The organism is Bacillus sonorensis NBRC 101234 = KCTC 13918 (assembly GCF_001592005.1).
In the GTDB taxonomy this organism is placed as follows: domain Bacteria; phylum Bacillota; class Bacilli; order Bacillales; family Bacillaceae; genus Bacillus; species Bacillus sonorensis.
Genome location: NZ_BCVZ01000012.1, coordinates 1 through 115,343, shown reverse-complemented (window position 1 = coordinate 115,343; position 115,343 = coordinate 1). Strand labels below are relative to the sequence as shown.

108 protein-coding genes and 3 pseudogenes (1 of these 111 running past the window's edge) are annotated in these 115,343 nt (G+C 44.9%); 12 read left to right on the top strand and 99 right to left on the bottom strand.

Features of this window, described 5'->3' with window-relative positions; translation table 11 throughout:
• Positions 1-178, top strand: the 3' portion of a protein-coding gene (locus BTR1S_RS22860; RefSeq protein ID WP_088272949.1) for a hypothetical protein. The gene continues 56 nt to the left of window position 1, outside the view; 178 of the gene's 234 nt are visible here — the last part of the coding sequence; its start codon lies beyond the left edge, outside the window; it ends in the stop codon at positions 176-178.
• An 83-nt stretch (positions 179-261) separates the two neighbouring features.
• Here BTR1S_RS22860 and BTR1S_RS14245 read toward each other — a convergent pair whose 3' ends face one another.
• Positions 262-546 (bottom strand): hypothetical protein, encoded by a 285-nt coding sequence (locus BTR1S_RS14245; RefSeq protein ID WP_006638057.1) that lies wholly within the window; start codon positions 544-546, stop codon positions 262-264.
• Between the two features lie 5 nt (positions 547-551).
• Positions 552-2,294: a ribonuclease YeeF family protein gene (locus tag BTR1S_RS14240; RefSeq protein WP_006638058.1), complete on the bottom strand. Its 1,743-nt coding sequence runs from the start codon at positions 2,292-2,294 to the stop codon at positions 552-554.
• Positions 2,295-2,567: 273 nt separating this feature from the next.
• Between BTR1S_RS14240 and BTR1S_RS14235 the strand changes: the two genes are divergently transcribed.
• Together BTR1S_RS14235 and BTR1S_RS23340 are read left to right on the top strand one after the other, a co-directional pair.
• Positions 2,568-3,668: a response regulator aspartate phosphatase gene (locus BTR1S_RS14235; protein WP_006638059.1), complete on the top strand. Its 1,101-nt coding sequence runs from the start codon at positions 2,568-2,570 to the stop codon at positions 3,666-3,668.
• The gene (locus BTR1S_RS23340; RefSeq protein WP_255130297.1) at positions 3,665-3,793 is read left to right on the top strand and encodes a hypothetical protein; all 129 of its coding nucleotides are present in this window, start codon (positions 3,665-3,667) and stop codon (positions 3,791-3,793) included. Before BTR1S_RS14235 ends, BTR1S_RS23340 begins: the two co-directional genes overlap by 4 nt.
• Positions 3,794-3,840: 47 nt before the next feature.
• Here the strand turns inward: BTR1S_RS23340 and BTR1S_RS14230 are convergent, their stop codons facing one another.
• The 5 genes and pseudogenes from BTR1S_RS14230 to BTR1S_RS23335 all read right to left on the bottom strand — a co-directional run bounded on the left by BTR1S_RS14230 (position 3,841) and on the right by BTR1S_RS23335 (position 7,194).
• Positions 3,841-4,224 (bottom strand): ArpU family phage packaging/lysis transcriptional regulator, encoded by a 384-nt coding sequence (locus tag BTR1S_RS14230; RefSeq protein WP_006638060.1) that lies wholly within the window; start codon positions 4,222-4,224, stop codon positions 3,841-3,843.
• An 83-nt stretch (positions 4,225-4,307) separates the two neighbouring features.
• On the bottom strand, positions 4,308-5,198 hold the full coding sequence (locus BTR1S_RS14225; RefSeq protein ID WP_006638061.1) for a DUF4435 domain-containing protein: 891 nt from the start codon (positions 5,196-5,198) through the stop codon (positions 4,308-4,310).
• Complete coding sequence (locus BTR1S_RS14220; RefSeq protein WP_029419135.1) at positions 5,195-6,529, bottom strand: AAA family ATPase; 1,335 nt, start codon at positions 6,527-6,529, stop codon at positions 5,195-5,197. The genes BTR1S_RS14225 and BTR1S_RS14220 overlap by 4 nt, the downstream gene beginning before the upstream one ends.
• 156 nt (positions 6,530-6,685) lie before the next feature.
• Positions 6,686-6,849 (bottom strand): annotated as a pseudogene (locus BTR1S_RS22855) (XtrA/YqaO family protein).
• A 165-nt stretch (positions 6,850-7,014) separates the two neighbouring features.
• Positions 7,015-7,194, bottom strand: coding sequence for a hypothetical protein (locus BTR1S_RS23335; RefSeq protein ID WP_029419134.1), 180 nt, complete (start codon positions 7,192-7,194; stop codon positions 7,015-7,017).
• A 604-nt stretch (positions 7,195-7,798) separates the two neighbouring features.
• Here BTR1S_RS23335 and BTR1S_RS14210 point away from each other — a divergent pair.
• Positions 7,799-8,326: an SMI1/KNR4 family protein gene (locus BTR1S_RS14210; RefSeq protein ID WP_029419131.1), complete on the top strand. Its 528-nt coding sequence runs from the start codon at positions 7,799-7,801 to the stop codon at positions 8,324-8,326.
• 301 nt (positions 8,327-8,627) lie between these two features.
• Here BTR1S_RS14210 and BTR1S_RS14205 read toward each other — a convergent pair whose 3' ends face one another.
• The 4 genes and pseudogenes from BTR1S_RS14205 to BTR1S_RS22060 all read right to left on the bottom strand — a co-directional run bounded on the left by BTR1S_RS14205 (position 8,628) and on the right by BTR1S_RS22060 (position 10,341).
• A complete protein-coding gene (locus BTR1S_RS14205; RefSeq protein ID WP_029419130.1) occupies positions 8,628-8,816 on the bottom strand; it encodes an FAD-dependent oxidoreductase in 189 nt (62 codons plus the stop codon).
• A gap of 72 nt (positions 8,817-8,888) precedes the next feature.
• Complete coding sequence (locus BTR1S_RS22575) at positions 8,889-9,110, bottom strand: hypothetical protein (RefSeq protein WP_162148096.1); 222 nt, start codon at positions 9,108-9,110, stop codon at positions 8,889-8,891.
• A gap of 294 nt (positions 9,111-9,404) precedes the next feature.
• Positions 9,405-10,057, bottom strand: a pseudogene (locus tag BTR1S_RS14195) (SMI1/KNR4 family protein).
• Positions 10,054-10,341: a hypothetical protein gene (locus BTR1S_RS22060; protein ID WP_244185819.1), complete on the bottom strand. Its 288-nt coding sequence runs from the start codon at positions 10,339-10,341 to the stop codon at positions 10,054-10,056. Before BTR1S_RS22060 ends, BTR1S_RS14195 begins: the two are co-directional and overlap by 4 nt.
• A gap of 628 nt (positions 10,342-10,969) precedes the next feature.
• Between BTR1S_RS22060 and BTR1S_RS14185 the strand changes: the two genes are divergently transcribed.
• Positions 10,970-11,248, top strand: coding sequence for a hypothetical protein (locus BTR1S_RS14185; protein WP_006638069.1), 279 nt, complete (start codon positions 10,970-10,972; stop codon positions 11,246-11,248).
• Between the two features lie 254 nt (positions 11,249-11,502).
• Here the strand turns inward: BTR1S_RS14185 and BTR1S_RS23735 are convergent, their stop codons facing one another.
• The 10 genes from BTR1S_RS23735 to BTR1S_RS14130 all read right to left on the bottom strand — a co-directional run bounded on the left by BTR1S_RS23735 (position 11,503) and on the right by BTR1S_RS14130 (position 21,697).
• A complete protein-coding gene (locus BTR1S_RS23735) occupies positions 11,503-11,826 on the bottom strand; it encodes an XtrA/YqaO family protein (RefSeq protein WP_006638070.1) in 324 nt (107 codons plus the stop codon).
• Positions 11,827-12,267: 441 nt separating this feature from the next.
• On the bottom strand, positions 12,268-13,446 hold the full coding sequence (gene cntE, locus BTR1S_RS14170; RefSeq protein ID WP_006638072.1) for a staphylopine family metallophore export MFS transporter CntE: 1,179 nt from the start codon (positions 13,444-13,446) through the stop codon (positions 12,268-12,270).
• 37 nt (positions 13,447-13,483) lie between these two features.
• The gene (locus tag BTR1S_RS14165; RefSeq protein ID WP_006638073.1) at positions 13,484-14,230 is read right to left on the bottom strand and encodes an ABC transporter ATP-binding protein; all 747 of its coding nucleotides are present in this window, start codon (positions 14,228-14,230) and stop codon (positions 13,484-13,486) included.
• Positions 14,231-14,232: 2 nt separating this feature from the next.
• Positions 14,233-15,039 (bottom strand): staphylopine uptake ABC transporter ATP-binding protein CntD, encoded by an 807-nt coding sequence (cntD, locus tag BTR1S_RS14160; protein WP_006638074.1) that lies wholly within the window; start codon positions 15,037-15,039, stop codon positions 14,233-14,235.
• Entirely contained in the window at positions 15,036-15,932 is an 897-nt protein-coding gene (cntC, locus tag BTR1S_RS14155) for a staphylopine uptake ABC transporter permease subunit CntC (protein ID WP_029419129.1), read from the bottom strand. The genes cntD and cntC overlap by 4 nt, the downstream gene beginning before the upstream one ends.
• Complete coding sequence (gene opp1B, locus BTR1S_RS14150; RefSeq protein WP_006638076.1) at positions 15,933-16,865, bottom strand: nickel/cobalt ABC transporter permease; 933 nt, start codon at positions 16,863-16,865, stop codon at positions 15,933-15,935. It abuts the gene before it with no gap.
• Positions 16,866-16,959: 94 nt separating this feature from the next.
• On the bottom strand, positions 16,960-18,582 hold the full coding sequence (gene cntA / locus BTR1S_RS14145; RefSeq protein ID WP_029419128.1) for a staphylopine-dependent metal ABC transporter substrate-binding lipoprotein: 1,623 nt from the start codon (positions 18,580-18,582) through the stop codon (positions 16,960-16,962).
• Between the two features lie 120 nt (positions 18,583-18,702).
• On the bottom strand, positions 18,703-20,019 hold the full coding sequence (locus BTR1S_RS14140) for an opine metallophore biosynthesis dehydrogenase (RefSeq protein ID WP_029419127.1): 1,317 nt from the start codon (positions 20,017-20,019) through the stop codon (positions 18,703-18,705).
• Between the two features lie 29 nt (positions 20,020-20,048).
• Positions 20,049-20,843 (bottom strand): nicotianamine synthase family protein, encoded by a 795-nt coding sequence (locus tag BTR1S_RS14135; protein WP_029419126.1) that lies wholly within the window; start codon positions 20,841-20,843, stop codon positions 20,049-20,051.
• 20 nt (positions 20,844-20,863) lie between these two features.
• Complete coding sequence (locus BTR1S_RS14130; protein WP_029419125.1) at positions 20,864-21,697, bottom strand: histidine racemase CntK family protein; 834 nt, start codon at positions 21,695-21,697, stop codon at positions 20,864-20,866.
• Positions 21,698-22,748: 1,051 nt separating this feature from the next.
• On the opposite strand from BTR1S_RS14130, the gene BTR1S_RS14125 reads away from it, so the two are divergent.
• The 7 genes and pseudogenes from BTR1S_RS14125 (at position 22,749) to BTR1S_RS23610 (ending at position 27,798) form a co-directional block, all read left to right on the top strand.
• A complete protein-coding gene (locus BTR1S_RS14125; protein WP_029419124.1) occupies positions 22,749-23,684 on the top strand; it encodes a CobW family GTP-binding protein in 936 nt (311 codons plus the stop codon).
• A gap of 113 nt (positions 23,685-23,797) precedes the next feature.
• Positions 23,798-24,020, top strand: a pseudogene (locus BTR1S_RS14120) (uS14 family ribosomal protein).
• Between the two features lie 152 nt (positions 24,021-24,172).
• Entirely contained in the window at positions 24,173-24,565 is a 393-nt protein-coding gene (locus BTR1S_RS14115) for a (2Fe-2S) ferredoxin domain-containing protein (protein WP_006638083.1), read from the top strand.
• Positions 24,566-24,581: 16 nt separating this feature from the next.
• Positions 24,582-25,571 carry a CobW family GTP-binding protein gene (locus BTR1S_RS14110; RefSeq protein ID WP_034326273.1) on the top strand — a complete coding sequence of 330 codons (990 nt, stop codon included), beginning with the start codon at positions 24,582-24,584 and terminating at the stop codon, positions 25,569-25,571.
• A gap of 117 nt (positions 25,572-25,688) precedes the next feature.
• A complete protein-coding gene (sufU, locus tag BTR1S_RS14105; RefSeq protein ID WP_006638085.1) occupies positions 25,689-26,129 on the top strand; it encodes a Fe-S cluster assembly sulfur transfer protein SufU in 441 nt (146 codons plus the stop codon).
• A 409-nt stretch (positions 26,130-26,538) separates the two neighbouring features.
• Positions 26,539-27,414 carry a trypsin-like serine peptidase gene (locus tag BTR1S_RS14100; protein ID WP_051397534.1) on the top strand — a complete coding sequence of 292 codons (876 nt, stop codon included), beginning with the start codon at positions 26,539-26,541 and terminating at the stop codon, positions 27,412-27,414.
• Between the two features lie 180 nt (positions 27,415-27,594).
• Positions 27,595-27,798, top strand: a complete 204-nt coding sequence (locus BTR1S_RS23610) for a DUF2606 family protein (protein WP_369692096.1) — start codon at positions 27,595-27,597, stop codon at positions 27,796-27,798.
• 828 nt (positions 27,799-28,626) lie between these two features.
• On the opposite strand, the gene BTR1S_RS14090 is transcribed toward BTR1S_RS23610, so the two are convergent.
• From BTR1S_RS14090 to BTR1S_RS13705, 78 genes are all read right to left on the bottom strand, one after another.
• On the bottom strand, positions 28,627-29,292 hold the full coding sequence (locus tag BTR1S_RS14090) for a flagellar brake protein (RefSeq protein WP_029419120.1): 666 nt from the start codon (positions 29,290-29,292) through the stop codon (positions 28,627-28,629).
• Between the two features lie 447 nt (positions 29,293-29,739).
• Positions 29,740-31,629, bottom strand: a complete 1,890-nt coding sequence (gene mutL / locus BTR1S_RS14085) for a DNA mismatch repair endonuclease MutL (protein WP_006638089.1) — start codon at positions 31,627-31,629, stop codon at positions 29,740-29,742.
• Positions 31,630-31,645: 16 nt separating this feature from the next.
• The gene (gene mutS, locus BTR1S_RS14080; protein ID WP_029419119.1) at positions 31,646-34,252 is read right to left on the bottom strand and encodes a DNA mismatch repair protein MutS; all 2,607 of its coding nucleotides are present in this window, start codon (positions 34,250-34,252) and stop codon (positions 31,646-31,648) included.
• Positions 34,253-34,363: 111 nt separating this feature from the next.
• Positions 34,364-34,912: an outer spore coat protein CotE gene (cotE, locus tag BTR1S_RS14075; RefSeq protein ID WP_006638091.1), complete on the bottom strand. Its 549-nt coding sequence runs from the start codon at positions 34,910-34,912 to the stop codon at positions 34,364-34,366.
• A gap of 212 nt (positions 34,913-35,124) precedes the next feature.
• Positions 35,125-35,556, bottom strand: a complete 432-nt coding sequence (gene ricA / locus BTR1S_RS14070; protein ID WP_006638092.1) for a regulatory iron-sulfur-containing complex subunit RicA — start codon at positions 35,554-35,556, stop codon at positions 35,125-35,127.
• Between the two features lies 1 nt (position 35,557).
• Positions 35,558-37,087 carry a tRNA (N6-isopentenyl adenosine(37)-C2)-methylthiotransferase MiaB gene (gene miaB / locus BTR1S_RS14065; RefSeq protein WP_029419118.1) on the bottom strand — a complete coding sequence of 510 codons (1,530 nt, stop codon included), beginning with the start codon at positions 37,085-37,087 and terminating at the stop codon, positions 35,558-35,560.
• Between the two features lie 136 nt (positions 37,088-37,223).
• Positions 37,224-38,399, bottom strand: coding sequence for a glycine C-acetyltransferase (locus tag BTR1S_RS14060; protein ID WP_006638094.1), 1,176 nt, complete (start codon positions 38,397-38,399; stop codon positions 37,224-37,226).
• Between the two features lie 15 nt (positions 38,400-38,414).
• Complete coding sequence (gene tdh, locus BTR1S_RS14055; RefSeq protein WP_029419117.1) at positions 38,415-39,458, bottom strand: L-threonine 3-dehydrogenase; 1,044 nt, start codon at positions 39,456-39,458, stop codon at positions 38,415-38,417.
• Positions 39,459-39,582: 124 nt separating this feature from the next.
• Positions 39,583-40,503, bottom strand: coding sequence for a dipeptidase (locus tag BTR1S_RS14050; RefSeq protein WP_029419116.1), 921 nt, complete (start codon positions 40,501-40,503; stop codon positions 39,583-39,585).
• A gap of 101 nt (positions 40,504-40,604) precedes the next feature.
• Positions 40,605-40,865, bottom strand: a complete 261-nt coding sequence (gene spoVS / locus BTR1S_RS14045) for a stage V sporulation protein SpoVS (protein WP_003181955.1) — start codon at positions 40,863-40,865, stop codon at positions 40,605-40,607.
• Between the two features lie 202 nt (positions 40,866-41,067).
• Positions 41,068-41,865, bottom strand: a complete 798-nt coding sequence (gene ymdB, locus BTR1S_RS14040) for a 2',3'-cyclic-nucleotide 2'-phosphodiesterase (protein ID WP_029419115.1) — start codon at positions 41,863-41,865, stop codon at positions 41,068-41,070.
• An 87-nt stretch (positions 41,866-41,952) separates the two neighbouring features.
• Positions 41,953-43,512 (bottom strand): ribonuclease Y, encoded by a 1,560-nt coding sequence (gene rny, locus BTR1S_RS14035; protein ID WP_006638098.1) that lies wholly within the window; start codon positions 43,510-43,512, stop codon positions 41,953-41,955.
• Positions 43,513-43,890: 378 nt separating this feature from the next.
• The gene (gene recA, locus BTR1S_RS14030) at positions 43,891-44,937 is read right to left on the bottom strand and encodes a recombinase RecA (protein WP_006638099.1); all 1,047 of its coding nucleotides are present in this window, start codon (positions 44,935-44,937) and stop codon (positions 43,891-43,893) included.
• Between the two features lie 181 nt (positions 44,938-45,118).
• Positions 45,119-46,369, bottom strand: a complete 1,251-nt coding sequence (locus BTR1S_RS14025; RefSeq protein WP_006638100.1) for a competence/damage-inducible protein A — start codon at positions 46,367-46,369, stop codon at positions 45,119-45,121.
• Positions 46,370-46,389: 20 nt separating this feature from the next.
• Positions 46,390-46,971 carry a CDP-diacylglycerol--glycerol-3-phosphate 3-phosphatidyltransferase gene (pgsA, locus tag BTR1S_RS14020; RefSeq protein ID WP_006638101.1) on the bottom strand — a complete coding sequence of 194 codons (582 nt, stop codon included), beginning with the start codon at positions 46,969-46,971 and terminating at the stop codon, positions 46,390-46,392.
• 61 nt (positions 46,972-47,032) lie between these two features.
• On the bottom strand, positions 47,033-47,941 hold the full coding sequence (locus tag BTR1S_RS14015) for a helix-turn-helix domain-containing protein (protein WP_006638102.1): 909 nt from the start codon (positions 47,939-47,941) through the stop codon (positions 47,033-47,035).
• A 17-nt stretch (positions 47,942-47,958) separates the two neighbouring features.
• Complete coding sequence (locus tag BTR1S_RS14010) at positions 47,959-48,750, bottom strand: YmfK family protein (protein ID WP_006638103.1); 792 nt, start codon at positions 48,748-48,750, stop codon at positions 47,959-47,961.
• A gap of 263 nt (positions 48,751-49,013) precedes the next feature.
• Positions 49,014-49,271 carry a DUF3243 domain-containing protein gene (locus tag BTR1S_RS14005; RefSeq protein WP_006638104.1) on the bottom strand — a complete coding sequence of 86 codons (258 nt, stop codon included), beginning with the start codon at positions 49,269-49,271 and terminating at the stop codon, positions 49,014-49,016.
• A gap of 69 nt (positions 49,272-49,340) precedes the next feature.
• Positions 49,341-50,072, bottom strand: a complete 732-nt coding sequence (ymfI, locus tag BTR1S_RS14000) for an elongation factor P 5-aminopentanone reductase (protein WP_006638105.1) — start codon at positions 50,070-50,072, stop codon at positions 49,341-49,343.
• Between the two features lie 67 nt (positions 50,073-50,139).
• Positions 50,140-51,426 carry an EF-P 5-aminopentanol modification-associated protein YfmH gene (gene yfmH / locus BTR1S_RS13995; RefSeq protein WP_006638106.1) on the bottom strand — a complete coding sequence of 429 codons (1,287 nt, stop codon included), beginning with the start codon at positions 51,424-51,426 and terminating at the stop codon, positions 50,140-50,142.
• Positions 51,423-52,703: an EF-P 5-aminopentanol modification-associated protein YfmF gene (gene yfmF / locus BTR1S_RS13990; RefSeq protein ID WP_006638107.1), complete on the bottom strand. Its 1,281-nt coding sequence runs from the start codon at positions 52,701-52,703 to the stop codon at positions 51,423-51,425. The genes yfmH and yfmF overlap by 4 nt, the downstream gene beginning before the upstream one ends.
• 150 nt (positions 52,704-52,853) lie before the next feature.
• Positions 52,854-54,020, bottom strand: a complete 1,167-nt coding sequence (gene bcbE / locus BTR1S_RS13985) for a bacillibactin exporter BcbE (RefSeq protein ID WP_169802096.1) — start codon at positions 54,018-54,020, stop codon at positions 52,854-52,856.
• A 177-nt stretch (positions 54,021-54,197) separates the two neighbouring features.
• Complete coding sequence (locus tag BTR1S_RS13980) at positions 54,198-54,923, bottom strand: GntR family transcriptional regulator (RefSeq protein WP_029419114.1); 726 nt, start codon at positions 54,921-54,923, stop codon at positions 54,198-54,200.
• A 141-nt stretch (positions 54,924-55,064) separates the two neighbouring features.
• The gene (locus tag BTR1S_RS13975) at positions 55,065-57,398 is read right to left on the bottom strand and encodes a DNA translocase FtsK (protein WP_029419113.1); all 2,334 of its coding nucleotides are present in this window, start codon (positions 57,396-57,398) and stop codon (positions 55,065-55,067) included.
• A gap of 119 nt (positions 57,399-57,517) precedes the next feature.
• Complete coding sequence (locus tag BTR1S_RS13970; RefSeq protein ID WP_006638111.1) at positions 57,518-57,733, bottom strand: YlzJ-like family protein; 216 nt, start codon at positions 57,731-57,733, stop codon at positions 57,518-57,520.
• Positions 57,730-58,476 (bottom strand): ClpP family protease, encoded by a 747-nt coding sequence (locus tag BTR1S_RS13965; protein ID WP_006638112.1) that lies wholly within the window; start codon positions 58,474-58,476, stop codon positions 57,730-57,732. The genes BTR1S_RS13970 and BTR1S_RS13965 overlap by 4 nt, the downstream gene beginning before the upstream one ends.
• 103 nt (positions 58,477-58,579) lie before the next feature.
• Positions 58,580-60,244, bottom strand: a complete 1,665-nt coding sequence (gene rnjB, locus BTR1S_RS13960) for a ribonuclease J2 (RefSeq protein WP_006638113.1) — start codon at positions 60,242-60,244, stop codon at positions 58,580-58,582.
• Positions 60,245-60,391: 147 nt separating this feature from the next.
• A complete protein-coding gene (dapA, locus tag BTR1S_RS13955) occupies positions 60,392-61,261 on the bottom strand; it encodes a 4-hydroxy-tetrahydrodipicolinate synthase (RefSeq protein ID WP_006638114.1) in 870 nt (289 codons plus the stop codon).
• Between the two features lie 30 nt (positions 61,262-61,291).
• Positions 61,292-62,506, bottom strand: a complete 1,215-nt coding sequence (gene dapG, locus BTR1S_RS13950; protein WP_029419112.1) for an aspartate kinase — start codon at positions 62,504-62,506, stop codon at positions 61,292-61,294.
• A 99-nt stretch (positions 62,507-62,605) separates the two neighbouring features.
• Positions 62,606-63,646: an aspartate-semialdehyde dehydrogenase gene (asd, locus tag BTR1S_RS13945; RefSeq protein ID WP_006638116.1), complete on the bottom strand. Its 1,041-nt coding sequence runs from the start codon at positions 63,644-63,646 to the stop codon at positions 62,606-62,608.
• A 124-nt stretch (positions 63,647-63,770) separates the two neighbouring features.
• Complete coding sequence (gene dpaB / locus BTR1S_RS13940; RefSeq protein WP_006638117.1) at positions 63,771-64,361, bottom strand: dipicolinate synthase subunit B; 591 nt, start codon at positions 64,359-64,361, stop codon at positions 63,771-63,773.
• Between the two features lie 14 nt (positions 64,362-64,375).
• The gene (gene dpaA, locus BTR1S_RS13935) at positions 64,376-65,260 is read right to left on the bottom strand and encodes a dipicolinic acid synthetase subunit A (RefSeq protein WP_029419111.1); all 885 of its coding nucleotides are present in this window, start codon (positions 65,258-65,260) and stop codon (positions 64,376-64,378) included.
• Between the two features lie 188 nt (positions 65,261-65,448).
• Positions 65,449-65,706 carry a YlmC/YmxH family sporulation protein gene (locus BTR1S_RS13930; RefSeq protein ID WP_006638119.1) on the bottom strand — a complete coding sequence of 86 codons (258 nt, stop codon included), beginning with the start codon at positions 65,704-65,706 and terminating at the stop codon, positions 65,449-65,451.
• Between the two features lie 80 nt (positions 65,707-65,786).
• Positions 65,787-67,016, bottom strand: coding sequence for a M16 family metallopeptidase (locus BTR1S_RS13925; protein ID WP_006638120.1), 1,230 nt, complete (start codon positions 67,014-67,016; stop codon positions 65,787-65,789).
• 35 nt (positions 67,017-67,051) lie between these two features.
• Positions 67,052-68,014 carry a polysaccharide deacetylase family protein gene (locus BTR1S_RS13920; protein ID WP_029419110.1) on the bottom strand — a complete coding sequence of 321 codons (963 nt, stop codon included), beginning with the start codon at positions 68,012-68,014 and terminating at the stop codon, positions 67,052-67,054.
• A gap of 155 nt (positions 68,015-68,169) precedes the next feature.
• The gene (pnp, locus tag BTR1S_RS13915) at positions 68,170-70,287 is read right to left on the bottom strand and encodes a polyribonucleotide nucleotidyltransferase (protein ID WP_006638122.1); all 2,118 of its coding nucleotides are present in this window, start codon (positions 70,285-70,287) and stop codon (positions 68,170-68,172) included.
• Between the two features lie 199 nt (positions 70,288-70,486).
• Complete coding sequence (rpsO, locus tag BTR1S_RS13910; protein WP_006638123.1) at positions 70,487-70,756, bottom strand: 30S ribosomal protein S15; 270 nt, start codon at positions 70,754-70,756, stop codon at positions 70,487-70,489.
• Between the two features lie 197 nt (positions 70,757-70,953).
• On the bottom strand, positions 70,954-71,913 hold the full coding sequence (ribF, locus tag BTR1S_RS13905) for a bifunctional riboflavin kinase/FAD synthetase (protein ID WP_029419109.1): 960 nt from the start codon (positions 71,911-71,913) through the stop codon (positions 70,954-70,956).
• A gap of 16 nt (positions 71,914-71,929) precedes the next feature.
• Positions 71,930-72,859: a tRNA pseudouridine(55) synthase TruB gene (gene truB, locus BTR1S_RS13900; protein ID WP_029419108.1), complete on the bottom strand. Its 930-nt coding sequence runs from the start codon at positions 72,857-72,859 to the stop codon at positions 71,930-71,932.
• Between the two features lie 71 nt (positions 72,860-72,930).
• Positions 72,931-73,281, bottom strand: a complete 351-nt coding sequence (rbfA, locus tag BTR1S_RS13895) for a 30S ribosome-binding factor RbfA (RefSeq protein ID WP_006638126.1) — start codon at positions 73,279-73,281, stop codon at positions 72,931-72,933.
• An 18-nt stretch (positions 73,282-73,299) separates the two neighbouring features.
• A complete protein-coding gene (locus tag BTR1S_RS13890) occupies positions 73,300-73,578 on the bottom strand; it encodes a DUF503 domain-containing protein (RefSeq protein WP_006638127.1) in 279 nt (92 codons plus the stop codon).
• Entirely contained in the window at positions 73,575-75,740 is a 2,166-nt protein-coding gene (infB, locus tag BTR1S_RS13885; protein WP_006638128.1) for a translation initiation factor IF-2, read from the bottom strand. Before infB ends, BTR1S_RS13890 begins: the two co-directional genes overlap by 4 nt.
• Positions 75,741-75,759: 19 nt before the next feature.
• Entirely contained in the window at positions 75,760-76,062 is a 303-nt protein-coding gene (locus BTR1S_RS13880) for a YlxQ family RNA-binding protein (protein ID WP_029419107.1), read from the bottom strand.
• On the bottom strand, positions 76,063-76,338 hold the full coding sequence (gene rnpM, locus BTR1S_RS13875; protein WP_006638130.1) for an RNase P modulator RnpM: 276 nt from the start codon (positions 76,336-76,338) through the stop codon (positions 76,063-76,065).
• Positions 76,339-76,351: 13 nt separating this feature from the next.
• A complete protein-coding gene (nusA, locus tag BTR1S_RS13870) occupies positions 76,352-77,467 on the bottom strand; it encodes a transcription termination factor NusA (RefSeq protein ID WP_006638131.1) in 1,116 nt (371 codons plus the stop codon).
• A gap of 31 nt (positions 77,468-77,498) precedes the next feature.
• Positions 77,499-77,972 carry a ribosome maturation factor RimP gene (gene rimP / locus BTR1S_RS13865; RefSeq protein WP_006638132.1) on the bottom strand — a complete coding sequence of 158 codons (474 nt, stop codon included), beginning with the start codon at positions 77,970-77,972 and terminating at the stop codon, positions 77,499-77,501.
• Positions 77,973-78,212: 240 nt separating this feature from the next.
• Positions 78,213-79,367, bottom strand: coding sequence for a glycoside hydrolase 5 family protein (locus BTR1S_RS13860; RefSeq protein ID WP_006638133.1), 1,155 nt, complete (start codon positions 79,365-79,367; stop codon positions 78,213-78,215).
• Between the two features lie 60 nt (positions 79,368-79,427).
• On the bottom strand, positions 79,428-81,107 hold the full coding sequence (locus tag BTR1S_RS13855) for a cellulase family glycosylhydrolase (protein WP_029419106.1): 1,680 nt from the start codon (positions 81,105-81,107) through the stop codon (positions 79,428-79,430).
• A 140-nt stretch (positions 81,108-81,247) separates the two neighbouring features.
• Complete coding sequence (locus BTR1S_RS13850; RefSeq protein ID WP_029419105.1) at positions 81,248-83,362, bottom strand: glycoside hydrolase family 48 protein; 2,115 nt, start codon at positions 83,360-83,362, stop codon at positions 81,248-81,250.
• A 54-nt stretch (positions 83,363-83,416) separates the two neighbouring features.
• On the bottom strand, positions 83,417-85,381 hold the full coding sequence (locus BTR1S_RS13845; RefSeq protein WP_006638136.1) for a glycoside hydrolase family 9 protein: 1,965 nt from the start codon (positions 85,379-85,381) through the stop codon (positions 83,417-83,419).
• Positions 85,382-85,832: 451 nt separating this feature from the next.
• Entirely contained in the window at positions 85,833-90,149 is a 4,317-nt protein-coding gene (locus tag BTR1S_RS13840) for a PolC-type DNA polymerase III (RefSeq protein ID WP_006638138.1), read from the bottom strand.
• An 88-nt stretch (positions 90,150-90,237) separates the two neighbouring features.
• Positions 90,238-91,956 (bottom strand): proline--tRNA ligase, encoded by a 1,719-nt coding sequence (locus BTR1S_RS13835; RefSeq protein ID WP_029419104.1) that lies wholly within the window; start codon positions 91,954-91,956, stop codon positions 90,238-90,240.
• A gap of 48 nt (positions 91,957-92,004) precedes the next feature.
• On the bottom strand, positions 92,005-93,270 hold the full coding sequence (gene rseP / locus BTR1S_RS13830) for an RIP metalloprotease RseP (RefSeq protein WP_155910149.1): 1,266 nt from the start codon (positions 93,268-93,270) through the stop codon (positions 92,005-92,007).
• A 6-nt stretch (positions 93,271-93,276) separates the two neighbouring features.
• On the bottom strand, positions 93,277-94,428 hold the full coding sequence (gene dxr / locus BTR1S_RS13825) for a 1-deoxy-D-xylulose-5-phosphate reductoisomerase (RefSeq protein ID WP_006638141.1): 1,152 nt from the start codon (positions 94,426-94,428) through the stop codon (positions 93,277-93,279).
• A 46-nt stretch (positions 94,429-94,474) separates the two neighbouring features.
• Positions 94,475-95,278 (bottom strand): phosphatidate cytidylyltransferase, encoded by an 804-nt coding sequence (locus BTR1S_RS13820; protein WP_006638142.1) that lies wholly within the window; start codon positions 95,276-95,278, stop codon positions 94,475-94,477.
• A 12-nt stretch (positions 95,279-95,290) separates the two neighbouring features.
• On the bottom strand, positions 95,291-96,073 hold the full coding sequence (gene uppS / locus BTR1S_RS13815) for an undecaprenyl pyrophosphate synthase (RefSeq protein ID WP_006638143.1): 783 nt from the start codon (positions 96,071-96,073) through the stop codon (positions 95,291-95,293).
• 129 nt (positions 96,074-96,202) lie between these two features.
• The gene (gene frr, locus BTR1S_RS13810) at positions 96,203-96,745 is read right to left on the bottom strand and encodes a ribosome recycling factor (protein WP_269154373.1); all 543 of its coding nucleotides are present in this window, start codon (positions 96,743-96,745) and stop codon (positions 96,203-96,205) included.
• 16 nt (positions 96,746-96,761) lie between these two features.
• A complete protein-coding gene (gene pyrH / locus BTR1S_RS13805) occupies positions 96,762-97,484 on the bottom strand; it encodes a UMP kinase (RefSeq protein ID WP_006638145.1) in 723 nt (240 codons plus the stop codon).
• Positions 97,485-97,631: 147 nt separating this feature from the next.
• The gene (tsf, locus tag BTR1S_RS13800; protein WP_006638146.1) at positions 97,632-98,513 is read right to left on the bottom strand and encodes a translation elongation factor Ts; all 882 of its coding nucleotides are present in this window, start codon (positions 98,511-98,513) and stop codon (positions 97,632-97,634) included.
• A 100-nt stretch (positions 98,514-98,613) separates the two neighbouring features.
• Positions 98,614-99,354 carry a 30S ribosomal protein S2 gene (gene rpsB / locus BTR1S_RS13795; RefSeq protein ID WP_006638147.1) on the bottom strand — a complete coding sequence of 247 codons (741 nt, stop codon included), beginning with the start codon at positions 99,352-99,354 and terminating at the stop codon, positions 98,614-98,616.
• Positions 99,355-99,502: 148 nt separating this feature from the next.
• Complete coding sequence (locus tag BTR1S_RS13790; RefSeq protein WP_029419101.1) at positions 99,503-100,021, bottom strand: DUF6115 domain-containing protein; 519 nt, start codon at positions 100,019-100,021, stop codon at positions 99,503-99,505.
• A gap of 115 nt (positions 100,022-100,136) precedes the next feature.
• Positions 100,137-100,901: a FliA/WhiG family RNA polymerase sigma factor gene (locus BTR1S_RS13785; protein ID WP_006638149.1), complete on the bottom strand. Its 765-nt coding sequence runs from the start codon at positions 100,899-100,901 to the stop codon at positions 100,137-100,139.
• A gap of 22 nt (positions 100,902-100,923) precedes the next feature.
• A complete protein-coding gene (locus BTR1S_RS13780) occupies positions 100,924-101,430 on the bottom strand; it encodes a chemotaxis protein CheD (protein WP_081605379.1) in 507 nt (168 codons plus the stop codon).
• Positions 101,427-102,056: a chemotaxis protein CheC gene (locus tag BTR1S_RS13775; RefSeq protein WP_006638151.1), complete on the bottom strand. Its 630-nt coding sequence runs from the start codon at positions 102,054-102,056 to the stop codon at positions 101,427-101,429. Before BTR1S_RS13775 ends, BTR1S_RS13780 begins: the two co-directional genes overlap by 4 nt.
• A gap of 10 nt (positions 102,057-102,066) precedes the next feature.
• A complete protein-coding gene (locus tag BTR1S_RS13770) occupies positions 102,067-102,543 on the bottom strand; it encodes a chemotaxis protein CheW (protein ID WP_006638152.1) in 477 nt (158 codons plus the stop codon).
• Positions 102,544-102,567: 24 nt separating this feature from the next.
• Positions 102,568-104,613, bottom strand: a complete 2,046-nt coding sequence (locus BTR1S_RS13765) for a chemotaxis protein CheA (protein ID WP_029419100.1) — start codon at positions 104,611-104,613, stop codon at positions 102,568-102,570.
• Between the two features lie 5 nt (positions 104,614-104,618).
• Positions 104,619-105,695, bottom strand: a complete 1,077-nt coding sequence (locus BTR1S_RS13760; protein WP_006638154.1) for a protein-glutamate methylesterase/protein-glutamine glutaminase — start codon at positions 105,693-105,695, stop codon at positions 104,619-104,621.
• The gene (locus BTR1S_RS13755) at positions 105,692-106,576 is read right to left on the bottom strand and encodes a MinD/ParA family protein (RefSeq protein ID WP_006638155.1); all 885 of its coding nucleotides are present in this window, start codon (positions 106,574-106,576) and stop codon (positions 105,692-105,694) included. Before BTR1S_RS13755 ends, BTR1S_RS13760 begins: the two co-directional genes overlap by 4 nt.
• Positions 106,577-106,578: 2 nt before the next feature.
• On the bottom strand, positions 106,579-107,694 hold the full coding sequence (gene flhF / locus BTR1S_RS13750; RefSeq protein WP_029419098.1) for a flagellar biosynthesis GTPase FlhF: 1,116 nt from the start codon (positions 107,692-107,694) through the stop codon (positions 106,579-106,581).
• Positions 107,691-109,727 carry a flagellar biosynthesis protein FlhA gene (gene flhA, locus BTR1S_RS13745; RefSeq protein ID WP_006638157.1) on the bottom strand — a complete coding sequence of 679 codons (2,037 nt, stop codon included), beginning with the start codon at positions 109,725-109,727 and terminating at the stop codon, positions 107,691-107,693. The genes flhF and flhA overlap by 4 nt, the downstream gene beginning before the upstream one ends.
• Positions 109,728-109,757: 30 nt before the next feature.
• Positions 109,758-110,837 carry a flagellar biosynthesis protein FlhB gene (gene flhB / locus BTR1S_RS13740; RefSeq protein WP_029419097.1) on the bottom strand — a complete coding sequence of 360 codons (1,080 nt, stop codon included), beginning with the start codon at positions 110,835-110,837 and terminating at the stop codon, positions 109,758-109,760.
• Positions 110,837-111,613 carry a flagellar biosynthetic protein FliR gene (gene fliR / locus BTR1S_RS13735; RefSeq protein ID WP_006638159.1) on the bottom strand — a complete coding sequence of 259 codons (777 nt, stop codon included), beginning with the start codon at positions 111,611-111,613 and terminating at the stop codon, positions 110,837-110,839. Before fliR ends, flhB begins: the two co-directional genes overlap by 1 nt.
• A gap of 7 nt (positions 111,614-111,620) precedes the next feature.
• On the bottom strand, positions 111,621-111,890 hold the full coding sequence (fliQ, locus tag BTR1S_RS13730) for a flagellar biosynthesis protein FliQ (protein WP_006638160.1): 270 nt from the start codon (positions 111,888-111,890) through the stop codon (positions 111,621-111,623).
• Between the two features lie 15 nt (positions 111,891-111,905).
• On the bottom strand, positions 111,906-112,571 hold the full coding sequence (fliP, locus tag BTR1S_RS13725) for a flagellar type III secretion system pore protein FliP (protein ID WP_006638161.1): 666 nt from the start codon (positions 112,569-112,571) through the stop codon (positions 111,906-111,908).
• The gene (gene fliZ / locus BTR1S_RS13720; RefSeq protein ID WP_006638162.1) at positions 112,564-113,235 is read right to left on the bottom strand and encodes a flagella biosynthesis regulatory protein FliZ; all 672 of its coding nucleotides are present in this window, start codon (positions 113,233-113,235) and stop codon (positions 112,564-112,566) included. The genes fliP and fliZ overlap by 8 nt, the downstream gene beginning before the upstream one ends.
• Before the next feature lie 15 nt (positions 113,236-113,250).
• Positions 113,251-113,613, bottom strand: a complete 363-nt coding sequence (cheY, locus tag BTR1S_RS13715) for a chemotaxis protein CheY (protein WP_006638163.1) — start codon at positions 113,611-113,613, stop codon at positions 113,251-113,253.
• 27 nt (positions 113,614-113,640) lie between these two features.
• On the bottom strand, positions 113,641-114,762 hold the full coding sequence (fliY, locus tag BTR1S_RS13710; RefSeq protein WP_006638164.1) for a flagellar motor switch phosphatase FliY: 1,122 nt from the start codon (positions 114,760-114,762) through the stop codon (positions 113,641-113,643).
• Positions 114,752-115,343: FliM/FliN family flagellar motor switch protein (locus tag BTR1S_RS13705; RefSeq protein WP_029419096.1), on the bottom strand; the 592-nt coding region annotated here is incomplete at its 5' end. The genes BTR1S_RS13705 and fliY, both read right to left, overlap by 11 nt.

The window sequence follows — 115,343 nt, the reverse complement described above, 5'->3', positions numbered from 1 at the left end:
AGCGGCGGGGTTTGCTTTATATGTAGCAATCGCTTTGAGTATTGCTTTCTCTCATATCCCATCGTCTCTAGTAGTTGTGGTTTTTTCCGCAGCCCTTACTTCGGCAGTGGAAGAAACCGGCATATTGCTTACTTCTAGCGTGTATAAAGTCAATCAAAAAAGTATCTTTTTGCCTTGAACCTTTAGGTGAAAAAAGAAGATCATGAAATCTTATTTTCCGTTTTTTTTTAAAGTGGTCCTTGTACAAGGACCACTTTAAATTTATCTCCATCTCCAATTAATTTCATTATCTTCTTCGTATATTCCTGGTAAAGATATGCCTACCTTTTTTTGCTCATCATCAATAATAAACCAATTATCATCATCAAGCCATTCATCATTATATTTCTCTATTGCATAAGGGTCATCTTCATTTACTACTGCTTTAAAGAAATCTTTGAATTTCTCCATTTTTTCATTAGGGATGATTGTTCCATACATCCAAACACCTTCGACAGTAGCACCTTTTATTTCACCTAAACACTCATTTTTATAATATAGAAGCATATCTATCACTCCTTTGGATGCATTTTGATAAACTGTTTTGGAACTTCGCCTTTTACAAAGTATTCGGTATCTCTTTGAGTCCATTTTAAGGCTTTGTTTTTCCAATGTTCAGACTGCCGAGTATCATTTTTGATTAACCTTTCAATTTGTTTAGGGGATAAAATCACAACATCCTTTACTTCACCAGACCTGATTGCTTTCCTAAGAGCAGATATGTCGAGTTCTATTATATTTTCTCCATATCCCTTTGCAACCTTTTGATTTATAGTAAAGCTTGTATAAGGGCTGTTGGACTTTCCTCCTTTTCTATACCCGCCAAGAATGTGTTCTGTAACAGTAACCTGACGGCCTTGATACATACCGGTTTTGTTAGCGGGAACAAGATTTCCCGTTTCAGGCGATATATGAGATTTACCTATACCGTTTGGCCTTTTAGGTTCATAAGGAAAGTCTTCACCTCTATACAGATTGGTACCTTTACGGCTGTATGAATTTATATTAAGCACTTTCCCAGCTTTACTCATACCAAACGGTGTTAACATTGCTATGGCTTGATTAAGGCTACCTTGGCGCTGCTCATCTGAAATCTTATTCCCGAACATATCCCTGCCGGTGATCGTTTCGCTGAATCCGTTCGCTGAGGCAAGCCCGTATAAACCCTTTTCGGAGTTTTTCAAAGCGTGGAATGTTTTCGGCGTTTTGTAAGCAGCCAGGGCCTTATCAACTGTCGTGATGGCCTTTTCTGCTTTATACATGCTGTATACGCCTTTGATCCCTTTGGCGCCTTTGCCAAGCCAGCCTACAACTGGAATGTAGCCGGCGGCGCCCATCGCTCCCGCAGCAACCCGCTGCCCGTATGTCAACTTTTCACCAGTTACCGGGTCAACTCCCTCGGTGGCCCTCTTGTAATCATAATAGCCGGTGGCTTCTCCTACAAATGTGCTGCCGGCATCAAGCACTTTTTCATACCATGGCCGGTTTGCAAGCTCTTCCTGTTTTTTAGCGAGCTCTTCCTGCTCTTTGGCAATCTGACGGGCTTCAGCCTGATCTTTTTTAAACTGGATATAGTTTTCTGCATTCTTATGTACGTCATCTTTCAGTTGATAGGCTTCGCTGGCCCGGTAAGCTTTGGCGTCATAGTGAAATGGGGAAGCACTTTTCCCTTTGCCAGTTGCACCGATTAGAGCGGTATAGTCAGCGGTAACCATCTGCTGGTTGATTTCAGATGCGGCATATTCCTCTTTGAGAGCGGCGTCCAGATCATCGACGGCTTTGATCGTGTCTTTGCGCTCATCGTTTGCATCATTGAGGTGTTGTTTGAATGTGTTAGTTGAAAAGACATCTAGAGGCAGTATATCATGGATGCTTTGCAAAATGGCTTGCATGTCTTTTTTCTGCAGTGAAACCATTGCCTTTGAGTTTTTATAGGCATTAGCAAGCTGGTTCTCAAGAAATTCCATGTCAATAAACGTGTCGCCAGAAAGATCTGCCTCTTCCACAGCCGCGGAAACGCCGTCGAGAAATTGAACCTGCATATCAATCAGATCGAGCCAGTCGTCCACTATACCCGCCTGATCCCTGTAAAACGCTTTGATGTTATCGGCGCCTTTCCCCTCAAAATCATCGCCCAAATCAGCCATCTTTTGGAACGCCTTTTTCAGGTTGACAAACTGCTCTCTGGTGCTTTGGTATTCCTTGGAGCGTTTCTCCATAGCAGCTAATAAAGTTTTTGACTCATAGATCTTCATTCATCAAACCCTTCCTAAGTCTTAATCAAATAAGAGTTTACCACTATACGGAAATGAATTGGTGAATAAATCCTGTCTATCCATGAAAATGAATCTTATTGAGTAGGTCTTAAAACCCAACACACTCGACAGGCTTTTTCTGAATTCCAAAAAAGGAAAATCATTGTCAAAAAATGATCCTTTATGTAAAATGAAAGATATGCAGAAAAAGGAAATGTGCACCCTGAATTTTTTGAATATTTTAAATCAACTATACGAAAGGATGATAGGGGATTGAGTACAATAGCATTTGAGAAAGTTGGCCAAGCTATAAATGATTGGTACAAAGTGATTAAACAACACAACAAATCTAGGGCAGCTGAGATGAGAGAGGAGATCGAAATAGCACTGCCTAACATGAAAGAGAACCAAAATGTTTTAATATACTTCAGCCTGATAGACTCGCGTTATAAACTTATGACAGAGGATTACAACGAATCCGGAGAATTACTCAACAACATTAAGGCCAAAGCTCTAGAATCCAATACCGATGATATGATTCAATACTATTTTTACTTTTTTTCAGGACTGTATCAGTTTTATAAAAAGAACTTTGTTGACGCTATTAATTTTTATAAGATTGCTGAAAACAGGCTACATAAAGTACCGGATGAAATTGAAAAAGCTGAATTTCACTATCAACTTGCAATTGCATATTATGAGATTAGGCAGAATTTCTTTTCTATGAGCCATACACAAAAAGCATTGGATAGTTTCAAGGCCCATGAAGACTATACAAACCGAGTTATCAAATGCAAAATGCTCTTTGCAATGAATAAAGTTGATTTACAGGAATGGGATGAAGCTGTTGACCTGTATAAAGATGCGATCCTTATCGCGCACAAATCGAATGATAAGGCTACTGAAGGGCTTGGATACTTCAACTTAGGATTAGCTTATGAGAGACAAAACCTTTTGGAAAAAGCAAAGGAATGTTTTCAAAACGCACTTTCTATTCCTGAGCACCAGGAATCTGTCTATTCAATTCGTTCCATGTACATGTTAAGTCGAGTTTTCTACAAAATCGAGTCACCTTCCCAAGCTAGGGAATGGCGTATCAAAGCCCTTGAATTTGCTGAAAAAGTCCATGAAAAAGTATATCAAGCCAAGCTTAACCTCATATACTATTTGTATGATCAATCAAATCACACATCCTTTGACACCAGTATGAATTTATTAAAAGAAAAGAATCTGTGGTCTGATGTAGCCGATCTCTCCGAAAATGCTGCTTTTTTCTTCAAAAAGCAGGAAAACACAGATCTTTCATCAAAGTATTTTGAGGAAGCATGTAAAGCTAAAGACCAAATTTTGAATTTACGGAGGCGTATATCATGAAAAAAGGAAAGATCATCATCACTGCTGCTATTCTTGGGCTTCTTCTGGTTTCTGGATTTTCCTCAAATGGTAAAGCAGAATTCGCCACAACATTTAAAGTGGCTGAAAACGGCGCACTTGGATAAAAAAATGGCGGACTCATAAGAGTCTGCTTTTTTGTTCACAACAGCCCTCAGATAATCCCGAGAGCTGTCGCAAGGTTATAAATGGCCTGTCGTTTGATCTGATAATATTTGTCCTTTTTCAGCCCCATCTCCATATAAATTTCAATGTCTTTGATTTTTGTTGAAGAAAGATATTTCATCTGTATGATCTTCAATTCATCATCATCAAGGCTTTGTTTAAGCGCCCTGTCCATCTGTGCAACTTTTAATGCATTAAAGGAATGCGGATCTCGCAACCGCGGGAAAAGCTCTGTCATTCCGGCCGCTTCTTGCTCCTTTCTGTTTTCAAGCTGAACCTTCAAGGCCTTATATTTCTTGAGCTCCTTAATAATCGTATTTCTAACTTCCTTTTCGTCTATAGGCGGCAAAAATGACAATTGTTTTGCTAACAAATTCACCCCTCCTAAAAATAAAAAAGACACCAAACAAACGCATAAAGCGTAGGTTTAGTGTCCGCAGGCTCTCCGTCTTGGACTTATTTACTTATATACGATCTAACTAACTCCTGGGATGATTCTTTCAGAAGCTTTTTCTTCATAAAATTTAATGGTTCCAAATCAATATTATCAGCCATGGTATAATAACTTAATTCCTCATCTAACTTTTTGCGAATAATCTTCATATGAAGATATTTAAACAAACCAAAGGCTAAGTATTTTCCTTTTATTAATCCTGAATAGTTATATACACCATCCACATCATAAAAATCATCAATTTTCGAGAATTCATCTTCATAATTAATATTTTTTTTATAACAGATCTCTTTTATTTTTTGAATATATTTTTTTATTTCCTCTTGTTTTATTTTGTAAGTCCCATTCTCGAAATATCTTCCAGGGCTTATGCTTGTATTTTGTTCAAGAGTAAATTTAAAAGCTATAGCATAAACAATAAAGAGTTCTTTAAAACTCTGATACATATATGATATCCATGTTTCCCAATCTAATAATGATTCAAGTTCATAATCTTCTTTATCAAATACTTTTAACTTTAAAAGAGATAGTGCTCCTTCTTTAGTTACTATGTAATTTTCAAGAGTAAACTTTTCTAACTCTATTAAATTAGGGTGGTTCGGTATTTCAATATGTCTAAAATGGTCGAAGTCTTTATCTACAATAAAAAAACATTTATTGAGAGAAGATTTTTCCGCCTTCCATTTACCGAACATTTCTAACACATTTTTCTTTGACCTTAAACTATAAACCTTTCCAATTTTCAATTTACCATTAACTAATCGCTCAACTATTTTGTTATAGACAGGTCGCATCTTTTCATCTTCGATAAATAAAAATATGTCATATTCTCTATGACGTAGCATAACATCAGCTAAAAAGGATTTTTCACTTCTAGTTGGGAATGGATTCAATTTATACTCCCTCTCACTTCAGAACAATACTCTTTATAATCCCCTATAACATCAGGTGAATGCGTAGCAATTATAATTTGCGAGCTATTATTATTCTCCATCAACAAATCAAGAAGTTTGGATTGCCACTCTACGTGTAGTGACAACTCAGGTTCATCAATGAGTAACACTTTATCCTTTATTCGAAATTGAGATGTTAGTGAAAATACAAAAAAAATAACTATTTGTTTTTCTCCTGAAGAAAGCAGTGTCAAATCAAGTTCCTCATTAGGATTATCAGAATTTAAGAAAACTAACTTATTTTCTTCTTCGTTAAATCTAATCTGTTTATTAGTATCTTTCAAAAGATAATTAATTGAATCCAACACATGTGCTAAATTCTTCTTGAGAAAATCAATTCTCTTTTTTTGCCTAGACGCTATAACTTCAATTTCATTTAATTTGCTTAACTGTACGAACGCTGATATATGTTCAATAAATAATTTGTCATCTTTTATGACAACGCTATTTTCTTTTTTTTCGTAGCTATGCCTCGATTTGCTATATCGGAATAGTAATTCTTTTATATTTGTTTTGAATTTTTTCTTACCGTTAAATATTTCATTGATCTTTTCTTCTAAATTTGAAAAATCATAGTCATCAGCATCCATCAAGTCTGTAGTTATAGGTGCAGAAAAGTTTTCAACCATTTTATTTCTTAAATTTGTATTAATTATATTTTCCTCTCTAACAATTCTCTGTTTATGTAGATCAAAATGTCTATTTGCTGCCATTATAGAGTCTGCAATATTTTTCTGATTTTCAGAAGGAATGGCGTAGTAAGCACTATCAATCTCTTCATTATTTTTATATTCATTAATTGCTCTTTTTCTGTATCTTATAGGAACTGGTCCAATAGGTTTAGGCACATTTTGTCTAACTCTCCTATTAAGAGGTATATAGACAGTTTCAGAAAGAGGTACTATTTTTTCTTTAAAATTATTAATTGAATTTTCATTAGAATAAGTTTTATATTCATCAGAAAACATAAATTGCTGTGGTTCTTTAATTATTTCAAACTCTAACTCGTCGATTTTTCCATGTATATATTCCCCACGATCTTCAATAGTTAAACGAATTAATCTTTTATTACTCTCAAATTGTAAATCCAATAAAGAAAACTTATATTTAAGTAGTCTCTTAATATTACCAGATAGGATATAAAATATTATATCTAAAACTGTTGTTTTCCCACTGCCGTTTAATCCGTAGAGAATAGTTAATTTTTCATGAAATTCTATATCATATGTCTTCCCATATAAGTTGAGTATCTTAAGTCTTTTAATATTCACTTATATCCCCCTAAGAGTATGATTTATCCTTTGCTATATTATTTTAACATATTTCAAAGCTCCCTAATAAGTATCGGATATTCTAATAAGTTTTTTAAATTCACTTGGAGATCCAAAGAAATTCTTTACACCACCCTTTTTTATAAAAATCCTCCGCTATTTAATTTTGTATCCAATTTTGTAATCAACACGAGCAAAATCACCCTTCGCCGTTTCAATGATCATTTTTCCATGTTCGGGTGCCTCGGCTTCGTAAGCCGTTCCGTTGACACCGTCTAAAACGAAATAGTTACTTTCCCGCGTTGAATTTTATGTGTAATCGATAAATCTTGATTGACCGTCTAATTGTCTTGGACTGTTCACCTGCATCACTCCCTGTGCTATGATAGAAATGCCCATTATGTGTAACATAGCCGGAGCGATCTGCTTCGGTTTTTTTATTGGCTAATTTCAAGCTTGTCCATCCTCTATGCGAAACCGTTTGATCAGGCAGCACCGTGTTCCTCATCTTCCTGGTCATCCTGACCGTCATTTTCAGCTGGAGAATCATCTTCAGCCGCCTCGGTTTCTTGCCTATTCAGCGGCTCCGCTTCTGCATCTTGATCTTGCTTCCAGTCCCACCATGCATTCGCAAGCGGCGCAACCTCCGCAAGATATTGATCCATCAGTTCAACAATTTTGCCTGAGGAGACACCTCAAGTTCAAAAGCCAATTTACTAAAGGGTTCACCTTCAATTCTGCGTTTGACGAAATTGGGGAAGTCATTCGAAAACTTTTCAAAATTAGGGGCCATTCCGCTTGTGATAAATTCCTCGATAATCGCCCGTTCAATCTGCCGTTTTTCTTTTTTGGTTGGCACGTCTTCTTTAGGTAGACTGAGCTCGGCCTCAAGTTGTTCTGGCTGCGGTTCAACTTCGGTTACAATCCCATGCTGATCAACCTACCACAAGTTATAAGGTTGATCAGCATGGGATTGATTTCAACGTTATAATTGACAAGTGTTGATTCCAGTTGGGATTCGACTTTTTGATCAATCATTTCGGAGAGATGCTGGATTTTCCCGTCTAAATCCGCGCTATTGACCTCCAAGGTAATTTCCGTTAAGTTCTTCGGTTTCAGATTCACCTTTTTTACGATTGCTTTGAAGTCAATGAAAGAAGATATAATTGTTCCAAAGGTTACTGAACATCCGAATATAAAACAAATATCCATTTCTTATAGAAAACGCTATAATAGAGTGAACAAATATTATGAAGGGAGAGAATGAATATTAACGAAGGCGAATTAATTAAAGTGACACTTAAAGGCTTAAAAAGTATAATCGACACTCATGGAACATATCCGCTGCTACAGCCTGGTGGTTTTGTTTTAGAAGATCCTTATTTCAATTTTAATGATCCAGCAACCGAGGAAGAAATCGAACACTTAGAAAGCGTCTTTAAGGTTAAATTCCCCAATGATTATAAAGAATTTCTTAGATTGCATAATGGAATGGATATTATTGACGGCATTGAAGTCCTCAGTATAAACGATGTAATCCAATATAATGAGGTTCAAGATCTTCCTGAAGGGTGCGTATTAATTGGATATCATTTTGATGGACGTTATGTGATTGATACAAAAAGATATCATATCGGATTGGATTACATGTTCTATTTAGATCCAATAGATCCATTTGAGGAGGCTGAAGATTTAGGTTCGAATTTTGAAATATGGTTCGACCGCTTACTTAGTTCAAATGGGAATAAGTTTTGGGAATTAAACCGAGACATTAAAAAGTATTATGATAACATATAAAAAAGACTCCATTAAGAATCCTTTTATATGCTGCTCACCAGGATTAAGGAGTCAAATTTCCTCCCCTGTATTCTCTTGGAAGCTGGCAGCCAATGTGCATGTTTAGTAGAGTTTTTTATAAGATAGGCGATCTCATGTAAATCCTTTTTTAATATTAAAACCCCGTCGGAAGGCAAAGCTTTCTAGATTATTAATTTGGCCAAACGATTATTGATTAGAAATAATCCTTTTCTTAAACCCGGCCTTGATAAAGAGAAAATCGAAATATCATGCTTCTTTTTACCGGCCATGCTCATCTCGCTTAAAATCTCCCCCACCACGCTGCTGAACTTGAAGCCGTGTCCACGTGCGGGGGATCAAACGAATCAACCAAAAGGACATCGACACCTTTTTTGGCGAGAAAATACCCCGTAGCCATTCCCATTGAACCCGCTCCGACAATGATAACCTCAAAATTCCTTTTGGATTTTACACTTCCCTTTTCATGCAATATTAATCCTAAACTACCACTTTATAAGTATTGGTCAAATATAAAAAAACTGCCTTTTCAAGCAGGAGAAATTTATGAGCGTTTTTCTGTAACTTCAAGATTATTCATGCCTATTCGTTTTTTTATTTGAAATGGCTCCCACAAATCTCCATGAGGAGCAAAGATTATTTGGAACGATGTGAAAATGACTTCTTTTGCAAGCGGGATTTCACCGCTTGCGTTCCCCGTGGCTATCGCGCGCAATCCTGCATAGACTCCAGTCACTCCTCCTGTGAAGCTGACGACCTTCATCATTATTCGATACATCCGGGTGCACGCTTGGTAAGGTATGTCTCCAGCGGCCATCAATCAATTGCACAACATACGTGTGAAAAAGATCAGTGTCCACAGGCTCTCTGTCTTGAACTCGATATTCACGTTCGTCTTTCTTGTCTCTATCGTATGACAAAGTGGAATAGAAAAAGTACCCGTTTTATCCCATTTTTTGTCGAATTTTTCTCGGATTTGAACATAAAAAACCTTGAAAGGCAGTTGCCAATCAAGGAGTTGATACTTTTAACAATATTTCTATTTAATTTGCTAATATAATTATTTTTGGTCAATCGGCTCTATACTAAGCACCGTACCAATGGGTCCTAATTTTTCAATTAGTTTCTTTGCCTTTCCATATGGGAATCTCTCCATTAATAAATAAGGGGGATTTTTTGAAGCCTTTAGTAGATTTGCTGTTGAAATCTCAATCCCTATACATTCTTTATTCTTATTAAATCTTTCAATCCTCCATTAGGGGTCTTTGCTAACACTATATTGCAGGTATCAGGTGGCTCACTTATTGTTTTTTGTTCTGATTCACTTATAATGCAACCACTATTCACCCATTCAATAAAATCTGAAGTAATTACAGTAGCATGGCTTGGATCCATATCCCCAGAATCAACAATTAATACTTCTGTTTCCTTTTCATTTTGAAGCATTAGGAAAACATTTCCTCCTCCATCATCGCCAATAGAGACATATCCTCTTGCATATTCATCTACTTCCCATGTCTCGTTTCTTTCCACAATATCTTCTGTACCATAAATAGCCACCCCGCCACCAATTGAAAAACCATTTGTATTTCTTAATAAATCCTTATACACATTTGGTAATTTAGCTTGTAGAATATCTTCTGACTCTTGAATTTCAGTTTCACTTGCTGGCTTATTTTTTATCAAATCTGAAACCATTGATAAATCAATCACTTTACAAAACCTCCCAAACCCTCGAAATATTTATATGCATCCTTCATTGCTTTTCGAGCAGCTTTTTGATCAACACCTGCTTCAATCATTTCCCTATAACTCACATTACATTCATAACGTATGTCAGTATTAAATCTCTCGATTTTTCTCCGCTTTCTTTGCATAGAAGAAATTTTTGCGTGTGATTGGCCAGAGCTTGATGGGAGAAGTATTGCAGAAGCTTTCTTTTCGTTATAATCAAATCCACCCTCTTTAGCCCATCTTTTCGCCCTTTCATTTTGTATTGGGTGGTGAGACTGTATTCGATTATCAGAAGCAATATTTTTGTTCCCTGGTGCACGATTTACCCCTGAACTTAAATAGCCATGTTCATCAACATCTTCCTTTAGATATCCCCCTGGCCTTTAGCAGTATTAGTCGAAACCCTTTTAGCTGTTTTTGCACCTTTATTTGCTTAAAAACGTATTTTCCTACCTTGACTGCTTTAGTCGCAGGTATGACAGAAACGCCGGACAGGATACGGTCAGTGATGGATAACTACTCACCTGTTCCAGGGTCGACACCTGTTATCGCTCTATATCCATCATAAACACCGGATCAAAAGCTTTTTCAATGTCGCTTTTCTTCACTCTGTTTTCCAGTATCCTTTACCATTCTGTCCCATGACTCACAACCTGCCGCCAATGCGACAAGCAGCAAAACTGCGATTGGTGCAATAAACTTTTTCATTTTCCTTTCGGCCCGTGGCCGTCTCTTTAACCTTCACAAATTTCCTCATCAGCCCCCATGCGCTGTCCGCAGATAGGGCAGCAGGAATTCGGGCACACCTTTATAGCTTAGGCTTTTCTACTGCTCGTTTTAAATATTTTTCATCAAATTAGGAAATACTTATTTAAAAAGGTGGTGCTATTTATGGATTTCCCAATAATTCATACAAATTTTTGGGATGCTGTTACAGCAGTACCAATTATCTTGGTCATTACACAGATAATTAAAATCTTTCTCAAGGTTCCCAAAAAATATGTTCCATCTATTGCACTCGCACTTGGCTTAATTATATCTGTTTGCATAAGTCATCGACATAGCCTCGTAGCTGGAATATTTATGGGCGGATTCTATGGTTATGCAGCTATTGGATCATATGCATCATTGAAAACAACAATCTCATCATATAGAAACAAAAAAACATAAATGGACATGGAAAATACTCAATTTGATGGTTCGGGCGGATACTCTTCTATAAGAACCTGAAATGTTCTTATTGATAAGCTCCTCTACTTGAATTGATTGAATCAAAAATTGATACATAGCAATGAGTCTCACCTAAAGGAAACAGGAAGTAATTTTCCACCTCCACAAGCGTTGAAAATTTAGAGGTTAGGCAGGGTCCCTTTCAACGCCAAGATTCACACTCCTTGACAGGGACAGCTCCGCCGCCCCTGCTATTATTTAAATTTGTATGATGATTCAAGATGAATCCTGAAAAAATCACCTTTTGCCGTTTCAATAATCGACTTTCCATGTTCAGGTGCGTCTGTTTCGTAAGCCTCACCGTTAACGCCATCTAAAATGATGACAGTTACTTTCCCGTTAAATTTTATGTGTAATCGATAAATCTTGGTTGACGCGTCTAATTGTCTTGCACTGTCACCTGTATCGCTCCCTGTGCTATGATAGAAGTGCCCATTATGTGTACCATAGCCGGAGCAATCGCTTCGGTTTTTTTGTTGGCTAATTTCAAAGGTGCATAGGGTGGACAGCTTATCCATCCTCTATGTGAAACAACGTTTGATCAGGCTGCGCCATGTTCCTCATCTTCCTGGTCATCCTGACTGTTATTTCGATAGGGGATTCTTCTTTAGCCGCCTCGTTTTCCTGCTTGATCAGCGGCTCCGTTTCTGCTTCTTGATCTTGCTTCCAGTCCCACCATGTATCCGCATGCGGCGCCAACTTCGCGAGATATTAATCTATTAGCTCAACAATTATCCCTGAAGAAATCTCAAGTTAAGCCAATTTACTGAAGGATTCACCTTCAATTCTGCGCTTCACGAAATTAGCAAAGTCGTTTGGAAACTGTTCAAAGTTAGGAGCCATTCCGCTGGTGATAAACTCCTCGATGATTTCCCGTTCAATCTGCCGTTTTTCTTTTCTGACAGGTCTTTAGGCAGTCCAAAATTGGCCTCGATCGAATGATAAAAGACTCTTTTATATTACCTAACAAATATATTTCGTCGATCATAGGCAAAAATAATCATCGTTACACCTAGTAAAGCACAAATCATATACATAAATGAGTACGAGGAAAAATCAGCTACCGGCCCCATAATGACACCACCTAATGAAACGCCTAAATCAGCCATCGCAATGAATAAACCCAACAGTATATTGCGATTCACCTTTGGCAGAACAAAGCTCAAATATGTTGTTAGCGTTGGATAGAGAATTGCCTGCGCGATACCCATTAAAACCGCGCCAGAATAGAAGAAGATTGCTCCTCCTGTGATCGAAAAGCTTACAGACTGTGCAGCTATTGCCAAAATTAGCATCGTTCCCATTATAAATATTGGATGCCATTTGCCGTCTGAAGGAATTTTCTTTCGTAAAGTAAAACGGGCAAATACAACGGTAGCTGCTTGAAGCATAAGAAACACTCCGGCATTACCGCCTTGCAGCTCCTTCGCATAAAGCGGAATAAAGGTTGTAACGGCTCCAAACACAATTGAAGCCACTAACATGAACACACTGCATTTAAACAAAAACGGATTTTTCACTAGCTCGCCAAAGAACTTAAACATATTTGCACCCTGATTCGCATTCGTTTCTGCAGGTTGTTCTTTTCCTTTTTCTATTTTCGCACTATAGCCAGCCACACCTGTAAAAACCGCAATTCCAATCATCACTGCTGTGAAAGAATCCTTGCCCCCGTGCCAAATACCTAACGCTAAGATAGGCCCAATAATACCTGGTATGTAAGAAAATAAAGAATAAAGGGAAATACCTTGAGAGCGATCTTCCTCTGGCAGCGAATCAATAATGCCAATTTGCAATGCCATTGAAAAAAAGGCCGTCGACACCCCTTGCAGCATACGGGCGATGAAATATCCCCACAGTCCAGTAAACGTGTATAATATTAAAGCAACGCCATTCACAATCAGAATGGTGCGTAATACTTTTAACGGCCCGTGCTTTTGAATCATATGACCAGCCCATGGTCGAAAGAACATTGTCGTAAACAGATAGGCCCCCATGATCAAGCCGACGGTTGTGTTGGCGGCTCCGAATGCTTCCCCTTGTAAAGGAATAATTACATTAAGAATCGAATTGGCGCTAAAATACAGAAGCACCAACAAATACAAGCGTAATAAAGGCCAAGACATAGCTCTACTCAAAACCTTTTCCTCCTCTTAATTCAGCGCATTTCTTACATTAAAAACTGATGAGCTTTTGCAGTAACTTTCTGGCATATTCTGATTGAACATCCTTCAATTGGTTTATTTTAATGATTTCTTCGATTTGACCATCTTTAAAAATAATGACTCTATCACAAATGTAAGCAGCAGCTTGAATATCATGAGTGATAAAGATATAACTCATATTGTAAATCGTCTTTAACTCCTTTAATAATTCAAGTACTTGGATTTGAACGGATACATCTAAAGAGCTGATCGCCTCATCAAATAAAATACATTTTGGTTCTGTGGAGATGGCTCTGGCGATACACACTCTTTGAACCTCCCCGCCGGATAGCTCATGAGGATATCTGCTTTTATAAGATGGATCTAATCCTACTTGTCTTAACAGCTTATTAACCGTATGTTGATCTTGCTGTTTGCCTTTATTCTGAGCTTTTATTGGCTCCATAATGGCCTCTTCAACCGTAAAGAATGGATTAATGGCAGACTTATAGTCTTGAAAGACAACGCTTATGTCTCCTTGCCGCACTCGTCGCTCCTCTACATTCCGTCTTTCAAGTAGAACAGTTCCTTTATCAGGTTTTTCAATGCCTATTAGTAAGCGGCCTAGTGTTGACTTTCCACTCCCACTTTCGCCAATGATGCCGAGACACTCCCCCCGCTCACATTCAAAGCTAATATTTTTCAAGATTTTTTGTCTTTTTCTCGAAAAGACTCCACCCGTTTTATATGATTTCTCTAAACGATCAACTTTTAACAATGTTAAGATCTCCCCATTATTTTGTTAAAATTATCACTTAACGCGAGTCTGGTAGATACTAAATACTTGGTATAATCATGCTTGGCTTCTGAGAAAATGGTTTGTGTACTTCCTCGTTCAACGATTTCTCCATTCTTCATCACTAACACTTCATCCGCAATTTTTTTCACAACGCCTAAATCGTGAGAAACAAAGATAATAGAGCAGCCCATTCTATTACGCAATTGAATAAACTGTTCCACCACCTCAAATTGTGAAATGGTATCTAAAGCCGTCGTCGGCTCGTCGGCAATTATGATGTCAGGCTCTAACGCGAACGCCAGTGCAATCATGATGCGCTGCAGCATCCCGCCAGATAGCTGATGCGGATATTTGTTCATCATCTCTGTTGGATTTTTCAGCTTGACGCTTTCCATCGCCTGAATCATTTTTCGCTCAATTTCGTTTTTTCTTAAGCCGAAATGTTCAGCTAGTGTTTCCTTCAGATGAACCCCGATCACACATGAAGGGTCGAATGCACTCATCCCATTTTGCAGGATCATGCAGAGGTTTCTTCCCCGTTTTTTTCTCATCTCTTTTTCAGAAAGATGATTGAGTTTTTCTCCTTTAAATAAAATATCGCCCGTTTGACGAAGACAGGCCCTATTCAATCTCATAAACGACCTGCAAGTAACAGACTTACCGCTGCCGCTTTCTCCTATAATAGCTAGACAACTTCCTTGCTTTAACTGAAATGAACTATTATGCACGATGACATGACCTGAGTTGGCGTCCCATATTTTTAAATTCTTAACCTCTAATACATTCACTTTGCCACCTCTTTCTCTCGAAGCTTTATACTAGAAAGCGCCGCATGCTTTTGCCGTTTATCGCTGAATCGGGTTAACCTGGGATCTAACGCAACCTGAAGCGAATCAGATAAAAAATTAAAGGCAGATACAATGATAATAATGGCTAATCCGGGTGCAAACATTAACTCAGGTCTTGTAAACATCACTTCTCTCGCCTCATTTAACATCATTCCCCATTCAGCATTTGGCGCTTTTATTCCCAAGCCTAGGAATGAGAGGCCTGATATTTGCATAATCATAGAACTGATCGAACTGCTTGAAATAACGGCGATATCAGAAAATGTAACAGGAATGATATGTCTATATATAATGCTTGTATGACGCATGCCAGCGGCTTTGGAGAATTTGACATACTCCGATTCCGCGTATTGCATAACAGATGTCCGAATAATACGAGCAAACCATGCCCATTTCATTAATATAAACGCAATCAGTATATTCACCAGACCAGCGCCTAGAATCCCGACAATCGCCAATGTCACCGCATATACTGGAAAAGACAGCATCACATCACAAATTCTCATGATCACAGAATCGGCAGCCCCTCGAAAGTATCCAGCGATAAAGCCTAAAACGGCCCCAATGAAAACAGAAATAACTAATGCAACAAGAACCCATAAAACACTAGGGCGAATACCATAAATTAACCTCGACAGCACGCATCTCCCGAGGTGATCATTACCCAATAGATACTCCCAAGATGGAGAGGCGTAGCGAAGTTTCATGTTTACTTCCAAAGGGTTATGAGGCGCAACGACAGGAGCAAATATCCCCAACATCATCACCGCCGCAATAATGATTAAAGAGACCATTCCTACCTTATCTTTACTTAAGTTTCTTAACATTCTCATTTAGATATCATTCCTTATTTTAGGGTTCAAAACAGCATTCATAATATCTGAGATCGTATTAAACAACACAAAAGCCACTGCGACGATCAAAACATACGCTTGAATAACAGGAAAATCCCTGCTTAGGATCGCATCAACGCTTAGACTTCCTAGGCCCGGCCAACCAAAAACATTTTCAATTACAACCGTCCCTCCTAAAATCATAGGGAATGCCATACAAAATATTGATATGGCTACTTGCAAGGAGTTCCTTAAAATATGCATGGTGATTTTCTTTTCTGATAAACCCGAGGCCCTTGCATATAATACATAGTCTTCATTTAAATTACTTAACACGGAGCTTCTAACCGTTCTAAAATAAATACCTGTATAACTTAAAGCAATGACAGAAACGGGCAAAATATAGCTTTTGTATGAATCCATTCCGCTAGTTGGTAACAAATCCAGTTCCACAGAAAAATACCAAATCATCATCGCTCCGAGCCAGTATGCAGGGGCTGCTGTAAAGAAAAACAAAATGCATCTTACCGATTTATCAATCACTTTTCCCTCCTTTATCGCGCAGAGAACCCCCAGTAATATCGAGAAGAAAATCATAACAACGGATGAGACTGACGTGAGCTTTAATGTATTTAGAAAAGCTGGACCGACTAATGTCCATACGGGCTCTCCCTTTACGTATGAATCCCCAAAGTCCAACTGCAAGCAAGACACAAGCCAGTCAACATATCGGACTATAAAAGGCTTATCCAATCCCAACTCTTCATTTGTTTGTTCAATTAATTCTTCTGTAATAACGGGAACATCCTGTGCTTGTAAAACCAACTCAGCCGGCTTTAAGGGAGAAAAGCTAATTAACACAAATGTTAAAAACGAGATGACTAAAAGCAGCGGAATTGAGATTATGAATCTTTTAATGATATAAGCTCCCATACAAAATCTCCTTTCACTCAAGCATCTAATGAACCAAAACCGTTTATCCACGAACATAAATAAAAAGGGGGAATTTCCCCTCTTTATTTACCTTTTATTCAAAATCCATTTGTTCAAATGGAAGCTCAAATTGAGTTTGCTTAAATGAAATGCCCCTTAAATTTTTCGGAGCAATGACAGTAACGTTCCCATTGGTAACCGGAATAAAAACCGCTTCATCATGAATGATGGTTAAAATATCTGCATATAGCGATTTTCTTGTTTTCTCATCAGCCGATACTAAGACTTCATCAACTTTTTTATAAAGTTCATCTGCTTTCGCAATGCCTTTTGTACTATGCAACCATGAAGATTCAGACGTAAAAGCGGCGACTGTATTTTGCGGATCATATGCCAGTCCCCATGTTTGGTTGAATAGCAAGTCGTAGTCACCAGTTGATCTTCGATTCATAATCGATGTTGATTTCTCACCAATGACCTCTAACTCTATGCCTGTTTCTTGCAGCGAACTTTGAATAAATTCAGCCTGTTTCTTTTGCGACGGAGAGTTATTGTCATAATAAAGCTTCATCGCCAGTTTTTTTCCGTCTTTCTCCCTTACCGTCGAGCCCTGTTCTAATGTCCAGCCCGCCTTCTCTAAGAGCTCCTTTGCCTTTTCAATGTCATATTCTCGTTTTTTCAAATCAACATTTGCATAATTAACGTTTGATGAAAAGAGTGTATCGGCCGCTGTTTCTGTACTATTTAAAATGTCCTTGCTAATCGTTTCCCGATCAATTGACAGCCAAATGGCTTCACGCACACTCTTGTCACCTACCGGATGATCCTTTTTACTGCTATTGGCTGCAATCATCTTTGTGTTCATTTGTTTACTTCTTACAAGTTGATAATCACCTGAATCAACCAGCTGGTTGATGGCTTCAATATTGATACTGTCTGCACCTCGATCATCTGTGAAGGCAAAATTGACCTCACCTTTTTGCAGAGCTAAAAATGTCGTTTCTCCTGCTGGAAGAACTTTTGCTGTAATTTTCTTAATTTTAGGTGCGCCGCCCCAGTAGTTTTTATTTGCTGCAAACGTCGCATATCGATCGGTTTTATGGTCAATGAGCTTATAAGGGCCTGTGCCATTATAGCCATTGACACCATCTTTTGTTTCTCCATTTTTAAAATCTTTCGGAGAGATGAATACATACGGACGCGTCATAGACAATTCCACTAAGGTTGGATAATACGCTTCCGATAGCACGATCTCAACTGTATAGTCATCTATTACATTTACACTAACGATTTTAGTTGAGAGTTTAATCCAAGAGTGCTTCTCTTTATTGTTTTGGACAGCCTCAATGTTTTTCTTGACCGCTTTTGCGTTAAATGGTTCTCCGTCATGGAATGTCACACCTTTTCTTAAATGAAATGTATATACTTTTCCATCCTTTGATATGTCCCATGATTCAGCGAGCAAAGGCTTGATTCCGTCTTCGGTATTCTCAACTAACGATTCATATACCATCCCTTGTGCGGACATTGAACCTTGATACAGATGGGGGTTCATGTCATTAATATCTTGTGGTGTGGCGTATACTAACTCTTTTTTACCAGTTGCCGAACCGCTGCCTTTCACACCATTAGAGCTGTCCGAAGTTTGCGAACAAGCAGCTAAAATCGAAAAGATAAACAAAGCTAGCGCTGCTAACTTCACGTTTTTACTTAACAAAGTCTTGCCCTCCCTTAATTGTTAAATACGTCTCATTTATAAGCACATCTGATGACCATATATCGATGAACATCACTCCTTTATGAAAATCGAAATAATACCTGTTTTCATTTTTCCGTACTAATACAATGACTTTGTTTCTTCACTTTGTCCTAGTTCGCCGCATATCATCTTCAAATCTTCATCAAAACTTTGAACGGCAAATGCGTCAGACAACTTACCGTTTTGCTGGGATTGAGCCACCGCTTCAATTTTGCGCTCATAAGTTTGAATGAATTTATTGATGGTTGGACAATCGACATTCAAATGGTTTGCAATTGCTTGTAAGATTTTTATACGGTAATAGTCTTCCTTCGGCATTCTCGGAATATCTAAATATCCTTCTCGGTTTACAAATATCGTTCGAATCGGTACAGCCGAAAAATCAAAGTACCTTCCCTCCTGATCCGGCTCTGAAAAAGGATCAATCAATAGCGAGGCATAACGTATATATAATAAGTACTCTTGATGAATCGGCTTTAAATTATTGAAATTTTCAATATCATATCGTGATAAACTTTCTAACCTTAACGGATAATTATCATCTGTCATAAACTTGAGTAAGTTGATGCTTTTGATGTTGATTTTCTTTAAAATCGCCATGATTTCTTTCCATTGGGCCAGCATATCACGAATTAAATGTTGCGTAATCGGCCCCTCGGGAAAAAGTTTATACACATATTTCTTAGTGTCTGTGTCTCCAAATATGGCCTGTAATGAAAAATCGTTCATAAACAGCGGAGGATGAACATATAAAGAAATATTTCTCGTTTCCGCCTCAATTGGAGATTTCATGACCTCCAGCGCAATGCCCAACTTTTCAAAAAGCTTAGACAGTGTGTCGATATTTTCGGATGGGTAGTTGGTCGAGCCTATGAAAATTTTTTTCTTAACGCCTGTTGTCAAAACTTCATTAGACGGTTCATCGCACATCCATCTTGTATCACCGTAGTATGTAGAGAAACTGATCACTTCAGCATTTGAGCGGATTGTATTTAGATAATGAGCAATTAAACTGTTGGACCCAAAGGTTGGAGAGACCAAAACAATGCATTTCACATGCTTGAGCACCTTATCATCGATTTGTTTTAAAACGTCGATATAGGCATCTGCCGTCACAGAAAAAATAATGGCGTCCCATTCTCCTGCAACCGTTTCATAGCCTTTAAAAACCCAATTAACCACGCATTCTCCTTTTATAGATTGATGCTTTTCATTTTGGATGCTTACGCGAATTTGATGATTGCTTTGCTTCATCGCTTCATAAAAACTTTCTGAACGGACAGACTCTCTTCCCGCTATCCCCACATCACAATTCAAATCGTTGTTAAAATTGACGGCAAGTTGAATAGATGCAGGACCAGTTCCTAATATTAAGACTCGCTGAAAATGACTCATAAAGCCCTCCCTTTCTCCCAACAAGCAATTTATGCTTTTTTATATAAGGCAATGTCAAACACTTGATCTGGCCGCAAGACTTGTTCAATCATTCTCCATTTTTGCCCATCTGCTTCTTTCATTGGATAATTGAACAACGACTTTAACCCGTTGCCATATCTCATCGCCACTACTACATGTTCATTCGTTAAGGGATATAGCTGATCCAAGATGTCATATTTACTTTCAACTGTTGAACTAAAAATGATATGCGTCACATCTTTTATCAGACTAAGCTCTTTGACTGATACGTTTTCTAATTGAATATTTAATTCATTTCCTAATTTCTTTACCACGTTTCGTCCAAGTTCGATGGCCTCATCATCAATATCAATCCCAACAGCTTCCGCTCCTGTTCGCTTCGTAATGAATAATAGTGTCATCGGGAATGAGCCTGAACCGACTAATAATACCTTTGAGTCAGCCTGAATTTGAAAACTGCCAAATTCTTTTTCAATACATGATTCGATGTTTTTGAAGTAATCGGTTATTTCCACATTTCCATCCAGTAACTTCAGTGCGCGATACTTCTCCATGATGGTCACGCAATGTGCCGATTTTTTTCTTAAATCAGCCACTAGATCATCCAAATCGCTGGATGTTTGTCGCTCCAGCTGTTCCCACGCTGCTTTATTTCTCTCATTTGTAATGAATGTGCAATATTCATCGATTAAAAACTCTAATTCCGCACAATGGCTGATTGTCTGAACATATTTTCCAGCTAAATCATCGAACTTTTCGGAGAACTCAACCAAACAATCTTGAAACGTTTTTAGCGCCTGCATTCTTCTACCCCCATATTTGACTAAATATCGATAAAAGCCTTTCCCTCTGCCACAATTCCGACGGACCCTTCAATCTTAAGATTTGTTAATTTTTCTTTATTACAATCCGCAAATACTTGAATCGTGCCGCCAGGTTGTCTTATTTTTGCCACAACCTCACCTTTCTTTTTCCAAGCTAGATAGGCTCCTACAGAGGCCGTACCTGAACCACACCCCCTTTCCCATACCAGGCTGTCCAGATGAGGTACATAAATAAGCGGAGCTAATTCATCAGATTGTGTTTTATACAATAAGATCCCTATTAAATTCGCATCCAACGCTACGCCAAGCAACTTAGCCAAGGACTGTGCCTTTTCCTTTATGCTCTGGCTAAAATCTTGGACTTCAATGACAATATGGATGAACTCATGATATCTCACGATAATGATGTTAATGTCGCTGTCAACGTAGTTGATCGTTCTTTGCTCAATCTTTTTAGGAATTGGCATACTCACTTGGCAGTCAAATGTATCTGAATTTCTTTTCACTTGGCACTTGATGAGCTCTTCCGCACCTGAAGCTTCTAATACGATATCAGTCTTCAAATGTTGTTGTAGTCCTTTTTCAGACGCGAGAAAGGCCGCCAATGCCATACACGCATTCCCGCAAAACTCACCTCCGGCCATCTGGAGATGAGCATCAGCTTGATTGTTTATCGGTTTTTCTATAAAACCTACTTGTTCAGCATACACGCTGTCATATGACATAATTTTTGAAGCAATGTGCTTATAGTCCTCAATTGGATAATTCGATTTAATAAGAATTGTCATATTTTGTGTTGGATTACATTTGATAAAATCTATTTCCTGTTTCATCACAACGATCCTTTACAATTGCATTTTTTCTTTTTGAAAATCGAAATTATTACGATTTATTTTTTGTGAATTATGGCATGATGCTGGATAGTGTTAATATTATTCTGTTTTCTTTATACACTATGGATGTTGCATAAAGAGATATCCAATATTCAGTTGTCTGCTTTACTGAAGGGAATTATTCGTCTGACTTTTATGCAGGACGAAAGATTTTCCCGTAGTCCACAAGACATGGCGGTGTTTTTCATTTCTTCTGAAAGGTCATTCCCGCCATAGAACATCCTGTAAAAAAGAGGAACTCTTGTTTTCTCTTCCCGTTGACTTAGCAGTAAACAAACAGACCTTCTTGTAAATATAAAGTGAAAATCGTTGTCCTGGCAGGCGGTTAATCTTCTGTTGCGATCTATTGATCAGCACATGGTAACATAAGCGGCATGCCAGGATTTTGATAAGATTGTCCAAAACATAATTTCAAAGCTCAAGTAAACCAGGAGGAATGAAGTCGATTGCCACCCTTTCATGACTTCACGTGCCGATCACTGCCCTGAGGTGAAAATCTCAAAAGATGATTGTTAATTAAATGTAAAAAACCGATGTTCAAGACTTTCCTATGAAGAACCGAATGAGGCACCTCGACAATCCGGCTGCCCGGATAAAGAACATGATAAAAGTCAATGCAGTTCATTTCACGAGTAAAACACTGAATTGTTATAGGCGTTCTTTTGGCAGTATAAACTGGATTCTTTAGTTTCTGCCGATACATGAACATGTGCTCCATTATCCGCAGGCACCTTTTCTTGAAAAGAAACGCTCTCCCCTTCCTTTCCCGTACTTAGTTTGTTCCGATACAAATCGTAATTGTTTCGATTTTATCCTGATCATACATCCCTATTCCTTTTTATGTCAAGCTGTTTTGCTTTTTCCAAGCTTGCCAAAGAGGGAAAATGTTATTAAGCTTATAAATAGTAATTATTACGGTTTTAACAGAGACAGGAACTAATCGCCAAATCTGCCCCCTTTCCGGTACATAAAAAAAGAAAGGATGGTCATCATGAAAAACGTAGAAATAAATATTTTATCGGGTTTCTTAGGATCCGGGAAAACAACTTTTCTTCAAAAAATTCTAGAAAAAGAACAAAGAGGACGAAAAAAAGTAGCTGTCGTGATGAATGAAATAGGTCAAGTCTCTATCGATTCAGATTCAGTCCCTAAAAATACGCCGTTAAAGGAACTGCTAAATGGATGCGTGTGCTGCACACTGTCTGATCAACTCGAAGTCCAGATATCAGAACTTTTAAATCAGTATGATCTAGATGCAATCTATATCGAAACAACGGGGATTGCCCACCCAATTGAAGTGTTAGACAGTTGTTTGTCTCCTCTTTTAGCCGAGAAAGTGAGGATTCATTCTATTATTACTCTTTTAGACGCTGCCTGTTGGATGGAACGTAAAGAACTGAAGATCCCTCTTCAAAAACTTATTGCCGAACAAGTAAAACATGCAGATATGATCGTGTTGAATAAGATTGACTGTATATCAAGGAACAGCCTAAAGAGGATCAAAGAGGAGTTGCTCAGTATGAATCCAAGAGGAAAGATTATTCCGGCAGAATTCGCCAGCATCGATATTGGAACCATAAAAAATCTGCAGAAAAAAGAAAGAGTCGAACATGAGAAAATACACGCTGTCCAACATCTCCATATGAAAACATATGTTCATACTTTCTTACACCCTATTAGTGAGAAGCTATTTCGAGACTTCTTAAGGACAATGCCGGATACGATCTACCGTATTAAAGGCTATATCCGTTTTACGGGAAACCCAGATACACTTCTTTTTCAATATGCTTATGGCATGCCTTTTCATACAAAATCAGGATTAAAGATGAACAATACACTCGTTTTTATCGGCGATGATTTAGACCATGACAATCTGCAGGAAACACTGTGTAATCTAGAGGATAGAAGTGTGTCAACAGCTCATTAGTACAATTTAGCCTCTTCCTTCTGTTTGCGTTTGGCTTTGAAAAGAGATAAAATGATCTTTAAATCGTAATGATTACGTTTTGTGGATGGCATAAAAAAGAAAGGAGAGATCATATGGCCAAAAAATCAAAGGTGGCTAAAGAAAGACAACGACAAGAAATAGTTGAAAAATATGCAGAGCTGAAAAAGGAATTAAAAGCAAAAGGTGTCTATGAAGTTGCCGAGAGATTCATCCCCTACCCGTTTGCATAATCGTTGGGGAAATTACAGGAAGACCTGAGGATATTTAAGAAAGCTGAAGATGTCTAGAATCGCTTTTCGGGAGTTGGCGCATTAAGGGCTACTGCCAGGCATTTAAAAATCAAGTTCGTAAAATCCATCAGGATTGTGTTTGCTCAGTACTTTATCATCATTTAAAAAATTCAATCCAAACCATTTTCGCATTTTAAATCATAATTATTTCGTTTTTATCTGGAGGGAAAACATAAAATGGCGACGTGGGATTTAAGTAATACGAATCATCATATCCTTATCTGCAACGGCAGCAGCTGCAATCGGGCCGGAGCTGAGGAACTAACGCAAGCGATTCGGAAAGAAATCTCAAATCGAGAGCTTGACGATATCATTCACACAACGCGCACACGTTGTAACGGAAGATGTCATGATAAGTGCGTTGTCATCCACTATCCAAAAGGAGCGTGGTATAGGGATTTAAAACCTGAAGATGCCCCTCTCCTTATTGATTCGCTTTGTGCCGATGAAGATTATACAGAAAAAGTAAGCCATTCGTATGACGGCCAACGTTTCGAACGTTCATTTGGAGTCATCGCCGGGGTTCCAAAAGACAAAGAAAAAGTAAACAAAGTATCGAAAAAATTGTAAAAGGAGACGAATCATCATGACTTTAACCAAACGAAACAAAATTCCTGTTACCATTCTGACTGGATATTTAGGCGCCGGGAAAACCACACTTTTAAATCGAATACTTACAAAAAAGCATAATCAAAAGATTGCGGTCATTGTCAATGAGTACGGAGAAGTTGGGATAGACAATCAGCTCGTGGTTAATGCTGAAGAGGAAATCTTGGAAATGAATAATGGCTGCATCTGTTGCACGGTTCGGGGAGATTTAATTCGTATTCTGCGGACCCTTGTGTTTTCAATGGATCAAGGTAACGTTTATTTTGATCGAGTTTTAATTGAAACAACGGGGCTAGCTGATCCAGCCCCTGTTGCCCAGACTTTTTTGATGGACCGATTGCTATCGGAAAAATTTGAAGTTGACAGTATTATTACCGTAGTAGACAGCAAGCATGTCACAAGACATCTGGATTGTCGGGATGAAGCTCAAGAGCAAATCGCTTTTGCTGATGTGATCATCCTAAATAAAACAGATTTAGTATCTAATGACGAGCTGAAATCATTGGAGCGAAGACTTGCCAACATAAATCCTACAGCTAAGATGCTGTATGCCAGAGATTGCAATATAAATTTAAGAGATATTCTAGGGATCCATACGTTTGACGTGAATCACAAGCTTAAAATTGATCCTCATTTTCTAGAAGATCATCATCATCACCATCATGATGATAAGGTGTCTTCTATTGCTTTTCGGGAAGAGAAACCGCTTGACTTAGCAAAGGTAGATCATTGGATGGGTTACCTAGTTCGAGAAAAAGGCGAAGACTTATTACGTTATAAAGGTATCCTCTATATTAAGGGAGTGGAAAATCGAATTGTATTTCAAGGGCTTCATATGTTGTTTTCAGGACGTCCTGATCGGAAATGGAAAGAAAACGAGACAAGGCAAAGCGAACTTGTTTTTATTGGGAAGGACTTAAACAAAGAGGAGTTGGAACAGCAATTTAAAAATTGCATAGCGAAGTAACACTTTTTTTACACCAGTAATCATTAAGCGTTCAACGGATGAATAAAGAAGAAAATTAGAGATTGCGACTTAATACTTATTATAAACTATTCACTTTGAAAGGGGAAATTCATTCCTATGCTTGATAACCTGTACCGACAAGTTATCATGGAACATTATAGACATAAGAGAAATTTTGAAGAATTAAAAGGAGCAAATATACGAAAAGTACATTATAAAAACCCTACTTGCGGCGATGTTATGACTTTATTTTTAGACCTTAAACTTGATCAAGTTAAGAAAGCAGCCTTCCTTGGTGAAGGCTGCAGTATAAGTATGGCCTCTGCATCTATGATGACAGAGTTAATCCAAAACAAGCCGCTAAAAGAGATTGCGATTCTTAGAAAAGCATTTGAGGATTTAATTCGCGATGGAAAGTCAACAGATAAAATCGATTTAGGAGATAGTTTATCGTTACAAGGGGTTCATAAATTAAAAGCTAGACATAATTGTGCATTAATGACTTGGCAAGCCTTAGATAAGGTGTTAAAAGGCGAAAAAGAATACAATAACCTTTAGCTTATTTTAAGTATATAAACCGTTCTTTTGGCTGCTATAACAAGTAGCGAGGATATAAGTGCAGCCTATCACAGGCGGCATTAACGTGGTCAACATGTTAATAATCATCATATTCATCACTCACAACCCCTTGTATATCAACGGTTATGAGCGTACTAGATCAACGCATACAGAACATGAGTTCCGTTTATAATATATCCTCACGAGAATAACCTGTCAATAAAACATCTAAATATAAGACAACTTTTTTTGCCATGATTGTTTAGACACAGATCATATTCCTATATATTTATATTGGAGTAAAATATAGGTGGTATATTCTGAGTGAAAATCTGTACAAACTTCAAAAAATGGTTACTAGTACTCTCGTTTTCTCTAGGATTATTGTCTTTATCACTTTTCAACAGTATTGGCTTTTGATGACCGGGATCTCCCTACGTCTAGTGATGTAAAAGAAATAACAAAAGAAGAAATGCAAGAATTAAAGAGAACTATGGGAGACGTAAATTCCTCTTCTGCTTTTGAAGGGACAGGCTACTTAAACCCTACAACAGATGAATCATACGATGAAAACGAAAAACTAAACACCCTTGAAGAAATCACCCTCAACGGAGTTATCGGAAAAGATAACAGAACAAGAGTCAACAATACCACAACATATCCTCATAGAGCAATCACATACCTTGAAATAAGATACCCTAAAAAACCTAATAGTCCTTTTCTATGCACAGGATTTTTTGTAGGCCCTGATACAGTCGTTACAGCCGGCCATTGCTTACATAACAAAAGCCAAGGCGGCTGGGCAAAATCTATAAAAGTTATTCCAGGAAAAAACGGCAAGAGCAATCCTTATAGCCATGCTTGGGGAAAAACTGCGCACTCTGTCAAAGGTTGGACAGAACATCAAGACCCTAACTTTGATTATGGTGCGATTAAAGTAGAAAGTAAATTAGGGGATAGAATTGGATGGCTAGGTTATGAGTGGCAAGCTGCAAGCCTTTCCGGAACCAAAGTAACTGTTCAAGGATATCCAGGAAGTAAACCTAGTGGCACTATGTGGAAGGACTCTGGGAGCATACTGCCAACTGAACCTCTTTCCATTAGGTATACTATTGATATGTCACCTGGTCAAAGTGGAGGCCCTGTATACAAGTCAAATCATAACGCAGTTGGTATTAATGCATGGGAACATTGGCAAGGGGATAAAAACAACTTTATTTACAACAGCGGTACTCGAATTACAAAGTCCGTATTTGATAATATAAGCTACTGGAAGGGTCTATAATGTTAAAATTCATCTCGAATTGTCTGCTCATCACTCTGTTCTCTGTATTCATTTCTGGCTGTGGCAGCACCAATAACAAAGACATTCCTACAACGAAGGAAAAACCTGTTATGACTACAGTTACTATTAAAGTAAGTGATAAAGACAATAAACCACTAAAAAATATAAGCTGTAGAAGATCTGAAATCCGATAAAGAGAATATGAGAGCGACTATCGGGCATGAAATCGGCACTACTGATAAGGAAGGAAATATAAAGTGGGAGACAGAGACGGGAAAATATGATGTCATTCTATATAACTTAGAATCTAAAAATGATTCCCATCAGTACACGATTAATATAACAGAAGATACAACAACAATTAAGTTGGTTTATAAATCATGAATTAGAAAGGTTCCCTCTTTATTAAAGAGGGGCCTTTTTATGATTTTAATACACCTTAATACCCTCGAAGATGTTAAAGTCAAACAAGTATAGCCCCTCTCAGAAAGAAGAAGGTCCTTTTCGTTAGTTAAACAGCCCCTTCCATGTGGCTCTTTCCGGCAATACCATCCGCAGCCTTTTGGAAGGGCCTAAACGAATATATAAAGACTTCAATAAGAGGACCTTTCACTTTCTAACCAATCGGGATATAAGTTCAAGTATTGAAAACAATAAAAAAACGCTCTTGCAGTTAAGCAAAATACGTTAATTTTATGTATTTGACGATTACGCCACCTGCTTAAAGTGGAGGGGTTTTGGGCTGGATTTGATTGGTCGCTCCTGCTGCCGGGACGGCAACTGACGGCAACTTTCGCTCCCAATCTCACCAGCCAGCTTCTTTACACGATTCAGACCCGAAGGATCTGTAAATGCAGTATAACGAATTCTTGATCAAGAATCAAAATAAATCATAAACTTAGTTCCACTATCCGTTTATCTATTGAAACATATGTGAATCACTTGAGACTCATCTTTCAGTCCACAAATTGTACCCGTAGCCTCGAACATTTAAGTGTTAAATATATAACACCTGTTAGCAAGAAGAAAGACTCTTTTCGTTAGCTAAACAGCTTCGTCATAACTGCCTATGGTGAAAAAAATCCCCTCTTGAATTAAGGGGATCCGGGGCAGATCACTGTCTTCCTCAACTTTTAAAGGGTTAACATACTCTATCTTGACGATTTTATTACCGTCTACGTACGCAGTAAGATATACACCTATAATAGATAATTATTCTGATTTAAGTTTTTTCCTTTCTATCAATTGGCATTTTATACAATAGTGTACAAGTGTTTGTTTATCATGCTCATTCATGCTGATAAATTCAACTGTCATAATCTGTTTGTTTGTTCTACGATCAAGGTAAGTGCGTTTGACTTGAGTATGAACGTCAATCACAATTTCATCATCCCCCTTATTTGGTAGGGAGATACTTAAATTCAAATCCTCTTCTGGTTCGTGTTTTTGCGTCTCTTCAATGATTAATGCAGCGCCTCCAGCACTGATATTTGTTGTATATGTTTTAAACATTGAGCCAGATCCATATGGACGAACAGTGACAGGAATCGTTGTATTTACTCTAAAAAATTGCCGCCTTTGAATTTTTGTCATTTGATCTTCTTCAGGTAAATACATATTTAATACAGGTATATTATGATAGATCTCTCGTCCTTGTATTACACTAGTAAATTTATAAGGGATTTGTTGCGCATTTACAAAGTGGATCGTGGCAATTGTATTTGTTGGAATAATAACAGTTCTTCCCGTTTCTACATCAACAGGATAATGTACTTTTAAAACATTTTCTTCAATGGATGACACTTTGCTTTTCGCAATGACATTTTCTTGATTTTCGTTTTCAAATTCTATTGTTATGATATTTCCTAAAGATAACAATGGGCATCACTCTTTCAATTCTACTTAATCATTATATCGGTACTATGACACATAAATTAAAGAAAAGAAAGGAGAAGACATTGAAAAAGTCTTTTCTTTTATAAAAGCTGCTTCTATTAATTCTAAAATGAATATCTTAGACAGCTTGAGAGATCGGGGAATAATTAAAGGCATCAATTCGGTTTCCATACTCTAGCATGTCAACTTCGTGTAACTGGAAACTTCAGTAAAGTAAAAAAAGCTCACCTTTTATTTCTTATTGGTGAGCTTCTTCTTATGAGTTCAGCTAATCAGCACAATAAATTACTAGTCTTGCGGCCTGCTAAAACTGATAGTGAGGATAGAAAATATAGCCTGCTACAGGCATAAACGTGGTCAACATGTGGTCAATCAACATATTCATCGCTCACAATCCCTTGTATATCAACGGTTATGAGCGATTAAAAATTACATCACCCGCTTAAACATCTTCTCCATCTCATACGTTGAGTAATGAATGATGATCGGCCGGCCGTGCGGGCATGTGAAGGGGTCGGACGTCCGCCGGAGTTCATCGAGCAGAGCCCTGATTTCGTCGTCGCGCAGGTGGTGGTTGGCTTTGATTGAGCCTTTGCAGCTCATCATGATGGCGGCTTCTTCGCGCAGTTTTTTGATATCGATGTTCCGGTCGTCAAGGACCTGCTGGATGATTTCTTCGATGAGCATCGTTTCCTCGCCCTTTGGAAACCATGTCGGATGGCAGCGGACGATATAGCTTCCCGAGCCGAATGATTCGAGAAAGACGCCGACTTTTGCGAGGTCCTCCAGGTGCTGGTCGATGATGATCGCTTCGTTCTTTGAGTAGTGCAGAGTCAGCGGAACGAGGAGATCCTGGACTTCGGGTTCGACCTCTCCGACTTTTTCACGGAAGTATTCATATTTAATCCGCTCTTGTGCGGCGTGCTGATCGATGATGTACAGTCCGTTTTCATTTTGGGCGAGAATGTAAGTTCCGTGCATCTGCCCGATCGGATACATGATCGGCACGCGTTCTTTCGGCGGTTCCGTCTCTTCCGGCAGCTCAGGTTCGATTTGCGGCTGTGCTTCTTCTTGTTCATCGGGCATGCGGACGTCGATGTCCGGCGGTTCAGGCGGCGCTTCTTGCGGAACGCTTTCCTCCCCTTCTTCCGCCTCGATCGGCGCTTCCTTTACAATCGCGCTTAATTTCATCGGCGAGTATGCGGGCGCTGTTTTCCGCTCTGGTTTCGCGTCATCAGCAGGCGCCGGTGCATTGTCGAAGTTCAGTTTTTGCTGCTCTGGTTTCAACAGCGGCTGCACCGCTTTTTTCGGCGCCTGTACGCTTGGAATGAGCTGCCGCTGTTTGAACACGCCTTTGATGGCGTCGCGGAGGAGCTCGTGGAGCTCTGTCTCTTTGCTTAATCTGACCTCAAGCTTTGACGGATGCACGTTGACATCGACGAGAAGCGGGTCCATGTTGATTTCAATGAATGTGATCGGATGGCGGCCGATTGGCAGCAGTGTGTGATACCCTTCATGAATCGCTTTGACGAGCGGAAAGTTTTTAATATATCTGCCGTTGACGACTGATGACATATAATTTCGCGAAGCCCGCGTGATTTCCGGGAGCGCAATATAGCCTTTCACTTCAAAATCTAGCGAGCTGGCTTGAAGCGGAATCATTTTTCTTGCGACCGCGGTTCCGTAAATCGCCGCAAGCACATGGCGGACATCACCGTTTCCGTTTGTTTGCAGCAAGGTTTTCCCTTGATGCCTCAGCCTGATTGATACCTCAGGGTGTGCGAGGGCGATTCTGTTGACGACATCGGTAATATTGCCGAGCTCCGTATGGATCGTTTTCATATATTTCAGCCTTGCCGGCGTATTGAAAAACAAATTTGTAACGGCAATTTCCGTTCCCCGCCGGCTCGACGATTTTTGCTCGGAAATGATTCTTCCTCCTTGAAGTACCAGATGGGTTCCCGCGCCTTCCCCGGTGCTCGTCTTAATGCTGACGTGTGAGACAGACGCGATACTTGGCAATGCTTCTCCGCGAAATCCGAGCGTTCTGACGCGAAACAGATCGTTTTCATCCTTGATTTTGCTTGTGGCATGGCGCAAAAAAGCCGTTTTGCAGTCGTCAGGATCCATCCCTTCTCCATCATCAAGAACCTTGATGGAAGAAAGCCCGGCTTCTTCAACATCGATTTCAATTACCGAGCTGTTTGCGTCAATTGCATTTTCCACAAGCTCTTTTACGACGGATGCCGGTCTTTCAACGACTTCTCCCGCCGCGATTTTATTTGATAAATCATCGGGAAGCTGGACAATTTTTGCCAAGTGCGGTCACCTCTCTTTATTTTAATTTTTTTTGCAGCTTATACAGTTCATTCATCACTTGTAGTGGCGTCATATCAAGCAGATTCATCGCTTTAAATTCTTCCAGTACACCCTGCTCTTTTTTGGACAGCTTTGCTTGTTTTTCCTTCGGCTTGTCCGTTTCAAAGAAGGACAGCTGCGCCGGCTCCGCTGCGGGCGCCTGAGGTTCTTCGGCTGTTTCCGCTTGGACTTGAGGTGCTTTGGAAGCGGCCGGTTCTTTAGCTCCCGCTTCAAGCTCTTGTAAGATCGTTTTGGCCCGGCTGATTAAATCGCCGGGAAGCTCGGCAAGCTGTGCGACATGGATTCCGTAGCTTTTGTCAGCGGCGCCTTCTTTAATTTGGTGGAGAAATACGACTTTCCCCTCATACTCTTCCGCCCGGACATGGACGTTTTTCAGCTCGGCAAGCTTATCTTCAAGCGCTGTCAGCTCATGGTAGTGAGTGGAGAACAGCGTTTTCGCGCCGATATGGTTATGGACATATTCGATGATCGCCTGGGCAAGCGCCATTCCGTCATATGTGGATGTTCCGCGCCCGATCTCATCAAATAAGATCAGGCTGTTTTTGGTTGCGTGGACAATCGCGTTTTTAGCTTCGAGCATTTCCACCATAAAGGTGCTTTGCCCGGAAATCAGGTCATCTGCTGCACCGATTCTCGTGAAAATCTGATCAAAGATCGGCAAAACCGCTTTTTTGGCGGGAACGAAGCAGCCGATCTGCGCCAAAATCGAAATCAGCGCCATTTGCCTCATATATGTGCTTTTACCTGACATGTTCGGTCCTGTGATCAGGAGCATTTGTCTGCCTTGTCCCATTTGACAGCTGTTCGGTACATAAGACTGGCTGTCCATCACTTTTTCAACGACAGGGTGCCGTCCGTCTACGACTTCGACGACATCATCCGAAAACTCGGGTTTTACGTAATGGCGGTTTTCGCTGATCGTCGCAAAGCATTGCAGCACGTCGAGCTCGCTCATCATTTTGGCCAGCCGCTGCAGACGCGGAATATATTCTTTCACCTGATCCCGCAGCTCTGAAAACAGCTCATATTCCAGTTCGGAAATATTGTTTTCCGCTTCAAGAATCAAAGCTTCCTTTTCTTTCAATTCCGGGGTGATATAACGTTCTGCATTTGCGAGCGTCTGCTTTCGTTCATACCGTCCTTCTTCAAGAAGGTGGATGTTTGCTTTCGTCACTTCGATATAGTAGCCGAACACTTTATTAAAACCGACTTTTAATGAACGGATGCCCGTATATTCCCGCTCCTGCTGTTCGAGCTTCGCAATCCAGTCTTTCCCGTTCTTGCTTGCATCCCTGTATTCATCAAGCTTCGCGTTGTAGCCGTCTTTTATCAAGTTTCCTTCTTTTAGAGATAGCGGCGGATTTTCATAGAGCGCTTCTTCCAAAAGTTCAAGCAAATCGCGGCAAGGATCGATTCTTTCAGAGCGCTCCTGAGCTTTTGGATGATTGAGAGATGCGACAAGCTGCTTGATAGCCGGGACTTGCTTCAGCGATTCCTTCAGCTGAATCAAATCTCTGGCATTGACGTTTCCGTATGCGACGCGGCCGGCAAGCCGTTCAAGGTCGTACACTTCCTTCAGGCGCTCCCGCAAATCCTCCCGTTCAAACAAATGGGTCATGAGCGTTTCGACGATTTCCTGGCGCTCTTCGATCTGCCCCTTTCTGATCAGCGGACGGTCGATCCACTGCTTCAAAAGGCGGCCGCCCATAGCCGTTTTGGTTTCGTCCAAGAGCCAGAGAAGCGAGCCTTTTTTATTTTTGGAGCGGATCGTCTCCGTAAGCTCAAGATTCCGTTTGGAATAAAGATCGATTTTCATCGCTTCTTCCAATTCATAAGGCTGCACCTTTTGAAGGTGGTCAAGGCTTCGTTTTTGGGTGCGCTTCAAATAGGTGTAGAGCTTCATGAATGTGTCAACAAGCTCTGTTGACGGCAGATCTTTTACAATATCCGGGGTCTCTTGTGCCCGTTCATCTTCGAAGGAGATGGTCGCTCCGCAGCGCTCTTTTAAAATGGTCATCTCTTCTTCTCCGATCCGGCTGGAGACGACGATTTCCCGCGCTCCGACGGAATAGATTTCAGACACTACATCATCAAATCTTTCAATCGCCGCCACCAGGTTCTCCCCGGTCGTCAAATCTGAAAAAGCAAGGCCGTATGTATGCTGAAAATCGCTGACAGAAGCGATAAAGTTGTTTTCATTATCATGAATGCCCTTTCCGTCCATCACGGTTCCCGGCGTAATCAGCTGAACGACTTCCCTTTTGACGACTCCTTTTGCCGCCTTAGGGTCTTCCACCTGCTCACAGATGGCCACTTTATAGCCTTTCTTAATCAGCTGCTCGATATAGGAAGAGCAGGAATGATAGGGAACCCCGCACATCGGGATCCTCTCACTTGATCCGCCGTCTCTGCTGGTCAGCGTAATTTCCAGCTCCTGGGACGCTTTTTTGGCATCCTCGAAAAACATCTCATAAAAATCTCCGAGACGAAAAAATAAAAAGGCATCCTGATACTCTGCCTTGATCTTTAAATATTGCTGTATCATTGGCGTGTAGCCTGCCATATTAATCCCCCATTATGTATCAACGTTTCTATTCATTCCAAGATTGATTATACCACACAAACATTCACGCTGAAAAAAAAGAAACTAGGGCGATATTTCCCTAGCTTCCTTCTATTCTTCCGGATCTCCGACCAAAAACTCAGGATTGATATCCTCCAATTCTTGATCGAGCTCCTCTTCCCAAGCCTCTTCTTCATCGGTTTCCGTCCAGTCGGAATTGACTTCAACGACAATTTTCGTTTCTCCGACCACTTCAGATAAAAACTCTCTTTCGGCCTGAACAACCACTTTGTTTCCGTTTGGAGAAATCGTCACTTCGAGGCAGTTCGGCTGCTGGAGCACCTTTGCAATAACTTCGTGTTCATCATCTAAGTAGTTTTTGTCGCGGTATCTGAGCTTGATGACATCTACATATGAAACGCGTTCTGTCACAACCTCTGTTTTTGTGTTGTCTGCATATGAATACCACACGTTGATGTCATATGTCCCTTCAATTTCAACCGTTTTTCCGATCTTTTCGGCATCATACTTATGATTGATAATCCAACCGCCTAATATACTGGTTGGTTTTTGCGAAGGGGAGATGGTATGTGTGGACTGGGTGAATTTCCTGCCTTTCGCGACTACCGCTTTTGTAATAATTTCCCTGTATTCAGACATTCGGTCATGCCTCCTTGTTTTTCCTCGTATTATCCTATGCTGGGCATTCGTCTAATGTGCGCGCTCTAAGAAATCAAAATAAAGTACCCATTTAATGAATCTGTTTAAGTGTATGCAGCAAACAAGGTAAACTTGACTTAAATCATAAAAGAAAAAGACAGACCGGATGCCGAACTTTTCGGCACAAAAAAAGGCGCCCATAAAGGCGCCAATTATAGCGAGCAGCTAGGTTGCGAGTTTTTGACTTTTGAACCGGTTTCTCCTGTTAAAAGGTTTCCCCCGGTCGATGTTATAATCTCATTTGTCACTTGGTTTGATATTGTATGGGCGACAAGCTGGAGAAGGTCGTTGACTTCCATTTGAGAGTCTCTGAACTCTTGGATGATCGGAATGCCATCAAGCTCTTCCTGAAGCGCATCGATCTTTGCCTCTGTTTGCTTTAAAGCCTCATGCTTTTCATAATGTTTAAAGTTGACGGCCTGCTTCTGCAGGGCTTTGATTTGATTAATGATGTTCGTGATTTTGGCATTTTCATTAATCTGCTCTTCAGCTTTTTTGAAGAATTCGACTTCTTCCGTTTCCGCAATCATTTTCGCGAGCTCGCGCGCTTTTGCCACAATATCTTTTTTTGTGTAAAGAGTCATCTTATTTCACCTCGATTGCTTCTCCCACCATTTCTCCGTCAAGCGACCATGTTTTCGCCTGGTGGATTTTCACGTTGACAAGCTGGCCGATCGCTTCTTTAGGCCCTTTGAAGTTCACAAGCTTGTTTTTACGTGTATAGCCGGCAAGAATATCAGGGTTGTTTTTACTTTCACCCTCTACTAATACTTCGACAACCTGCCCCTCGTATTCCTTCATTTTTTTGGCGGAAATTTCGTTGACAAGGTCATTCAAGCGCTGGAGGCGCTCTTTTTTGACCCTCATGGGAACATTGTCTCTCATCTTCGCGGCAGGCGTTCCTTCACGAGGAGAGTAAATGAACGTATAGGCGCTGTCAAACTCAACTTCCTTGTACAATGACAGTGTTTCTTCAAACTGCTCTTCCGTTTCGTTCGGGAAGCCGACGATAATATCCGTTGTTAAAGAAGCATTCGGCATCGCTTTTTTAATTTTGCCGACAAGCTCAAGATAGCGTTCCCGGTCGTATTTACGCGCCATCAGCTTCAAGACTTCCGAGCTTCCGGACTGGACAGGCAGATGGATGTGGTCCAAGAGGTTCCCGCCTTTTGCAAGCACTTCGATCAGATGGTCGTCAAAGTCGCGCGGGTGGCTGGTTGTAAAACGGATTCTCGGAATATCGATTTTGTGGAGCTCATCCATCAGATGGCCAAGTCCGTATTCCATGTCCTCAAAATCTTTTCCATAGGCATTGACGTTTTGGCCGAGGAGCGTGATCTCCTTGTAGCCTTCAGCCGCAAGCCTTCTCACTTCCTGAATAATATCCTCGGGACGTCTGCTGCGCTCTTTTCCTCTTGTGTACGGTACGATGCAGTATGTGCAGAACTTGTCGCAGCCGTACATGATGTTGACCCATCCCTTGATTTTGCCGTGGCGGACTTTCGGAAGGTTTTCGATGACGTCACCTTCTTTTGACCACACTTCAACCACCATTTCTTTCGACAGATACGCTTCTGACAAAAGCTCTGGGAGGCGGTGGATATTGTGTGTACCGAAAATCAGATCAACGAACGGATGTTTCTTTAAAATCCGGTTGACGACTGATTCTTCCTGTGACATACAGCCGCAAACACCGAGGATCACATCGGGATTATTCATTTTCAATGCCTTTAAATGGCCGATTTCACCAAACACTTTATTTTCCGCGTTTTCTCGGATCGCACACGTGTTCAGCAAAATGACGTTGGCGTCTTCTGTCGAGTCGGTCGGTTCATATCCGAGCGCCATGAAAATACCCGCCATCACTTCTGTATCGTGTTCATTCATCTGGCAGCCGTATGTGCGGATGTAAAACTTGCGCCCTTCCCCCATGCCTTTGTACTGCTCTGATATTTTAAAATCCTTATGGTATTTAACTTCTTCTTTGCCGCGTTTTTTTGCATCTTTTAAGGAAGGCGGAACATAAACAGCTTCAAAATATTTGCTGTAATCCTTCTCGGATTTTTTGTCCGATGGATTGACCTGTCCGCTTTCGGTTCGCTGTTTCTCATTCATGTTTTTTTCTCCTTTCAAACAAAGTTCCACACTACAGTATAAAGGTTCTCGGCTGTCAGCACAACCCAGAACCCATCATTGTACACTAACTGAAAATGATTATCAATGGTAATTTGCTTTGTTTTTTTAGCAGAGCTTAAAGCAAACCCGTTTTTCGGGCGCCGGTTTCGATGATGTCAAGCGCTCTGTCAAGCTCTTCTTTTGTATGCTCCGCCGTCATGATCGTTCTGATTCGCGCCTTGCCTTTCGGAACGGTCGGAAATACGATCGCCTGGGCAAATACGCCAAGCTCAAAAAGCACGGCTGAGAATCGGCATGTTTCCGCTTCATCGCCGATTAAGACCGGTGTGATCGGCGTCTCGCTTTGAATGAGCGGCAGACCGATTTTTTCGAGTCCTTTTTTGAAATATGCCGTGTTATCCCAAAGCCGTTTGATGAGTGAAGACTCTTCCATCAGCACATTGACCGCTTCAATGCATGCCGCGGTGACTGCCGGCGGATGCGAGGTGCTGAACAGAAACGGGCGGCCTTTATGTTTTAAATAGTCGATCAACACGTTTGAACCGGCGGCATATCCCCCCAAGACGCCGATCGCTTTGCTGAGGGTGCCGACCTGGATGTGCACCTTTCCGTCAAGGCCGAAATGATGAACCGTCCCGCGGCCGTTTTCCCCGAGTACGCCTGATGCATGAGCGTCGTCGACCATGACAAATGCATCGTATTGTTCTGCGAGTCTGACAATCTCCGGAAGCGGGGCGATGTCTCCGTCCATGGAAAACACTCCGTCTGTGACGATGAGGCGGGTTCTGTAATTCATTGATTTTTTCAATATCTTTTCCAAGTCTTCCATATTCGCGTGTTGATATACTTTCCGCCCCGCTTTGGTCAGTCTGATCCCGTCGATGATAGAGGCATGGTTGAGCTCATCTGATATGACGATATCGTCTTTTGTCAGGATGCTGGAGAGGATGCCTTGATTGGCCGTGAAACCGGACTGAAAAACGAGCGCCGCTTCTGTTTTTTTAAAGGCGGCCAGTTTTTTTTCGAGTTCATCATGCATCGCAAACGTGCCGGCAATGGTCCGGACTGAACCGGTTCCCGCCCCAAATTGTGCGGCTGCTTCAGCTGCCGCTTTTTTAAGACGCGGATGTGAAGTAAGTCCAAGATAATTGTTGGAGGACAGCTGAATGATGTCTCTCCCCTTCATTCTGACAGTCGGGCCTTGAGCCGATTCGATCTTCGGCAGCTCTTGAAAAGTTCCGTTTTCCTTCATCGTTTCGAGCTCTTTTTGTAAAAACGCGAATTCTTTCATATCAACCTCTCCTCTCTATGGTATCAATACGACTTTGCCGCACTGCCCTTCCCTCATAAGATCAAAACCTTTTTCAAACTCTTCAAGAGAAAAATGATGAGTGATGACAGGCCTGATCTGAATGGTTTCGGTATGAAGCAGTTCGGAGACCTGCCTCCATGTTTCAAACATTTTCCTTCCGGTGATGCCTTGAACCGTAAGACCTTTAAAGACAATGTCATTGGTCATGTCAATGCATACCGGATGCTCAGGCAGGCTTAATATATGGACCCTTCCTCCATTGGCCGCCATTTTTAGGCTTTGGCGGATCGCCGTGGGATGGCCTGACATCTCGCAAACAAGGTCTGCACCCCATCCGCCTGTTAAAGCGCTTACATTTTTGAGCGGATCATCTTTTTCAATTGAAATTGTCTCCGTTGCCCCCATCTGTACAGCAAGGTCAAGCCTGTACTCGTTTTTATCGATGGCAATCACCTGTGAAGCACCGGCTGCTTTAGCAACGGCAACGGCCATTAAGCCAATCGGTCCACAGCCGACAATGGCGGTTTTCGCTCCTGCCGTGATTCCTGACAGCACGGTGTGTACGGCATTTCCGAGCGGCTCTTGAATAGAAGCGAGATCATCAGGCATCCCCGGCGGATTTTTCCAGATGTTTTCTGCGGGAACCTTCACATATTCGGCGAAACATCCTTCTGTATCCACTCCGAGGATCATCGTATTGCTGCACACATGCTTTTTCCCCGTCAGACAAGGAACGCACCTTCCGCAGACGATGTGCGTTTCCGCGGATACGGTGTCACCCTCTTTCACAGATGTGACATGTTCCCCGACTGCTGCGACTTCACCCGAAAATTCGTGGCCGAATACATAGGGCGGTTTTACTCTTTGTTTCGCCCATTCATCCCAATGATAGATATGAACATCAGTTCCGCAAATCGATGCGGCTTTGACTTTAATCAGCACTTCATGTTTGCCGATTTCCGGAATCGGAACAAGATCGCAAACGGCTCCCGGCTCCCCCGGCTTCTTGATAAGCGCTTTCATTTTTCCGCTCATGATGAACAGACCCCCTTCGAAAAATCGCTTTACAAAAGGATTGTAGCACGATTTTCCATATTGGTAAATAAGTCTGTACATGTGAGGAGGACATCTGAACACCCTCTGAAAAAAATTGAACTATTTTTTAAAAAGGAATGTGTGTAATGAAATTTTCGTAGAGAAACCGTCTGACTTGTTTTGACGAATAATGGCACTCCAAAGCGTCGATCAAATTAGCGTAATCCTTATGGGCTTCCAGACCCGGAATCATCTTGTCAATCCCGTCAAAATCGGACCCGAATCCGATATGCCGTTCACCGCCCAGCGAGCAGACATGATCAATGTGAGACAGAATATCTTTTATTGAGGGCGTACCCTTGCCTTTTACAAATTCAGGAAAGAATGTAATGCCGATCACACCGTTTTTGTCAATCAGCGCTTTGATCTGATCATCTCTTAAATTCCTTGGATGGGGGCAAAGACTGTGTGCATTCGAATGGGAAGCGATCGGATATGCCGCAAGTGAAATGGCATCCCAGAAGCTTTTTTCTGAGAGGTGGGACACATCTATCCATGCCCTGTTCCGGTTGGCGATGCTGATCAATTTTTTTCCCCATTGCGTAAGGCCGGCATTTCGCTCTTCCAAGGCGCCGTCGGCGAAAGCGTTCGCCCAGTTCCATGTCAGGCCGAAGCTTCTGACGCCGAGCTGAAAAAAGATATCAAACAGCCTCAGGTTTTTGGATATCGGTTCACAGCCTTCCATCGTTAAGATGATTCCGGTTTCATCGATAGCAAGAGAATCAATATCTGCTTTGCTTTTGACCAGTTTGATTCGTTCATATTTTGCGATTTTTTCATGGAACAGCTGAATTTGGACGAGCGCCATTTCGAGGCGCACATTTGCAGGAACAGAATCGGGGAGAAAAATCGCAAGGCACTGGATCTTTGTCTTTCCGCTTAAAAGCGCACTGACCGGGGTTTGCAGCGAAGGATCGCTGTATTCATCAAGCTTCGGATGTTTCCAAAGCTTCCAAAGCAAGTCTGAATGGGCATCAAAAATATTCAAGCAGATCCCCTCCCATGGCAAATTTCCTGCCAAAATCAAAAACAACCCGCTTACATATGTAAGCAGGTTGAAGCATATGAAATAGGTACATTCTTTTTCTATCAGCGAGGTTCTACAATGAGCTTGATCGCCGTCCGTTCTTCGCCATCAATTTGAATGTCCGTAAACGCCGGAATACAAATCAGATCGACGCCGCTTGGCGCCACAAATCCCCTGGCAATCGCGACCGCTTTTACAGCCTGATTCAATGCTCCGGCTCCGATCGCTTGAATTTCTGCAGCCCCTCGTTCTCGCAAAACTCCCGCCAACGCACCTGCAACCGAGTTTGGATTTGATTTTGCTGAAACCTTTAATATTTCCATTCCTGCTCCCCCTTAAATTTACAATGGATAAGTGAGTGTTCATTAGAACAATCATTATTAGATATTGCTATTTCAAAAGCCATCCCCTTTTAATTGCTTTTCAAAAATAGCAGGGTACCTTCCATTTTTACTATATTCACTATAGGACCGGGATATTCCTGCTTTCTTTTTAATATTTTTCTAAAGTGATTTTCAGGTTCAGCTATTCAAAAAACATGTGGTCGTCATTGATCAGTACACGGTCAATTTTAACGGCTTTTTTGCTTTGTTCGTCTATATCGATCACGACGGCGCTCAGCGTCGTGCGGCCTTCCGCGACTTCAAACCTGACCGGCAGGCTTGTTTTAAACCGTTTGATAATCGTCTCCCGTTCCATACCGAGAATGCCGTCATACGGGCCAGTCATCCCGACGTCGGTGATGTAAGCCGTTCCTTTTGGGAGGATGCGGTTGTCGGCGGTCTGTACATGTGTATGCGTTCCGACTACGGCTGAAACCCGTCCGTCCGTATACCAGCCGATCGCCTGCTTTTCGCTCGTCGCTTCGGCATGCATATCGATAAAAATAAACGGCGTTCGTTTAGAAGCCTCTTTAATCAGTTCATCCGCTTTTTCAAATGGACAGTCGATTGGAGGCAAAAATGTCCGGCCCTGCAAATTGATCACGGCAAGCTCCTTAGCGCCGCTTGTTTTTATGTATGCGATGCCTCTGCCAGGCGTTCCTTTAGGAAAATTGGCGGGCCTTATGATCTGTGGAGCATCATCAATAAAATCAAAGATTTCCCTTTTATCCCATGTATGATTTCCCATTGTAATGACATCTGCGCCCGCCTGAATGATCTGATGATATATTTTTTCGGTAATGCCCTTCCCGTGCGCCGCGTTTTCACCGTTTACGATGACGGCATGGGGTTTATATTTCAGTTTCAGTTTTGGCAAATAGTTGTTGATCATCTCTCTGCCGGGCGAACCGACGACATCTCCAACAAATAAAATTCTCATGTTTTGACCCTTTCTTTTTATAAAATAGGTGTTGTTAATAGTGTTACACAAGAAAACAAAAAAATAAAGTGATGCGTTCGCACCACTTTATTTTGCGTATTCAACGGCTCTCGTTTCCCTGATCACCGTTACTTTAATATGTCCAGGGTAGTCAAGCTCGTCCTCAATTCGTTTTCGAATTTCCCGCGCCAAACGATGGGCTTCAAGATCGTTAATGGAGTCTGGTTTTACCATGATCCGCACTTCCCGTCCGGCCTGTATCGCAAACGACTTTTCAACACCCTCATACGATTCAGAGATTTCCTCCAGCTTTTCAAGCCTGCGAATGTAATTTTCGAGCGTTTCGCTTCTTGCGCCAGGTCTTGCGGCTGACAGCGCATCGGCTGCGGCCACGAGAACGGCGATGATGGAAGTCGGCTCCTGATCTCCGTGGTGTGATGCGATACTGTTGATGACGACAGGGTGCTCTTTATACTTGGTGGCCAGTTCCACACCGATTTCGACATGGCTTCCTTCCACCTCATGGTCAATCGCTTTCCCGATGTCATGAAGAAGCCCTGCTCTTTTGGCGAGCGTTACGTCTTCTCCAAGCTCTGCAGCCATTAGGCCTGTCAGAAATGCCACTTCCATAGAATGCTTTAACACATTCTGTCCATAGCTTGTTCTGAACTTCAAACGGCCGAGAATTTTGATTAAATCGGGATGAAGACCGTGGACTCCGACCTCAAATGTCGTCTGTTCACCCATTTCGCGAATATAATCATCGACTTCACGGCGGGATTTCTCAACCATTTCTTCGATTCTGGCAGGATGAATGCGGCCATCCTGAACGAGTTTATCAAGAGCGATCCTAGCTGTTTCGCGCCTGATCGGATCAAATCCTGAAAGGATAACGGCTTCCGGCGTATCGTCAATGATAAGATCGATTCCCGTCAATGTTTCCAGTGTACGGATGTTCCTTCCTTCACGTCCGATAATACGGCCTTTCATCTCATCATTTGGAAGGTTGACAACTGAAACCGTTGTCTCAGCCACATGATCAGCCGCACAGCGCTGTAAAGCCAATGAAAGAATATTTTTCGCTTTTTTATCAGCCTCTTCTTTCGCACGATTTTCAGTTTCTTTCATCATGATCGCGATGTCATGGGAAAGCTCATTTTCAACCCGTTCCAGAATGATTTGCTTCGCTTCATCACGAGTCAGACTTGAAATACGCTCCAATTCCGACTGCTGCATACGAATCATGTCATCCACTTTGCTTTCCATCTCTTCAATATGTTGTTGTCGTTCATTCAGAGAATGATCTTTCTTCTCCAACATCGCTTCCCGTTTATCTAACGATTCATCTTTTCGATCAAGGTTTTCTTCCTTTTGAAGTAAACGGTTTTCTTGTTTTTGAAGCTCATTTCGTCTTTCACGAACTTCTTGTTCAGCTTCTATCCGAAGCGTATGAATCTCGTCCTTTGCTTCAAGAAGGGCTTCTTTTTTCAACGCTTCAGCATCCCGCTTTGCGTCTCCAAGAATTTGTTCGGCTGCATTCCGCGCACCTGAAATTTTTGCTTCGGCAATGATTTTACGAACATAGTAGCCAACAACTAAACAGAATAGGCTCAGCAAAATGGAGATGAGAATTGTTAAAGGACTCATACTTTCACCTCCTCTTGCTATGAACTTGTTTCTTGCTAAAAGTAAGTGTCGGCATGTACATTGTACTTTCTTCTCAACATACAGAACCTTCACAGGGAATGAAGAAGCTTCACAGCCCTTGTCAAGTTTAAATGTTTATCAATCATGTTAAGAAAAACAAGTGATACAATTTCATTGTAATTGTGTGGGAAATACTTGTCAAGCTTACGGTCTTAACGTTTCAAAAGATATTCGCCGCTTATGGCGCTTCAAACCGCTGAAAATGGAAGAGGAGCTTCGGCGCGGGCAGCTGTCGGAGCGTTTTTTTAAGTGGCGGGGGAATCGGTGCCTCAGCAAAAAGCTGAAGAAAAGGCCGCCGATCCATCGGCGGCCTTAATATTAAAATTCGAGTTCTTCCTGGATTTCTTCGTCATCACCTTTAGGAGCCTGACTGCCGGCATCATCCAATCCATAATGCTCCCTGATCTGCTCCTGGATCATCAGAAGCACGTCTTTGTTTTCTTTCAGGAACTGCTTCGCATTTTCGCGGCCCTGTCCAAGACGTTCATCCTGGTAGGAGTACCATGCACCGCTTTTTTGCACGATGTCAAGCTCTGTTCCAAGGTCGATGATCTCCCCTTCTTTTGAGATTCCTTCGCCGTACATAATGTCCACTTCGGCTGTCCGGAAAGGAGGGGCCACTTTGTTTTTCACGACTTTAATTTTCGTCTTGTTCCCCATGACATCATTGCCTTGTTTAAGCTGTTCGGCTCGGCGCACTTCAAGGCGCACAGAAGAATAGAACTTCAAGGCTCTTCCGCCCGGAGTCGTCTCCGGATTACCAAACATTACACCGACTTTTTCGCGGATCTGGTTAATAAAGATCGCGATGGTTTTCGATTTATTGATGGCTCCGGAAAGCTTCCGCAGCGCCTGGGACATCAGTCTGGCCTGCAGGCCGACATGAGAATCTCCCATGTCTCCTTCGATTTCCGCTTTCGGCACGAGCGCAGCAACCGAGTCGATGACAACGATATCAACGGCTCCGCTTCTGACAAGCGCTTCCGCAATTTCAAGCGCCTGTTCTCCCGTATCAGGCTGGGACAGCAGCAGCTCGTCAATGTTGACACCTAATTTTTGCGCGTAAACGGGGTCCAGCGCGTGTTCGGCGTCTATGAACGCAGCCTGTCCGCCCTGCTGTTGAACTTCGGCAATCGCATGAAGAGCCACCGTCGTTTTACCAGAGCTTTCAGGACCGTATACTTCAATAATCCTTCCGCGCGGATATCCGCCCACACCGAGGGCTGCATCGAGCGCTAAAGAACCGCTCGGTACAGTTGAAATTCTTGTTTCAGTCTGTTCGCCCAGTTTCATAATCGAACCTTTACCAAACTGTTTTTCTATTTGTTTAAGCGCCATGTCTAAGGCTGCCTGACGATCACTCATTCTATTTTTTCCTCCTTTATCACTTCCGCTATATCTACTATACCTTGTTTGCACTGATTTGCCAAGAAAAAAGCGAACGCATATTCGATTTTTTTGACGGGTTTTAAACGATAAAAATATGATCTCATAGGATAAAGCGGTCTTTTTTAAAAGGAAGATTCTCCGAAAAAGATATTATCGCTTATTTTCCCAGCACATTCAGCAGCAGATGGCAGCCGTATTTGGCGGAACGCTTCCTGACCGCGGATCTGGAGCCGGCAAACATGAATTCATGCACCTCTTCTGCTTTGCCGTTCACAGAGACCCCGATAAATACCTTTCCTGCGGGATGGCCTTCCTGCGTATTCGGACCGGCTACTCCGGTAAAGCTGATGCCGATGTCGCTTCCGGTTTTGTTTCTGATGCCTGCTGCGAGCTCCTTCGCGCATTCCGCGCTGACGGCTCCGAAGCGGTTCAGCGTTTCTTCGGAAACTCCTGCCGCTGAAACTTTCAATTCGTTTGTGTAGCAGACGGCTCCTCCTCTGAAATATTCGGAGGCTCCGCTGAGCTCCGTCAGCCAGCTCGAAAACAGCCCGCCTGTAAAGCTTTCCGCGGCAGACAGCGTCATCCCTTTGCGGACGCAGGCTTTCGCAAGCTCTTCAACAAGCGAAGTATCGTCATATCCGTAAAAGAACTCCCCAACACGCTCTAAAATCCGGTCTTCCGTTTCTTTAAGAAGGCGTTCCGTCTCAGCCGGATCCGCGTGTTTGGCCGTCAGCCTGAGGGTCACTTCCCCATCGGCCGCCAAAGGCGCGATCGTCGGGTTAGTCTGAGCGTCAATAAGGTCTTCCAAATCCGTTTCAAGCTGGGATTCTCCGATTCCGAAGAACCGAAGCACCCTTGAGACGATTTTTTCCTTTGAGCCCAGTTTTTCAAGAATGAGCGGCTTCGCTTCGTTTTCAAACATTGGGTTCAGCTCTTTCGGAGGTCCGGGAAGAAGCATGTAAAAGCGGGATTCATGCTCCAAAAGCATCCCCGGGGCCATGCCGAACCGGTTTGGCAATACATCAGACCCTTCGAGGATCAGTGCCTGCTTCCGATTGTTCGGTGACATCGTGCGGTTCGTTTTTTTGAAATAATCCTCAATCGATTGAAAGGCTTCTTCATCAAGCTGAAGCGGACGTCCGACGACCTCGGCGATCGTTTCTTTTGTCAAATCGTCTTTCGTCGGCCCGAGCCCGCCGGAAAAGATGATGAAATCAGACCTTTCCTGCGCGGTTTTAATCACTTGCTTCAAGCGTTCGGGATTGTCTCCAACCGCTGTATGATAAAAAACATTGATGCCGATTTCCGCGAGCTGCTTGCTGATAAACTGCGCGTTCGTATTGGCAATTTGCCCAAGCAAAAGCTCTGAACCGACGGCAATGATTTCAGCTTTTCTTTCCAGTTTCATGTTTTCCACTTCCCTAATGTTTAGTTCGATGTTTTTAAAGCGTCCCAGTTCTTAGCGAAATAATCCCATCCGGATACGACGGTGAAAAAGACGGCCACCCATAATGCCAGAGAGCCAAACGGGAACGAGACGAGCTCAAATGGCAGATTGTGCAGGAGAAGCGCTGAAATGGCGATGATCTGTGCCCATGTTTTCACTTTTCCAAGCATATTCGCCGCCACGACTTCCCCTGTCCCTGCAAGAACAAGGCGGAGTCCTGTCACAGCGAATTCCCGGCTGATAATGACGATCGCCATCCATGCCGGCGCCAGATGGTAATGAACCAAAATGATCAAAGCCGTGGATACGAGCAATTTGTCTGCAAGCGGATCAAGAAATTTCCCGAAGTTCGTCACAAGATTCAGCTTTCTCGCATAATAACCGTCGACCCAATCGGTAACAGATGCGAAAATAAACAGAAGGGCGCCGATCAGATGTGCGACCGGAATCGATTCGTTTCCGAAAGAAAGCGATCCCCACTGAAACGGAACAAGCATGATGATCATGAAAATAGGAATTAAGGCGATTCTCGAAAGCGTAATTTTATTCGGTAAGTTAAACATAAAGTTGCCTCCATATGTATCGTATTATTGCTGATGGACGAAAGAAAAAGTCATCCGGGCATTAAGATGACTTTTCCTCCTTTTTATTTTGAATCGTTATATTTTGTGTCATCACATTCTTCGGATCAAGTTCATAGGAAAGAACCTTGCCGTTGATTTTAATTTCCACACCCGGTGCATATCCGATCCGCAAATCAATCTGATCCTGGTCGGTTATATTTTTTTGAAAGGTCTCCCCTTTTTTCATCGTTCCTTCTTTAAGAGAGTTTCCTTTCGCATCCTGCACCCTTACCCAGGAGTCTCCAGTCGTTTTCACCTCAAGCTCAAGCTTATCAGCTCCCGATACTTCATAGGTGGTCGAGCTGCCCTGGCTGCTTACGGTCTTGATGTTCAACTCTTTTTTCTCATCGGCCTGCTCATCATCACCGTTTTCTTTTTTGTCTTTGTCCGCGGCTTTTTCGTTATCCCCGCTTTTTTGATTTTCCTTCGTCAGCGGTGAATCCTTGGAGACGTCGTACTTGCTTTGCGTCTCCTCTGTTTTCGTCTGGTCGGCGGAATTTTGATTTCCTCCTCCGATCACAGCCTGAACGATGACGTAAATGATCGCAATCACGACAATAACGCCGGCTGAGACAAGCAATGTAGGCAAAAGCTCAAGCGCTTTGGAGGCAGACTTGGGAAGCTCCCTCTGCGGCTTGATCGAAGAAAGCTTATCAGAAACCTCATCATTGTAGGAGTCAGGGATATCCTTTTTGAATTCTTCGAACAGATTTTCCGAGTTTAACCCGACAGCTTCCGCGTACTGTTTAATAAAAGCTCTTACATAAAACTTTCCCGGAATAATGTCATAGTTCCCTTCTTCAAGCGCAGTCAAATATCTTTTTTGGATTTTCGTGGCAGCCTGAAGATCGTCTAACGACATCCCTTTTTCCTCTCTGGCTTCTTTCAGCCGATTTCCTAGTTCAGTCACAACAAACACCTTCCATTTTAAAAATCAAAGCCTGAAAAACCCGTATGGTCAAACATCTGCGGTTCTTCGGCATGTTCATATGTAATCACCTCATCAGGGCTGTTACGCAATTCGATAATGTAATCGAAATCATCCATCGTATATTCCGTATTTTGAACAAAAATATCCGGGTGTTCGACAACTTTTGTCGCGGGCAGGCGCATAATTTCACTGACGAGCTGCAAATGGCGCTCAGATCCCCTTCTCGTCGAGACAATCCCGTCCAAAATAAAGACGTTTTCCGTGTTGTATTCATCTGCAACCAGCTGGCTCCTGATCGTTTGCTTCAGAAGCGTCGAAGACACAAAAAGCCATCTTTTGCTGGCACAGACGCTCGAAGCGACGATCGATTCCGTCTTGCCGACACGGGGCATCCCCCGAATTCCGATCAGCTTATGGCCGTCTTTTTTAAACAGTTCAGCCATAAAATCGACAAGCAGCCCGAGCTCGGCGCGTTCAAAGCGGAACGTTTTTTTATCATCGGCATCCCGCTGGATGTAGCGGCCGTGCCTTACAGCGAGGCGATCCCTCAATTTAGGCTCCCTCAGCTTTGTAACTTTAATCGTTTCCATCGTGTTTAAAATGGATTCAAGGCGTTTGATCTGATCTATATGACGGCATTTTAGCAAAAGGCCCCTTCTCGAAGTATCAACGCCGTTAATTGTGACAATATTGATCGATAGCATCCCTAGCAAAGAGGATATATCTCCCAGAAGTCCGGGACGGTTGACTTGGATTTCATATTCTAAATACCATTCGAGCTTTGCCAAATGATAACCTCCCTACCCATCATCGTGGCAAAAATTTACCTTCCTTTATCATAAAGCATTTTGCCTTAATTAGAAAGCAGAATGTGTGATTAAATAAGAAAAACGTCCGTTTCCCAAAATCGGGAAAAAACGGGCGCTGAAATCGGCCCTTCTGCCCCCTTTTTACCCTTCAAACCTCTTCGGCAAACAGAAAAAAGCGACCAGTCCGCAAAGAAACCCGACATTCAAACCTATAAAAAAGAGAGAGTGAACACACTCTCTCCTTAATGTGAGCTGTTGTTTTCAACAAGCTTGACCATCACGTTCGCAATGGCGCGCTGCTCCTCTTCCGAAGCTACGCTCCAAAGATCTGCAAGCACTCTTTCCTGATGGTTTTTTGAATCTACCTCACCAGCTAAATAATCTCCGATCTCATAAGCAAGATCTGAAATGGTTTCGTTTGACATTCCTTTTTCCTGGGCATAGTTCAGGCGGTCGCCCAAGAAGTTTTTCCACTGATCCCAATTATCCAGTACGGACATATCAGGCCCTCCATTCTCTTAAAGTTACAGGCTTATTATTCTCGGCGGGATCATAAACTATACATGTTTTTAACAATGCCAGCCTCCGTTTACCGATAAAATCTGGCCGGTAATATAAGATGCTTTTTCTGAAAGCAAAAACTGGACGGCGTCTGCGACCTCTCCCGGCTTTGCGAGTCTGCCCATCGGGATGTCCTCCGCTATCATCTCCTCTTCTTCTTTTGAAAATCCGGCCATCATATTTGTTTTGACGGCACCTGGGGAAACAGCGTTAACTCTGATGCCGCTCGGTGCAAGCTCTTTAGCGAGAGCTTTGACAAACGAATTTTGCGCGCCCTTCGTCATACTGTACAGCACCTCGCAGGAAGCCCCGGCCTCCCCCCAAATGGAACTGATCGCGACAATCGCGCCGGCTTTTCTGCTGACCATGGCCGGCAAAAGGTTCCTCGTCAACAGAAACGGGCTGGATACGTGCAGCTGAACCATGTCTTGAACCTCCCCATTCGACATGTCTGTCACAAGCCCGCGGAAGCTTTGCCCGCTGTTTAAAATAATGGCGTCAAGCGCCCGCCCGCCGATATAATCGGAAACCGCCGCGGCGCCGTCCGGAGCGGACAGATCGCTTTGGATGATGTCCGTTTGAACACCGTATGTATCTGACAGCCTTTTGCTTAAAGCAATGGCTGCTTGTTCATTTGTGTTGTAGTGGAGGAACAAATCAAAGCCGCTTTGCGCGAGCTTTTCGCATATGCTTTGGCCGATTCCCCCGCTAGCTCCTGTCACAAGAGCCTGTTTTGCCATTGTATACCCCTCCTCAAAAAAAGAAAGGTCCAGCGTGCATTTTGCTCACGCTGAACTTCCCGGTGTTTCACGATTTTGGAACGACTTTGCAGACGGTGATTCGGTCTTCTTCTATTTCTTCTTCGATGATCTGCTGAACATCCTCGAGGGTAATCGATTCAAGGACGGTGACGATATCAAATAGACTCGTCTCCAAAAAGGCGTATCGTGTAAATTGATTGGCAATGTACTCAGGCGAGTTCATCGATTTTAAGAAATTGCCGATTTTTTTCTTTCTTGCCAGCTCCAATTTTTCGGCCGTGATCGTCTCTTTCGCCTTAAACAGCACTTGCTTCAGCTCGTCGGCCAGCTTATCAGGTTCAGGCGTATCCCCGCCGACAGAAACGAAGCCAAAGCCGTGCTCTTCGGTGTAGTCATAGCTGAATGTCTCATCAATGTAGCCTTTTTCATAAATCCGTTCATAATCGGCCGAGCTTTTGCCGAACAGACACTCGAGAATCAGGTTCATGGTGAGCTCATGCTTTAAAAGGGCGCCGCCCGTGTTGGTCGGATTGATGCTTTTCAGACCGACTAAGCATTTCGAGCTTTGGACATTCATTTTGATTTCCTGCTCTTTTTGATGGACGGCCGCAGGCTCGCTGACTTCTTTGCGGACGATTTCCGGCTGGTCTGTATACGGCTTGTTCTGCTGATTTTCCCGGACCTGGCGGATGATCGCTTCAGGATCTACCGGACCGACGACAAACAGCAGCATATTGCTCGGATGATAGAACGTCTCATAACATTCATACAAAAGATCCTTTGTAATGTGTGAGATACTTTCAATCGTCCCGGCGATGTCGATCCGCACAGGGTGTTCTTTATACATATTTTCGATCAAACCGAAGAAAAGGCGCCAATCCGGATTATCGTCGTACATATTGATTTCCTGGCCGATAATGCCTTTTTCTTTTTCAACCGTTTTTTCCGTAAAATAAGGATCCTGCACAAAGTTGACGAGCGTTTCTAAATTTTCTTCTACGTTTGATGTGCTTGAAAAAAGATACGCCGTTCTTGTAAAGGAGGTAAAAGCATTGGCTGACGCCCCCTGCTTGCTGAACTGCTGAAATACATCTCCGTCGGCTTTTTCAAACAGCTTATGCTCCAAGAAGTGTGCGATCCCGTCAGGCACGCGGACCATATCTTGTTTTCCGAGCGGAACGAACTGGTTGTCAATCGAGCCGTACTTTGTCGTAAATACTGCATATGTCTTGTTAAAGCCTTCTTTCGGAAGAACATAGACATCAAGCCCGCCGGGCATTTTTTCATAGTATAGCGTTTCCTTAAGCTGGTCAAATTCGATCGTTTTCGTCAAGATGCTCCCTCCGTCCCTTTCAGAAAGTACGTTGTATCCAATTCGATTTTCTTTCCGACTTCGATAATATCGTCCTTTGTGACGCTGTCAATGCGGTCGAGCCATTCTTCCAAAGAATACTCGGTTCGGGCGGCGGCCTGCTGATAAATGAATTCGACTAAGCCGTAAGGCGTGTCAAGCGTTTCAAGAATTTGATTTTTGATGACCGCTTTCGTCTGGCTGATTGCCTCTTCCGTAAAATTGCCTTTTTTCATTTCTTGAAACTGTTCGCGAATAATATCGACAGCTTTTTGATAATTGCCGACTTCAATACCGGACATGACCATTAAAAGCCCTTTAAAGCTTTCGATTCTTGAAGCCGCATAATAGGCGAGGCTTGCTTTTTCCCGGACATTGATAAACAGCTTGGAATGGGAAAAGCCGCCGAACAGACCGTTAAACAGCTGTAAAGCCGGGTAATCTTCATCTGTAAAATACGTATTGGTCCGAAAGCCCATGTTCAGCTTTCCCTGCTTGACATCGGCATCTTCAATGACTTCCCGTGGCTCGGGGGCAAGGCCGCGCTGAATATCGGCTGCAGGCTTCGCCTCTCTTTCAGCCGCGTTGAAATAAGATGAAATGTATTGGTCAACCTGGCCGGCATCCACATCCCCAACGATGTATAAATCGAGCTGATCTTCGTTGATCGCTTTTGTGTAAGCTTCATACAGGCTTTCAGGAGTGATGGCTTCCACATCCTCAAGCTCCCCGTTTACATGCAGGGAATACGGCTCATCTTTGCACATTTCCTGAATGAGCCTCAGATTGGAGTAGCGCATTTTATCGTTGTATACAGCCTGGATCCTCTGCTTCAACGTCCGTTTTTCCTGAGAAACGTACAATGAATCAAAAGCGCCGTCTTTCAGCGCAGGAGAAAACATGATGTCCGAAAGAAGCTCCAAGCCTTTTTCCAGAAGGGGTGTCTGATCCTTTAAATATTTTTCATTGGCGATATCCAGCCGGAATGTGATGACATGCTGCTCCCCTTTTTTGGAAAGATCCGCTGACACCGAAGTGCCGTAAAGCTCGTCAAGGTACGTTCTGAGCTCGGCTGTTTTGGGGTGTCTGCTCGTTCCCCGCAGGAGCACATGAGGAAAGAGAGCCCGTTTTGTCACATCTTCTTTTGTTAAAGGGGCAAGCATTTTAAAAATGATCGAAACGGTTTTAAACTTTTCCGTTTTCACAATATGAGTTGTCAGTCCCCGGTGTTTTCCCTTTATTTCATTAAGGTATGTCATAAAGAACCTCCTTCGTCCTTGTTTATATTATGTATTATGACCAGAATTCAGCATATGCTCTTGGCTGTTTGGTTGTAATTATATCAACTGGAGGGGATTTAAGGAAACTAAAACCCTTGCCCCTCCGGGTAAATGAAAAAACGGTGCATGTCACACCGTCTTTACCGCTTCATTTTCATTTTCTTTTGGGTCAATATAAAATAAGACAAGAGCTAAAGCGGCCAGGCTGCACAAAAGGGAGACAATGAAAATCAGACGTTCCGCATTTGTCATCATATAGGCAAAAACGGGCGGTCCGAGAGCGACGCCGATAAACCGCATGCTGTTGTAAAATGACGAAATCGTTCCGCGCTCATCTTTTGAGATGCCTTCCGTAATCAGCGCATCAAGCGAAGGAAGAGCCATCCCGATGCCGATGCCGCCGATGCTCATAAACAGGAACAACGGATAAAAGCTGTGATTCCACCACAATCCGCCAAAAGACAGGACAAGCAGGACCATCCCGATGACCACACAGATTTTCATTCTGATTTTATTGTTTCCGATCAGCTTTCCCGCCAAATAAGAGCTGACCGATAAAAAAAGCAGCGGAATGCTGAGCAGCGCTCCTTTGACAATCCCGTCAATCTGATACTCTTTCTCAAGGTTTTCTGAAAGATAAAAGAGCACCCCGAACAGCAGAAACATAATAATGCCGCCGATAATGAAAATCGACACAAGCCAGCGTCCTTCCCGTTTAAAAATATGTTTGACGTTTTTCGAAAACTCTTTTAAAGATTTTGTATCTGTGCTATTCTCCTTTGGCCTTGGCACAAAACATAGCACAAGAAAAAAGCTGGCAAGACAAACGACCGGAATAAACCAGAACGGCATAAACCAAACCCAAGATGCTAAAAAAGCCCCTAAAATCGGGCTTAACACTTTTCCGGCGGTATTTGCGGTTTCAATATCTCCGAGACCTGCGCTGACTTCTTCATCATTGTGGAACAAATCTCCGATAAACGGCATCACGATCGGAGCGGCTCCTGCCGAACCGATGCCTTGAAGCACACGCCCCGCCAAAATCAGCGCGTACGGCTCTTTGAAAAAGGAAGAGGCAAAGCCGGCGACTGCGCCTCCGGCAGCCGCAATGACGAGGCACGGAAGCATGACCTTTTTTCTCCCAAACCGGTCGGACAAATAACCCGTTATCGGGATGCAGATGATCGCCACGACCGAGTAGACCGTGATGATTAAAGAAACCTGGAAGGAAGAGATGTTCAATTTTTTTTCAATGACAGGCAAAACAGGAATCAGCATCGAGTTGCCAAGCGTCATGACGAGCGGGACGGAAGACAGCGCGATAATGCTTTTAACGCCTTTTTTTCTGCTCAACTTTTTTCACCCAATTCATTAGTATTTCTACCTGTTATTGTGGCTTAAAGAGGGTGTGTTTATGTACGGCGGGCGGACACGTTTAAAAAACAGCCGCTCGCAGCTCGAGCGCCCGCCCTGTCAAAAACGTTTTCTTACGACGTGAAACCTGAATTTATCAGCCCTGAAATAATTCAGCGAATACAATACAGGCCTGTCGTGTTGGTCATAGTGAATCTGTTTCAGCAAAAGCAGAGCTGTTTCCGGATCACACTCAAGAATTTGTGAGATCTTATCATGGTAGCCGATCGGCACAATATCGGCGACTGCGTAGCTTATGACCGCGCCAGACTTGTGCTCAAGCCATTCAAACATCGATTCCTGCTCATGTGAAAAGCCTTTCGGCAGAATCGTCATCGGTATTTTATCGAGACAGTAGACGACAGGTGCTCCGTTCGCTGTTCTTACCCGCTCAAGGAGAAATATCCCGTTTTCATCAGCATTTTGAAAACGGAGCAGATCCTCTTCCGTCGGGTCCGTTATCTGTGAAGACATAAAAATGGTTCCCGGGGTCATGCTTGCCTGTTCAATCATTTTCGTTACGCTGTTCAGCTGCTCGATGCCTGATAGGAATAAAGGTTTGGCGTTTACAAATGTGCCGACGCCGTGCCTTCTGATGATCACGTTTTCATCCTCCAGCACTCTGAGCGCTTCGCGCAAAGCACCCCTCGAGACGCCCATCAACTTTGACAGCTCAAATTCAGACGGGAGCTGTTCATTCTCTCGGTAAACGCCTTTTTCGATATCATCTTTTATCCGATCAATCACTTTTAGACATAAACGTTGATTGTCAGCTTTTATCGACATGTTCTCCCTCCGTCTGACAGATCAAATTAAAATTATCTTTAATTGAGGATAACTATATCATGTTTTGTCAAATAAATAAATAGACGTTTTGAACTCAGTTAGTTTACATAATAAATTTATATTAAACTGAACTCTCTTCTTTTAGGAAGAGAGTTCTTCATATTGCTCTTTTGACATGAGGACTTCACGGGGCTTTGATCCTTCATAAGGACCGACGACTCCGCGTTCTTCCATGGCATCGATGAGACGGGCCGCTCTCGTGTAGCCGATCCGGAACCGTCTTTGCAGCATGGAAACGGATGCCGTCTGCATGCCGACGACGAGTGCGACCGCTTCATCGTAAAGATCATCGGTCACTTCGCTGAGCGTTTCAGACGTTTCTTCCGGAATCATCTCTTCCTGGTACTGGGCTTTTTGCTGGGTGATGACATGATCCACGACTTTTTCGACCTCTTCGTCTGATAAGAAAGCTCCTTGAACGCGGACCGGCTTGTTGGCGCCGACAGGCAGAAACAGCATGTCCCCTCTTCCGAGAAGCTTTTCAGCGCCCCCCATATCAAGAATCGTTCTTGAATCGGTTTGTGAAGACACGCTGAATGCGATTCTTGACGGGATATTGGCTTTAATCACCCCTGTGATGACATCGACGGAAGGGCGCTGTGTCGCTATGATCAAGTGGATTCCAGCCGCACGGGCCATTTGCGACAGCCTTGTAATCGAGTCTTCAACATCTGAAGAGGCGACCATCATCAAGTCTGCAAGCTCGTCCACTATGACAATGATGTACGGAAGCTCAGGCTGCTTCGCTTCTTCAGATGCATTCATCCTTTTAATGCAGTCGTTATAGCCTTCAATATTTCGCGTTCCTGTATGAGAAAACAATTCATAGCGCCGCTCCATCTCGTTGACAACCTTTTTCAAAGCCTGCGACGCTTTTTTTGGATCTGTCACTACAGGCGCGAGCAAATGCGGGATGCCGTTATACACATTAAGCTCGACCATTTTCGGGTCGATCATCATCATTTTGACTTCATGCGGCTTTGCTCTCATTAAAATGCTTGTGATAATGCCGTTGACACAGACGCTTTTCCCGCTTCCCGTCGCACCCGCGACAAGAAGGTGGGGCATTTTGTTCAATTCAGCCAAAACCGCCTCACCGGAAATATTCCGGCCGAGCCCGATCATGAGCTTTGCGTCCGGACGGTCATTCAGCTTCGATTCGAGCACTTCTTTTAAGGAGACCATCGCGACTTCCGCGTTCGGCACTTCGATTCCGATCGCTGATTTGCCCGGGATAGGGGCTTCGATGCGGATATCCTTGGCCGCCAGTGCGAGCGCCAGGTCATCGCTTAAATTGACGATCTTGCTCACCTTGACGCCGACATCAGGGTAGACCTCATACTTCGTGACGGCCGGGCCGAGATGAACCTGTGTGACTTTTGCCTTCACACCGAAGCTTTGGAATGTTCTTTCAAGCTTTCGCGCATTATCATAAATATTTTTTTTATCAGCCTGCTGGCCGGTATGCTTCGGATCATCCAGCAAATTGAGCGATGGCAGCTGATAATCTTTGTTTTCGAGCTCTGTAAATGCGATCTCCGGTGCGGCCGGCATGTCCCCTTCACCTTCAGGCTCAGGCGGCGCTTCCGGCTGCTCAGAGGCTTCAAAAGCCTGAACCCCCGGCTTTTCATCCCGGTCGGAAAAGCTTGAAATGATCGGCTCTGTCTGAATCACCGGATCTTGATCAGCCTCAGCTTCCGGTGCGGGCTCTTCCACAGCTTTCGGTTTTCGTTGTGTTTTCTGTTTTTTTCCGGTTTTCTTTTTTGCTGAATGATGCTTCAAATCCTTGAGATCATCGAGAAACGCCAGCCATTGATTTTTCATAAACGAGGCGACCGGAGCCGTCCATTTGATCAGCGTCTCCTGAAGGGAGCGGTCAGTGATCAGAAGGAGGCCGATCAGTATGAGAAAAATGGCGATGATTTTAGAGCCGGCGGCTGCGAACAGAAAATAAGATCCCGCAAACAGCACCGCTCCGATCATGCCGCCGCCCAGGTCAGGGGTGCCCGTTTCACCTTTCATGTCCATTAAAAACAGTTCCCACGTATTTTGGATCACACTCGGCGACTGGATCATTCCCCTGTCTGCCAAGTGCTGAAAGAGCTGTACATGGGACAGAAGCAGCATGCTTGCGACGATGCAATAGAGCCCCGCTTTTCTTCTCGTCAAAAAACCCGGCGTTTTTTTCTTCCAAAACAATGATACGCCTGTTAAAAAGAGAGAAAGAACACATAGGATAAACCACTCGCCTGCGAAAAAACGGAACATGTAAATGAACGTTTGGCCTGCAACGCCAAGCTGTAACACCGTAATAATCGAAATGGCGATACAAATTAAACCGTACAATTCATATTTTAGATTAATCCTTTTGACCTGTTTTTGTTTCTTTTTCGATTTCCTTTTTCTTTTTGCCATGTTCCATCACCTTACTACATCAAAAAAATATAAAAACAAAGAGAAAGCAGCCCGTTTTCGGCTGCGATGTTTCCTCTGTATTCCCCTATTATAGCATATTTATCCTGATGACACTTCAGCTATTTATAAAATGTCAGCTTCAGCTTTTGGCCCGGAGACGTCTCCTGCTTTAAAAAATCCATCGGATTTGTACTGAGAACCTGAACCACTCTTGCTTCATCCCCGTTCATTTCGACGAGGAGGGGCACGCCGTTTACGTCTATCTGCCTCAGGTTGGTCTGCTCCGCCTGGCCGGCGAAAACGATTTCCTGCGGCATCGTCGTATAAAGAATCATTGAATCATCCTTTCTTTCCCGCCGCGTTCTTGTTCGATCAATTGATTGAGCTTTTGGATGGCTTGTCCGACACCGCCCGTTTCATCGATCAATCCATACTTGACCGCATCGTTTCCGACGACATTCGTCCCGATGTCACGGGTCAGATTGCCTTTTGAAAACATGAGCTCTTTAAATTTCTCTTCTGAAATGTTGGAATGGCTGGTCACAAACTTAATGACCCTTTCCTGCATTTTATCAAGATACTCAAATGTCTGCGGCACACCGATCACCAGCCCCGTCAACCTGACCGGATGGATCGTCATCGTAGCGGTTTCGGCGATATAGCTGTGATCGCAGGAGACCGCGATCGGAACGCCGATTGAATGTCCGCCTCCAAGCACGATGGAGACGGTCGGTTTTGACAGCGATGCCAGCATCTCGGCTATCGCCAGGCCTGCCTCCACATCGCCCCCGACCGTATTCAAAATGATCAGCAGCCCTTCGATTTTAGGATTTTGTTCGATTGCGACAATCTGCGGAATCACATGCTCATATTTTGTCGTTTTGTTTTGTGGCGGGAGCTGAACATGCCCTTCAATTTGTCCGATGATGGTCAGGCAGTGGATGTTTGAATCCTGTCCCATTTGCGGAAGATTTGTTTCGCCAAGCTGCTGTATTTTATTGAGGAGGTTGTCCTTAGCGTCCTGTTTGGCCGGCTGTTCTCCTTGTCCTTCTCCGTTTTGCATCCGATTTTCGTCCATCTGGGTCACCTCTTTCTCGAGTTTCTTTTGTATTATGGACTATGGCGTTTTTTTCATTCAGTGTAAAAAGGGCGAAAAAAAACCAAGAGGCAGGCTCTTGGTTTTATACTTCCATGATGATTGGGATGATCATTGGTTTTCGTTTCGTTTTTTCGTATAAGAATTGGTTTAACGCGTCCCGCATGGTTTGCTTTAAGGCAGACCACTCGACAACGGCATTTTCTGTGCTTTCTGTGACGATATTTCTGACCAGTTCGGTCGCCTCTACGATCAGCTCTTCGGATTCCCTGACGTAAACAAAACCTCTCGTGATAATTTCGGGTCCTGATACAAGATGTTTTTTCTTTTTATCAAGGGTAATAACAACGATTAAAATTCCGTCCTGGGAAAGGAGGCGCCGATCTCTGAGCACGATGTTGCCGATGTCGCCGACACCTAGGCCGTCGATCAGAATGTTGCCCGACTGAACCTTATCGCCGATTTTGACATTTTGACCGCGGAACTCAACGACATCGCCTTTTTCAACCAGAAAGATGTCGCTTCGTTTCATTCCGATTTCTTCGGCAAGCTTTGAATGGGCTTTTTGCATTCTGAATTCGCCGTTTACAGGGATTAAATATTTCGGCTTCAGCAGATTCAGCATCAGCTTCAATTCTTCCTGGCAGCCATGCCCTGAAACGTGGACGCGTTTTTGCGCAAATACGACATGGGCGCCTGCTCTTGTCAAAAGATCAACGGCCTTTGAATATACCAATTCCTGCCCCGGTATTGGGGAGGAGGCAATCAGGACAGTGTCGCCTTCTTCAATGTCAAGCTGTTTATGCCCTTGCTTTGCAATTCTTGTCAAAGCGGCCAGGGGTTCACCATGGTTGTCTCCCGTCAAAATAGCGACTTCCCTTTTTGGATGCTTTTTGACATCCTGGACAGGGATGAACATGTCCTCATCAGCGGTCACATAGCCAAGCTTAATGGCCAGCTGAAGGATGGAAGATATATTTTTTCCTGATACGGCCAATTTCCTGCCGTTTTGGCGGGCCGCATCAATCACCTGCTGAATCCTGTTAAAGTTTGAGGCGAAAACGGCAACGATCACACGGTTTTCCGCATTGTACATCACATCGGAAATGTCGCCTCCGACGACCGCTTCTGAAGGCGTATAGCCCGGCTTTTCAGCGTTGGCGCTGTCTGAAAGCAGGCATAGAACGCCGCTGTTGCCGATTTTGGCAATTTCGCCAATATCGCTGGTCTGATTTAAAACCGGCGTTTGGTCAAATTTAAAATCGCCGGTGCACACGATTGATCCGAGGGACGTTTTAAAGCTGACCCCGACGGAATCCGGGATGCTGTGGTTTGTCTTGAAAAATGACACTTTCGTTGAATCAAATGTAATCACGGATTTGGAGTGGATTTCCCGTAAATCGGCTTTTTTATTTGAGCCGTACTGCTTCAGCGTTTCTTTTAAAAGGGCAAGTGTCAGTTTTGTTCCGTAAACAGGCACAGATAGCTTGTTCAGGCAGTAAAAAACGCCTCCGATGTTTTCTTCGTGTCCGTGTGTGAGGAAAATCGCCTTTACTCGGTCAGATCGTTCAATCAAATATGAAATGTCCGGTATGACCACATCGATCCCCAGCATTTCATTTTCTGGATGCATGAGTCCGGCATCAACCACGAATATGTCAGAGTCGATTTCAATGACATAAAGGTTTTTTCCGATCTCCCCGACGCCTCCCAAGGCGATGATTCTAATATTTTCTGTATTTTTTTTCAAATTGTAATCCTCCTAATCTAAGTACCCGTCCATCATCACTTGTCCCTATTATACCTGAATCTAATTTTAGAAAACAAGAACCATTATGTATATAAGAAACGGCCATACCCAAAAAAGGAGAATGACCGTTTTCATCCGTATATGTTTTTACAGACCGTTCATCAGGCTGCTTAAACGGAGACGCTCATCTTCATTCAGCGGAATCAAAGGGAGCCGGACAGAGCCGACGTCAAGACCTTTCAGCTGAAGAGCCGTCTTTAGAGGCGACGGGTTTGGAGCAGCGAAAAGACCCTTCATCAGCGGAAGCAGCTTCTGATGGATCAAGGCCGCCTGCTGTGTCTCCCCATTCATGTAATGTTTGATCATCTGCTGCATTTCCGGTCCGATGACATGTGATGCAACGGAGACAATCCCCCTGCCTCCCACGGATAAAACCGGAAGCGTCAGACTGTCGTCGCCTGAGTATACAGCAAAGTCTTCAGGCGTTTCAGCGATGATTTTCGTAATCGCTTCAAGATCACCGCTCGCTTCCTTGATGGCAACGATATTTGGAATTTCCGCAAGGCGGATCGCCGTTTCCGGTGCAAGCGATGCAGCCGTGCGTCCCGGCACATTATAAAGCATGACAGGCAAAGATGTTTCTTCGGCAATCGCTCTAAAGTGGCGGTACATTCCTTCCTGTGAAGGTTTATTGTAATACGGCGTCACGAGCATGACGGCGTCTGCCCCGGCTTCTTCCGCCTTTTTCGTCAGCTTGATCGATGCCTTTGTATTGTTGCTTCCCGTACCGGCGATAACAGGCACACGGCCGGCTGCTTCCTTGACGGAATATTGGATGAGCGCGATTTTTTCCTCTTCGGACAGTGTCGGCGATTCACCGGTTGTTCCTGCGACGACAAGGGAATCCGTTCCGTTTTTCAGCAAATAATCAATCAGCTTTGACAATTTTTGAAAATCGATGTTTTCATTTTTGTCAAAGGGGGTAACCATTGCGGTTGCAATATTTCCGAAATTCATTTTTTTCACCTCATCATGATTCAATCACATTTATTTTGATAGTTCAAACACTTCGTGCAGGGCATTTACGGCAGTCGCCATATTTTCTTCGTGGACGAGCACCCAAATCGTCGTATGGCTGTCAGCCGACTGCAGGATTGGAATGCCTTTTTCAGATAGAGCGGTCACGATTTTTGAGGTGACGCCGGGCACTCCCATAATACCGGCTCCTACCGCTGAAACCTTCGCGCAATTTCTCGTAACGGCAGGCTCATAGCCCAATTCTTTCAGGATGCCGAGAGCTCGGTCTGTTGTGCTTCCGGCTACCGTATAGACAATTTCACTTGGTGTAATATTGAAGAAGTCCACGCTGATGCCGGCATTCGCCATCGCTTTAAACACTTCGGTCTGCACATTATATTGCCCTTCTTTCGCCGGTACCTTAAACTGTGTCACATCTTTTACATGGGCAATGCCTGTGATCAGCCGTTCAAATACGTCGCTTCCGGCCTTTGACGTGTGATGGCTTGTCACGAGCGTCCCCTTTTCCTTTGAATATGTCGAGCGGACCCGGATCGGCACCTTCGCCTGCATCGCGATTTCCACCGCTCTCGGATGGATGACTTTTGCCCCCTGGTAAGCCAAGTTGCAAATTTCCGTGTAGGTAATCACCGGAAGCGGCTTTGCTTTTTCTACGATTCTGGGATCTGCGGTCATGACGCCTTCAACATCAGTAAATATATCAATAAAATCCGCGTCCAGCGCCGCTCCAAGCGCGGCGGCCGATGTATCGCTGCCTCCGCGACCGATCGTCGTGATGTCCCCTTTTGCAGTCGCCCCCTGAAAGCCTGCGACGACCACTGCATCATGGTCGGCCAGCATGCTGACAAGGCGCTCCGGTTTCATTTCTAGTATTCTGGCGTTTGTGTGCTGGTTATCTGTTAAAAATCCAGCCTGTGAACCTGTCAAAGCGGCGGCTTTAATTCCGTTTTCCACCAGCATGCTTGAGAACACGACGGAAGAAATCGTTTCACCGCATGAAAGCAGCAGATCCTGCTCCCGTTCTGTAATGGTGTCCTGTCCTCCGTACAGGAGATCAAGCAGTGAGTCAGTCGCATACGGATCGCCTTTCCGACCCATGGCTGATACGACAACAACCACTTTATACCCTTCATTGACCGCATCTTGAATATGCTGTAAGGCAAGCTTTCTGCCGCGGTCATCTTTAACAGACGTTCCTCCAAATTTTTGAACGATGATTTTCACTTTATTTCACTCCAAGTTTATTTCGGACGCAATAGAAGAGAGCAGGCCGGTGTGGTCCTCACTCTCTTCTCGCATCTTTCGTAAGAAATCTTAGCATATTTAAACTAAATTTAAAGCTTTTAAGCTTTCTGCGATTTGTACGGAGTTCCAAGCCGCACCCTTCAGCAGGTTATCGGAAACAATCCACAGGTGGAATCCGTTCGGACGGTCGAGATCTTTGCGCACGCGTCCGACAAACACGTCTCTTTTCCCTACTGCATCGGCAGGCATTGGATATACCTGTTCGGACGGATCGTCCTGAAGAACGACGCCCGGCGCTTCTTTTAACAGGTTTTTAATATCTTCTGCTGTTACGTCATCACGGTCAGTTTCGATGTAGACGGATTCTGAATGCCCTGTCGCAACCGGCAGTCTGACGCAAGTCGCTGATACTTGAAGTTCAGGCATGTGCATGATTTTTTTCGTTTCATTGATCATTTTCATTTCCTCAAACGTAAAGCCGTTTTCCTGAAACTTATCGATTTGAGGAATCGCGTTGAATGCGATTTGATAGTGTTTTTCATCGCTTTTTACAGGCATGATCTGAGGCTCGAACGAATCGCCTTTTAAAATGGCTTCCGTCTGGCCGTAGAGCTCTTTTATCGCTTCATTGCCGGCTCCTGATACAGCCTGATAGGTTGAGACGATGACTTTATTTAAACCGAAAGCCTTGCGGATAGGCTCAAGCGCAACGACCATTTGGATCGTTGAACAGTTCGGGTTTGCAATAATGCCGTTATGCTGATGCAAATCTTCCTCATTGACTTCAGGCACGACGAGAGGCGTGTTTTCATCCATCCGGAACGCGCTCGTATTGTCAATGACAATCGCCCCGCGTTTGACAGCCTCATGGGCCAGTGCCTGAGATACGCTTCCCCCCGCGCTGAACAACGCGATGTTTACCCCTTCGAAGCTTTCCGGAACCGCTTCTTCTACAGTATACTCTTCGCCTTTGAATGTAAGCTTCGTACCTGCTGAGCGTTTTGAGGATAATAAAGTCAGTTTATCCAGTTCAAAATTTCTGTCTTCTAGTGTTTTTAGCATTTGCTGTCCTACAGCGCCAGTCGCACCAACTACTGCTACATGTAATCCTCTTCCCAATTGTAAAACTCCTTCCACCCTATCGTTAATGACGATTGGTTGACTATGCATTTTACATTATATTTTAACATAGAAGTGAGCCTGGTGATTGATATTTTTTGTTACATCTTCATTTTCTCCAAAATTACCGATCATTGCTGATCAGAACGGGCTGAAGCTGTTTATAGGAAAGCGCTTCTTCCACTGTCGGCAGCAAAAGATCCATTTTGGCAACGAGCGAATTCGGCTTTTGATACGGATCATCCTGACCGAACGGAATAAAGAACATATTTTTCGTCGTCATCAGCCTCATCAGATTAACGCCGTTCAGACCGAGCGCATCATTCGTTGATATGCCGAGAACGACGGGACGGGAATTGCGCACCGTCGCCTTGGCCGCCATTAAAACCGGAGTATCTGTCATCGCGTTTGCGAGCTTGCTCATCGAATTGCCCGTCAGCGGCGCAATCACCATGCAGTCGAGCGGTGTTTTCGGTCCGAGGGGCTCTGCTTTCGGAATGGAGTCGATGACGTCAAAACCTGTCAGCTCTTCGATTTTCCTTACCCACTCTTTTCCTTCTCCAAAGCGTGTATCGGTCGATTTTACGGTAGAGGTAACGATCGGTCTGACCTCGGCTCCCTGATTGACGAGGTTTTCAATTTGCGGAAATACGGCATCATACGTACAATGTGAGCCCGTAAGACCAAATCCGATTCTTTTTCCCTTGATCGACATGTTGACAGCCCCTTTCAGTCGGTTGTAGATGGTGTTAAAAGCTTACACAAAACATTGGCGATGATCTGACCTGCCGTTTTAGGCGCGACTATGCCGGGCAGGCCCGGAGCAAGGAGCGCTTTTATGCCCTGTTTTTCGGCGAAGCCGAAATCTGTGCCGCCAGGGCGGGTCGCCAAATCGAGAATCAATGTTCTGGGGGTCATTCGTGAAAGGACGTTGTGGTCGAGAATGAGACTTGGAATCGTATTGATGCAAATATCGGTATCCTCAACATGTTCCCCAAGTTCATTTATGTGGAAAGGTGTGAGACCCATCTCCATGATTCTGGCAAGGTGTGCGGAGTCTCTCGCACCGACTTTGACGCGTGCGCCGAGAGCTGAAAAAGCCCGGCTGATGCTCATCCCGGTCCGCCCGAGCCCGAGAACCATGACATTTGAGCCGTGAATCGTATAATCGGTATGCTGGATGGCCATCATAATGGCCCCTTCGACAGTAGGTATGGAGTTGTAAATCGCAATATCGTCTCTTTCAAAAAGCTTGACGAGCCTGCGGCCGGCCCCCTTAGCCATTCCTTCTAAATAATCGTTAGAAATGCCTGTATAGATGGTGCATTGAGGTTTTGTTTTTTCCAAATGCTTTTGTTTTAAAACGACTTCTTCATTTGAGAATACGGTCGCAACCGCCCCTTCCGCCGATGTTCCTGATACAGGCAGAACGATGCTGTCTACCGCTCCGAAGTCGAGTTCGCTTAATTTTAGTTTTGTGGCGCCTGTAAAACCGTGGTCAAGCTGATCAAAACCGACCAAAAACACGTTTGCTTCCTGTTCTGTCAGCTTGCGGATAATTTCAAGCTGCCTCGCATCACCGCCGATGATTGCAATCGTCAATCCGGTTAACATGGCTTTAATATTCACCTTCTTTTTTGACAAGGATCTATTTCGTAAGCTAATTTCATCATATGACAAAAAGGAAATGGCGGTGAATTGAAATATTTCGCGTATCGGTGTTGGCCAAAGCATGAAAAAACCCGGCTCCATGGGCCGGGATGGGCTGTGCGGTATGTAAAAAAATACCGGCATCCGCCGGTTTAATCATCGCTATTCCCGATTTCTTCCGGAACATCGAGAATGATCATATCAGATCCAATTTTTTGAATCCGTTTCCATGGCACCCTGATGTCTTGCCCCTGTTTTCTAAGGCCGAACCATTTAACCGACGGGATGATAAGAGCGGTAATCTGTCCATCCTGTTCATTGATTTCGAGATCGGTCTGTCCCAAAACGCCAAGGCGCTCAGCCCGCTTGACATCCACGATTTCTTTTCCGGATAGTTCACTGAGCCTCATGCAAAACCCCCCTTTTGTAATGATGTATGTTTGCAAAACAAAAAACATGCCTGCCTCAAACAAGCATGTTTTTCATTACGTTATTTCGGAAGCTCACCAGTCGGACTGATCAGTGCCGTTGAATAATCATCGGTAAAAATACGTCTTGCCAGGCCGTTGACCCTGTCCAGGCTGACGGCATTCAGCTTTTCAATAATCTCATCCAGCGTTCTGTGCCTTCCAAGCAAAAGTTCATTTTTGCCGTTTCGGCTCATTTTGCTGTTTGTACTTTCGAGGCTGAGCATCAGGCTGCCTTTCATTTGCTCTTTGCTGTTTTCAAGCTCTTTCGGCGTGATGCCTTCCGTTTTCAGCACGCGGAGCGTTTCATGAATGGTATCTGACAGCAGCTGAAGCTGGCTTGCGCCTGTTCCGGCATAAATGGTCATCATTCCGCTGTCTTCATATGAACTGTGATAGCTGAATACGGAATATGCAAGTCCTTTATCTTCGCGGACATCCTGAAACAGGCGGCTGCTCATGCTTCCTCCGAGGATATTGTTGAGCACGATCAGATCGTAAATGTCGGAATGGCCGGCTTCCAGCCCGTTGAAGCCGAGGCAGAGATGAGCCTGCTCGGTTTCTTTTTTCCGCGCCATTTTTTCATGATGGAATTCCGGTTTTGACATTCCCGTTCTTTTTCCTTTTGCTTCATATGAACCGAAATGCTTTTCGGCTTCTTTAATAAAGCTTTCAGGTACATTTCCGGCAATCGAAATCACGACGCGGTCCGGTGTGTAGTATTCGTCCATATACTGACGCAAAGCATCTCCGTCAAATGTGGCAAGCGTTTCCTCCGTGCCGAGAATCGGATAGGCGAGGGAATGGCTTCCATACGATGCTTTGCTGAGAAGGTCGTGGACGATGTCGTCCGGTGTATCCTCATACATTTTAATTTCTTCATAGACGACGTTTTTTTCTTTTTTCAATTCTTCTTCTTCAAAAGATGAATGAAAGAACATGTCTGAGAGCACTTCCAATGCATAGCTCGCATGCTCATCCAGAACTTTGGCATAATAGCACGTATACTCCTTTGAGGTAAACGCGTTGACCTGTCCGCCTATTCTGTCAAATGACTCGGCGATGTCTCTGGCCGTACGCGTTTTTGTTCCTTTAAAAAACATGTGCTCCAAAAAATGCGAAATGCCGTTAATCTCCGGCGTTTCATGTCTTGATCCGGTTCCGATCCAAACTCCGATCGCTACAGACCGGACAGTGGGATTATTTTCGAGTACAATTCTTACCCCATTTTGACAAGTATACCGTTTAATCAAATCTGTTCCTCCTATTCAAAGAACGGGCCACATATCTATTTTACCACAAGCCTTTTCTCATTCAGCAGCTGTGAGACAGTTCCGATCTGATAGCCTTTTTCCTTCAGTTTTTCAATCAAAACATCAAGGCTTTTTGCGGTTGGCTCTGTCGGGTGCATCAATATCATGGCGCCGTTATGTACTTTGCTTAAAACCCGATGCTGTAAGACGGCCGGCTGCGGTTTCTGCCAATCGATCGTATCAACTGTCCACATCACCGTTCCCATTCCCATCCTGCGGGCCTGCTCCACGACTTCTTTGCGAAAGCTTCCACTCGGCGGAGCAAACCATTTCGGCTTTACGGCAAGCGTTTCTTTGATTTGCTGGTTCGTCATCCGCAGCTGTTCTGAAATGCGCTCACTCGTCAGTTTGCTCATATCGGGATGATTGTATGAATGGTTTCCGATCTCATGCCCGTCATTTAAAATAGCTTTTGCCAAATCAGGATGATTTTTCACCCACTTGCCTTCCAGAAAAAACGTGGCTTTCACATCATTCTTTTTCAGAACGGGAAGCATCTGTGTCAAATACTCATCACCCCAGGCGACATTGACGAGAAACGATACCATCGGTTTATCGGGATGCCCCCGGTAAATCGGCTCCGGCTTTAGTGATTCCAAGTGGATTTCCGGTTTGACCTGGTCATAAACGAGAAGCTTTTCATCAAATGAGCCTGACCGTTTCATATTTTGGTATGATTTTTCAATATTGACCTTCAAGCCGTTATACCCGGGCATTGCTTTCCAAATCTTATCGATTTTTGCGTTTTGCGCTTTCACTTCATATTGAGACGCTTTTTGAAGCAGCTGCTGGTAAAGGTCGTTTTTTTGAGCGGCAACTGTGACCGCGTCTTTATTCATCGCATCTATGTAATTTGGCGGGTGCGGGTCGTTCATGACCTGATATGATACAAACAATAAAAAGAAAAAGACGGCAAACGAAACGATTTTTCTTTTCAATTGGATTTCCTCCCTTCCCCACAAATTATGTAGGAAAAGGACAAGATAGAACTTGACTCCCGTCTGCAGCAATTCCGCTTAAAACAAAGAAGCCGGGTCCCCCAGGCTTCCTTTCACTTCTTTTTAAGCTTGACAGAAGCAAGATAAACAGCGAATTAGGACTTCTGCTCTTCTTTTTCCTTCTGTTCGCGCAGTACCGCTTTTCTTGATAAGTTGACCCGTCCCTGCTTATCGATTTCCGTTACTTTGACAAGCAGCTCGTCGCCTATTTTCACAACATCTTCAACCTTGCCGACACGCTCAAGCGCAAGCTCTGAAATATGAACCAAGCCGTCTTTTCCGCTGAACAGCTCCACGAACGCGCCGAATTTTTCAATCCGTTTGACTTTACCTAAGTAAAGCTGTCCGACTTCAACTTCTCTGACAAGGTCTTCAATAATTTTCTTCGCTTTTTGGTTCATGCTTTCATCCGTTGAAGAAATAAAGATCGTGCCATCTTGTTCAATATCGATTTTAACGCCTGTGTCTTCAATGATTTTATTGATTTGTTTGCCGCTCGGTCCGATGACATCGCGGATTTTATCCGGGTTAATCGTCATCGTCAAGATTTTCGGAGCATATGGAGACAGCTCTTTTCTTGATTCTGCCAAAGTGCTCAGCATGCTTTTCAGAATTTCCATTCTGCCTTTTTGCGCCTGCTGAAGCGCCTCATCCAAAATTTCTCTTGATAAACCGGATATTTTAATATCCATTTGCAGAGCGGTTACGCCTTTAGCCGTTCCCGCCACTTTAAAGTCCATGTCACCGAGGGCATCTTCCATCCCTTGAATGTCTGTCAGGACCGTATAGTTGTCACCCGATTTGACAAGCCCCATCGCGATTCCGGCAACCGGCGCTTTGATCGGCACCCCGGCGTCCATCATCGCAAGCGTGCTTGCGCAAATGCTGGCCTGGGAAGTCGAACCGTTTGATTCGAGCACCTCTGATACAAGCCGAATCGTGTACGGGAAGTCTTTTTCAGACGGAATGACCGGTTCAAGCGCACGTTCGCCCAGCGCCCCGTGCCCGATTTCGCGGCGTCCAGGTCCGCGCATCGGCCCGGTTTCCCCGACGCTGAATTGCGGGAAGTTATAGTGGTGCATAAAGCGTTTTGATTCTTCAACACCGAGGCCGTCAAGGATTTGAACGTCTCCAAGCGCACCAAGTGTACAGATGCTGAGCGCCTGTGTCTGTCCGCGTGTGAACAGTCCGGAACCGTGTGTTCTCGGGAGCAGTCCGACTTCGGAAGAAAGCGGGCGGATTTCATCGACGCCCCGGCCGTCTGGACGCACCTTTTCTTCCGTGATCAGGCGGCGCACTTCGTTTTTCACAAGCTGTGACAAAATGTCTTTGACCTGTTTCAGTGTTTCTTCATCATGCTCTTCTTCTTCAAATTTTGCTAAAACTTCATTTTTCACTTCGTTGATCGCGTCTTCGCGCGCATGTTTTTCATGAACCTGGATGGCTTTTAACAAGCCGCTTTCCGCCATGCCTCTAACTTTTTCTTTCAGATCGGCATCGATCTCATAAAGGGTGACTTCTGATTTTTCTTTTCCGACAACCGCGACAATTTCTTCCTGGAATGCGATCAAACGCTTGATTTCTTCATGACCGAACATGATCGCTTCAAGCATAGTCTCTTCCGGCACTTCGTCTGCTCCCGCTTCCACCATGTTGATCGCGTCCTTCGTTCCGGCCACGACTAAATGGATATCGCTTTTCTCAAGCTGCTCAAGCGTCGGATTGATGATAAATTCGTTGTCAACCCGGCCCACAGTAACACCGGCGATCGGTCCTTCAAACGGAATGTCCGAAACGGAAAGCGCAAGGGATGAACCAAACATGGCCGCCATTTCTGACGAACAGTCCTGATCAACGCTCATCACGATGCTGACGACTTGGACTTCATTGCGGAAGCCGTCGGCGAACAGCGGACGGATCGGCCGGTCGATTAAACGGCTGGCAAGGATTGCTTTTTCGCTCGGTCTGCCCTCTCTTTTAATAAAACCGCCCGGAATTTTCCCGACAGCGTAAAGCCTTTCTTCATAGTTCACGGTTAAAGGGAAGAAATCTACGGTTTTAGGCTCCTTCGAAGCCGTGGCTGTGCTGAGCACCGCAGTATCTCCATAACGGATCATGACAGCTCCGTTTGCTTGTTTTGCAAGCTGGCCGGTTTCGACCGTTAATTTTCGGCCGGCCCAATCTATGGAAAAGACGTGTTTCTCTTGTCCCATTCTTATATGAACTCCTCTCTTCGGATAGTTTTTAGGTTACTCCTATTATGAACGAAATGAATTAAACATATCAATGGCAAAGTGCTATGTAGAGATTCAATAAGTTAATTAAGATCATTTATATGAACAACGTGTTTTGGAGTTGACGGATATTCGTTTTAATACGATAAAAAAGCGGGAATCCTCCCGCTTTTTACGATTATCGACGTAATCCTAGCTTGTTGATCAACTCACGGTAACGAGTTACGTCTTTGTTACGAAGATACGTAAGAAGATTACGACGTTTACCTACCATTTTAAGAAGACCGCGACGTGAGTGATGGTCTTTCTTATGAACGCGCAAATGCTCGTTCAGATTGTTGATTTGATCAGTTAGGATAGCGATCTGAACTTCCGGTGATCCCGTGTCAGATTCGTGGGTTTTGAACTCATTGATGAGCTGGTTTTTGCGCTCTTGAGTGATTGCCATCCTGTTTCACCTCCAAATGTTATTAGCCCCGGTTACCTAGCAAACGCCGGTGAATCGATTTGCCAAGTGATCGGTTTTAAAGCTACAGACAATATGATACTAGAAATACGGGCCTGATGCAACCATTTTTTATCAACTTTGCCGGACCGGCTGCTTCCACCATCATTGTTGACGGTTATTTGCATATTTTATACATATTAAATTTCGGTCAGCTTTCCTTCTTTAAAATAACGGGTCGCTTCTTCCTTGTCTTTCGTGATTTGTGCCACCAGCTCGCCTACGCTGCCGAATTTTTTCTCGCTTCTCAGCCGCTTATACCATTCGATTTTGATATCGCTCCCGTATATCTCCCGGTTAAAATCAAATAAGTTCACTTCAATTGAAGGCTGGCCAGGGCGCTTTTCGTAAAACGTCGGCTTGTACCCGACATTGCAGACTCCGTTGAATGACGCCCCGTCTATTTCCGCTTTGACGGCATATACACCTGTAGGCGGCACGATGTACGTGTCGGAAAGTCCGATATTGGCAGTCGGAAACCCGATCGTGCGGCCCCTTTTATCACCGTGGATCACAATACCCTTCACATAGTACGGCCTCCCGAGCAGTTCGGCTGCATATTCGACGTCTCCTGCCCCGATCACACTACGGATCCGGGTTGAGCTCACCTTTTGGTCCTGGTTGGAATATTTGGCGACGGCTGTGCTCTTTACCCGGCCTTTGGCATACTCATGGAAGTTCTCCATCGTGCCTTTGCCAAATTTCCCGAAGGTGAAATCAAAGCCGGCCACAACGTGGCATACATTGAATCCAATGATATATTGTTCGATAAAGGTCTCAGGCGAAAGGGAAGCAAATTCGGGACTGAATTCCACAATGTATAAAAAATCGGCGCCCAACCCTTCAATGATCTTTATTTTTTCGCGTAATGGCGTAATTAAATCTTTAGGCTCGCAGCCTTTTTTCAACACGGCTGAAGGGTGGGGATGAAACGTCATCACAGATGTTTTGACCCCTTCTCTGTCCGCGGTGTTTTTGGCCGCAAGAATCACTTGCTGATGCCCCAGGTGAACACCGTCAAAATAACCCAATGCCATAACTGATGTTGGAAAGTCCTCACGCTTCAATTCGTGTGGATGAGAAATATGTATCGTCTTCAAGAACGGTCACCTTTTCTTATTGTTCGCTTTTTTGCACGAGTACTTTTGCCGGTTTTAACAATCCGGGCTTTGTCGGATGCGGAAAATAGACGGCTAGACACCGGCCATCTTCTGTAAAAACCGCCAGGCGGTCTTCGCTTGTCAGATGCGATAAGCTGCCTGGTGTTTCAAGCACTGCGCCATTTTCCACTTTCTTAGCTAATGTATCACTAATTATCCATTTCGGCAAATGATCAAGCGCACGTTCGATCGGGACGAGCTGTTCAGACAATGTACCGCTTGCAACATGGTCCTCTATATGTGTGAAAGTCAGGCATTCATCAAGCGAAAAATGGCCTGAAGCCGTTCTGATCAAATGGGACATATGGGCCGGGTAGCCGAGCTTTTCGCCGATCGTTACCGCTAAAGTTCTGACATAAGTGCCTTTTGAACATGTCACGGTAAACCTGAACCGGGCCGTACCCTCTTCACGGCTGATTCCGGTGGTCAGTTCGATGTGATGAATGGTGATGGACCGCTTCGGCCTCTCGACTTCGATTCCCGCCCTCGCGTATTCATACAGTTTTTTGCCGCCCACTTTGACCGCTGAATACATTGGCGGAACTTGTTCGATTGTCCCTTCAAGACTTTTGAGGACGCTCCTCACGGTTTGTTCATCAGGCGGATTGCTGACTGCCTTTGTTTCCGTTATTTCTCCCGTCTGATCCTCTGTCTCCGTTGAAAATCCGAGTGTGACCTCGGCGTCATATGTTTTTGATTTTTCAGTCAAGTATTCAACAATTTTGGTCGCCCTGCCGATACAGATTGGGAGAACGCCTGACACTTCGGGATCGAGCGTCCCTGTATGGCCGACTTTTTTTGTTTTTAACAGTTTGCGGATCTTCATCACGCAGTCATGGGAGGTCATCCCGGCCGGTTTATGTAAAAGCAGGACTCCGTTATACATGCACGTTTTCGCCCCTTTCTTCTATCAGCTAAAAAGGACAGGCAGTTGCCCGCCTATCCTGGATTAGCTTTTTATTCTTCTTTGTTTGAATTCAGCTCGTGAATCAAGGTCTCGATACGGTTTCCATAATCGATGGATTCATCGAATTCAAACTGGATTTCAGGTGTTTTGCGAAGCCTGATCCGGTTCCCCAGTTCAGACCGGATAAAGCCCTTCGCCTTCGCCAGGCCTTTCAGTGTCTCTTCCCTTTTCTTTTCATCGCCAAGAACGGAAATATACACTTTGGCAATTTGCAGATCACCTGAAACACTGACATCTGTTACTGTTAAAAACCCGATTCTCGGGTCTTTCAGCTTTCTTCCGATAATGTCGCCAAGTTCCTTTTTCATCTGTTCACCCACACGGGTGGCTCTCATACTCATGACCATATCACCTCTACGTTAAAACCACTCTGTTCTCGTGATCGTCCGTTCAATTTCCGGAAAAGAGTCGATAAAGGCGAGAACCCGCTGCAGCTCTTTTTCCGTTTGAACCCGGGAAGAAGAAACGGCGGCGATTCCAAAGCTTGTGCGCTGCCAAGTATCCTGGTAGTCGATTTCCGATATAGACACATTAAACCTGCCGCGGATTCTTGTCATCACCCGCTTCAGCACCGCCCGTTTTTCCTTGAGTGATGATGCATCATAAATGATGCACTCACATTCAACAAAACCGATCACTTTCTTTCAATTTCTTGCATGACATACGCTTCGATCATATCGCCTTCGCGGATGTCATTGTATTTCTTAATGGTGATACCACATTCATAGCCTTGTGAAACTTCTTTCACATCATCTTTAAAGCGTTTGAGAACATCCACTTCGCCTTCAAAAATGACGACACCGTCGCGGATTAAGCGGATTCCGCTGTCACGAGTAATGGTTCCTTCCGTCACATACCCTCCGGCAATCGTACCGATTTTGGAGACTTTGAATGTTTGGCGGACTTCAACCATACCAATGACTTTTTCTTCATATTCCGGATCAAGCATACCTTTCATCGCGGCTTCAATTTCGTCGATGACTTTGTAGATGATGCGGTGAAGGCGGATATCCACGTTTTCGGCTTCGGCGGTACTTTTAGCATTTCCGTCAGGCCGTACATTAAACCCGATGACAATCGCGTTTGATGCAGAAGCCAAGATGATATCGGATTCTGTAATCGCGCCGACTCCCGTATGAATGATTTTCACCCTGACGCCTTCAACTTCGATTTTTTGCAGGGCAGCCGCCAACGCCTCAACAGAGCCTTGCACATCGGCTTTGACGACGAGATTAATTTCTTTGACATCGCCTTGTTTGATCTGTTCAAATAAGTCGTCAAGACTGAGCTTCGCTTTATCGCTGCGCTGTTCTTCAAGCTGTTTTGTAGCGCGTGCTTCACCGACTGAACGGGCCGTTTTTTCGTCTTTGAACACAAGGAACTGATCCCCGGCGTTCGGCACTTCGTTTAGACCTGTAATCTCTACAGGAGTCGACGGTCCGGCCGATTTCACGCGTCTGCCGACATCATTGACCATCGCACGGACGCGGCCGAACGTGTTTCCTACAACAATCGGATCTCCGACATTGAGGGTTCCGTTTTGCACAAGCAATGTAGCAACAGATCCTTTTCCTTTATCAAGCTCGGCTTCGATGACCGTTCCTTTCGCCCTGCGGTTTGGATTCGCTTTAAGCTCCTCTACTTCGCTGACAAGCAGAATCATTTCAATCAGTTCATCGATTCCTTCGCCTGTAAGGGCGGAAAGAGGTACGAAAATCGTTTCGCCGCCCCATGCTTCCGGAACAAGGCCGTGTTCAGTCAGTTCTTGCATGACCCGGTCAGGGTTTGCCGTCGGCTTATCGATTTTATTAACAGCGACGATAATCGGCACTTCTGCGGCTTTTGCGTGGTTGATCGCTTCAACTGTCTGAGGCATCACGCCGTCATCAGCAGCGACAACGAGAATCGTAATATCCGTGACTTCCGCTCCGCGGGCGCGCATTGTCGTAAATGCGGCGTGTCCAGGCGTATCAAGGAACGTGATCTTTTTGCCGTTTTCTTCAATTTGATAAGCGCCGATATGCTGTGTAATGCCTCCTGCTTCCCCTTCCACAACCTTCGTTTTGCGGATGCTGTCAAGAAGCGTTGTTTTTCCGTGGTCGACGTGGCCCATGATCGTCACGACAGGAGGGCGGATTTCAAGAGCTTCTTCCTGATCCGGCTCTTCATACTTTTCAAACTCGGTTTCTTCATGGACGATCACTTCTTCGACTTCTACGCCGTATTCCGATGCGATCAGTTCAACCGTGTCTTTGTCAAGATCCTGGTTGATCGTCGCCATGATTCCGAGCAGCATCAATTTTTTAATGATTTCTGACGGTTCCTTGCCAAGCTCTTCCGCAAGTGCGCCGACCGTCATGGAATTCGTAAATTCAATTTTTTCAGGCAGTTCTTTTTTCGGTTTGGACTGCTTCTCCTGTGGAGCTTGATGATGTTTATTGCGTTTATTTTTTTTGTTGTTGTTGTTTTTCTTCTTGTTTTTGTTGTTAAATTGAGTATTTTGCACGTTATTCTTCTTTCCGTCTCGATTTTTGTTTGGTTTAGTTCCGGCATGCTGTTTTGCGGCTTCTTGCTGAGGTTTCTGGCCGCTTGAATCGGCGTTTTTTCTGGTTTCGGCCTGCTTGTTTGCGGCAGGCTGCCCGCCTTTTTTGAATTTTTTATCAAGCTGTTTGATTGCATTTTCTTCAATCATCGCCATATGGTTATTGACTTCAATATTCATATCTTTCAATGACGCTATGACATCCTTACTTGAAACATTTATGGCTTTTGCATATTCATAAACTCTCATTTTAGCCATTCGTTCACCCCCAAAAAAATTAATCGAGCTTGCGGAGCAACGTTTTCGCAAAACCTTGATCAGTGACGGCGACGACCACACGGGAAGGCTTGCCGATTGCACGGCCCAGAAGCGTACGATCTGCGACTTTCTTACATGGCACATCATAGTATCTGCATTTGTCGGTTACTTTTTTCTCCGTGTTGGCCGATGCGTCTTCTGCAAGCAAAACCAGCTTTGCGCGTGAATGCCTGATTTCCTTCACAACCAGGTCTTCTCCGGACACGACCTTTCGAGCTCGATTCGCCAGGCCCAGCAAGGAAAACCATTCTGTTTCCGACATCTATCTGGTCTCCTTTTCCGCCAGTTCCAGCAGTTCATCAAAAATCTGATCATCAATTTGTACTTGAAGCTGATTTGCTAAGCTGTTTTTCTTTTTTGCGGTTAAGATTACTTCTTTGTCAAGAGTAAGATAAGCTCCCCGGCCGTTCTTCTTGCCGGTCGGGTCTATGGAAACTTCCCCTTCCTTGGAACGGACAACGCGGATGAGCTCCTTTTTAGGCTTCATTTCCCCTGTTACGACGCATTTTCTAAGCGGGATCTTCTTTCGGCTGTTCACCAAAGGTCACCTCTTATTCATCCGATTCTGGAGTTTCAGTCTCTAAAAAGAGCTCTTCAGACTCTTCTTCAAGCTCTCTTGGATAAATTCCAAGTTCCCTTGCATCTGTTTCACTCTTAATATCGATTTTCCAGCTTGTCAGCTTTGCGGCCAGACGGGCGTTTTGGCCTCTTTTGCCGATCGCAAGTGAAAGCTGGTAATCAGGGACGATCACAGTTGTCGCCTTGTCTTCCTCATTGACGATGACATCAAGCACTTTGGAAGGGCTTAGCGCATTGGCGACAAATTCGACGGGATCGTTTGACCAGTGTACGATATCGATTTTCTCGCCTTTCAATTCATTGACGATCGCTTGGACGCGCTGTCCTTTAGGGCCGACGCAGGCGCCGACCGGATCGATATCGGGATCATCCGTCCGGACGGAGATTTTCGAGCGGTCTCCCGCTTCTCTCGCGACAGACTTAAGCTCGACAGTTCCATCGTAAATTTCCGGGACTTCAATTTCAAAGAGCCGCTTTAATAGACCTGGATGAGTTCTTGATACATAAATCTGCGGGCCCTTCGTCGTTTTTTCAACCTTTGTGATAAAAACTTTGATCCGGTCGTGAGGCTTGTAGACCTCATTCGGCATTTGTTCCGAGACCGGCAGAAGCGCCTCGATTTTGCCGAGAGAGACATAGATAAATTTATTGTCAATCCGCTGAACGATACCGGTCATGATATCTTCTTCGCGGTCAATAAATTCTGAATAGATGACGCCCCGCTCCGCTTCACGGACACGCTGAGTGACCACCTGCTTCGCCGTCTGGGCAGCGATGCGGCCGAAATCTTTCGGGGTAACTTCAATTTCCACGACATCTCCGACAATATAGTTCGGATTGATGTTTCTTGCGTCTTCAACCGAGATTTCAAGGCGCGGATCATAAACTTCATCCACGACGTCCTTGCGCGCGAAAACGCGGATGGTGCCGGTGTCGCGGTTTAAATCAACCCTGACATTTTGCGCCTGGTTAAAATTCCGCTTATACGCGGAAATAAGCGCAGCCTCAATGGCTTCGATAATAATATCCTTACTGATTCCCTTTTCTTTCTCAAGAACAGTCAGGGCATCTAACAACTCACTACTCATGTTTATGGTTTCCCCCTTAAACAGTCAAAAATTAATTGAACGAAACAGCTAGCCTAGCTTTTGCTATTTTTTCATATGGAATATTGATTCTTTTTTGCCGTGTCTTGATCGTGACTGTCACTTCCACGGTTTCACCGTCAAACGCAGAAAGCGTGCCTTCAAATTCTTTGTTGTCTTCAATCGGTTCGTACGTCTTAATATATACGTTTTTTCCGAGCGCTTTCCTGAAATCGGCTTCTTTCTTTAAAGGGCGTTCAGCTCCGGGAGATGATACTTCAAGAAAGTAGTTCTGCTTGATGGGATCTGCCTCGTCAAGCTTTTCACTAAGAGCTTCGCTAACCTTGGCACATTCTTCGATGTCAACGCCGTCATCAGAATCAATAAACACGCGAAGGAACCAGTTTTGACCTTCCTTGACAAATTCGATGTCAACGAGTTCAAGCTGAAGATTGTCTAATATGGGCTGGACCATTTCGCTGACAGTATCGATCACTTTGTTACTCATACTTTTCCTCCTTGTGCAGGCTCCAATTCATCAGCTCTCTCGTAAAAACCCCGCTTTCAGGAAGCAGGGGCTTAGAAAAGACGATGAACATGTCGAGACAAAATTGCCTGTTCAATACAAAAGAGCGGGTTTCCCCACTCTTCGCCTCGGCTATCGTTAGCATTTCCAATAAAACTATACCATAACCATTTTTTTATTGCAAATCATCAGAAAAGCGATCAGCCTGAGCTTTCTTCACATTCAGCGGGAATCCGGCGATTTCTCATTCATCCGTCCGGCATGTTCGGAAATGATGGAAGCGGCTGAGCCCGGATAAACGATCCGAAACCCGTCATAGTCCGGATAAAGGGTATCGTCATCCTGAATGCCGGTTAAAATCCAAAATTGGCTGCCTGCCCCGTCATGTTTTTCAATGATATCAAGCCATGTTTTGTAGACGCCATCCCTTTTTGTCTTGTCCTGGTAGCCGAATTCTTCCAAAACGACGGGCTTGCCGATTTCGTTTCCGTCGCGAATATGATCAATGATCCACTGATTCCCCCATTCGGCGGTTTCCCCCCAATGGTCCGGATATAGATGATATGTGCCGTAATCAATCGCTGAAAGAGCGGTGAGCCTTTTCCAATCAACGCCTTCACCGCCGCCGTATGGCCACTCCGGATGACCTTCTATCCGATAAAATCCTTCATCTCCGACTGCAACAAGATGGTTTTGATCGATCGATTTGATATAGGCGCTCATCTCATCGGCCCACTCAATAAGCGTGTTGCCGCTTTTATCCGACGGAGCCCTCGGTTCATTTGCCAGCTCCCATGCCATAATAGCGGGATCGTCTTTATACTTTACGCCTGTATATGTGTTAACCCGGTTCAGCATATAATATACATAATCTTTATAGGCTTTCTTTATGCCTGGATGGGTGTAAAAGGCGTCATGGCCGTCTGCCTTAAACCATCTGGCATATTGATTCATCCCGCCGAAATCATCCCAGTTGTTCACAAAGGGAATGACCAGTTTAACCCCTGTCTGGCCGGCTTTATAAATGGCATAATCAAGCTTTGAAAATCCTGATTCATCATATATCCCCGGTTTTGGCTGCATGACGGAGTGTTCGTTCGGCTCCCCGTCGAGGAACCCCCAAATGCGGATGACTTTCAGATTCATCGCGATCATATCGGCAAACACGTCATCGACCATTTTTTTAGACTTATAGTGAAAATAATAGTTATTGGTGCCTGCAAAATAAAAATCTTTTCCGTCTAACGTAAATCTTGTTCCAGATGTCTCCACAAATGAAGATGAAGCAGATGCCGCCCGCAAATCCCCGAACAGCATGACCGATCCTGCCGTCAAAAGCATCAAAAACATGTGCAACAAGCATGTTTTCACTTTCATCGTTTCCTCTCGCTTTCATAGAATGTGATGGGCGGCGGGTAATCGTCAATCCAATTCTTCTCAAGGTGTGACTTTCACTTTCACCACCGTTTCGACACCCTTCGGCCACATTTCAAATGTAAAGGTGGAATCGCTTTTCAAATAGTTCAAAACGCGCTCTCTAAGATAGAGATTTCCGTCCTTTTCATAAAAATCTTCGTCATAATTCATATAGGGCGTCCATGACCAGACCTCTTCAAGAACAGGTCTGCCGGTCGAGTCGATGACGCCTTTTACAGTGGCCAGCTGAGTGCCGTTTAAAGAGGCGGGGATTTCCAGATCTCCTTTGATTGCCGACTTGCTGATCGTAAACTCATGTTTCTCCAGCTCAGGTGTATCATAAAGAATCACATCCATCACCTGTCTGGCGCCTTTATCAAATGCAAAGGCAAGCTCTGCCTTCGTCCCGAATGACGGTGATCCGCCGATGAGTTTTGCCAAATATGACGCTTTAATCGTCACTGTTTTCCCGGAATTGTCAACTGTATAGTCGGTTCCTTTTTGCAATGGCTCCGATTGGCGGTAGATTCCTGTCAGCTTGTTTCCGTTCAGCTCGATGTCCGCAGTCTGATCGGTGATGGTCTGCCCTTTCCTGATGAAAAGGTCCGCCGGTTTGATGATGGCGTTTGAGACGCCGCGTCCCGCCTGAATGACGATGTCCTTCACGACCGGATCCCGCCATTTTCTTGCCATCCGGTCAAATTGGTCATTGCCGTTATCCCACCACATTGTGACCATTTGATACTTGTGGGAAAGCCTGACAAGCGTATCATGGTACAAGCGCTTGGAATGCTTCTCATTTGCGCCCAGTGTCCCGTATTCACCGATGATGACCGGGTACCCTTTGCTGACGAATCTTTCATAAACCGGTTTCATATCCCGCTCCATGTCTTCGATATCTTTGGCAGTGCCCCAAGTCGTCCGGCCCCACCAGTTGGAGACATAGTCCCATGGCGAATAGTAGTGAAAGGTCAGCACGATCCGGTCATCCTCAGGCGGTTCAAACGTATTGAGCAGTTCATCCTTGTTGTCTTCCAGCCCGCCGATGATCACGAGCCGCCGGTCATTTTCCCCGCCTGTGGATCGAATGACCTTGAGCATCTCACGGTTGAGCAGGTTCAATTGATAAGCGCTCATTCCCGTCGGTTCGTTGACGATTTCAAACAGGAGACGCTCGCTTTTATGTTTGAAGCGGTCAGCGATCTGCCTCCACACTTTCCCCAGTTTTTCCAATGTCTCCTGCTGGCTGTTTCCCATGCGGTTGATCCACAGCCATGAATCGTGATGAATATTTAATACAACATAAAAATCTCTTTCCAAAGCCCAGTCCGTTACTTCCTCCACACGATTCATCCACTCGGGGGCAATCGTATATTCAGGGGCACTGCCGATGTGTGAATCCCATGTCACCGGAATTCTGACACTTTTAAACCCGGCAGCGCGGATATCATCGAATGTGTGCTCCCGGACAGGCGGGTTGTTCCATGAGCCTTCTGTAGGAACGGCGTCAAGCGTGTTGCCAAGATTCCAGCCCGGACTCATATGTTCCAAAAGCTTTTGAGGTGCGACGCTCTGCGCTTTCGCCTTGGTTCCCCAGCCGGTTCCTGAAGCTTGCAGGATCGCTCCTGAAAGAGCCGTTCCAATCAACAAAAACAAGAGAATGACCGATGTGATAAACCATGTGAAGCCCTTTTCTCTCAATCTATTTTTCTCCTTTTTTATCATTTTCAAAACGACGGCCGGATTCCGGCTGAATCGCCCGGCCGCCGTTCGTAGCTTTTGAGAAAGCTTAGATCGCGCATATTAAAGCGGTTTCAGCTATAGCCGAACATCATTCTGTTTTACGCATTGCCGATTAAGCGGTCATATTCAGCATATGCCGTCGCCATGTCGACCTGGGACCAAAAACGGTGATAGATGAAAGTCGGCAGCCCGTTCTCCCATTTGCCCGTGTCCGGGTTCCATGATGTTTGGTATTTGTTTTCCAAATAAGGCCATTTTGGATCGTTTTTAATCTTCGGCCTGAGGTCGGTATGGCTGATATAGACGCCGTTTCCTCCTTTTGCAGGATCAGACGGTACACCATTTGGCCCCGGAATGGTGTTTCCTTGGCCAAATCTTCCGCTCCAGCCATTCGGAAAATAGATTTCCTTTGTAAAATAACGATGATAATCGGCATGCTCTTCTTCTGCTGCAATACCAATACCGTCATTTTTATTCCAAGCTGCGTCAAGCAGCTCTTTGGCCAGGTTTTTGGCTCGATTTCCGAGAGCGGTGAAGCTTCCGGTTTCAGCTTTAGTCCCGGCCGCAAAGAAAACAAGTGTTTTGATATAGCTGCCGAGAACGCCGACATCCTGGGAAGGATTCTTGGTCGTGACATGCAGCCCCGGATTGCCTGTGAAAGAATCAAATCCTTTCCACGGATCGGGCTGGCCGCTCCATTCAAGATTTGCCGGAATCCAAAATTCTCCCTGATCAGGCTCCGTGGCAATATTCGGATTTTTGCCCCCGTAAACCCTTTCTCCCGCTTCATTTAGATAATAGCCTTCATCATCTGAGAGCGGACGCTCGTTAACGAAAACATAATCCAATGAGTATGCGACCCATTTTTCAATTACGGTCTTTGCCATTTTAAAATTCTCAGAGGATGTGTCGCCTTTTGCAGCGAAAATATTATACAGTTCCGCCACCCTTTCCATCGGCCAGACTTGCATCCCAAACCAATTGTTAGAAGGCGGATCATGATAAACGGGCGCTTCTGTGTATGCCATGCCGTAAAACGTGCTGACATTTGCGGGATACGGGCTGTAGTTCCCATTCCAGCTGTTTGTGGCCCCGCCTGCGACAGCTCCTTCTGAAGAAAGCAGCCATGTGTACAGCTCAAGCTGCCTTTTCAGCGCTGTTTCCCAATCGGCGCGTGCTGAAGGCGAATTTGGAATCAGGCCCCCTTCAGAGGTGGACAGCGCATATGAGGCGACTGGATTTTGATAGCCTTGGTGGACATGGCTTGCGCCAATTCGCCAAGCCCAGTTTGCATACTGCCCGAGACCGCCTCCCCACGCGGTGTACCACGCCATTAAATAATGGCATGCGTCCTTTCCCGATCCTCTTGATGGTGATCCGTCCGAAGCGCTTCCTATCTTTTGGAAATATTTATCGTACATGCCATAACGGAGAAAATCCCCCATCTTCTTGGCTTTGTTAATATACGTACTGTTGCTGTAGCCCCATTGCTTCGCCCAATACATCGCCTGAACGGCCCGAGCGTCTGCATCGGTCGCGTTCGTATAGCGCCATTGCGGAGCCGGCGCCTGATTTTCCTTTGTGAACAGGCTCATAAATCCTTCATTTGCTTTTCCGAAGGTCTGATTATCCTGTGACGGATGCGGAACCGTTTCCCAAACGGATTCTTGCTCCCCGCGCTGATAAGTGTTTACATAAGCGGCGGTATGGGAAGGATTCAGCAGGTTTCCGAATCCGTACCAGTTGTCAACGTCCAGCAGCCAGTGCATTAAATACGTTTCATTGCTTCCATATATGGCTTTCAGCTCAGCGTCAAGCGGATCGTTTCCTGCTGGATATTGTCCGGTAAGCGCTGACGGATAGAGATCTGGGAAGGGGTATTCAGCGGCGTATGTGGCAGGGCTTGAAGGGTTATAGTAGCCCATTGTCGGCTGTTCTTCTTTTCCGTCTCCTTCATTGACAGGGATGATATATGTCTCCATGCTGTCCCAAGCGGCTTCAAATTTAGACCAGTCCTGTGTGTAACGGCCATACATCGCTTCAAGCCACAGCCAGTAGCTGTATGCTTCAGATGTCGTCATATGGCCATAGTCAGGGGCTTCGCATATGAGCGTTTCAACAGAGTGGTAAGGGATGCCTTCCGGCGAAAAATAACCGTTTTTCGCACTTTTTATTTGCTCATACAATTGCATAAAGCGGGTTTTGTTGTCCATGATATTGTCCTCCTATTGAAGCTGTTGGCCTCCGTCTCAATGTTGGAAGCCTGATTATAACCTATCGTTCGGCTCATCTCCGAATACAAGCCGGCCCTCATCATATACAGGCATATACCTGGTTTTGGCAAGTGTATGCGATAATCCCTGATAGGAGTAGTCGTTTTCAGGATTCCAAAAGGCCGTTCCAGATGGCGCCGAAAGGCGGAATTGCACTTCTTTCTTGTGGGCCGACTGTCCGCCCGGATAAATCGGTACACCATTGAAGCTGACTTCCGTATAGTACATGTGTTTGTCTATCCGGTAAGGCTTCAGCTGAGAGACCGTTGCCCCCTCGTGATATCCGACTGTGACCTTGATGTCTTTGGCGGAATACCCGGCATTCACCGCTTCGGAAAGGTCAACGTAATAGCGGAAAGACAGATTGTCGGTCTTTCTTGCCGGCCATCCTGACCGGTTGTTGAGCTGGGCCCGGATTTCAGTATAGTTGCTTCCTGAGCTGTTAACGGACGCTTCGGCAAAAAATTCGTCAGCAGGCGTTTCTTGTTCAGGAAAGTCAGGCAGGGGCGATTGCCCGGCGCCATAGAGCTGATACATTTTCGCAGCATTTCCTGTAAAGGCTGCGTTGTAGTCAATCGCTACTTCGTTTGATACATAATCCGCCGTTTCATCCCGGTATGAATCGTCATTTCCCGGCCCGCCGACCAATGCTCCGTAAAGAATGTGGCGATGGAATTCAGGCACATTCATGCTATCGGCCCATGAACCATGTGCAGTCCGATGGTGCGGATGCTTGGGAGAATTTGAACCGTAGCCGACAACAAAGCTGCGTTTTCCGGGATTGTCCCCGAGTATATAATTCATTTGCTGTACGGCAAAATCGCGGTACTTTTTCGCTTTGGATGCGTCTTTTACCCAGTCGGAATACACAAAAGCGAGAAAAGCCGCATTTGAGGCGTAGCGCAGTGAGCCCCACTGCTCAAGCCATGCCAGCCCGCCCGGTGTATACGTAATTCTTTCCGTGGTTCCGTTGTGGTTGTAGCCGGTTGACCAGTAATCAAGATTGCGTTCGACAGATGCGGTGAAACGGGAGTCGTTTGTCAGACGGGCCAGCAGCAGCTGTGCGCCGTATGTGACGTCATCCCATGAAAGCGTCCAGCGGTAAGGCCAGCTTGCGGGTTCCCCCCAGTCGCCGGCTGAAGCCAGCGCTTTGTCCAGATATTGTTGTTCATCGGTTGCCAAGTACAGCCATACAGCCCCCCATGTCAGCTCATCCTTATAGCCGCTCCACGAATTGTAATATTGGCGGGCATCTGTAATACAGTCAGAATATTTCCCGCGGTATTGGTCAGCAAAAGCATACAGTTGCTTCGCATGGGTCAAAAGGGTGTTGGCGTATGAAGAATCTGTCGGCTGAAAGACAACCGAAGCCGCTGCAAGGGCCGCTGCCGTGCCTCCGGCCAAATCCGAGCCGGGACAGCCCGCATCAATCTTATAGGCGGGACGCTTCATCGGCATCACTTCAGCCGGCCCCCACCAGGCGTGGTCAGCGGCTCCATTGCCAACCTGCCCCCAAAATTCGTTAGGCGCCGTATGCGCTTTAATAAAATAATCGGTCGCCCATTTCAGATTGTCTAAGATCGCCTCAAGCTGCCCGGCCTCTTCATAAGCATCGCGGTATTCATAAACCGACCATGCCAAAACGGCCGCAGAATACGCCATCGGCAGCCCGAATTTTACATGGTCTCCGGCATCATACCATCCGCCTGTTAAATCATGGCCGACGTCTTTTCCGTCATCTAGCCCGGAGTCGCCTCTCCAATTCAGCCTGCTGTTTTCAGGCAGTGTTCCTGAGCGCTGGGCTTCATAAAACAAAATGGTTTTTTGCAAGAGTTCTGCATAATTTTGCGGATGTTCTGCCGCGTCAGCCTTCTCTGCAACCGGCGCCACTCCCATGCCGAACATAAGCACGGCAAATAAGAAAAGCGCTTTCATTCTTAGAAAAGCTGTCCGTTTCAACTGACTCCTTCCTCCTTATTTTGTTTTATCCATACAACATCGATCATGCTTTACATCCTCCTCACCTCCTTTCAGTCAAAACCTACGGTGTCCTTTCGATGATGGAGAGATGTCTGAATGTACCTTTGCCATCAACAAGCATTTGACAGCTTTACAGAGGAATGAGCCGAAACGGCTGTTCAAGAACGAAATCAATGCCGGCAATTTTTGCGGCCGAAACTTAGTTTGTTTAATAGAGAAACAAACTAAACAGTTTCATATGTTGTCAATTTTTAAACGCAACATCATTTTGAAAATATTAACATTTACATCTATTTTATGTCAATGGATCTGACAGCCCTTTATGAAGATTGTGAGATTCTTCCCCTGTGAAAGTGTCAGTTTATCTTCGGAACGATGACTTTCACGAAAAAAGCCGATAAAAAAACTGCCGACAAACAGTCGGCAGTCTTTAGAATAAAGAAAGCTGATTCTGATCCGGAAGCGACTCCAAGCAGCCGTGCCGCTCCAGGTATTCCATAATTGTTTTTGAAACTTTTCCTCTTTTTTGCAAATCTTCTTTTGAAAGAAATTCGCCTTCTTCTCTCGCCTTGACAATATTTAAAGCCGCGTTTGTGCCAAGTCCCGGTATGGAGTTGAAAGGAGGAATCAGGCTGTTGCCGTCAATCATGAATTCTGATGCATTTGATCTGTATAAATCGACCTTTTGGAAAGAAAATCCTCTTTCGCACATTTCGAGCGCCAGCTCGAGCACGGTGAGCAAACTTTTCTCTTTCGGAGAAGCGTCAAGCCCTTTGCTGTTGATGTCATCCATGACGGCTCTGATCGCGGTCGAGCCTTTGATCATCGTATCAATATCAAAATCATCGGCGCGCACTGTAAAGTAGGCAGCGTAATAAAGCAAAGGATGATGCACTTTAAAATAAGCGATCCTGACAGCCATCAAAACATATGCCGCGGCGTGGGCTTTCGGGAACATGTATTTGATTTTCTTGCACGAATCAATATACCAGTCGGGAACATTATTATTCTTCATTTCTTCTTCCCACTCAGGCGTCAGGCCTTTTCCTTTTCGGACAAACTCCATAATCTTAAAGGCAAGGGAAGGTTCAAGCCCCTGATAAATTAAATACACCATAATATCATCACGGCAGCCGATCACTTCGCTCAATTCACAAATGTTATTATGAATGAGCTCCTGCGCGTTGCCGAGCCAAACGTCGGTTCCGTGTGAAAGTCCGGAAATCTGAACGAGCTCGGAAAAAGTCGTCGGCTTTGTATCCTCAAGCATCTGTCTGACAAAACGGGTCCCGAATTCAGGAATGCCGAGCGTACCTGTTTTACAGCCGATCTGCTCTTCAGTGACGCCTAAAGACTCGGTTCCTTGAAATATTTTCATGACTTCCGGATCATCAGTCGGAATCGTCTTCGGATCAATACCGCTTAAATCCTGGAGCATACGGATCACCGTCGGGTCATCGTGTCCGAGTATATCAAGCTTCAGCAAGTTGTCGTGGATGGAATGGAAGTCAAAGTGGGTCGTTTTCCATTCCGAGCCCGTGGCATCCGCCGGAAACTGAATCGGTGAAAAATCATAAATGTCCATATAATCGGGAACAACGATAATTCCGCCGGGGTGCTGGCCGGTCGTCCGCTTGACACCGGTGCAGCCCTGTACGAGGCGGTCGATTTCCGCACCGCGCATATGAAGATTGTTGTCATTGGCATAGCCTTTAACATATCCGTAAGCCGTTTTTTCGGCAACCGTGCCGATCGTTCCCGCACGGTACACATTGTCTTCCCCGAACAGCACTTTCGTGTAGTTGTGCGCATGCGGCTGGTACTCTCCGGAGAAGTTCAAATCGATATCCGGAACTTTGTCCCCTTTAAAGCCGAGGAACGTTTCGAACGGAATATCGTGGCCGTCTTTTTTATAAGCTGCTCCGCATTTCGGACAGTCTTTATCAGGCAAATCAAATCCTGAGCCGACAGATCCGTCATCGAAAAATTCCGAATGGCGGCAATCAGGACAGACATAGTGCGGCGGCAGAGGATTGACCTCGGTAATCTCCGTCAAAGTCGCAACAAGTGAAGAACCGACAGACCCCCTTGAGCCGACGAGATATCCGTCATCCAGAGAACGTTTTACGAGCTTATGGGAGATGAGATAGATTACGGCAAATCCGTGGCCGATAATGCTTTTCAGCTCTTTTTCGATCCGTTTTTCCACGATTTCGGGAAGGTCTTCACCGTAAATGCTTTTCGCTTTCTCATAGCTCATTCGGCGGATTTCGTCCTCTGCCCCTTCGATTTTCGGTGTATAGAGATCATCTTTGATCGGTTTGATTTCTTCGATTTTTTCATTGATCTTCTGGGTGTTGGTGACCACGATTTCTTTCGCTTTTTCCTTGCCCAAAAATGAAAAGGCTTCAAGCATTTCATCTGTCGACCGAAAATGGACATTCGGCAGCTCATGCCTGTTGAGCGGATTTGCTCCGCCCTGGGAAGAAATCAAAATCTTTCTGTAGATTTTGTCCTCAGGATTTAAGTAATGGACATTTCCCGTTGCCACAACGGGAATGTTCAGCTTGTCACCAAGCTTTGTAATGTTTGTGATGATTTCCTTGAGCGCTTTTTCATCCCTGACCAGTTCAAGCTCGATAAGGTGGCGGTAGACTTCCGGCGGCATCACTTCCAGATAGTCGTAGAACGATGCGATGTCTTCGACTTCTTCCGGCGATTTTTGCATCATGCCTTCAAATACTTCCCCCTTGTCGCACGCCGAACCGATCAAAAGGCCTTCTCTATGCTTTTCGAGCTGTGACCTTGGAATTCTCGGCACCCTGTAGAAATAATTGATATGCGCTAATGAAACGAGTTTGAACAGATTTTTCAAGCCTGTCTCATTAACCGCCAAAAGGGTCGCGTGATAAGGTCTGGAACGCTGATATGCATTGGACTGCCCCATATTTTCATTCAGCTGGTCATGGTACAAGATATTTTTTTCAGCCGCATCTTTGAGCATTTTCACGAGGAGATAGCCCGTCGCTTCGGTATCATAGATCGCCCTGTGGTGCTGGGTGAGCTCGATATCGAACTTTTTACAGAGCGTATTCAGCCTGTGGTTTTTGAACTCGGGATAAAGAAAACGTCCGAGTTCAAGGGTATCGATGACAGGGTTTTGCGCTTTTTCCGATTTCAGCAGCTTCTTATAGGCGACATTGATGAACCCCATGTCAAAGCTCGCATTGTGGGCGACAAGCGTGTGGTCTCCGATCCATTCCTTAAAATCTCTGATGACTTCTTCAACATCAGGTGCGTCTTTGAGCATATCATCCGTGATCCCCGTCAGCTCAATGATCGTAGCTGATAAAGGACGGTGCGGATTTGCAAACCGTTCAAAACGCTCGATGATTTCCCCGCCTTTTACTTTTACAGCGGCCAATTCGATGATCGTATCGTAGACAGCCGAGAGCCCCGTCGTTTCGACGTCAAATACGACATAGGTTTCCTCTTCGAGCAGCCGGTGTGTGGGATTGTAAGCAATCGGCACGCCGTCGTCGACAAGGTTGGCTTCCAGTCCGTAGATCATTTTCACGCCATGCTTTTTGCTTGCCGCGTATGCATCAGGAAACGACTGTACGACAGCATGATCCGTAATGGCGATGGCTGGATGGTTCCATTTTTTCGCTTGTTCGACAAGCTTGCCAATGCCTGATACGGCATCCATCTGGCTCATCGGCGAGTGCAGGTGAAGTTCGACCCGTTTTTCATCTTCAGGCGCGGTATCCTCGCGCGTTTTCGCTTTGATTTCATTGACATCATTGGCGATCATGACGAGATCACGGACGAACGTGTCGTTTTGAATGCTTCCTCTTGCCTTGACCCACATGCCTTTTTTCAAGGATTTCATCAAGAGCGCATCTTCTTTTTCACGGGCGAACATTTTGACGAGGATGCTGTTTGTATAATCGGTGATTTTGAAGATGCAAAGCGTTCTGCCGCTTTTCAGCTCCCTTGTTTCAGCATCGAATACATACCCCTGTACCGTAATTCTCCGCTCTTCATCCATGATGCTGTCAAGCGTTCGGATTTCTTCCGTGTCTTTGATTGGATAGCCGATTTGCAGAGGTCCTGATGGCGCTTCATCATCAGCGCTTTCTTTATCCTGCTTCTCCATTTCAATTAAAGCCTGAAGGGCTCTTTCCTGGTCTTCAGCAAGCTTTTGTTCTCTGAACTTCTGAATCTCTTGATCTGAGACGAAAATTTCAGTCTCAAGCTGAAGCTCAGGAAATCCGAAGGTCCGGTAGCTTGACTGAATAAGCGAGCTGTATTTTTTCTTCAGTGCGGAAGCTTCTGTATCTGTTTTCGTTTTCAGCAGCAGTTTATTTCCTGCAAGTTTTGGCTTTTGCTCATTGAGAAGCGTTAAAATCGGCGGGGAAATACCGTCCAATTCTTGAATGCACCGCGTCCAGTAGTCCTGGATCAGCTGTTCGTCCACCGACTTGTCTTCGACTTCGATTGAGCAGGTCACTTGAGCGATATGGGAAAAAGTGCGTGTCAGCTGGTGATGAAACCGTTCGAAGATCTGATAAGGCAGCACGGCCTTAAATTTAAAGTGAAAATGCCAGGTTTTTTTATGTTTATGAACGGTAAGCTTGATGATCTGACCGCCTTCAAGATGGCGGACCATCGAATCTTCCGTAACGTTCAGCTGCTGCAGAAGAATTTGAAACTGTCTTCTGTTGACAGAAAGCTGGTCTTCCAAGACAGATTCCTCCCTAAAAGAAAATCATAATTGAAGGTACCTCGAGAGAGATTTCCGAGGTACCTTCCTTTACCCTAGTGTAACATGTTTATGCTTGAGAAGATAAGCTCTTCATTTGTTTTTCGATAAAGTCTGAAAGCTCGTCAACAGCCACTTCAAAGGATTCCCCTGTTTTGCGGATTTTCACTTCAACCACGCCTTCGTCGGCCCGTTTGCCGACTGTGATTCGCACAGGAAGTCCGATTAAATCGGAGTCCGCAAATTTGACGCCGGCCCGTTCGGCCCGATCGTCAAATAAAACGTCATAGCCTTTCGCTTTGAAGTCTTCATACAGCTTTTCGGCTAACTGAGCCTGCGCGTCATTTTTCATATTAAGAGCGAGGATGTGAAGATCATACGGGCTCACATTCAGCGGCCAAATCAGGCCTTTATCGTCATGATGCTGTTCGACGATGGCGGAAAGGGTCCGTGAAATACCGATTCCATAGCAGCCCATCAGCATCGGTTGGGCGCGGCCGTTTTCGTCAAGATATGTGGCATTCATGGCTTCTGAATAGCGGGTGCCAAGCTTGAATACCTGTCCGACCTCGATTCCTTTTGCAAAATGGATCGTTCCTTTGCCGTCCGGGGACGGATCTCCCTCCTGGATAAAGCGGAGGTCTGCGAATGTGACCTCGCCCGCATCGCGGCTGATATTGACATTTTGATAGTGGTAGTCGGCTTTATTTGCCCCCGCTGCGGCATTTGCCATCACTTTCACGGCAAAATCGGCGTACACCTCAATTTCCGGATGAAGGCCGACCGGTCCGACAAATCCCGGTTCTGTGCCGATGAGTTCTGCCACTTCTTCAGCGCTTGCAAATTCGACCGTTTCCGCGTTCAGCAGATTTTTCACTTTAACATCATTTACTTCATGATCCCCTCTTGTCAGGATGAGCACGAAACGGCCGTCTGCTTTCAGAAGCATTGATTTGATGCAGTCTGCCGGGGATACGTTGAGAAATGCGGCAAGCTCTTCTATCGTTTTCACGCCTGGTGTATGAACTTCCTGCAGTTCTTTCATTTCTTCGTGTTTTGCTTCAGCAACTTCCGCAACTTCCGCCATTTCGATATTGGCCGCATATGATGACTGATCGGAATAGGCAATCGTATCTTCGCCGACATCTGAAAGCGCCATGAATTCATGGGTATCTTTACCGCCCATCGCGCCGGAATCGGCAATAACAGGCCTGAAATTCAAGTCGCAGCGCGTAAATACATTCGTGTAAGCCTGATACATGTCATTGTAAGTTTCATCAAGGCTTTCCGCTGATGAATGGAAGGAATACGCATCTTTCATGATGAATTCGCGGCCTCTCAGCAAACCGAAACGCGGACGCTTTTCATCGCGGAATTTAGATTGGATCTGATAGAGAGTCAACGGAAGCCGCTTGTACGATTTGACTTCGTCGCGTACGATGCTTGTGATGACCTCTTCATGTGTGGCGCCAAGCGCAAATTCACGGCCGTGGCGGTCCTTCAGCCTCATCAGCTCAGGTCCGTATGTATACCATCTTCCAGATTCCTGCCATGTTTCCGCCTGCTGCAAAGCCGGCATCAGCATTTCAACGGCATTAATTTTTTCCATCTCTTCGCGGACGATGGCCTGAATCTTTTGAATGACTTTATTGGCAAGGGGCATATAGCTGTAAACCCCGCTTGTGTTTTGTCTGATAAAACCCGCTCTGAGAAGCAGCTGATGACTTTTCGCTTCAGCATCAGCCGGCACTTCCCGGAGCGTCGGAATTAGAGTCCTGCTCTGTCTCATTTCGTTCGCACCTCATTTATTTCAGTTGGTTACTTTACATCAATGGTCTTATAAGAATAAACGCTGGATATCGTTCCATGTGACGACAAGCATCAACAGCATCAGAAACGCCACGCCGACGAACACGACGAATGCTTCTTTTTCCCGGTTGATCGGCTTTCCGCGGATCGCTTCAATAAACAGAAACAAGAGTCTTCCCCCGTCCAACGCCGGAATCGGCAGAAGGTTGACGATCCCGAGGTTAATGCTTAAAAAGGCAGCCAGCTTCAACAGATTGACAAGGCCTGTTTTCGCCACTTGATCTGTCATATCATAAATCCCGACAGGACCCGCCAGCATATCGATTGAAAATTGGCCCGTCACCAGTTTGCCCAGACTTGTGACAATGTTCTGTGCTACGGTCACAGTTTCGGTTGCGCCATAGGAAATCGATGTGATAATTCCTTTTTGCACGGGGTTGTATGCGCCGAATCTTCCGACGGTCTTATCTCCTGATTTAACCGCTTCAGGAGTGACATATTTCGTCAGTTTGACATTGTCGCGCATCAGGACGATCTTCAGTTCCTTTTCGGGATTTTTTCGGACGGTATTGACAATATCGGTCCAAGAGGACATTTTTTCTCCGTTGATCGTCTGAATGTGGTCGCCTTCCTTAAGTCCGGCATCAACAGCACGTCCGTTATCGATCAGCTTTCCAAGCACCGGCTCATCTGACGGCACGCCCTGCATCAAGCCAAGCAGGACGAGAATCACATAAGCCAAAATAAAGTTCATAATCGGACCGGCTGCAATCGCTTTGATGCGCTGCCAAACCGTTTTTGAGTGAAATTGGCGGTTGTACGGTGCAACTTGCACTTCTTCCCCGTCCACGATGAAAAAGGACGTTTCACTGACAGAAAAGGAAACGAGATGATCCTCATTGCCTTGCTCATAGCCGGTGATTCTCATCTGGTGCTCCAAATCGGCCTGTTCGACTTCGATGACCAATGCATCAGGATATTTTTCTTTTTGGTTGATAATGATTTTTTCGACTTTGTCTTCTTTGTTAAACAAAAGCCCAACCGTATAACCGGGCTTTACCTCGATCATCTCAGGATCTTCGCCGGCCATACGGACAAAACCGCCGATCGGCAGCAGCCTGATTGTATAAACAGTCTCATTTTTCTTAAAAGAAAAGATCTTCGGACCAAAGCCGATGGCAAACTCCCGGCACAGTATTCCCGCTCTTTGGGCAAGGATTAAATGGCCCAGCTCATGGAAAAAAACGAGCGTTCCAAAAATGAGAATAAAAGCTATCACAGTATTCACGGACATACCACCTTATGTGAGTAATGTTTGGACAAACCTTCTGGCATCTTTGTCCACTTCACGGATCTCCTGAAGGCTAGGCTTCGCAATCACCTGATGACGCTCCAGCGCTTTTTCAATGATATCTTCGATTTGCAGGAAGGTTATGCGCCCTGACAAAAAAGCTGCAACGGCTTCTTCGTTGGCGGCATTTAAAACCGTCGGCATTGTGCCGCCGATTTTGCCTGAATCATAGGCGAACCGCAAGCAGCGGAACCTTTCGAAATCAGCTTGGGCAAAATTCAGCCGGCCGACTTTCCACAGCTCGAGAGATTCTGCCTGATCAAACGGCAGGCGCTCCGGATAGCTGAGCGCGTATTGAATCGGCACTCTCATATCAGGTGTGCCGAGCTGGGCGATGACGCTTCTGTCATGGAATTCGACCATTGAATGAATGATGCTTTCCTTGTGTAAAAGCACGTCGATCTGTTCATAAGGCAGATCGAAAAGCCAGTGCGCTTCAATGACCTCGAGTCCTTTATTCATCATTGTAGCCGAATCAATCGTAATTTTTGCACCCATCGACCAATTTGGATGGTTGAGGGCTTCCTCGACTGTTACGCCTTCCAGCTCCTGTCTCGTTCTGTCTCTGAAGCTTCCGCCGGAAGCCGTGATGACGAGCCGTTTCATCTGCTTAGGATTTTCGCCTTGAAGACATTGAAAAATCGCAGAATGTTCACTGTCGACGGGAAGCAATGGAACATCGTATTGTTTTGCATGTTCTTTCACTATATGTCCGGCTGTTACAAGAGTTTCCTTATTTGCAAGCGCAATTGTTTTTTTATGCTCAATCGCCTTTAACGTCGGCAGGAGGCCGATGCTTCCGACGAGTGCATTGACTACGATATCCGCTTCCGGAAAAACGGCCGCTTCAATTAAGGCCTCTTCCCCGACTCCCATTTGAAAGGTATAGGAGAAGGAAGACTGTTTTAATGTTTCATATGTACGCTCATCACCGGCCGCTACATATTGGGGTTTAAACGCTTCGATGATCTCAGCCGCTTTTTCAACATTTTTTCCGAACGCCATCGCCGTAAGCCGAAACTTATCGTTGTGGGCTTTTATCACATCAAGCGTCTGTTCTCCGATGGAGCCTGTTGCCCCCAAAAGACATATGTTCTTCAAAATTGCCGCACCTCTGTTTCTTTCTAGCTATCAGTTCACTTCTATATCATAGCCCGAACGGCTGAAAAAGAACAAGCAAGAAGTATAAAACCGGCATGACAAATAAAAAGCTGTCAAAGCGGTCGAGCATTCCGCCGTGCCCGGGAAGAATCCGGCCGGAGTCTTTCACATGGTAATGCCGTTTAAACGCAGATTCAGCCAAATCGCCGATCTGACCGACGATCGATAAAAGCACCGTGATCAGCAGCACGAATAAATACGAGTGCGGGAAGCCTGTTGCCGCCTGGTAGACTGCCGAGAAGACGACCGCCGTGAAAATGCCTCCCCAAAAGCCTTCAATCGTTTTGTTGGGGCTGATCTCAGGCCATAGCTTGCGTTTTCCCAGCGCCTTTCCGATAAAATAAGCGCCGGAATCCGTCGACCAGACGACGCCGATCGCAAAAAAGACGTAGCTGAGACCGATGTTCCTGATTTCAATGAAATAATAAAAACCGAATCCGATATAAATCGCAGCCAGCGCCGCGAAGGCCGCCTCATCAAAGGAAAAAGAGTTTTTGCTGAGCACGGTATACGCCAAAAGCAGCAAAACGGCCAAAAACACGATTTCTCCCTTGGTGATGGCGAAATCCACCGTCCCGCCAAATTGGCTTGGACATAATAAAATCCCCAAAAGCAGCAGGCTGATGATGCCCGGGGCGCTTAAAAGCTTCATTCCTTTCATTCTTAAAAGCTCAAAAAGGGCCAGTATGCCCATCGCGTAGACTAGCAAGGTGAACGGCAGCCTGCCGACAATCACGAGCGGTAAAAAAATGGCCGCTGCCAAGACACCCGTCAATATTCTCTGTTTCATCTGCACCATCCTCTAAATTCCGCCAAACCTTCTCCCGCGACGCTGATATTCGCCGATGGCCTGAAGGAAATGAACCTCTTTAAAATCAGGCCACAGCACATCGGTAAATAAAAACTCACTGTACGCGAGCTGCCAAAGCATAAAATTGCTCAGTCTGATCTCACCGCTTGTTCGAATCAGCAGATCGGGATCTTGCAACGTTTCTGTCATGAGATAATCAGAAAACAGCTTTTCATCGATTTCTTCAATATTTACGTTTCCTTTTTTCGCCTCTTCGGCGATTCGTTTTGCAGCGTTGGCGATTTCCGCGCGCCCCCCATAGTTCAATGCAAAATTAAGAATAAGGCCGTCGTTGTTTTCCGTGTCGCTGATGGCTTTTTCAACCGCACGGATCGTATGGGGAGGCAGACCGTTTTTATCACCGGTAATGCGCACCTGGACATTCTCATCGATCAATTCAGGAAGATACGTGTTGAGAAATTCTTCAGGCAGCTTCATCAGAAAATCAACCTCAAGCTTTGGACGTTTCCAGTTTTCCGTGGAAAAAGCATATAAAGTCAATGCTTTGACACCCAGTTCGTTCGCGAGCTTTGTTGTCTCCCTGACCACCTTCATGCCTTCATGATGACCCGCTATGCGGGGCATGGCACGTTTTTTTGCCCAACGGCCGTTCCCGTCCATAATAATGGCGATATGTTCAGGAATTTCTCCCTTTAAAATATTTTCTTTTGTGTAACATTCCATGTTGGAAGCCGCTGAATGCTGATTCTTCCAATTTTTGAGTATATTGAGCATGAGATTCCTCCATCACCCAAAAGGTTGCTTTCCTGTTATATCCTGCTTGATAACAACAGTATTAACAAAAAAACCCCCTGTAAACATGAGAGGGTCTTTTCACTATTATCTATTGTACAGAGTTTTTCATTAAACTTCCATGATTTCTTTCTCTTTATCTTTTGTGATCTCATCAATTTTTGACACATATTCATCTGTCAGCTTTTGCACGTCTTCTGTTGAAGAGCGCAATTCATCCTCAGTCATTTCACCATTTTTCTCTAATTTTTTCAGATCGTCGTTCGCATCGCGGCGGATGTTGCGGACGGCTACTTTGGCGTCTTCAGAGTATTTTTTGACAAGCTTGGCAAGCTCTTTTCTCCGCTCCTCTGTTAAAGGCGGAATGGTGATGCGGATAATGCTGCCGTCGTTTGTCGGTGTGACGCCCAAATCGGCTTTTTGAACCGCTTTTTCGATGTCTCCGAGAGCTGTTTTGTCATACGGTGTGATGACGAGCATACGCGCTTCCGGTACGGTAATGGAAGCAAGCTGGTTTAAAGGCGTTTGAGCTCCGTAATATTCGACTGTTACTTTGTCGAGCAGCGACGGATTCGCACGTCCGGCACGGACAGTGGCCAATTCACGCTGGTATGCCGCTACAGCTTTTTCCATCCGTTCTTTTGTTTGATTCATCACTTGATTTGACACGTTATTTCCCCCTTACGATTGTTCCGATTGGTTCGCCGAATACGGCTTTTTTGATATTTCCTTCTTCCATAATGGAAAAGACGATCAGCGGGATGTCGTTGTCCATACAGAGTGAAGAAGCGGTCGAGTCCATGACGGCCAAACCTTCTTTCAACACGTCGAGATAAGACAATTTTTCATATTTTACGGCCGTTTCATCCGTTCTTGGATCCGCATTGTAGACGCCGTCAACATTATTTTTGGCCATCAAAATGACATCGGCCTCGATTTCAGCCGCCCTCAGCGCTGCTGTCGTATCCGTTGAGAAATATGGATTGCCTGTCCCGGCGGCGAAAATCACGACACGCTTCTTTTCAAGATGGCGAATCGCTTTTCTTCTTATGTATGGCTCAGCGACCTGCCGCATTTCTATCGATGTCTGCACCCTTGACTGAACGCCGAGTGTTTCAAGGCTGTCTTGAAGGGCGAGGGAATTCATGACGGTTGCAAGCATTCCCATGTAATCCGCCGTTGCGCGGTCCATTCCCAGATCACTTCCGGTTTTTCCGCGCCACAGGTTGCCGCCTCCGACAACGACTGCCACTTCAACGTCAAGCTCTGCGATTTCTTTCACCTGCTTGGCGATGGACTGGATCACAGTCGGGTTGATGCCGCTTCCCTGCTCACCCGCAAGCGCTTCTCCGCTAAGCTTTAATACGATACGATTATACTTTGGTTTTTCCATAATAACCTCCAAGTGCATGCTTGCCGTTATTTATTATGCAAGAGAAAAAAAGGTTTGTAAACTGTTTTAAAAATAGGGACACAAATTGTGTCCCCTATTTTCCTTGAAAAGATCGTGCCGCACTGCTTTGGCAAGCGCTTTTCAATCTTATTTTTTCACTTGGTTCATAACTTCTTCAGCAAAGTTTTCTTGGCGTTTTTCGATTCCTTCACCGACTTCGTAGCGGACGAACGTTTCAACTGTTGCGTTTTTCGCAGCAACGACCTGCTTCACTTTTTCATCCGGATTTTTAACGAATGCCTGATCAAGGAGGCAGATTTCTTCAAAGAATTTGTTCAGACGGCCTTCAACCATTTTAGCCACGATGTTTTCAGGCTTGCCTTCCTGAAGAGCTTGCTGAGTCAGGATTTCGCGCTCGTGGTTTGTTTCTTCTTCAGACACTTGGTCGCGGGAAATGTAGCGAGGGTTTACAGCCGCAACGTGCATCGCGATGTCTTTCGCTGTTTCTTCGTCAGTTGTTCCGTTTAGAACGGTTAAGACGCCGATTTTTCCGCCCATGTGAAGGTAAGCACCGAATGTTGCGTCATCGCCTTTTGTCAGAACAGCGAAGCGGCGAAGCGTGATTTTTTCACCGATTTTTGCAACAGCGCTTGTGATGTGTTCTTCAACAGTTGAACCGTTGGCCATTTTTTGAGCCATAGCGGTTTCAAGGTTTTCCGGCTTTTCGGCAAGAATGTGATCGGCCAGTTCATCTAAAAGTGTTTTGAAGCCTTCGTTTTTCGCAACGAAGTCAGTTTCAGAGTTCACTTCTAAAATCACGCCTGTGTTGCCGTTTGTTTTTACAAGAGTCAGACCTTCAGCGGCGATCCGGTCCGCTTTTTTCGCAGCTTTCGCGATTCCTTTTTCTCTGAGAAGGTCGATTGCTTTTTCCATGTCGCCGTCAGTTTCAGTTAACGCTTTCTTGCAGTCCATCATGCCTGCACCCGTTTTTTGGCGAAGTTCTTTTACCATTTGTGCACTAATTGCCATTTTGATTTTCCTCCTTATAATCCAACAAAATATGTAAATTTTTATCTGGTGAAAAAAAAGGTGATAAAAGGCAGTTCCCCCTTATCACCTTTTGATCAGGTTAAGCAGTTGTTGTTTCAGTTGTTTCTGCTGCTGTCTCTTCTGTTTCGGCTGTTTCTTCACCTTGTTTTGCTTCCAGGATCGCATCTGCCATTTTAGAAGTAAGCAATTTAACAGCGCGGATCGCGTCGTCGTTCGCAGGGATGACAACGTCGATTTCATCCGGATCGCAGTTAGTGTCAACGATTCCGATGATCGGAATGTTCAGTTTGCGAGCTTCTGCAACAGCGATGCGCTCTTTGCGAGGATCGATGATGAACAGTGCGTCAGGAAGCTCTTTCATGTCTTTGATTCCGCCGAGGAATTTTTCAAGACGCTCTAATTCTTTTTTCAATTGAACGACTTCTTTTTTAGGAAGTACGTCAAAAGTGCCGTTTTCTTGCATTTTTTCGATATCTTTAAGGCGTTTGATACGCTTTTGGATCGTTTCGAAGTTTGTTAATGTACCGCCGAGCCAGCGTTGGTTGACATAGTACATTCCAGAACGTTCTGCTTCTTCTTTAACGGAGTCTTGAGCTTGCTTTTTCGTACCGACGAAAAGGATTTTTCCTCCGTCAGCTGCAAGGTTTTTCGTAAAGTTGTAAGCTTCCTCAACTTTTTTGACCGTTTTTTGAAGGTCGATGATGTAGATGCCGTTACGCTCCGTGAAGATGTAACGCTTCATTTTTGGGTTCCAGCGGCGCGTTTGGTGGCCGAAGTGAACACCAGCTTCAAGCAATTGCTTCATAGAAATGACTGACATGTGATTTCCTCCTATATGATGGTTTTTTTCCTCCGCTTAGGTCATTTTTATGCAGGACTGCACGCGTCTCGCACAGCACCGCTTGCATAAATCGTTAAGCGTGTGTAATTAACACCATGGATTAATATATCATAAGCTTCCCGGACAATCAAGAATCGTTTTTCAGCTTTCCGCGAAATTTTAACAATAGCTCGATTTCCGTTTTTCCGCTTTTTAGCCGCCTTGCGATTTCTTCGGGTGAAAAGCCCTGCTCATGCAAGGCTGCGGCTTTTTCTTCTAAAGAGTCCGAGTCGCCGCGCTCTTCCTGATTCAGCTCATCCTCCGCCCTTTCCACTTCATCAATCATAGATTCAATGTGAAGCGGCAGATCGTCTGTTTCTTTTGCTTCCGCGCGCTCGGCATCCGATTCGTCCGGGGCATCCGGCTGGTGTTTGTCCGCTTGCTGCGGCCCGCGTTTTTCCGCTTGCTGAAGGTCCCTGACAAGCTTTTCATTTTCGTCTTTCAGCTCGATCAGAAACGCGGTCAGCGTATTCTCCGTTTCTTCCAAAAGCTGTTTCTGCTTTTTTTCAGCGTCCTTAAAAGCGCCGAGCCTCATGTAGAGAATGATGACAAAATAGATCAGTATACCGTGGAGCATAAAGCTCGCAAGCCATAATATTGTTGACATTTTTTTCACTCGCTAACCATGGATTTTAAAAAGTCTTGTAAAGAAGTTCTCCCCGCGGCTTTAACCCGGAGGCCCAGCCTAAAAAATGCTGCCGGCAATGCCAGCAGCCCATGAATTATTGTACCACTTTATCCAGCAGATGCTTCAATTTAAAAAGCGCCTTGGAGTGAATCTGCGAAATGCGGGAGGTCGATAAATTCAGCACCTGTCCGATTTCCGTCAGCGTCAGCTCTTCCTTGTAGAATAAGCTGATGACAAGCTGTTCCTTTTCGGAAAGCTCGTTTATTTTTTCTGACAGCTGGGATATCAGTTCGTCTTTGATCATTTTTTCTTCAGGGGTGCTCGTTTTGTCATCCCGTATCATGACCTGGACATTCTCACCGTCTTCATTGTCGTGAAGCTTTTCATCTATTGAAAGGAGATTTGCAAAAAAACCCTCATTGATCGTCGTTACGACATCCTGTTCCGTCATTCCCAATTCAGCCGCGATTTCGCTCGGTGATACGTTTCTTAAATAGCGCTGTTCAAGTTTTTCAATCGCAGCCTCGACTTTTTTTGTTTTTTCCCGGGATGTCCGCGGAAGCCAATCTTCTTTTCGAAGGCCGTCGATAATAGCGCCTCTGATTCTGAAAGAAGCGTATGTATCGAATTTCAAATCTCTCCCCGGATCGAATTTTTCAAGGGCGTCATACAAACCCAGCATGCCGAGGCTCACCAGATCATCTTTATGCACAGACTTCGGCAAGCCGACGGCGATCCGGCCGACGTGGTATGTGACAAGCGGCATATAGCGGCGGATTAAATCATCGCCGGCCTGAGGGTCTTTCCATTCTTTCCACCGCGACCAAAGCATCTGATCTTCGTAGTTCAAGGATTGCATCTTTATCCCCCTAAATTGCTTTTTAAATCGTCGTTATACCTTGTTTAACAGTGCGGATGACAAGCTCCGCGGTCTGCGGATCAAACTCGATGGTCCTTCCGCTGTTTCCGCCTGTATCCTCGCTTACAATCGGAATATTCAAGAGAGATAGATGTTTTTTTATCGCCAACACATTTCTTGGCCCGACTTTCATCAAATCATTTGTCATCTTAAATTTAAACATCTCGGCTCCTCCGGCCATTTTTGCTTTCAAGGCGAATTTCCGGCAGCCGGCTTCAAGCAGCATATCAACCGTTGCCGCAACGGCCGTGTCGGCATATTTCGCCAGATTGATATCCTTCGTCTTGGAAAGGGAAGAATCGGGAAGCATGACATGGACGAGTCCGGCCGTTTTTGCTTCCAAATCATAAAGCACGAGTCCGACGCATGACCCGAGGCCCGACGTCCTGATGCGGTCTGGAGTGCGGACGATCTTTACATCGGCAATGCCCACTCTGATAATGGAAGTCTCTTTTTCTATCATTTTCATAGCGCGGCACCCAATGAATGGAAGAGCTTTTCAAACGAATCATAGTCAGGTAAAAGGAATAAATGCGCTTTTACCTTCCGATTGTTCTCTTCATCAAAAATAGAGTTGTCAATGACAATCACCTGATCTCCGACCTGGCTGAGCTCGATCAGCCCTTCGCTGATGACGGCTCCGAACATATCCAGCGTAAGCTCGGGAACGCTCGGATACATTTGCCGGTTTGTCAAATCGGCGAGAGCCGTCAAATATGACCCCGCCATAATATTGCCCAGTTCATGAAGGGCGGAGGCTCCTATATCATCAGGAGTCATGCAGTCAATGTCGAATTCCGGATCGCCGACAAGCTCCCTGATCAATTGTTCCGCCTCCGAAAAAGGCATAATAACGAACATGGAGCCCGGGAAATCCCCCTCCATCCGCAAAAAGATGCTGGCGACGGGAAGGTCTGCGCCGCCGAAGAAATTCACCAGTTCATCGAACGACAGCAGCTTGACAAACGGCACTTCCATCTCGATTTTCCTGTTCAATAAATGTGCCAAAGCAGATGCCGAATGGCCCGCTCCAATATTTCCGACTTCCCGTAAAATATCAAGATGCTCTTCTTTAATTCCGTTAAAAATGTCCATCACAGGCTCCTTATTTCTTAGCGTTATCGGAAGCTGAAGCAAGGCTTGACTTCCTGTTTAAAACGGCTTCAGAGTCAATCAGGTTGAGAAGTCTTTTGCCTTGTTTGACAATCCCTTTTATCCATTGTCTGCCGTCTTTCCCAACCGTTTCAGGAGCTGATTCAATCTCCTTTTCTTCGACCGTGATGACGTCGTTTGCCTCATCTACGACCCAGCCGACTTCAATGCCCTGATGGGTAATGATGATGATTCTCGTTTCGTCAGTGATCGCGTCACCGGGCGCTTCGATCCGTTTTCTTAAATCGATGACAGGCGTGACAACGCCTCTTAAATTAATCACGCCGCAAATATACGGTTCGACTCCGGGAACCCTTGTAGGCTGCTGCCATTTTTCGATCGACATGACTTCTGAAACAGATATGGCATATTCTTTATGATTCACTTTGAAAACAATCATTTTTTCACCGGTGGTAGTCTGTGTGGTCAAGAGGATCGCTCTCCTTTCGCTTATCTATTTAATAAGGGCATTGCAATCGATGATCAATGCGACTTGTCCGTCTCCTAAAATCGTTGCTCCTGATATCGCAAAGACGTTTGTTAAATAATCGCCGAGCGATTTTAACACGACTTCCTGCTGCCCGATAAAAGAGTCGACGACAAATGCAGTCAGCTTGTCTCCTTTTTTGACGACGATGGCGTGGAGCTGGTCAAGATCATCTGCCGAATCCTCAACATTAAACTGCTCTTTCAGGTAAACCACCGGTACGATATGGCCCCTGAAATCAATCACTTCGCGGTCATGCGTGAACAGAATGTCTTTCTTATCAATGACAGCCGTTTCTATAATAGAAGAAATCGGGATCGCGAACGTTTCTTTTTCAAGCTTGACAAGAAGCACGGAGATGATCGAAAGCGTCAGCGGAAGCTGGATTGAGAAAAGCGATCCCTTTCCTTCGGTTGAGGTAATGCTGACAGATCCCCCCAATGATTCAAGCTTGCTTTTGACGACATCCAGGCCGACGCCGCGTCCGGAAATGTCCGAAATCTGATCCGCGGTTGAGAATCCCGGCGCAAAAATCAGCGCATCGATTTCATGGTCTTCAATCGTCTCTGCATCGCGTTCAGTAATGACGTTCCGCTCGAGCGCTTTTTCGAGCACTTTTTTGCGGTTGATGCCCGCTCCGTCATCCTCAACCTCGATAAAGACATGGTTTCCGCTGTGGTAAGCTTTCAGTGTGACTTGCCCTGTTTCAGGCTTTCCGTTTTTGACCCTGACTTCAGGCGCTTCAATGCCGTGGTCAAGGCTGTTTCTCAACAGATGGACGAGCGGATCGCCGATTTCATCAATCACCGTCCGGTCAAGCTCTGTTTCCGCCCCGAAAATGGTGAGCTCAATCTTTTTGTTCAGTTCCTTCGTCAGCTGACGGACCATGCGTGGGAAACGGTTGAACACAGTCTCCACAGGGACCATTCTCATATTGAGGATAATCGATTGCAGATCTCCGGAAATTCTCGTCATTCGTTCGACGGTTTCCGTTAACTCGCCGTGGTCAAGCTCTTTGGCAATCTGCTCAAGCCGTCCTCTGTCGATGACAAGCTCTTCAAAGAGGTTCATCAAAGAATCGAGACGGTCGATGTTGACGCGGATCGTTTTCGTTCCTCCGCCCGCCGCCGGTTTTGCCGGCTCTTTTTTGCCGTTCGACTGCTTCGGTTGTTTTGCCGGTTTTTCCGGTTTTTCCGGTTTCTTCTCCGTTTCTTTCGGTGCGGCTTCTTTTTCTTCGGCAGGCTTTTCATTTTCAGATGGCGCAATGTCGATTTTCAGCTCTGTCACTTCGACTTTTTCAATTTCTGATACACCGTTGACTTTGTTGAAAATTTCCTGTTTATCATGCTTGCTTAAAAAGCAAATGACAAATTCGGAGTCAAAGTCTTCTGATTCAAGCACTTCCGTTTCCGGAATCGTTTTGACGACCTCGCCGATTTCGTTCAGCTGTTCAAATACCATGTAGACGCGGACGCCTTTAAGCAAGCAGTCATCTTTAAGAGAAACCGAGATTTCGTAGCAATTAAAGCCTTGCTCCTCCGCTTCTGCGATAACCGTTCTTTGAAATTCGTCATAGGACCATTTCGATTTGGAAGATGCTGCTTCAGGCGCTTCGGCTGCTGCCGCGGTTTCTTTGTTCGCCCCTGTCACGTCGAGCTTGGCGCAGACTTCAGAGACATCCCTTTTTCCGTCGCCTCCTTCAATGATCGACAGGACGATGGCTTCAAGATCGTCAAGCGCTTCAAACATGACATCCATCCATTCCGAAGTAATCGTCATTTCCTCATTCCGGATGGCGTCCAGCACGTTTTCAAGGCTGTGCGTCAAATGCGCCATATCTTCAAAGCCCATCGTGGCGCTCATACCTTTTAGCGTGTGGGCCGCTCTGAAGATATCGTGGACAAGCTGCAGATCTGATGGATTTTTTTCGAGTTCGAGCAATTTTTCATTACAGGTTTGCAAATGTTCTTTACTTTCTTCAATAAAGACGTCTAAATATTGGTTCATATCCATATGAGTCACGCCCTCTCTTTCTTCATATACGTCATAATAGCTGCAGCAATTTCATCAACATGCTTGATTTCATTCGCCAGTCCGTTGTTTATGACGGCTTTGGGCATTCCAAAGACGACGCAGGATTCCGCGGATTCAGCAATCACTGTCCCGCCCGAATGTTGTAAGAGGCTTTTGACGCCTTCGGTTCCGTCGCTTCCCATCCCCGTCATGATCACGGCGATTTTGTCAAAACTCTTTAGCGGCGCCAGCGAGTTGAACAGATAGTCCACAGATGGTTTATGGCGGCTTACTGTATCACGGTCATCAAGTGAAATCACCAGCTCGCCCTGCTCAAGGTGCACTGCCATGTTTTTTCCGCCCGGCGCAATATAGACGCAGCCGTCTTGTGCTCTCTCGCCGTTTTCAGCCTCCTTCACGGTTACTTCTGAGAGGTGGTTCAGCCTGTTTGCAAGGGAAGCCGTAAACCCCGCCGGCATATGCTGAACAACAAAAACAGGCGCCTTCAATGTCTTGGGTAGCTTCGGCAGCACTCTTTGGAGGGCTTTCGGCCCTCCCGTTGACGTACCGATGCAGACAAGCTGTTTGGCGCTTCCGGAACGGGCGGGACGGATCACGCTTTCTGCGACAACCTCTTGATGGGCTTCAGGCTTTGGCTTTAGCGCCGGGGCAGGCCGGGCCTTCAGCTTCGTCCGGCCGGCTGTCAACACCTTTTCAATCAGTTCTTCCCGCACTTTGTACAAATCGACCGAAATCGATCCTGACGGTTTTGCGACAAAATCAATCGCTCCAATCTCCAGGCACTCTATGGTAATCTCAGCCCCCCGCTGGGTCAGGCTGGAAACCATGATGACAGGAAGGGATTCTTTGGCCATGATTCTTTTCAATGTTTCTTTTCCGTCCATCACAGGCATTTCGATATCCAATGTGACCACATCCGGGCGGAGCTCCTCAATTTTTCGGAGCGCTTCCTCCCCATTTCTTGCCGTTCCTGCTACAGCAATCTGATGATTGGATGTTAAAAACTTGGTGATCATGTTTCTCATAAAAGCAGAGTCATCAACGACAAGAACACGAATCATGTTGCATTACCCCTTCTCAAAAATGAAGATAGTTTATCGATAAACGACCGGCTGCCTTCTTTTTTCGCTGTGCCGGCCTCAAGCAGCGAATCCGCCAAAAGGTAAACCGCCCTGCTCAGTTTGGAGCGCGGGTGTTTGATCAAAAACGGCTGCTGCTCAACGACTGCTTTTGAAACGAGAGAATCCTCAGGGATCGTCCCGGCGTATTCCAATTGCTGCTGCAAAAAGGCGGTTACCGTGTTTGAAAGCCGCGTATAGGCGGAAATTCCGTCTTTCTGGCTGATGCAGCGGTTGACGATGACCTTCAGCTTAAGCTCCCGCCCATTTAATGCCAAATGTTTGATTGCGCTGTATGCATCCATAATCGAAGTCGGCTCAGGGGTTGTGACAATCAGAATGTCATCCGCCGACAGGGCGAATGGCAGCTGATCTTTTGACAAGCCTGCTCCCATATCAAACAAGACATAGTCAAAATGTGAAAGAACAGCCGACAGTTCCTTCAGAAAAAACGCCCATTTCTCCCGATTTAATTCGAACATCGTATCGAGCCCGGTCCCTCCGGAAATATAGCTGATGCCTTTTGGGCCTGTTGACAAAGCGCGGTGAAAAGGCATTTGCTGATTCAGCACATCCATGATGGTATAGCGCCCCTGCCGGCCAAGCAGAATGTCAATATTGCCCATTCCGACATCGAGATCGATCAAAAGAACTTTTTTTCCTTTGTCGATGAATGCAAGAGCGGTATTCAGAGAAACATTTGATTTCCCGACGCCCCCTTTTCCGCTCATCACCGCCAGTGTTTTCGCTTTTTTATGATAAACGGCCGGTGTCTCGGCAAAGTGCTCTTCCATTCGCTTTCGCAAGCTTTCCGCCTGATCCATGTTCAACACCCCGTAAGCAGTTTCGCAAAAGATGCATTTGACATGTAGCGGATATCTTCCGGAACGTTTTGGCCGTTTGTCATGTAGCCGAGACCGATCTTCGAGTCAGCCAGGAGATTCATGACGCTCCCGAGTGAATCGGTTTCATCCACTTTCGTAAAAATCAGCTGATCGATCGGAACGCTCGAAAACTGCCTGACAAGCTCCTTCATATCCGAATATTTGCTGGTTGCGGACAAAACGAGAAACGCCTGAAGCCCCCGGTCAAACGGAATGATGTCCTTCAGCTCCTTGACGTACTGCCCGTCTTTAAAATTGCGGCCCGCCGTATCGATGAATACATGGTCAAAATCGGCGAATTTTTGCTGGGCTGCTTTAAATTCCTCTTGCGTATAACACACTTCCAGCGGAGCGTTTAACAATTCAGCATACGTTTTCAACTGTTCGACGGCCGCAATCCGGTACGTGTCTGTTGTAATAAAGGCGATCTTCCTGTTCTCCTCCAGCACTGAGGAAGCCGCAAGCTTGGCGAGGGTCGTCGTTTTGCCGACTCCTGTCGGTCCAAAGAGAACGACATATTTCGAACGGATCGCCATCTGCTCCCCCGGGTTTTCCGGAAGAAGCTCTGCCAAAGCATCGGTTACACGGAGAAGCGCCTTTTCTTCCGTCCATTCTTCCCCTTCTCGGAAGGATGAGCTGATCAGACGGCTAAACGCTTTCGTACGGACGGCTGCCGATACCCCTTGTTTCGTCAGAAGCCGATCCGCCTGCTTCAAAGGCTCCGGAAGAACATCGACAGGCTGTTCATGCTGCCGTGTTTCCAGCAATTCTTTCAGCTCTTTCACCTGATTGGCCAATTCTAGCTGCACCGGTTTTTCAGGCGGAGTGCCCGGATTTGGAAAAGCTGCCTGAAGCTGCTGCCGCCTCGGTTTTTGCCTGTCGGAATAGTCTTGATCAACAACAGCTATCACTTCAACGCCTTGTTTTTTGACAAGTCCGAGAAACCTTCTTGTTTGAATCTTTTTAGAGTTTAAAATGACGGCGTCTGTTCCAAGCTCATGTCTAATTTGTTTTGTGGCTTCCTGCATCGAACCAGCTACAAATTTTTTGATCTTCATTGAATATCCACCACTCCGATACTTTGAACTTCTACATTGGCCTCCAGTTCGTTATAAGAAAGAACCGGGAGATCAGGGAAATACCGTTCCAAAAGCTGTTTGACATACATTCTGACCGGCGGTGAGCAGAGGAGGATCGGCACTTCCTGCTTTAATGAAAGCTGCTCGATCTCTCTGGCTACAGATTGAATGATATTTTCCGATATTGCCGGTTCGAGAGATAAGTAGTTGCCGTGTTCAGTCTGCTGAATACCTTCAGCCACCGCCTTTTCAACGCGCCCTGAGCAGGTCACGACCTTCAGCATTTCGTTTTCTTTCGCATACTGGGCGGTAATCTGCTTGGCGAGAGACTGCCTTGTATATTCTGTCAGCATATCTGAATCTGTCGTCAATTTTCCGTAGTCGGCCAATGTTTCAAAAATCGTGACCAGGTTCCGGATGGATACTTTTTCTTTCAAAAGTTTTGCGAGCACTTTTTGAACATCACCGACAGACAGCGGATTCGGCGTGACTTCCTCGACAAGTACCGGATACGATTCTTTCAAATGATCGATGAGCTGTTTTGTTTCCTGTCTGCCGAGCAGCTCATGCGCATGCTTTTTGACCTGCTCGGTAATATGGGTCGACACGACGGAAGCCGGATCGACGACCGTATACCCGAGCATTTCGGCCTGATCTTTTTGAGATTCGGGTATCCATTTAGCCGGGAGGCCAAAGGACGGTTCAATCGTATCGATTCCTTCAATTTGATCATCCTCGCCCGTCGGGGACATCGCCAAAAAGTGATCGAGGAGAAGCTCGCCTTTCGCCGCTTCATTTCCTTTGATTTTCAGACGGTACTCATTCGGCTGCAAGGCAATGTTATCCCTGATTCTGACGACCGGGATGACGAGCCCGAGCTCAATTGCAAGCTGCCGTCTGATCATGACGATCCTGTCCAAAAGATCGCCGCCCTGATTTGCATCAGCCAGAGGAATCAGCCCGTAGCCGAATTCGAATTCGATCGGGTCAATATCAAGGAGATGTACGACGCTTTCCGGACTTTTCAATTCATCCACTTCGGCTTCTTCCTCTAAAATGTCTTCCACTTTTTCTTTATCTTCTCCGGCCTTGGAAAGCGTATAGCCGCCAAAAGCAAGAAGCAGCGCCAACGGACCTGTCAGCAGAAGTCCGATCGGCGTGAAAATTCCAAGCGCAAAAATCGTTCCCGCCGTCACATACAAAAGCTTTGGATATGCAAACAGCTGGCCTGTAATATCATGGCCAAGGTTGCCGTCTGACGCGGCTCTTGTCACGACGATACCCGTTGCCGTCGAGATCAGGAGCGCAGGCAGCTGTGATACAATGCCATCCCCCACAGACAGCAATGTGAAGTGGGATGCCGCTTCCTGAATGCTCATCTGCTTTTGCAGCATGCCGATGACAATCCCGCAAAGTACGTTGATGAGGACGATGATGATCCCTGCGATGGCATCACCTTTGACAAATTTGCTGGCACCGTCCATCGCTCCGTAGAAATCTGCTTCGCGCGCCACTTTTTCACGGCGGAACTTCGCTTCCTGCTCTGTCACCATTCCGGCGTTCAGATCGGCGTCAATGCTCATCTGTTTTCCGGGCATGGCATCAAGGGTAAACCTCGCGGCAACTTCAGAAACCCGCTCCGCCCCTTTTGTAATGACGATAAACTGGATGATGATCAGTATGATAAAGACGACAAGACCGACTAGCACATTGCCGCCGACAACGAATGACCCGAACGTCTCGACGACCTTTCCCGCATCACCGTTTGACAGGATCGAACGCGTCGTTGAAACGTTGAGCCCCAAACGGAACAGCGTAAGCAGCAGCAATAATGAAGGAAAAATCGAAAATTGCAGCGGTTCTTGCATGTTCATTGTGGTGAGAAGCACGATTAACGCAAGAGAAATATTCACGATAATTAAGACGCTCAACAACCATGGTGGAAAGGGAATAATAAGCATTGCCACAATGAGGACAACGCCGGATAAAACTGATAAATCTCTTGCTGACATGCTGTTTCTCTCCTTTTAAAACTAAAAAATTCATATTTTTTGCTTTGCTTTATATACGAAAGCCAAGATTTCGGCAATGGCCTTAAAAAATTCTTCCGGAACGGCCTGGTCAATCTCAACCTGATCATAGAGCGCTCTTGCCAGCGGTCTGTTCTCGACCGTCATGACGTCATGCTCTTTTGCAATCTGTCTGATTTTCAGGGCCATCAAATCGACCCCTTTCGCCACGATAAACGGCGCATCCATTTTGTTTTCGTCGTATTTAAGGGCGACGGCATAATGGGTCGGGTTCGTGATGATGACGTCTGCCTTCGGAACCTCTTGCATCATGCGGCGCATCGCCATTTCTTTTTGCTTTTGCTTAATTTTGGACTTGATTAACGGATCGCCCTCGGTTTTTTTGTATTCATCTTTGATGTCCTGCTTCGACATTCGAATGCTTTTTTCATAATCAAATTTCTGATAAAGGTAATCAAGCGCCGCAAGAAAAATCAAGGCGACCGCCGCTGACACCCCCATCAAAAACGCGAGCCAGCCGACATATGACAAAGCCTTTCCGGGAGCCAGAAGGGGAATTCTGAGAATGTCCCCGAAGTTTTGCCACAGAACTGCGAATGTCACGGTCCCGACGACAACGATCTTCAAAATCGATTTCAATAGTTCAACGATCGCCCTGATGCTGTAAATCCGCTTGAATCCTTTAAGCGGGTCCAATTTCTTGAGATCGGGTTTGACCACTTCCGGCGCAAATAAAAATCCCACTTGCAAATAGTTGCTTAACACCCCTGAGATAAGGGCCGCAACCATGACCGGCGCCAAAATCATTCCGGCTTCAAGCGCCAGATCCCCAAACAGTCCGGGAATATTGGCCTCCGTCACCTTCAACATGATCAGCTCTTTATAATATCTTTCGATCAGACCGATCAAGCGGTCCCTCATAAAAGATCCGAAAAACAACAGGGACAAAAAGACGATGAAGAGCGTGACGGCCGTATTGACATCTGCGCTTTTGGCAACCTGTCCTTTTTTTCTCGTCTCCCGCCGCTTTTTCGGCGTCGCTTTCTCCGTTTTTTCACCTGAAAAAAATTGCAAATCCAACGTCAGCTTCATCATGCCACCCCAAGCAAACTTAATAGATCTCTCATGGTCCGAATGGCAAATTCGAATACGTGTTGCATCATGCTGAACATTACCGCCATACAGATGATGAGCATGATAAAGGTGACCGCGATTTTCAGCGGAAGCCCGACGACAAACACATTCAGCTGCGGCACTGTTCTTGCCACAATTCCCAATGCCAAATCGACTAAAAACAGGCTTGCCACAACAGGTGCAGATAATTGAAAAGCCGTAATAAACATCGTGTTGAAGCTTTTCGCTATAAATTGGGCAAACTGTTCATTTCCAAACGCCAGCCCGAAATGATCGACCGGAATATATTGATAACTGTAATAAATCCCATCAAGCAACAGATGGTGCGCATTCAGGCTCAGCATCAGGAGCAAAGCCATCGTGTGCAAAAATTGACCGACAAGCGGGCTTTGCGCCCCTGTCTGGGGATCAATCACGTTTGCCACCGCAAACCCCATCTGAAAATCAATGAACGAGCCGGCGATTTGGACGGCCGCCATCATCATGTAGGCGATAAGCCCGAGGAGAAGGCCGACAAGCGCCTCTTTCATGACCAAAAGCATGTAAAAGCCGTCTACATCAAGATGGGGAGGCTTCTCAATCGTGCTGAAACTGATTAGCGCAAGAAAAAATGCAAAACCTATTTTATGAATGGCAGGAACTGTCCGATAAGAAAAGAGAGGCGCCGTTACATAAAATGCAGTGATCCTGACAAACACAAGTAAAAAAGCTGGAAATAATTCAATCATTGACATGTTGATGCTACCCTGCAAAACGATTTAAATTAGAGAACAGCTCAGTCGCAAAAGACAAAATCGTCGACAGCATCCACGGCCCAAAAATGACGAGCCCCACCAAAACGGCGACAATTTTCGGTATAAATGCCAGAGTCTGTTCCTGTATTTGGGTCGTTGCCTGAAAAACGCTGACGATCAGCCCCACTGCGAGAGCGAGCGCCAAAAGCGGCCCGCTGACGAGGAGCGTCACATATACCGCTCTTTCAGCAATCGATATAACAAATTCCGAATTCATGTTTTAGCACCTACTCTAAAAGCTTTGCAGCAAAGATTTCACAATTAAATACCAGCCGTCTACAAGAACAAAAAGCAATATTTTAAACGGCAGCGAGATCATGACCGGAGGAAGCATCATCATCCCCATCGACATCAGAACACTCGCCACTACCATATCGATAATCAAAAACGGAATAAAAATCATAAATCCCATTTGAAATGCGGTCTTCAATTCCGAGATGATAAACGCGGGCACCATTGTTGAAAGCGGAATATCATCAATGGATTCAGGCGTTTTCATCTTCGTGTAATTCATAAACAGCGCCAGATCCTTCTGTCTCGTATGCTTGCTCATAAACTCTTTGATCGGGGCCTCGGCTTTCGTATAGGCCTCATCTATGCTGATTTTGTTATCCATTAAAGGGGTCAGGGCATCTTTATTAATCTCTGAAAATGTCGGCCCCATAATGAAAAAGGTTAGAAATAATGCGAGTCCGATCAGCACCTGGTTTGGCGGCATCGACTGCGTTGCCAGTGATGTCCGTACAAAAGACAAAACAATGACAACCCTTGTAAAGCACGTCATCATGATCAAAATCCCCGGAGCGATCGAAAACACGGTTAACAGCAGCAGGAGCCTGACGCTGGCGCTGACATTTGCCGCATCGCTTGAATTAAATAAATCAATAAATTCATTCATGTTGATTTTGGCCTTTCTTTCTGCCTTTTGCATGGTTTTGTTTCAATTCCGAAAGCTGCGCTTTCAATGATTCAGAAAAAGAAGGTGCGTCCCCTCTTTTTTGCGCTCCTGAAACCTTGACTTGATCCACCCATTTTTGCCATTCGATTTTGCTGTTCATCGCAGCCTCGTGCTGAGCGAGAATATCTTTTACATCCTCTTCGTCATCGATCTCTTTCAAAAGCTGGATGTTTTCGCCGACTCCGACGACAAGCACCTTGTTCCCCACTTTCACCAGCTGTACGGACCTGTTTTGTCCGAGAGCCGTTCCGCCGATGTTTTCGACATATTGAAAGGGTTTTAACAGCTTGTTTCGCTTATTCATGAATTTGACCAATGCGTAAATCAGAAAAATCACGAACAGCAAAGCGCCGATCATTTTGACAAAATCAAAAATGGATACGGAAGGAGACGGGGTTTCTGTCTCCGTCTCTTCCTTAAGAGAATTGCCGCTTGTTTTCTCAGCCTTGTCTTTTTCTTTCTCCTCTTTCTTATTGTCTTTGCCTTTATCAAACAGCTGATCGACCGTCTGATCGCCGGATTCCTCTGCATGGGCGGGGACGTGCGGCATGGCGAGAAAAAGAAGCAGACAAATGCCGGCTATGAACATAAAAGATTTCTTCACCAAGTTGTACACCCTTTAGTCCAGCGTTTTATTGATCGCTTCCATGACGCGGTCGGCCTGGAACGGTTTGACGATAAAATCCTTTGCCCCTGCCTGGATCGCGTCGATGACCATCGATTGCTGCCCCATCGCTGAACACATAATGATTTTCGCTTGCGGATCGATTTCCTTGATTTCTTTCAGGGCGGTAATCCCGTCTTTTTCCGGCATGGTAATGTCCATCGTCACCAAATCCGGAGAATGCTCTTTATATTTTTCAACAGCCTGGGCTCCGTCTTGAGCTTCAGCGACCACTTCAAAGCCGTTTTTCACCAAAATATCTTTAATCATCATTCTCATAAATGCTGCATCATCAACTACTAAAATCTTATAAGCCATCTTAATCTCTCCTTCATCAATCTGTTGTTATCGTAATTTACTGATTCGCTCTGCCTGACTTAATATGTCTGTTACCCTGACGCCGAAGTTCTCATCGATGACGACGACTTCCCCTTTTGCGACAACCCGCTGGTTGACGAGGATGTCCACAGGTTCTCCCGCCAGTTTGTCAAGCTCGACGATGCTGCCTGTCGACAGTTCCAGCACCTCTTTGACGCTGCGGTTTGTCCTTCCAAGCTCGACCGTCACAGATAAAGGAATGTCCATCAGCATGTCGAGATTATTCAAATGAGGCTGTGCCTCAGGCTGGGAATCAAAAGGCGCAAATTCGGCCGGTGTAACCTGTACAGGCTCAGAAACCTTCGCCGTTCCCTGCCTTTTAGGCGCAGGCTCCTGTTTCGGCCTTGCCGCTTGAGGCGCGGCGGCCGGTGCAGGCTGCTCCGGAGCGGACGGTTGTTCCTCAGCCGGTGCCGCTTCGTCTGCCGGCTTCGTTAATTCATCAATCAAATCTTTCGCAAATGTAATCGGGTAAAGCTGCATAATATGGGAATCGATCAGCTCCCCGACTTTCAATCTAAAGGATACTTTGACGAGCGGGTCCTCTTTCGGGATCTGCTCTGTCCCTTCCCCTTCCTTTACATCAAGAAGATCCACCTCAGGCGGGGAAATATCGATCTTCTTGCTGAAGACTGTCGACATGGAAGTCGCGGCTGAACCCATCATTTGATTCATCGCTTCCTGCACGGCGCTTAAATGAATCTCGCTGAGTGAAGGATCGGCGTTGGTCCCGTCTCCCCCCATCATCAGGTCGGCGATGATCGCGGCGTCTTCCTGTTTGATGACAAGAAGGTTGTTTCCTGAAAAACCTTCTGTATAGCTCACACCGATTGATACATAAGGATGAGGAAATTCATCGCTCAAATGGCTTTTTTCAATTACCGAAACGGTCGGTGTTGTAATTTCTACTTTCTGATTTAACAACGTGGACAAAGCTGTTGCAGAGCTCCCAAAGGAAATATTGCCGATTTCCCCGATCGTATCCTGCTCCATCGGGGACAATCCTGATTCCGGCTGCTCTTCATTATTGTCATCGCCGCTTTTAAGCAGCGCATCGATTTCATCTTGTGATAACCTATTGTTATTCTCCATATTCTTCACCTCTTATGTCGTGATCTAGAATTTGAATCGCAGTTTTTCGATTCATTCGGCCGGCTTGTCCTAGAAATTTCGGTTTATCTCCGACCAAAACAGTAAGAGGTTCTGCTACTGATTTGTCCAAAGTGATACAATCTCCAATTTCTAAATGTAAAAACTCTTCAACTGTTAATTCCGATGATCCGAGTTCTGCGACAATTGGAATTTGCGCCGTCATAATCCGCTTTTCTATCGACTTTGTTTCCTCCGGTTTTGGCTCAATTCTGTCGGATTGCATCCAATAATGGACGGAAAGCTTAGGAATAATCGGTTCAAGAACGACGTGCGGGATGCAAAGGTTAATGACCCCGCTGATATCTCCTATTTGCGTGTTTAACGAAATGACGACGACCGTCTCATTAGGAGAAACCATTTGCACAAACTGCGGATTCACTTCAAAATCGGACATTTCCGGCTCAATTTCCGCGATCGATTCCCAAGCGTCTTTGTAATTCGTCAGACAGCTTTCAAATAGATTGGACATGATTTTCGTCTCAATTTCCGTCAAGCTGTCAATTTTGTTATGGCTCGAGCCG

Coding starts and splice junctions, on each gene's coding strand:
- BTR1S_RS14245 (WP_006638057.1), bottom strand. CDS start 546: ATGCTTCTATATTATAAAAATGAGTGTTTAGGTGAAATAAAAGGTGCT.
- BTR1S_RS14240 (WP_006638058.1), bottom strand. CDS start 2,294: ATGAAGATCTATGAGTCAAAAACTTTATTAGCTGCTATGGAGAAACGC.
- BTR1S_RS23340 (WP_255130297.1), top strand. CDS start 3,665: ATGAAAAAAGGAAAGATCATCATCACTGCTGCTATTCTTGGGCTTCTT.
- BTR1S_RS23335 (WP_029419134.1), bottom strand. CDS start 7,194: ATGGATCAATATCTTGCGGAGGTTGCGCCGCTTGCGAATGCATGGTGG.
- BTR1S_RS22575 (WP_162148096.1), bottom strand. CDS start 9,110: ATGATGAAGGTCGTCAGCTTCACAGGAGGAGTGACTGGAGTCTATGCA.
- BTR1S_RS14185 (WP_006638069.1), top strand. CDS start 10,970: ATGGATTTCCCAATAATTCATACAAATTTTTGGGATGCTGTTACAGCA.
- BTR1S_RS23735 (WP_006638070.1), bottom strand. CDS start 11,826: ATGGATAAGCTGTCCACCCTATGCACCTTTGAAATTAGCCAACAAAAA.
- cntC (WP_029419129.1), bottom strand. CDS start 15,932: ATGAGAATGTTAAGAAACTTAAGTAAAGATAAGGTAGGAATGGTCTCT.
- opp1B (WP_006638076.1), bottom strand. CDS start 16,865: ATGGGAGCTTATATCATTAAAAGATTCATAATCTCAATTCCGCTGCTT.
- BTR1S_RS14140 (WP_029419127.1), bottom strand. CDS start 20,019: ATGAGTCATTTTCAGCGAGTCTTAATATTAGGAACTGGTCCTGCATCT.
- BTR1S_RS14135 (WP_029419126.1), bottom strand. CDS start 20,843: ATGCAGGCGCTAAAAACGTTTCAAGATTGTTTGGTTGAGTTCTCCGAA.
- BTR1S_RS14130 (WP_029419125.1), bottom strand. CDS start 21,697: ATGAAACAGGAAATAGATTTTATCAAATGTAATCCAACACAAAATATG.
- BTR1S_RS14125 (WP_029419124.1), top strand. CDS start 22,749: ATGAAAAACGTAGAAATAAATATTTTATCGGGTTTCTTAGGATCCGGG.
- BTR1S_RS14115 (WP_006638083.1), top strand. CDS start 24,173: ATGGCGACGTGGGATTTAAGTAATACGAATCATCATATCCTTATCTGC.
- BTR1S_RS14110 (WP_034326273.1), top strand. CDS start 24,582: ATGACTTTAACCAAACGAAACAAAATTCCTGTTACCATTCTGACTGGA.
- sufU (WP_006638085.1), top strand. CDS start 25,689: ATGCTTGATAACCTGTACCGACAAGTTATCATGGAACATTATAGACAT.
- mutS (WP_029419119.1), bottom strand. CDS start 34,252: ATGGCAGGCTACACGCCAATGATACAGCAATATTTAAAGATCAAGGCA.
- cotE (WP_006638091.1), bottom strand. CDS start 34,912: ATGTCTGAATACAGGGAAATTATTACAAAAGCGGTAGTCGCGAAAGGC.
- ricA (WP_006638092.1), bottom strand. CDS start 35,556: ATGACTCTTTACACAAAAAAAGATATTGTGGCAAAAGCGCGCGAGCTC.
- miaB (WP_029419118.1), bottom strand. CDS start 37,087: ATGAATGAGAAACAGCGAACCGAAAGCGGACAGGTCAATCCATCGGAC.
- BTR1S_RS14060 (WP_006638094.1), bottom strand. CDS start 38,399: ATGAAAGAATTCGCGTTTTTACAAAAAGAGCTCGAAACGATGAAGGAA.
- spoVS (WP_003181955.1), bottom strand. CDS start 40,865: ATGGAAATATTAAAGGTTTCAGCAAAATCAAATCCAAACTCGGTTGCA.
- ymdB (WP_029419115.1), bottom strand. CDS start 41,865: ATGAGAATTTTATTTGTTGGAGATGTCGTCGGTTCGCCCGGCAGAGAG.
- rny (WP_006638098.1), bottom strand. CDS start 43,512: ATGAGTCCTTTAACAATTCTCATCTCCATTTTGCTGAGCCTATTCTGT.
- recA (WP_006638099.1), bottom strand. CDS start 44,937: ATGAGTGATCGTCAGGCAGCCTTAGACATGGCGCTTAAACAAATAGAA.
- BTR1S_RS14025 (WP_006638100.1), bottom strand. CDS start 46,369: ATGAAACTGGAAAGAAAAGCTGAAATCATTGCCGTCGGTTCAGAGCTT.
- pgsA (WP_006638101.1), bottom strand. CDS start 46,971: ATGTTTAACTTACCGAATAAAATTACGCTTTCGAGAATCGCCTTAATT.
- BTR1S_RS14005 (WP_006638104.1), bottom strand. CDS start 49,271: ATGTCCGTACTGGATAATTGGGATCAGTGGAAAAACTTCTTGGGCGAC.
- ymfI (WP_006638105.1), bottom strand. CDS start 50,072: ATGGCAAAACAGGCTCTTGTGACAGGAGCTAGCGGGGGAATCGGCCAA.
- yfmF (WP_006638107.1), bottom strand. CDS start 52,703: ATGACATACCTTAATGAAATAAAGGGAAAACACCGGGGACTGACAACT.
- bcbE (WP_169802096.1), bottom strand. CDS start 54,020: ATGACGCTTGGCAACTCGATGCTGATTCCTGTTTTGCCTGTCATTGAA.
- BTR1S_RS13980 (WP_029419114.1), bottom strand. CDS start 54,923: ATGTCGATAAAAGCTGACAATCAACGTTTATGTCTAAAAGTGATTGAT.
- BTR1S_RS13975 (WP_029419113.1), bottom strand. CDS start 57,398: ATGGCAAAAAGAAAAAGGAAATCGAAAAAGAAACAAAAACAGGTCAAA.
- BTR1S_RS13970 (WP_006638111.1), bottom strand. CDS start 57,733: ATGATTCTTTATACGACGATGCCGCAGGAAATCGTTTTCGCCGGCCAG.
- BTR1S_RS13965 (WP_006638112.1), bottom strand. CDS start 58,476: ATGGACGAAAATCGGATGCAAAACGGAGAAGGACAAGGAGAACAGCCG.
- dapA (WP_006638114.1), bottom strand. CDS start 61,261: ATGAATTTCGGAAATATTGCAACCGCAATGGTTACCCCCTTTGACAAA.
- dpaB (WP_006638117.1), bottom strand. CDS start 64,361: ATGTCGATCAAGGGAAAAAGAATCGGATTTGGTCTTACGGGCTCACAT.
- dpaA (WP_029419111.1), bottom strand. CDS start 65,260: ATGTTAACCGGATTGACGATTGCAATCATCGGCGGTGATGCGAGGCAG.
- BTR1S_RS13930 (WP_006638119.1), bottom strand. CDS start 65,706: ATGAGGCTCAGTGAACTATCCGGAAAAGAAATCGTGGATGTCAAGCGG.
- pnp (WP_006638122.1), bottom strand. CDS start 70,287: ATGGGACAAGAGAAACACGTCTTTTCCATAGATTGGGCCGGCCGAAAA.
- rpsO (WP_006638123.1), bottom strand. CDS start 70,756: ATGGCAATCACTCAAGAGCGCAAAAACCAGCTCATCAATGAGTTCAAA.
- truB (WP_029419108.1), bottom strand. CDS start 72,859: ATGTATAACGGAGTCCTGCTTTTACATAAACCGGCCGGGATGACCTCC.
- rbfA (WP_006638126.1), bottom strand. CDS start 73,281: ATGAGTATGAGAGCCACCCGTGTGGGTGAACAGATGAAAAAGGAACTT.
- infB (WP_006638128.1), bottom strand. CDS start 75,740: ATGGCTAAAATGAGAGTTTATGAATATGCAAAAGCCATAAATGTTTCA.
- BTR1S_RS13880 (WP_029419107.1), bottom strand. CDS start 76,062: ATGTCGGAAACAGAATGGTTTTCCTTGCTGGGCCTGGCGAATCGAGCT.
- nusA (WP_006638131.1), bottom strand. CDS start 77,467: ATGAGTAGTGAGTTGTTAGATGCCCTGACTGTTCTTGAGAAAGAAAAG.
- rimP (WP_006638132.1), bottom strand. CDS start 77,972: ATGAGTAACAAAGTGATCGATACTGTCAGCGAAATGGTCCAGCCCATA.
- BTR1S_RS13860 (WP_006638133.1), bottom strand. CDS start 79,367: ATGAAAGTGAAAACATGCTTGTTGCACATGTTTTTGATGCTTTTGACG.
- BTR1S_RS13850 (WP_029419105.1), bottom strand. CDS start 83,362: ATGGACAACAAAACCCGCTTTATGCAATTGTATGAGCAAATAAAAAGT.
- BTR1S_RS13835 (WP_029419104.1), bottom strand. CDS start 91,956: ATGAGACAGAGCAGGACTCTAATTCCGACGCTCCGGGAAGTGCCGGCT.
- rseP (WP_155910149.1), bottom strand. CDS start 93,270: ATGTCCGTGAATACTGTGATAGCTTTTATTCTCATTTTTGGAACGCTC.
- BTR1S_RS13820 (WP_006638142.1), bottom strand. CDS start 95,278: ATGAAACAGAGAATATTGACGGGTGTCTTGGCAGCGGCCATTTTTTTA.
- uppS (WP_006638143.1), bottom strand. CDS start 96,073: ATGCTCAATATACTCAAAAATTGGAAGAATCAGCATTCAGCGGCTTCC.
- frr (WP_269154373.1), bottom strand. CDS start 96,745: ATGAATCAAACAAAAGAACGGATGGAAAAAGCTGTAGCGGCATACCAG.
- pyrH (WP_006638145.1), bottom strand. CDS start 97,484: ATGGAAAAACCAAAGTATAATCGTATCGTATTAAAGCTTAGCGGAGAA.
- tsf (WP_006638146.1), bottom strand. CDS start 98,513: ATGGCAATTAGTGCACAAATGGTAAAAGAACTTCGCCAAAAAACGGGT.
- rpsB (WP_006638147.1), bottom strand. CDS start 99,354: ATGTCAGTCATTTCTATGAAGCAATTGCTTGAAGCTGGTGTTCACTTC.
- BTR1S_RS13790 (WP_029419101.1), bottom strand. CDS start 100,021: ATGTCAACAATATTATGGCTTGCGAGCTTTATGCTCCACGGTATACTG.
- BTR1S_RS13785 (WP_006638149.1), bottom strand. CDS start 100,901: ATGCAATCCTTGAACTACGAAGATCAGATGCTTTGGTCGCGGTGGAAA.
- BTR1S_RS13780 (WP_081605379.1), bottom strand. CDS start 101,430: ATGAAAATGATAGAAAAAGAGACTTCCATTATCAGAGTGGGCATTGCC.
- BTR1S_RS13775 (WP_006638151.1), bottom strand. CDS start 102,056: ATGGACATTTTTAACGGAATTAAAGAAGAGCATCTTGATATTTTACGG.
- BTR1S_RS13765 (WP_029419100.1), bottom strand. CDS start 104,613: ATGGATATGAACCAATATTTAGACGTCTTTATTGAAGAAAGTAAAGAA.
- BTR1S_RS13760 (WP_006638154.1), bottom strand. CDS start 105,695: ATGATTCGTGTTCTTGTCGTTGATGACTCTGCTTTTATGAGAAACATG.
- BTR1S_RS13755 (WP_006638155.1), bottom strand. CDS start 106,576: ATGGATCAGGCGGAAAGCTTGCGAAAGCGAATGGAAGAGCACTTTGCC.
- flhF (WP_029419098.1), bottom strand. CDS start 107,694: ATGAAGATCAAAAAATTTGTAGCTGGTTCGATGCAGGAAGCCACAAAA.
- flhA (WP_006638157.1), bottom strand. CDS start 109,727: ATGTCAGCAAGAGATTTATCAGTTTTATCCGGCGTTGTCCTCATTGTG.
- flhB (WP_029419097.1), bottom strand. CDS start 110,837: ATGAAGCTGACGTTGGATTTGCAATTTTTTTCAGGTGAAAAAACGGAG.
- fliR (WP_006638159.1), bottom strand. CDS start 111,613: ATGTCAATGATTGAATTATTTCCAGCTTTTTTACTTGTGTTTGTCAGG.
- fliQ (WP_006638160.1), bottom strand. CDS start 111,890: ATGAATTCGGAATTTGTTATATCGATTGCTGAAAGAGCGGTATATGTG.
- fliP (WP_006638161.1), bottom strand. CDS start 112,571: ATGAATGAATTTATTGATTTATTTAATTCAAGCGATGCGGCAAATGTC.
- cheY (WP_006638163.1), bottom strand. CDS start 113,613: ATGGCTTATAAGATTTTAGTAGTTGATGATGCAGCATTTATGAGAATG.
- fliY (WP_006638164.1), bottom strand. CDS start 114,762: ATGGAGAATAACAATAGGTTATCACAAGATGAAATCGATGCGCTGCTT.